122 protein-coding genes, 1 tRNA gene, 1 pseudogene, 1 riboswitch and 1 other annotated feature (1 of these 126 only partly in view) are annotated in these 114,504 nt (G+C 47.1%); of the genes and pseudogenes, 101 read left to right on the top strand and 23 right to left on the bottom strand.

All coding sequences use genetic code 11. From position 1 onward, the window contains the following. The coding region (locus tag LQ247_RS19695) for a lipase family protein (RefSeq protein WP_231006473.1) at positions 1–1,022 on the bottom strand (1,022 nt) is incomplete at its 3' end. A gap of 53 nt (positions 1,023–1,075) precedes the next feature. On the opposite strand from LQ247_RS19695, the gene LQ247_RS19690 reads away from it, so the two are divergent. Beyond that, entirely contained in the window at positions 1,076–1,414 is a 339-nt protein-coding gene (locus tag LQ247_RS19690; protein WP_020450982.1) for a DUF1433 domain-containing protein, read from the top strand. 77 nt (positions 1,415–1,491) lie between these two features. On the opposite strand, the gene LQ247_RS19685 is transcribed toward LQ247_RS19690, so the two are convergent. Next, positions 1,492–1,668 carry a helix-turn-helix domain-containing protein gene (locus tag LQ247_RS19685; RefSeq protein ID WP_044805482.1) on the bottom strand — a complete coding sequence of 59 codons (177 nt, stop codon included), beginning with the start codon at positions 1,666–1,668 and terminating at the stop codon, positions 1,492–1,494. A 344-nt stretch (positions 1,669–2,012) separates the two neighbouring features. On the opposite strand from LQ247_RS19685, the gene LQ247_RS19680 reads away from it, so the two are divergent. The 3 genes and pseudogenes from LQ247_RS19680 (at position 2,013) to LQ247_RS22225 (ending at position 3,561) form a co-directional block, all read left to right on the top strand. Further along, entirely contained in the window at positions 2,013–2,282 is a 270-nt protein-coding gene (locus LQ247_RS19680) for a hemolysin XhlA family protein (RefSeq protein ID WP_020450984.1), read from the top strand. 15 nt (positions 2,283–2,297) lie between these two features. Continuing rightward, positions 2,298–2,561 (top strand): phage holin, encoded by a 264-nt coding sequence (locus LQ247_RS19675; protein ID WP_144498946.1) that lies wholly within the window; start codon positions 2,298–2,300, stop codon positions 2,559–2,561. 47 nt (positions 2,562–2,608) lie between these two features. Next, positions 2,609–3,561: pseudogene (locus tag LQ247_RS22225) on the top strand (GH25 family lysozyme). A 362-nt stretch (positions 3,562–3,923) separates the two neighbouring features. Here the strand turns inward: LQ247_RS22225 and LQ247_RS19665 are convergent. After that, positions 3,924–4,697 carry a hypothetical protein gene (locus LQ247_RS19665; protein ID WP_231006472.1) on the bottom strand — a complete coding sequence of 258 codons (774 nt, stop codon included), beginning with the start codon at positions 4,695–4,697 and terminating at the stop codon, positions 3,924–3,926. Positions 4,698–5,521: 824 nt separating this feature from the next. Between LQ247_RS19665 and LQ247_RS19655 the strand changes: the two genes are divergently transcribed. From LQ247_RS19655 to LQ247_RS19645, 3 genes are read left to right on the top strand one after another with little or no spacing between them, the layout of a single operon-like run. Further along, a complete protein-coding gene (locus tag LQ247_RS19655) occupies positions 5,522–6,640 on the top strand; it encodes a hypothetical protein (protein WP_231006471.1) in 1,119 nt (372 codons plus the stop codon). Then, positions 6,576–6,947 (top strand): hypothetical protein, encoded by a 372-nt coding sequence (locus LQ247_RS19650; protein WP_231006470.1) that lies wholly within the window; start codon positions 6,576–6,578, stop codon positions 6,945–6,947. Before LQ247_RS19655 ends, LQ247_RS19650 begins: the two co-directional genes overlap by 65 nt. Then, entirely contained in the window at positions 6,944–7,642 is a 699-nt protein-coding gene (locus LQ247_RS19645; protein WP_231006469.1) for an acetylglutamate semialdehyde dehydrogenase, read from the top strand. Before LQ247_RS19650 ends, LQ247_RS19645 begins: the two co-directional genes overlap by 4 nt. Positions 7,643–7,718: 76 nt before the next feature. On the opposite strand, the gene LQ247_RS19640 is transcribed toward LQ247_RS19645, so the two are convergent. Both LQ247_RS19640 and LQ247_RS19635 read right to left on the bottom strand, forming a co-directional pair. Further along, a complete protein-coding gene (locus LQ247_RS19640) occupies positions 7,719–7,979 on the bottom strand; it encodes a YolD-like family protein (RefSeq protein WP_231006468.1) in 261 nt (86 codons plus the stop codon). 105 nt (positions 7,980–8,084) lie between these two features. After that, a tRNA-Val gene (locus tag LQ247_RS19635) sits at positions 8,085–8,157 on the bottom strand. Positions 8,158–8,331: 174 nt separating this feature from the next. Here LQ247_RS19635 and LQ247_RS19630 point away from each other — a divergent pair. Both LQ247_RS19630 and LQ247_RS19625 read left to right on the top strand, forming a co-directional pair. Then, positions 8,332–8,511 carry a hypothetical protein gene (locus tag LQ247_RS19630; protein WP_011197793.1) on the top strand — a complete coding sequence of 60 codons (180 nt, stop codon included), beginning with the start codon at positions 8,332–8,334 and terminating at the stop codon, positions 8,509–8,511. A gap of 37 nt (positions 8,512–8,548) precedes the next feature. Further along, the gene (locus LQ247_RS19625) at positions 8,549–9,127 is read left to right on the top strand and encodes a maltose acetyltransferase domain-containing protein (RefSeq protein WP_106070980.1); all 579 of its coding nucleotides are present in this window, start codon (positions 8,549–8,551) and stop codon (positions 9,125–9,127) included. An 88-nt stretch (positions 9,128–9,215) separates the two neighbouring features. On the opposite strand, the gene LQ247_RS19620 is transcribed toward LQ247_RS19625, so the two are convergent. After that, entirely contained in the window at positions 9,216–9,575 is a 360-nt protein-coding gene (locus LQ247_RS19620) for a hypothetical protein (RefSeq protein WP_023856697.1), read from the bottom strand. 136 nt (positions 9,576–9,711) lie between these two features. After that, entirely contained in the window at positions 9,712–10,602 is an 891-nt protein-coding gene (locus LQ247_RS19615) for a LysR family transcriptional regulator (RefSeq protein ID WP_020450991.1), read from the bottom strand. Positions 10,603–10,919: 317 nt separating this feature from the next. Between LQ247_RS19615 and LQ247_RS19610 the strand changes: the two genes are divergently transcribed. Then, positions 10,920–12,749 carry an assimilatory sulfite reductase (NADPH) flavoprotein subunit gene (locus LQ247_RS19610; protein WP_231006467.1) on the top strand — a complete coding sequence of 610 codons (1,830 nt, stop codon included), beginning with the start codon at positions 10,920–10,922 and terminating at the stop codon, positions 12,747–12,749. Positions 12,750–12,776: 27 nt separating this feature from the next. Beyond that, positions 12,777–14,495 (top strand): assimilatory sulfite reductase (NADPH) hemoprotein subunit, encoded by a 1,719-nt coding sequence (cysI, locus tag LQ247_RS19605; protein WP_144498449.1) that lies wholly within the window; start codon positions 12,777–12,779, stop codon positions 14,493–14,495. Positions 14,496–14,551: 56 nt separating this feature from the next. On the opposite strand, the gene LQ247_RS19600 is transcribed toward cysI, so the two are convergent. Continuing rightward, a complete protein-coding gene (locus tag LQ247_RS19600; RefSeq protein ID WP_101560734.1) occupies positions 14,552–15,439 on the bottom strand; it encodes a LysR family transcriptional regulator in 888 nt (295 codons plus the stop codon). 91 nt (positions 15,440–15,530) lie between these two features. Here LQ247_RS19600 and LQ247_RS19595 point away from each other — a divergent pair, with 91 nt between their 5' ends. Together LQ247_RS19595 and LQ247_RS19590 are read left to right on the top strand one after the other, a co-directional pair. Next, positions 15,531–16,403 carry a DMT family transporter gene (locus LQ247_RS19595; RefSeq protein ID WP_023856700.1) on the top strand — a complete coding sequence of 291 codons (873 nt, stop codon included), beginning with the start codon at positions 15,531–15,533 and terminating at the stop codon, positions 16,401–16,403. A 48-nt stretch (positions 16,404–16,451) separates the two neighbouring features. Continuing rightward, a complete protein-coding gene (locus LQ247_RS19590) occupies positions 16,452–16,829 on the top strand; it encodes a VOC family protein (protein ID WP_023856701.1) in 378 nt (125 codons plus the stop codon). Positions 16,830–16,873: 44 nt separating this feature from the next. Here LQ247_RS19590 and LQ247_RS19585 read toward each other — a convergent pair whose 3' ends face one another. After that, positions 16,874–17,422, bottom strand: coding sequence for an IseA DL-endopeptidase inhibitor family protein (locus LQ247_RS19585; protein ID WP_023856702.1), 549 nt, complete (start codon positions 17,420–17,422; stop codon positions 16,874–16,876). 450 nt (positions 17,423–17,872) lie between these two features. Between LQ247_RS19585 and LQ247_RS19580 the strand changes: the two genes are divergently transcribed. Beyond that, positions 17,873–18,613 (top strand): 3D domain-containing protein, encoded by a 741-nt coding sequence (locus tag LQ247_RS19580; protein ID WP_025811608.1) that lies wholly within the window; start codon positions 17,873–17,875, stop codon positions 18,611–18,613. A gap of 57 nt (positions 18,614–18,670) precedes the next feature. Here LQ247_RS19580 and LQ247_RS19575 read toward each other — a convergent pair whose 3' ends face one another. The 4 genes from LQ247_RS19575 to LQ247_RS19560 form a co-directional block, all read right to left on the bottom strand. Further along, the gene (locus LQ247_RS19575; protein WP_231006466.1) at positions 18,671–20,095 is read right to left on the bottom strand and encodes a DHA2 family efflux MFS transporter permease subunit; all 1,425 of its coding nucleotides are present in this window, start codon (positions 20,093–20,095) and stop codon (positions 18,671–18,673) included. Positions 20,096–20,111: 16 nt separating this feature from the next. Beyond that, positions 20,112–20,690, bottom strand: coding sequence for a TetR/AcrR family transcriptional regulator (locus LQ247_RS19570; RefSeq protein WP_026579874.1), 579 nt, complete (start codon positions 20,688–20,690; stop codon positions 20,112–20,114). A gap of 110 nt (positions 20,691–20,800) precedes the next feature. Continuing rightward, positions 20,801–21,037: a hypothetical protein gene (locus LQ247_RS19565; RefSeq protein ID WP_020451001.1), complete on the bottom strand. Its 237-nt coding sequence runs from the start codon at positions 21,035–21,037 to the stop codon at positions 20,801–20,803. Between the two features lie 28 nt (positions 21,038–21,065). Beyond that, positions 21,066–21,479 (bottom strand): regulatory YrvL family protein, encoded by a 414-nt coding sequence (locus tag LQ247_RS19560; RefSeq protein ID WP_020451002.1) that lies wholly within the window; start codon positions 21,477–21,479, stop codon positions 21,066–21,068. 470 nt (positions 21,480–21,949) lie between these two features. Here LQ247_RS19560 and LQ247_RS19555 point away from each other — a divergent pair, with 470 nt between their 5' ends. After that, positions 21,950–22,597 (top strand): poly-gamma-glutamate hydrolase family protein, encoded by a 648-nt coding sequence (locus tag LQ247_RS19555; RefSeq protein WP_144498447.1) that lies wholly within the window; start codon positions 21,950–21,952, stop codon positions 22,595–22,597. Between the two features lie 12 nt (positions 22,598–22,609). On the opposite strand, the gene LQ247_RS19550 is transcribed toward LQ247_RS19555, so the two are convergent. Together LQ247_RS19550 and xre are read right to left on the bottom strand one after the other, a co-directional pair. Next, positions 22,610–23,266, bottom strand: coding sequence for an ImmA/IrrE family metallo-endopeptidase (locus LQ247_RS19550; RefSeq protein WP_020451004.1), 657 nt, complete (start codon positions 23,264–23,266; stop codon positions 22,610–22,612). 188 nt (positions 23,267–23,454) lie between these two features. Continuing rightward, a complete protein-coding gene (gene xre / locus LQ247_RS19545) occupies positions 23,455–23,808 on the bottom strand; it encodes an HTH-type transcriptional regulator Xre (RefSeq protein WP_020451005.1) in 354 nt (117 codons plus the stop codon). 172 nt (positions 23,809–23,980) lie between these two features. On the opposite strand from xre, the gene LQ247_RS19540 reads away from it, so the two are divergent. The 41 genes from LQ247_RS19540 (at position 23,981) to LQ247_RS19340 (ending at position 56,240) form a co-directional block, all read left to right on the top strand. Then, positions 23,981–24,241 (top strand): helix-turn-helix transcriptional regulator, encoded by a 261-nt coding sequence (locus tag LQ247_RS19540; protein ID WP_144498445.1) that lies wholly within the window; start codon positions 23,981–23,983, stop codon positions 24,239–24,241. Continuing rightward, positions 24,231–24,527, top strand: a complete 297-nt coding sequence (locus LQ247_RS19535) for a hypothetical protein (RefSeq protein WP_231006465.1) — start codon at positions 24,231–24,233, stop codon at positions 24,525–24,527. Before LQ247_RS19540 ends, LQ247_RS19535 begins: the two co-directional genes overlap by 11 nt. Then, positions 24,528–25,352, top strand: coding sequence for a phage portal protein (locus LQ247_RS19530; RefSeq protein ID WP_231006464.1), 825 nt, complete (start codon positions 24,528–24,530; stop codon positions 25,350–25,352). Then, positions 25,252–26,052: an ATP-binding protein gene (locus LQ247_RS19525; RefSeq protein ID WP_144498441.1), complete on the top strand. Its 801-nt coding sequence runs from the start codon at positions 25,252–25,254 to the stop codon at positions 26,050–26,052. The genes LQ247_RS19530 and LQ247_RS19525 overlap by 101 nt, the downstream gene beginning before the upstream one ends. Then, complete coding sequence (locus tag LQ247_RS19520) at positions 26,052–26,222, top strand: hypothetical protein (protein WP_231006463.1); 171 nt, start codon at positions 26,052–26,054, stop codon at positions 26,220–26,222. Before LQ247_RS19525 ends, LQ247_RS19520 begins: the two co-directional genes overlap by 1 nt. A gap of 99 nt (positions 26,223–26,321) precedes the next feature. Continuing rightward, complete coding sequence (locus LQ247_RS19515; RefSeq protein WP_023856714.1) at positions 26,322–26,663, top strand: hypothetical protein; 342 nt, start codon at positions 26,322–26,324, stop codon at positions 26,661–26,663. Next, on the top strand, positions 26,660–26,863 hold the full coding sequence (locus tag LQ247_RS19510; RefSeq protein WP_231006462.1) for an XtrA/YqaO family protein: 204 nt from the start codon (positions 26,660–26,662) through the stop codon (positions 26,861–26,863). Before LQ247_RS19515 ends, LQ247_RS19510 begins: the two co-directional genes overlap by 4 nt. A 117-nt stretch (positions 26,864–26,980) precedes the next feature. After that, positions 26,981–27,484 (top strand): sigma-70 family RNA polymerase sigma factor, encoded by a 504-nt coding sequence (locus LQ247_RS19505; protein WP_231006461.1) that lies wholly within the window; start codon positions 26,981–26,983, stop codon positions 27,482–27,484. Positions 27,485–27,628: 144 nt separating this feature from the next. Further along, positions 27,629–28,429, top strand: a complete 801-nt coding sequence (locus LQ247_RS19500) for a terminase small subunit (RefSeq protein ID WP_026579866.1) — start codon at positions 27,629–27,631, stop codon at positions 28,427–28,429. Then, the gene (locus LQ247_RS19495) at positions 28,426–29,724 is read left to right on the top strand and encodes a PBSX family phage terminase large subunit (protein ID WP_231006460.1); all 1,299 of its coding nucleotides are present in this window, start codon (positions 28,426–28,428) and stop codon (positions 29,722–29,724) included. The genes LQ247_RS19500 and LQ247_RS19495 overlap by 4 nt, the downstream gene beginning before the upstream one ends. Positions 29,725–29,727: 3 nt before the next feature. Next, positions 29,728–31,242 (top strand): phage portal protein, encoded by a 1,515-nt coding sequence (locus tag LQ247_RS19490; protein ID WP_231006459.1) that lies wholly within the window; start codon positions 29,728–29,730, stop codon positions 31,240–31,242. Positions 31,243–31,249: 7 nt separating this feature from the next. Next, positions 31,250–32,098, top strand: coding sequence for an XkdF-like putative serine protease domain-containing protein (locus tag LQ247_RS19485; protein WP_020451016.1), 849 nt, complete (start codon positions 31,250–31,252; stop codon positions 32,096–32,098). Positions 32,099–32,115: 17 nt separating this feature from the next. Beyond that, positions 32,116–33,051, top strand: coding sequence for a phage major capsid family protein (locus LQ247_RS19480; RefSeq protein ID WP_020451017.1), 936 nt, complete (start codon positions 32,116–32,118; stop codon positions 33,049–33,051). Positions 33,052–33,167: 116 nt separating this feature from the next. Then, on the top strand, positions 33,168–33,542 hold the full coding sequence (gene yqbG / locus LQ247_RS19475) for a protein YqbG (RefSeq protein ID WP_023856716.1): 375 nt from the start codon (positions 33,168–33,170) through the stop codon (positions 33,540–33,542). Continuing rightward, complete coding sequence (locus LQ247_RS19470; RefSeq protein ID WP_026579862.1) at positions 33,539–33,895, top strand: YqbH/XkdH family protein; 357 nt, start codon at positions 33,539–33,541, stop codon at positions 33,893–33,895. The genes yqbG and LQ247_RS19470 overlap by 4 nt, the downstream gene beginning before the upstream one ends. Further along, entirely contained in the window at positions 33,892–34,380 is a 489-nt protein-coding gene (locus LQ247_RS19465; protein ID WP_224145961.1) for an HK97 gp10 family phage protein, read from the top strand. The genes LQ247_RS19470 and LQ247_RS19465 overlap by 4 nt, the downstream gene beginning before the upstream one ends. A gap of 12 nt (positions 34,381–34,392) precedes the next feature. Beyond that, positions 34,393–34,833: a phage portal protein gene (locus LQ247_RS19460; protein WP_231006458.1), complete on the top strand. Its 441-nt coding sequence runs from the start codon at positions 34,393–34,395 to the stop codon at positions 34,831–34,833. Then, entirely contained in the window at positions 34,834–35,058 is a 225-nt protein-coding gene (locus tag LQ247_RS19455; protein ID WP_020451022.1) for a hypothetical protein, read from the top strand. Further along, on the top strand, positions 35,058–36,404 hold the full coding sequence (locus LQ247_RS19450; protein WP_231006457.1) for a phage tail sheath family protein: 1,347 nt from the start codon (positions 35,058–35,060) through the stop codon (positions 36,402–36,404). The genes LQ247_RS19455 and LQ247_RS19450 overlap by 1 nt, the downstream gene beginning before the upstream one ends. A gap of 1 nt (position 36,405) precedes the next feature. Next, the gene (locus LQ247_RS19445) at positions 36,406–36,849 is read left to right on the top strand and encodes a phage tail tube protein (protein ID WP_003180830.1); all 444 of its coding nucleotides are present in this window, start codon (positions 36,406–36,408) and stop codon (positions 36,847–36,849) included. 164 nt (positions 36,850–37,013) lie between these two features. Further along, positions 37,014–37,463: a phage tail assembly chaperone gene (locus LQ247_RS19440; RefSeq protein WP_023856720.1), complete on the top strand. Its 450-nt coding sequence runs from the start codon at positions 37,014–37,016 to the stop codon at positions 37,461–37,463. A 41-nt stretch (positions 37,464–37,504) separates the two neighbouring features. Then, positions 37,505–37,642: a hypothetical protein gene (locus tag LQ247_RS19435; protein ID WP_095290311.1), complete on the top strand. Its 138-nt coding sequence runs from the start codon at positions 37,505–37,507 to the stop codon at positions 37,640–37,642. A 3-nt stretch (positions 37,643–37,645) separates the two neighbouring features. Further along, positions 37,646–41,410: a transglycosylase SLT domain-containing protein gene (locus LQ247_RS19430; RefSeq protein ID WP_231006456.1), complete on the top strand. Its 3,765-nt coding sequence runs from the start codon at positions 37,646–37,648 to the stop codon at positions 41,408–41,410. Continuing rightward, the gene (locus LQ247_RS19425; protein WP_026579858.1) at positions 41,403–42,059 is read left to right on the top strand and encodes a LysM peptidoglycan-binding domain-containing protein; all 657 of its coding nucleotides are present in this window, start codon (positions 41,403–41,405) and stop codon (positions 42,057–42,059) included. The genes LQ247_RS19430 and LQ247_RS19425 overlap by 8 nt, the downstream gene beginning before the upstream one ends. A 56-nt stretch (positions 42,060–42,115) precedes the next feature. Continuing rightward, the gene (locus LQ247_RS19420; protein ID WP_106070984.1) at positions 42,116–43,096 is read left to right on the top strand and encodes an XkdQ/YqbQ family protein; all 981 of its coding nucleotides are present in this window, start codon (positions 42,116–42,118) and stop codon (positions 43,094–43,096) included. Next, entirely contained in the window at positions 43,093–43,401 is a 309-nt protein-coding gene (locus LQ247_RS19415; protein ID WP_023856723.1) for a DUF2577 domain-containing protein, read from the top strand. Before LQ247_RS19420 ends, LQ247_RS19415 begins: the two co-directional genes overlap by 4 nt. Before the next feature lie 18 nt (positions 43,402–43,419). Next, positions 43,420–43,845 carry a DUF2634 domain-containing protein gene (locus tag LQ247_RS19410; RefSeq protein ID WP_106070985.1) on the top strand — a complete coding sequence of 142 codons (426 nt, stop codon included), beginning with the start codon at positions 43,420–43,422 and terminating at the stop codon, positions 43,843–43,845. Then, complete coding sequence (locus LQ247_RS19405) at positions 43,838–44,881, top strand: baseplate J/gp47 family protein (RefSeq protein ID WP_231006455.1); 1,044 nt, start codon at positions 43,838–43,840, stop codon at positions 44,879–44,881. The genes LQ247_RS19410 and LQ247_RS19405 overlap by 8 nt, the downstream gene beginning before the upstream one ends. Further along, positions 44,868–45,788, top strand: coding sequence for a YmfQ family protein (locus LQ247_RS22370; RefSeq protein ID WP_231006454.1), 921 nt, complete (start codon positions 44,868–44,870; stop codon positions 45,786–45,788). The genes LQ247_RS19405 and LQ247_RS22370 overlap by 14 nt, the downstream gene beginning before the upstream one ends. A gap of 13 nt (positions 45,789–45,801) precedes the next feature. Then, the gene (locus LQ247_RS19395) at positions 45,802–46,188 is read left to right on the top strand and encodes a phage tail-collar fiber domain-containing protein (protein WP_020451034.1); all 387 of its coding nucleotides are present in this window, start codon (positions 45,802–45,804) and stop codon (positions 46,186–46,188) included. Positions 46,189–46,203: 15 nt separating this feature from the next. Beyond that, positions 46,204–47,412 carry a pyocin knob domain-containing protein gene (locus LQ247_RS19390; protein WP_231006453.1) on the top strand — a complete coding sequence of 403 codons (1,209 nt, stop codon included), beginning with the start codon at positions 46,204–46,206 and terminating at the stop codon, positions 47,410–47,412. A gap of 41 nt (positions 47,413–47,453) precedes the next feature. Further along, a complete protein-coding gene (locus LQ247_RS19385) occupies positions 47,454–48,413 on the top strand; it encodes a hypothetical protein (protein WP_231006452.1) in 960 nt (319 codons plus the stop codon). Positions 48,414–48,456: 43 nt separating this feature from the next. Beyond that, a complete protein-coding gene (locus tag LQ247_RS19380) occupies positions 48,457–48,726 on the top strand; it encodes a hemolysin XhlA family protein (protein ID WP_026579850.1) in 270 nt (89 codons plus the stop codon). Between the two features lie 14 nt (positions 48,727–48,740). Further along, complete coding sequence (locus tag LQ247_RS19375; protein WP_026579849.1) at positions 48,741–49,004, top strand: phage holin; 264 nt, start codon at positions 48,741–48,743, stop codon at positions 49,002–49,004. Positions 49,005–49,056: 52 nt separating this feature from the next. Beyond that, positions 49,057–50,121, top strand: a complete 1,065-nt coding sequence (locus tag LQ247_RS19370) for a peptidoglycan recognition protein family protein (RefSeq protein ID WP_231006451.1) — start codon at positions 49,057–49,059, stop codon at positions 50,119–50,121. Positions 50,122–50,220: 99 nt separating this feature from the next. Next, entirely contained in the window at positions 50,221–50,907 is a 687-nt protein-coding gene (locus LQ247_RS19365; RefSeq protein WP_231006450.1) for a GntR family transcriptional regulator, read from the top strand. 12 nt (positions 50,908–50,919) lie between these two features. Continuing rightward, positions 50,920–51,936 (top strand): zinc-binding alcohol dehydrogenase family protein, encoded by a 1,017-nt coding sequence (locus LQ247_RS19360; RefSeq protein WP_231006449.1) that lies wholly within the window; start codon positions 50,920–50,922, stop codon positions 51,934–51,936. A gap of 20 nt (positions 51,937–51,956) precedes the next feature. Further along, complete coding sequence (gene uxuA / locus LQ247_RS19355) at positions 51,957–53,054, top strand: mannonate dehydratase (RefSeq protein ID WP_035338920.1); 1,098 nt, start codon at positions 51,957–51,959, stop codon at positions 53,052–53,054. Continuing rightward, positions 53,030–53,878 carry an SDR family oxidoreductase gene (locus LQ247_RS19350; protein ID WP_195257763.1) on the top strand — a complete coding sequence of 283 codons (849 nt, stop codon included), beginning with the start codon at positions 53,030–53,032 and terminating at the stop codon, positions 53,876–53,878. The genes uxuA and LQ247_RS19350 overlap by 25 nt, the downstream gene beginning before the upstream one ends. Before the next feature lie 25 nt (positions 53,879–53,903). Then, the gene (locus tag LQ247_RS19345) at positions 53,904–54,917 is read left to right on the top strand and encodes a zinc-binding alcohol dehydrogenase family protein (RefSeq protein WP_231006448.1); all 1,014 of its coding nucleotides are present in this window, start codon (positions 53,904–53,906) and stop codon (positions 54,915–54,917) included. A 51-nt stretch (positions 54,918–54,968) separates the two neighbouring features. Continuing rightward, the gene (locus LQ247_RS19340) at positions 54,969–56,240 is read left to right on the top strand and encodes an MFS transporter (RefSeq protein ID WP_026579844.1); all 1,272 of its coding nucleotides are present in this window, start codon (positions 54,969–54,971) and stop codon (positions 56,238–56,240) included. Between the two features lie 66 nt (positions 56,241–56,306). Here LQ247_RS19340 and LQ247_RS19335 read toward each other — a convergent pair whose 3' ends face one another. The 5 genes from LQ247_RS19335 to LQ247_RS19315 form a co-directional block, all read right to left on the bottom strand. Then, positions 56,307–56,438 carry a hypothetical protein gene (locus LQ247_RS19335; protein WP_023856733.1) on the bottom strand — a complete coding sequence of 44 codons (132 nt, stop codon included), beginning with the start codon at positions 56,436–56,438 and terminating at the stop codon, positions 56,307–56,309. A gap of 93 nt (positions 56,439–56,531) precedes the next feature. Then, complete coding sequence (locus LQ247_RS19330) at positions 56,532–56,705, bottom strand: type II toxin-antitoxin system SpoIISB family antitoxin (protein ID WP_023856734.1); 174 nt, start codon at positions 56,703–56,705, stop codon at positions 56,532–56,534. Continuing rightward, positions 56,705–57,451: a type II toxin-antitoxin system SpoIISA family toxin gene (locus tag LQ247_RS19325; protein ID WP_023856735.1), complete on the bottom strand. Its 747-nt coding sequence runs from the start codon at positions 57,449–57,451 to the stop codon at positions 56,705–56,707. The genes LQ247_RS19330 and LQ247_RS19325 overlap by 1 nt, the downstream gene beginning before the upstream one ends. A 109-nt stretch (positions 57,452–57,560) precedes the next feature. Then, positions 57,561–58,559 carry an inorganic phosphate transporter gene (locus LQ247_RS19320; protein WP_075212749.1) on the bottom strand — a complete coding sequence of 333 codons (999 nt, stop codon included), beginning with the start codon at positions 58,557–58,559 and terminating at the stop codon, positions 57,561–57,563. A gap of 12 nt (positions 58,560–58,571) precedes the next feature. Further along, entirely contained in the window at positions 58,572–59,189 is a 618-nt protein-coding gene (locus LQ247_RS19315; protein WP_023856737.1) for a DUF47 domain-containing protein, read from the bottom strand. 332 nt (positions 59,190–59,521) lie between these two features. Between LQ247_RS19315 and ggt the strand changes: the two genes are divergently transcribed. The 22 genes from ggt (at position 59,522) to LQ247_RS19205 (ending at position 89,386) form a co-directional block, all read left to right on the top strand. Then, complete coding sequence (gene ggt, locus LQ247_RS19310; RefSeq protein WP_025811589.1) at positions 59,522–61,279, top strand: gamma-glutamyltransferase; 1,758 nt, start codon at positions 59,522–59,524, stop codon at positions 61,277–61,279. A 134-nt stretch (positions 61,280–61,413) separates the two neighbouring features. Next, entirely contained in the window at positions 61,414–62,058 is a 645-nt protein-coding gene (locus tag LQ247_RS19305; RefSeq protein ID WP_003180888.1) for a YesL family protein, read from the top strand. 13 nt (positions 62,059–62,071) lie between these two features. After that, positions 62,072–63,808 carry a sensor histidine kinase gene (locus LQ247_RS19300; protein ID WP_231006447.1) on the top strand — a complete coding sequence of 579 codons (1,737 nt, stop codon included), beginning with the start codon at positions 62,072–62,074 and terminating at the stop codon, positions 63,806–63,808. Positions 63,809–63,810: 2 nt separating this feature from the next. After that, positions 63,811–64,977, top strand: a complete 1,167-nt coding sequence (locus LQ247_RS19295; protein WP_231006477.1) for a response regulator transcription factor — start codon at positions 63,811–63,813, stop codon at positions 64,975–64,977. Positions 64,978–65,122: 145 nt separating this feature from the next. Beyond that, the gene (locus LQ247_RS19290) at positions 65,123–66,418 is read left to right on the top strand and encodes an ABC transporter substrate-binding protein (protein WP_425332690.1); all 1,296 of its coding nucleotides are present in this window, start codon (positions 65,123–65,125) and stop codon (positions 66,416–66,418) included. A gap of 31 nt (positions 66,419–66,449) precedes the next feature. Beyond that, positions 66,450–67,367: a carbohydrate ABC transporter permease gene (locus LQ247_RS19285; RefSeq protein WP_106070994.1), complete on the top strand. Its 918-nt coding sequence runs from the start codon at positions 66,450–66,452 to the stop codon at positions 67,365–67,367. An 87-nt stretch (positions 67,368–67,454) separates the two neighbouring features. Beyond that, complete coding sequence (locus LQ247_RS19280; protein ID WP_243941130.1) at positions 67,455–68,264, top strand: carbohydrate ABC transporter permease; 810 nt, start codon at positions 67,455–67,457, stop codon at positions 68,262–68,264. Between the two features lie 18 nt (positions 68,265–68,282). Further along, positions 68,283–69,317, top strand: a complete 1,035-nt coding sequence (locus LQ247_RS19275) for a glycoside hydrolase family 88/105 protein (protein WP_023856745.1) — start codon at positions 68,283–68,285, stop codon at positions 69,315–69,317. 45 nt (positions 69,318–69,362) lie between these two features. Further along, positions 69,363–71,648 (top strand): helix-turn-helix domain-containing protein, encoded by a 2,286-nt coding sequence (locus tag LQ247_RS19270; protein ID WP_231006445.1) that lies wholly within the window; start codon positions 69,363–69,365, stop codon positions 71,646–71,648. A 13-nt stretch (positions 71,649–71,661) separates the two neighbouring features. After that, positions 71,662–72,378, top strand: a complete 717-nt coding sequence (locus LQ247_RS19265) for a rhamnogalacturonan acetylesterase (RefSeq protein WP_106070997.1) — start codon at positions 71,662–71,664, stop codon at positions 72,376–72,378. Next, on the top strand, positions 72,365–73,057 hold the full coding sequence (locus LQ247_RS19260) for a YesU family protein (RefSeq protein WP_023856748.1): 693 nt from the start codon (positions 72,365–72,367) through the stop codon (positions 73,055–73,057). Before LQ247_RS19265 ends, LQ247_RS19260 begins: the two co-directional genes overlap by 14 nt. A gap of 14 nt (positions 73,058–73,071) precedes the next feature. Next, positions 73,072–73,683: a YesL family protein gene (locus LQ247_RS19255; RefSeq protein WP_095290130.1), complete on the top strand. Its 612-nt coding sequence runs from the start codon at positions 73,072–73,074 to the stop codon at positions 73,681–73,683. A gap of 181 nt (positions 73,684–73,864) precedes the next feature. After that, positions 73,865–75,733, top strand: a complete 1,869-nt coding sequence (locus LQ247_RS19250; protein WP_144498136.1) for a rhamnogalacturonan lyase — start codon at positions 73,865–73,867, stop codon at positions 75,731–75,733. A 20-nt stretch (positions 75,734–75,753) separates the two neighbouring features. Beyond that, the gene (locus tag LQ247_RS19245) at positions 75,754–77,385 is read left to right on the top strand and encodes a rhamnogalacturonan acetylesterase (protein WP_231006444.1); all 1,632 of its coding nucleotides are present in this window, start codon (positions 75,754–75,756) and stop codon (positions 77,383–77,385) included. A 121-nt stretch (positions 77,386–77,506) separates the two neighbouring features. Next, positions 77,507–79,339, top strand: coding sequence for a rhamnogalacturonan lyase (locus tag LQ247_RS19240; RefSeq protein WP_231006476.1), 1,833 nt, complete (start codon positions 77,507–77,509; stop codon positions 79,337–79,339). 122 nt (positions 79,340–79,461) lie between these two features. Further along, on the top strand, positions 79,462–80,454 hold the full coding sequence (gene mgrA, locus LQ247_RS19235; protein ID WP_101561224.1) for an L-glyceraldehyde 3-phosphate reductase: 993 nt from the start codon (positions 79,462–79,464) through the stop codon (positions 80,452–80,454). 15 nt (positions 80,455–80,469) lie between these two features. After that, positions 80,470–81,114: a rhamnogalacturonan acetylesterase gene (locus LQ247_RS19230; RefSeq protein ID WP_101560762.1), complete on the top strand. Its 645-nt coding sequence runs from the start codon at positions 80,470–80,472 to the stop codon at positions 81,112–81,114. Continuing rightward, positions 81,111–83,108 carry a beta-galactosidase gene (locus tag LQ247_RS19225; protein WP_231006443.1) on the top strand — a complete coding sequence of 666 codons (1,998 nt, stop codon included), beginning with the start codon at positions 81,111–81,113 and terminating at the stop codon, positions 83,106–83,108. Before LQ247_RS19230 ends, LQ247_RS19225 begins: the two co-directional genes overlap by 4 nt. 178 nt (positions 83,109–83,286) lie before the next feature. Continuing rightward, on the top strand, positions 83,287–85,878 hold the full coding sequence (locus tag LQ247_RS19220) for an exo-rhamnogalacturonan lyase family protein (protein WP_231006441.1): 2,592 nt from the start codon (positions 83,287–83,289) through the stop codon (positions 85,876–85,878). An 86-nt stretch (positions 85,879–85,964) separates the two neighbouring features. Further along, positions 85,965–87,488 (top strand): extracellular solute-binding protein, encoded by a 1,524-nt coding sequence (locus tag LQ247_RS19215; RefSeq protein ID WP_020451070.1) that lies wholly within the window; start codon positions 85,965–85,967, stop codon positions 87,486–87,488. 41 nt (positions 87,489–87,529) lie between these two features. Next, the gene (locus LQ247_RS19210; RefSeq protein WP_020451071.1) at positions 87,530–88,483 is read left to right on the top strand and encodes an ABC transporter permease; all 954 of its coding nucleotides are present in this window, start codon (positions 87,530–87,532) and stop codon (positions 88,481–88,483) included. Positions 88,484–88,501: 18 nt separating this feature from the next. Then, a complete protein-coding gene (locus LQ247_RS19205; RefSeq protein ID WP_023856757.1) occupies positions 88,502–89,386 on the top strand; it encodes a carbohydrate ABC transporter permease in 885 nt (294 codons plus the stop codon). 36 nt (positions 89,387–89,422) lie between these two features. Here the strand turns inward: LQ247_RS19205 and LQ247_RS19200 are convergent, their stop codons facing one another. After that, positions 89,423–90,751: an APC family permease gene (locus tag LQ247_RS19200; RefSeq protein ID WP_096748453.1), complete on the bottom strand. Its 1,329-nt coding sequence runs from the start codon at positions 90,749–90,751 to the stop codon at positions 89,423–89,425. Between the two features lie 318 nt (positions 90,752–91,069). Between LQ247_RS19200 and LQ247_RS19195 the strand changes: the two genes are divergently transcribed. Further along, a complete protein-coding gene (locus LQ247_RS19195; protein WP_026579835.1) occupies positions 91,070–92,023 on the top strand; it encodes a ring-cleaving dioxygenase in 954 nt (317 codons plus the stop codon). A gap of 82 nt (positions 92,024–92,105) precedes the next feature. Here the strand turns inward: LQ247_RS19195 and LQ247_RS19190 are convergent, their stop codons facing one another. After that, positions 92,106–93,410 carry a S1C family serine protease gene (locus tag LQ247_RS19190; RefSeq protein WP_145624494.1) on the bottom strand — a complete coding sequence of 435 codons (1,305 nt, stop codon included), beginning with the start codon at positions 93,408–93,410 and terminating at the stop codon, positions 92,106–92,108. Positions 93,411–93,568: 158 nt separating this feature from the next. Here LQ247_RS19190 and proG point away from each other — a divergent pair, with 158 nt between their 5' ends. The 10 genes from proG to LQ247_RS19140 all read left to right on the top strand — a co-directional run bounded on the left by proG (position 93,569) and on the right by LQ247_RS19140 (position 104,032). Then, positions 93,569–94,381: a pyrroline-5-carboxylate reductase ProG gene (gene proG, locus LQ247_RS19185; RefSeq protein WP_231006439.1), complete on the top strand. Its 813-nt coding sequence runs from the start codon at positions 93,569–93,571 to the stop codon at positions 94,379–94,381. A 218-nt stretch (positions 94,382–94,599) separates the two neighbouring features. Continuing rightward, positions 94,600–95,424, top strand: coding sequence for a M55 family metallopeptidase (locus tag LQ247_RS19180; protein ID WP_231006438.1), 825 nt, complete (start codon positions 94,600–94,602; stop codon positions 95,422–95,424). Positions 95,425–95,439: 15 nt separating this feature from the next. After that, positions 95,440–96,366 (top strand): ABC transporter permease, encoded by a 927-nt coding sequence (locus LQ247_RS19175; protein WP_023856763.1) that lies wholly within the window; start codon positions 95,440–95,442, stop codon positions 96,364–96,366. A gap of 4 nt (positions 96,367–96,370) precedes the next feature. After that, a complete protein-coding gene (locus LQ247_RS19170; protein WP_003180946.1) occupies positions 96,371–97,330 on the top strand; it encodes an ABC transporter permease in 960 nt (319 codons plus the stop codon). A gap of 7 nt (positions 97,331–97,337) precedes the next feature. Then, the gene (locus tag LQ247_RS19165) at positions 97,338–98,336 is read left to right on the top strand and encodes an ABC transporter ATP-binding protein (RefSeq protein WP_231006437.1); all 999 of its coding nucleotides are present in this window, start codon (positions 97,338–97,340) and stop codon (positions 98,334–98,336) included. Between the two features lie 31 nt (positions 98,337–98,367). Continuing rightward, positions 98,368–99,993, top strand: a complete 1,626-nt coding sequence (locus tag LQ247_RS19160; RefSeq protein WP_231006436.1) for a peptide ABC transporter substrate-binding protein — start codon at positions 98,368–98,370, stop codon at positions 99,991–99,993. 73 nt (positions 99,994–100,066) lie between these two features. Next, a complete protein-coding gene (locus LQ247_RS19155; protein WP_223254842.1) occupies positions 100,067–100,999 on the top strand; it encodes a S66 peptidase family protein in 933 nt (310 codons plus the stop codon). A gap of 18 nt (positions 101,000–101,017) precedes the next feature. Then, positions 101,018–102,097 carry a mandelate racemase/muconate lactonizing enzyme family protein gene (locus LQ247_RS19150; protein ID WP_195536237.1) on the top strand — a complete coding sequence of 360 codons (1,080 nt, stop codon included), beginning with the start codon at positions 101,018–101,020 and terminating at the stop codon, positions 102,095–102,097. A 14-nt stretch (positions 102,098–102,111) separates the two neighbouring features. Beyond that, positions 102,112–102,999 (top strand): C40 family peptidase, encoded by an 888-nt coding sequence (locus LQ247_RS19145; RefSeq protein WP_059231328.1) that lies wholly within the window; start codon positions 102,112–102,114, stop codon positions 102,997–102,999. A 19-nt stretch (positions 103,000–103,018) separates the two neighbouring features. After that, positions 103,019–104,032 carry an ABC transporter ATP-binding protein gene (locus LQ247_RS19140; protein ID WP_195536239.1) on the top strand — a complete coding sequence of 338 codons (1,014 nt, stop codon included), beginning with the start codon at positions 103,019–103,021 and terminating at the stop codon, positions 104,030–104,032. A gap of 92 nt (positions 104,033–104,124) precedes the next feature. Here LQ247_RS19140 and LQ247_RS19135 read toward each other — a convergent pair whose 3' ends face one another. Continuing rightward, positions 104,125–105,012, bottom strand: coding sequence for a dimethylarginine dimethylaminohydrolase family protein (locus LQ247_RS19135; RefSeq protein WP_231006435.1), 888 nt, complete (start codon positions 105,010–105,012; stop codon positions 104,125–104,127). 191 nt (positions 105,013–105,203) lie between these two features. On the opposite strand from LQ247_RS19135, the gene LQ247_RS19130 reads away from it, so the two are divergent. From LQ247_RS19130 to LQ247_RS19075, 12 genes are all read left to right on the top strand, one after another. Then, on the top strand, positions 105,204–105,722 hold the full coding sequence (locus tag LQ247_RS19130) for an acyl-CoA thioesterase (RefSeq protein WP_023856769.1): 519 nt from the start codon (positions 105,204–105,206) through the stop codon (positions 105,720–105,722). A 117-nt stretch (positions 105,723–105,839) separates the two neighbouring features. Then, positions 105,840–106,574: a DUF421 domain-containing protein gene (locus LQ247_RS19125; protein WP_224067355.1), complete on the top strand. Its 735-nt coding sequence runs from the start codon at positions 105,840–105,842 to the stop codon at positions 106,572–106,574. Between the two features lie 208 nt (positions 106,575–106,782). Then, positions 106,783–108,090 carry a pectate lyase family protein gene (locus LQ247_RS19120; protein ID WP_231006434.1) on the top strand — a complete coding sequence of 436 codons (1,308 nt, stop codon included), beginning with the start codon at positions 106,783–106,785 and terminating at the stop codon, positions 108,088–108,090. A gap of 118 nt (positions 108,091–108,208) precedes the next feature. Beyond that, positions 108,209–108,541, top strand: coding sequence for a PadR family transcriptional regulator (locus LQ247_RS19115; RefSeq protein WP_075753181.1), 333 nt, complete (start codon positions 108,209–108,211; stop codon positions 108,539–108,541). A gap of 4 nt (positions 108,542–108,545) precedes the next feature. Next, entirely contained in the window at positions 108,546–109,295 is a 750-nt protein-coding gene (locus LQ247_RS19110; RefSeq protein ID WP_231006433.1) for a DUF1129 domain-containing protein, read from the top strand. Between the two features lie 91 nt (positions 109,296–109,386). Then, entirely contained in the window at positions 109,387–109,887 is a 501-nt protein-coding gene (locus LQ247_RS19105; RefSeq protein WP_020451093.1) for a small multi-drug export protein, read from the top strand. Between the two features lie 4 nt (positions 109,888–109,891). Further along, positions 109,892–110,413, top strand: a complete 522-nt coding sequence (locus LQ247_RS19100) for a DinB family protein (protein WP_020451094.1) — start codon at positions 109,892–109,894, stop codon at positions 110,411–110,413. A gap of 46 nt (positions 110,414–110,459) precedes the next feature. Next, positions 110,460–110,562: riboswitch (guanidine-I (ykkC/yxkD leader) on the top strand. A gap of 59 nt (positions 110,563–110,621) precedes the next feature. Further along, positions 110,622–110,951 (top strand): DMT family transporter, encoded by a 330-nt coding sequence (locus LQ247_RS19095; RefSeq protein WP_020451095.1) that lies wholly within the window; start codon positions 110,622–110,624, stop codon positions 110,949–110,951. Continuing rightward, positions 110,951–111,265: a DMT family transporter gene (locus tag LQ247_RS19090; RefSeq protein ID WP_020451096.1), complete on the top strand. Its 315-nt coding sequence runs from the start codon at positions 110,951–110,953 to the stop codon at positions 111,263–111,265. Before LQ247_RS19095 ends, LQ247_RS19090 begins: the two co-directional genes overlap by 1 nt. A gap of 113 nt (positions 111,266–111,378) precedes the next feature. Further along, positions 111,379–112,281 carry a formyltetrahydrofolate deformylase gene (purU, locus tag LQ247_RS19085; protein WP_231006430.1) on the top strand — a complete coding sequence of 301 codons (903 nt, stop codon included), beginning with the start codon at positions 111,379–111,381 and terminating at the stop codon, positions 112,279–112,281. A 55-nt stretch (positions 112,282–112,336) separates the two neighbouring features. Continuing rightward, positions 112,337–112,555 (top strand) — a binding site (T-box leader). 58 nt (positions 112,556–112,613) lie between these two features. Continuing rightward, positions 112,614–113,711 carry a glutamate 5-kinase gene (gene proB, locus LQ247_RS19080; RefSeq protein WP_231006428.1) on the top strand — a complete coding sequence of 366 codons (1,098 nt, stop codon included), beginning with the start codon at positions 112,614–112,616 and terminating at the stop codon, positions 113,709–113,711. Positions 113,712–113,723: 12 nt separating this feature from the next. Next, positions 113,724–114,504, top strand: partial view of a glutamate-5-semialdehyde dehydrogenase gene (locus LQ247_RS19075; protein WP_231006426.1) — the 5' portion only. It continues 467 nt past the right edge of the window; only the first 781 of its 1,248 coding nucleotides appear in the window; it begins with the start codon at positions 113,724–113,726; its stop codon lies off the right edge, out of view.

Below are 114,504 nucleotides of genomic sequence, written 5' to 3'. Positions count from 1 at the left end.
GGAAGCATTGCTTTTAAATTTTTATCGTATACGAGCTCATCGCCCTCTATATTTTGAACATTGCCGTTTTCGTCGAAGGTAAAGTTGCCTTTGTTGAGTCCGTGTGTATCCGGCATTCCCATTGCTGTCGTAGCAATGTAGTCTACAGCGACATTAAACACTGTGCCAAATATACCGCCGTTATACTTCGGATCTAGTCGTATTTGTCGTTCCACACGCGAAGTAGAGGGGTCTTTGGTATATATTGTTCTGCCTGCGTGTCGTTCGTACTCATCCCACCAGCCGGAACCAGTCATATCATCCGGATTGACAATCGCTTTTACAGACGAGTCATATTTGCCGCTTCGGATCTCCTTTTGCTTTTCTTCAGCATGCAATTTAACGACGGAAGGATTGTTGAATGCGACTGCGCATATATCATTGTTCACAGCGCTGTATTCAGCCTCTGCGCCGCCAAGAGAGTGTCCGGTTGTTGAAATAACCGTCGAGGTGCCTTTATACTTTTGTTTAACTTCCCGTACCAGATCGTCAGCTTGCCCGATTTGGGACGTTTTCGTAATTAATTTGTATTTACCGGTGCTAAGCATCGCGTCTTGTGAGGGGGTTGCGTTGTATTTTCCTATTGTTTTTGATGTATCCTTCGCATCTTTTTCGATTATGTATTGCGATTTCTTTTTCGGATCAAGACCCATAACAACGTTACCGCCGTCAGCGTCAACAACATCTTGAAAGAATTGGCTTTTAGGATCAGTTCCTGCGAAGGCTACGACGACATTTTTAGGGTTATCTGATTTTACCCACTTACCACCTTCAGTTTTTTTGCCCTGGGAAAAAACTACGGCATCTAGTCCTGTATCATGGTCTCTCTTAATCTTTTCGACAAACCAATAGGTTTTTTGATCTGTTTGTATTGGTTTCCCTGTCTTTAACTTACTATCTAATCTATCGCGATTGTAAGATTCTTGACTTAGCGTATAATAAGTTTTATCTGTTATTTTTGGAACTTTTATCTTGTCGCTCATATACATCGCCTCTTTATTTTTGTAAAATAGGATAAGAAAGGGTTGATTTTCAAATGAAAAAGTACATAATTATCCTTATTTTAATAATTATAGCAGTTGGGGGATTTTTTATGAAGCATCAGCACGATCAAAAAGAAAAAGAGATTGCTTTATTTGAAGAAGCTCAGAATCATATGGAAAAGTTTTTAAAAACCAATTATAAAGATGTTGATAATATCCACTTTTCCGATGATTATTATATTAATCCAATGGGAGGTATAACAGTAGAGGGGCATACGAACGGAGATAAAGAGTTTGAAGGTTTGTATGATCCGGGAAATAAAGAAATATTGTCATATACAGTGGATGCTGAACCTAAAGAAGAATGTAAAGATGAGTTGTGTACTCGATGATAGAATAATAGCCCGCTCACCAGAGACGGGCTTTTTTCTTTATATGCGCTTTTTCATGCCCTACCGCACTATATGGTTTACTGTTCGTCTTTAATCTCCTTAACATACTCTATAGGCACGTTTAATCCTCTACTAATAATAAATAATGTTGTGATGTCATATCTGTTATTCGTTTTAAATCTGCTTATTGTTGCCTCTGTAGTACCAACCAACTCAGCTAATTCCTTTTGACTTTGAATTCCCTTTTCTTTCATAACCTCAATCGATCGGCAGGTCATCAGCTTGGACTCGCGATTTATCTTTATGAAAAGACGAATCTGAGTGTTCGAATGACTTACATTATCCCGGGAACAAGCAACTATACACTGAAGGATTATGAAGATGTTATTGTGTTAGAAAATAGTGACCGGGACGCTCAGAAGGTTGATTTATTAGCTGCCTCTCCGCAGCTTATGTTGACCAATAACGGAGAAACAGACGTGAAAATTAAAAACCTTGTGGTTACTCATTTCTTGTAAGATCACACCGTAAAAAAACGGTGTTTTTATTTTGCCTCGGAGGAGGTGAAAACGATGTGAGAACGGGAGGATTTAGGGAGATGTCGCAAACAAACGAATACGAAGTATTTCAGAAAGAGATCAAAGAGATCAAGGCGGATCAGAAAACGCTTGAGAAGCGTGTCAGCACCCTGGAAAGAACTTCTGAACGCCATGATCAGCAGATTATCTCTATTAATGAAAAGCTGAACAAGATCGAGGAAAACACAACTTGGATCAAGCGCAGCATCACCGGCGCGATCATTACAGCGGTCAGCACCGGCATCATCGGCGGCGCAATCGCTGTTTTTTATAATCTATTGCAAAAATAAGGAGGAAAACACAATATGAAAAACTTAGACAAAGGCACGGTCATCAGGACGGTGCTTCTTTTTATTGCATTGGTAAACCAGACATTGAACATGTTTGGAAAATCAGCTTTGCCGATCAGCGAGGATCAGGTCAATACGGTGGCCGACGCTTTGTATGTGGCCGGCTCCACGATTTTTACAATCATCACAACGGTGGTCGCTTGGTTTAAAAACAACTATGTTACCGGTAAAGGAAAGCAGCAAAAAGAAGTTCTGAAACAAAAAGGATTAACAAAATGAGGTTGCCGGCTGGCAGCCTTTTAATAATTTAAAGGAGGATTTTAATAATGGGAATCAAAGGAATCGACGTATCACACTGGCAAGGTAATATCAATTGGAAGAAAGTTGCGGGGGACGGTATTAAATTCGCCTTATCAAAGCAACAGAAGGGACAACATTAAAGGACAATAAATTTGTAACGAATATTTCAGGTGCTAACGCTGTGGGGATTAAAACGGGAGCCTACCACTTTGCAAGATTCGGTTCCAAGTCAGAAGAATTGGCAGAGGCCAGGTTCTTTTTGTCAGTTGCCAATAAGGTCCGTCTCACATATCCGCTTGTGCTAGATCTTGAAGTCAATCAGCGGAATGTCAGTAAATCAGTTTTGACAGATGCAGCAGTGGCCTTTTTGCGGGAGCTTGAAAAAGCTGGTTACTTCGCTATGATATACAGCGGTAAGTCTTTCCTTGAGAATTGCCTTGACGAATCCAAGCTGAAGCCATTTGCATTATGGGTTGCTCGTTATAACAACACACTTGGCCGTCATGCGGATATCTGGCAGTATTCTTCTAACGGAAAGGTGTCAGGTATTTCTGGTAATGTTGATATGAATATTTGTTATCGTGACGGGTTACGGGCAATGGTGGCCGTGACAACTGAAAAAGCTGCTACTGTAAAACCAGTTTCAAACAAAAAGCCAGTTAAAACGGAGACGGTTTACACTGTCAAAAAAGGGGATGCACTCTCTGTTATCGCAAAGAAATACAACACGACTGTCAAAGCTCTTCAGAGTTTGAACAATATTAAAGATCCTAATAAGATTTATGTTGGCCAAAAATTAAAAATAAGTGGTAGTGCATCAAAGGCATCAAATAATAAGCAATATTACACAATCAAAACTGGCGACACTTTATCTGGAATCTCCAAAAGGTTCAATACATCAATTAAGACGCTGCAGTCTTGGAATAGCATCAAGAATGCAAACAAGATTTATGCTGGACAAAAAATTCGAGTTAAATAAGACTGTTTGTCGACTGTATTTACGGACCCAAAACTAAAGCGAAAATTGAAGCTTTATTGAACTAACGAAAAGGAGCAGGCATTATGCCTGCTCCTCTATCTTGAAACTAACGAGATTCATTTGAGGATTTAAGGAAACTGATGAACAATGGTGAAATGACAATTACTGTTACAATTAATAATAGTCTGCTAGATATTAAATTTACAAATGTAGTGTTAATAATATATAGGGCTAAAACCATTAAATAAAAAGCCACGTAAACATAAGCATACACTTTTTTGCTGAATGGTTCTTTCATGTAAATGAAAAGAAATAACCCTACCATTAAAACTAAGAAAGTCATAGTTTCCCCTCTTTCATTTTTATTGTGGAAAAACCCCAGTTGGAACAGCAGCATATCCGAGTCCAGTAAAACGTATTCTAACACCATGCCCTTCATGTTCGTCTTGAATCATTTGACCAAAACCAACTAGTCCGCCTCCGATTACTCCGGAAATTACGCTTGCTAATTGTGTAGGAGGTACGGGTATAACCCTTGATATTAAAGCAATACCAGAGGTTGCTCCACCGCCTGCTTTAAATGATTGATATAGTGTTCTTGTTTCATTACAGTCAAAATAAAGATTATATCCCCACCAGTAGACATCATGACCAGATCGACCGCAGCCTTTTTTCGCTACTTTCATTTTATTATTGTTTCCATTCTCAAGTGTCAATACACTACCGTCTTTGTCTAAAATTTTTACACTAAAATCAGAGTTAATGACAGCTTCTTTTTGTTTTACTAAACCGTTCAAGTATTTAATCCATTCTTGAACTTCGTTGGTGACAGAACGTGAAATATCTAGTTTAGTATAAGATGGATCTAAGGTAAGAGTTCCATCTGCGTTTAATTTAAGATAAGCTTCTAATTTCTTTACATCATTCATACTCACCTTTACATTCTTAAATTCTTCGCTGTTCAGTTTTTGATCGGGTACAGAATTTCCTTTAGATGCTCCAGTAGTTTCAGTATGTAGTTTTTCGTTGTCAGTTAGTTCTGACGCTGATACTGATATTGAAAATACAGGTGAAACCAATATTAATGTCAGTACCATAACAAATGTCTTAAAACCATTGTGCTTCTTTTCTTTCACGATAATGCCACCCTTCTTATTATAATTCAACCTCATTGTACTTGAAAAACAAGGTGATTTGCGGAATTGTATGCATAAAAGTAAAAAAGAACCACACGAAATTTTGTGTGTAATGAAATTATACTAGGTGTAATGAATTAATATTTTGGAGGGATAAATCAAGAAAGGAAACAAAAAACGATTAAGATGAAGGACGGCATGACGTAATTATGTTGATCTTTGGATAATAGGTCTTACTTTATTTCTCTAACAACAACATCCTCAAAATTAATAAAGTTGTCTTCCTTTGAATAACAACAATGCATCCGAAGAACCTAAAAGGGTTTATTTGAGCATAAGGGTTGTCTTTTATACGGTTTTAATCACTTAATAAGTTGCAAGGTTAGTGCTCAAAAGAAATTGTGAGGGAAAAGGTCTCTTGAAAAAGTTTTTTTGTCATACGTTTGCCACCTATAGATAAAGAGACTATATTTGTTTTGGTCCTTTTATAAAAAATGAAGTCCTCGGCACCCCGGAGGCTCAGAAAATTTTAAAAATGAATAAGCAGCGGATGAGTAAGCTGATTAGTGATGGACGGATTAAACCAGTTTAAAAAATTGGACAAGTGAACCGGCTTTGACGTACTGATGTTTTGCAGTTGAAGCAACTTGAAGCCGGCCGGAAAAAGTACCGGCAGTATGATCAATGAAGCAAGGCTTAATTTTTTGTGAACAATGAATTTCCAGATGGAGAATAAAAAGGAATGAGAGTATAAATATCTCTTTATTTCTCGCATTTGTTTATCTATAATAGGAGTACACATTCTTAGAGGTGATCGGACTATTATGGACAAAAGTGTTTACAAGGCTTGCTTACAGGATACAATTAAAGAAGCGTCTACAAAAACATATTGCAGTAATATGCTGAAATCATTGGAACAATCTCGTTTGATTCATTATAAAGAACATTTGTTGGCGGAGCAGGAACAATCGGTTGATTTAACTGAATTTAAAACAGAATCAGAAGTTGTTCAACTTTGTGAAGCTATAGATAAAAGTGATGAAGTTATAAGAGCAATTGAGAAAAGTGAGTTTACATCGGCTTATAAATACTCAGTTCTTTTTGAAATTGACAATTTTCCCGAAGACTTAATTAAAAGTATGTTTGAAAAGGGACAAATACAAGATTTTTGTTCTGATTCATTTAATTTCGATACATTATTTGAGGAAACTTCAAATATTGTAGTACCAACAAAGTATCTTGTTGATGAAAAAGTTACTATATATAAATTCAGCAGGCATTTAACAGGTTTTTTACCTATTGAAGGTAATAATAAAAGAGAGATAAAATACCCTATTCTTGTTGTATTTTTTAACGATCTAAATGTTGTCGAGATAAGATTAGGGAAAATTAAAAGCTTTTTAAGAAGAGACGAATACTTTTATGTTAAACAAATTGACTTTATAGTTGATTGGTTACAAACTAATTTAGCATGTCAACTTAATCCTATTGATTTAACAAGGGCTATTGATTATATTTCAAAACTAGAAGAAACGGATGTAATTGTAAGTGGTCAGTTAATGAATCTTAAAAGCGGAGCAAAAGCCCAATTGGAAGTAGGTAATAATGATGATTATCTACCATTACTAGGAGAATTAAAAGAATTAATTAAAACAAATGCTGAGTTATTTAACAAAAGTCCAGAAATAAAAGAGATACTAGAAACTTTTATCTTAGAGACTGAAGAAACATCAGATTTGCCATGGATTTCACTCACATGGACAAATGAAACAAAATCAAAAGCAACAAAAGTTAAATTTAGTTTTAATTATATGAATAGGCAATATAGTCTTCTCCAGTATTATTACAGTAGTAGCACAGAAATGGAGAGAATGAATAATGTCACCAGATCTATTATTGAAAGTAAAAGACAAGTTGATCAACAACTTCAAACTAACGGATAAGCAGATTGAGGATTTTTTGGATCTTTTTTCGAGATATAAAAAAGGACAATTAATTTACCCAGGAGCATTTATTAGAAAAACATATTTGCCGATGAGTGTAGTGTATAAAATTCTAGAAGATATATCATCTAGTGGTGTTATAGAACGAAATTATGAGGTATACTGTCCTGCATGTTCTAGATACACTGGCGGTCTTTATAAAACCTTAAAGGATATACCTGAAGAGTTAGCATGTGAAGAATGTGACGCACCTTTAAACTTTTTAGACAATTCATTAGTTATATACAAAGTGGTGTTCGATAAATGAAAGGCTTCACAGCAAAAGAATTTTTACTAAAAGTTTTTGATACTAATGAAGAAATATTTAGAACCATGACTGAATTTACAGATGAAGAAAAAGACATTTATAATAAAAAACTTGAGCGTCTAAAGTATCTTCATAAATCTAATAGGAAAGTTAGTACAAAAGAAAAAGGAAACGCATTAGAGGAATTGGTGGTATACTTATTTAATAAATCTGCTGTTTTTGAAGTTTTAGAAAATATTCATACCTCAACAAACGAAATAGATCAGATAATTACCCTAAATAGTAAAGGCAGATTTTTTAGGGAGCAGGGTATCTTGGATTTGAAGTTTGACACATTTTTAGCTGAATGTAAGAATTACAATAAAAAAATAGGAGTAACATGGGTAGGGAAGTTTTGGTCTCTGTTAAACTCATCTTGTACTACTTTAGGCATTATGTTTTCATACCATGGTTTAACAGGGAGCGGTTGGAGAGATAGTGTAGGTTTAACAAAAAAGATCTATACGGCAAAAGAAAATCCCAGAGAAAAAATACACATAATTGATATTAATATTACAGATTTCGAAAAAATCTCCGAGGGGACCAGTTTGTTAAACTTAATTTTTGCGAAAATAAATGCATTAAAGTTAGAAACGGATTTTAATAAATTTTTATCAAAACATCCTTGTGAGACTAAAAATAAAAAGCTCACATAACTCAATTAAGGTGAGCTTTTTATTTTGCCTCTACTTTAATAACATCCTCGAATTTATTGAGATTGGTGTCTCCTTTTTAATCCACGACCTGTAACAGCTCGCAGCTGATTATGTAATGGATATATCCCTCTATTTGAACGATCTCCCCGGTTTCCGGTCCGTTAAGCATTGGCAGCGGCTTAAATACAGAAAACTGAACTGGATTATTAAACTCCATTGCTTCACTTATTACCTTTTCCATGTCTTCTACTTGGGCCATGTCAAGGACAGGTCTTTTCATTCTATTGTGAGTACTCTCCGATTCGGGGAGCATGCTGACATGTTCCGGCAGCATCATTGTCGTTGATTAAAAAAGTTTTTTGCCAACAATTCAATTCATCAGGTTGTATTTAAAGTAATGCATAAAAAAAACAAACCCTTGATATACAAGGGTTTGTCGGTATGATTCCGACTGGGCTCGAACCAGCGACCTCTACCCTGTCAAGGTAGCGCTCTCCCAGCTGAGCTACGGAATCATGATATGTAACACTGGGTATTTGTTTTGCTGACAAGTTCTATTATATGCAGATTAGATGGGTTCGTCAACAGTTTTTCGATTTTTTTTTTGAGAACTGGGAAAGAGTCTTGCAGTACGCCGCGCGTTATGAAAATATTGTCTTATATAGAAGTCAAAAGGGAGCAGGAATTGGATGGATCTGATACTTAAAAGTGTTGATAGTATTTTAATCGTATTTTTAGCAATCTTTTTTATGTGGAAATTCGTTTATGAAATTAAACATGAGAAGCGGAAGGCTGTTATCTTGCTTTTGCTGCTCATCAATGTCTATTTTATTGTAAAAGTGTTCAATCTCGTGTTGCAATTGATGTAGCCAATATCAAAATGCAGTTAAGGAGACTAAAAAACCAATGAAAACAGAAAAGCAAAAAATGCTGGACGGAGAGCTTTATCTTGCTTCTGATCCGGTGCTGTGCCATGACAGACTCAAGGCGCGCAACATTACGAATGAATTCAACCATTCGAACGAAATCGACGACAATAAAAGGACCAAGCTGATCAAAGAGCTGTTTGGTTCAACAGGGGAAACGCTCCACATCGAACCGGTGTTTCGCTGTGATTACGGTTTTAATATACATGTCGGGGAAAATTTCTTCGCCAATTTTGACTGTGTTTTCCTCGATGTATGCGAAATCCGGATAGGCGATCATTGTATGCTCGGACCGGGCGTTCATATTTATACGGCGACCCATCCGCTTGATCCGTTCGAAAGGATAAGCGGTGCGGAGTACGGGATACCTGTCATCATCGGACGTAACGTCTGGATTGGCGGCAGAGCGGTCATCAATCCCGGCGTCAAGGTCGGCGACAATGCAGTGATAGCTTCCGGAGCCGTCGTGACAAAAGATGTCCCGGACAATGCCATCGTCGGCGGCAATCCGGCGAAAATAATTAAATACGTTGACGGCAAAAACACCAATTCTATCTGATTGGTGTTTTTATTTTAGAATAGACGCGGTGAATGTTGGAGTTGATCAAACATCCGCGGGAAGCAGATTTCTCCCGCGGATTTAAGTGTTATCGGGTGACCGTAATATTGTTGATGACCAGCTGTCCCAATGAATTGAGATACGAAAATGTCGCTTTGCCTGGGCTGACGGCTTTTACGTACACGCGGTCCGAGGTGACGCTGACGGTAATGGCGCTGCCGCTGTAGGACACGTTTGAAATGCCGACGTATTGATCTTCCTGTCCGACTTTCATCGGCCTGTTGATGACGATCGCCTGAGGGGCGAAGATTCCTTGTGCAGATGCGTGAGAAGAGAGACTTTCAGTTTTAGAGAGTTCCTGGGCTTGTACATGCATGGGACTTCCCGAAACAGCAAGCATACCTGCCAGTAATGATGAAGCAACTAAACTTTTACTTAACCACTTCATAACCATCATCTCTTTTCCTATGTGATAGTTCCAGGATATGGCATCTCCAGCCGGCAGTCAATCGTTTCCAGTGATGATTCACACATTGGACAAACGAAAACAAACATTTCGTGAAGCGGGCAGGAAGAACGGATCATCATTCCGAAGCTGTTCTTTGGTTCAAAGCGTTAATAAAGGTTTTTACATTTTTTTTGTCTTGCATGACGGGTGAATATATATATGAAAGCGTCCTGGTAAAGGTTTGATTTTTCAGCCGGATCACGGAAAGGTTTCCATGCTGCACGTCTCTTTCAATGACGCTTTCAGACAGGAGTGACAGGCCGATGCCTGTCATGAGCGTTTCTTTGATCCCCTGGTTGCTGCTGATCGTCAGAAACGACTTGACTTTCAAACCGTTTGAACGGATGACATGGTTTAAGTATTCGCGTGTACCTGAGCCGACTTCGCGTGTTACCCATGTTTGATTTTGCAGATCGGCCATTGTCACGTCCTGTTTGGCGGCAAGCGGGTGATTACTTGAAGCGGTGATAAACAATTCGTCCTGCATAAAGGCGTGGACAGAAAGCTCTTTTTCATTTGTCTGGCCTTCGATCAAGCCGATGTCCACTTTGTACAGGCGGACGGACTGCACGATTTCTTCCGTGTTTCCAATGACCGCCTTGAGTTCGAGCTCAGGATATTCTTTTTGAAGGTCGAACAAGAGCGATGGCAAAATGTATTCGCCGATTGTGAAGCTTGCACCGATTTTCAGCTCGCCTTTGATCGAGTTGTGGTGATCGAGAATGTCCTGCCGCGTTTGTTCATATATGGTGATCATTTGTTTGGCGCGGTCGTATAAAATTTCACCGGTCGGCGTGATTTTCAAATATTTCGGAGAGCGTTCAAATAATTTCGTCTGGAACTCTTTTTCAAGATTTTTAATGTGCATGCTCACGCTCGGCTGTGACATGAGAAGAAGCTCGGCCGTTTTTGTGAAATTTTTGACTTCTGCAAGGGTAACGAATGTCTTCAGCGCATCATAATGCACACGAATCTCTCCTTTATTAAAAATTTTAATAGCTGTGATAATTAATATATATTTTACTAATGTTGAGTATTCCAGTAAACTTTAAATTAGAATCTTTTTTAGGAATGTTTGGTTTGAAGCAGGCTGACGCCGAGCGGCAAAGGGGATGTGGTGAGTGAGCGCTTACAATATTTCTTTGCAGCAAAGCCGTGATCGACAGATGTTTTGCGTCAATAAAACCGATTTGATTTATAGGAATAGTGGATATATGATGAATGTAATCCTTTTCCGTTTCAAACAAGTCATAATTTTTTTATTCCTTAGTGAGGTGGATATCGTTGCAACTTCAGGTAATGAACAGTCCTTTTAACCAGGAGCAGGCAGAGCTCCTCAACCGCCTTCTGCCAACTTTGACGGCATCACAAAAAGCCTGGCTGAGCGGTTATCTGGCGGCTGTGCAAACCGCCGATGCCGCGGCGGCGCTTGAAACATTGCCGGCGGAAGCTCCGGCTGCAAGTCCGGCCCAGCCTGTTTCCAAAGAAGTGACCATTTTATTCGGGTCGCAGACAGGAAATGCACAGGGACTTGCTGAAAACGCGGCTAAGACGCTTACAGAACGGGGCTTTCAAGTCACCGTCTCTGCAATGAGCGATTTTAAGCCGAACCAATTGAAAAAATTAAAAAACCTTCTCATCGTCGTCAGCACGCACGGAGAAGGGGATCCGCCGGACAACGCGCTGTCATTCCATGAATTTCTCCATGGCAGACGGGCTCCGAAGCTCGATGATTTCCGTTATTCTGTGCTGGCTCTTGGCGACACGTCGTATGAATTTTTCTGCCAGACCGGAAAAGAGTTTGATCAGCGGCTTGGTGAGCTGGGGGGCACAAGGCTCCATCCGCGCGTCGATTGCGATCTCGATTATGATGAACCGGCTGCAGCGTGGCTTGAGGGTGTCATCTCAAGCTTAAACGAAGGACAGGAACAGGGCGCAAGCTCAGCACCTGCTCAAACGGCAGCACCGCAAGCAGCAGGAGGAGAAACGGTATATTCGAGAAAAAATCCGTTCAGAGCGGAAGTGCTGGAAAATTTGAATTTAAACGGCCGCGGATCAAATAAAGAAACGCGCCACCTTGAATTATCGCTCGAAGGCTCAGGCCTGACTTATGAACCTGGCGATGCGCTCGGCATTTTTCCGGAAAATGACCCGGAACTCGTCGACATGCTGCTGGCCGAGCTGAAATGGGATCCGAATGCTACCGTCACGGTTGATCAAGGGGAAAACCTTTCCCTGAAAGAAGCGTTGACTTCTTACTATGAAATTACGGTGCTGACAAAAAAATTTATTCAGCAGGCGGCAGAACTCATTGCAAATGAAAAGCTGCGCGAGCTTGCCGCTCAGGAAAACGCGGATCAATTAAAAGCATATATCGCAGGCCGCGACCTGATTGATTTCGTTCAGGATTTCGGTCCGATCGCAGCAGCTCCGCAGGAATTTGTTTCGATTCTTCGAAAAATTCCGCCGCGTCTTTATTCGATCGCATCAAGCTTCGCTGCAAATCCGGATGAGGTGCATTTGACGATCGGCGCTGTCCGCTACAATACGCACGGCAGAGACCGAAAAGGAGTCTGCTCGGTTTTATGTGCTGAACGCCTTCAGCCTGGCGACACGCTGCCTGTTTTTATTCAGCCGAATAAAAACTTTAAGCTGCCTGAAAATCCGGAGGCTCCGATTATCATGGTCGGTCCGGGCACAGGTGTTGCGCCGTTTAGGTCATTTATGCAGGAGCGCGAAGAAACCGGAGCATCGGGGAAATCGTGGATGTTCTTCGGCGATCAGCATTTCGTCACCGATTTCTTATATCAGACAGAATGGCAAAAGTGGCTGAGTGACGGCGTGCTGACAAAAATGGATGTCGCGTTCTCGCGGGATACGGAAGAAAAAGTGTATGTACAGCACCGCATGCTTAAGCACAGCAAAGAACTGTTTGAGTGGCTTGAAGAAGGAGCGGCTTTCTACGTTTGCGGCGACAAGAACAACATGGCCAAAGATGTTCAGAACGCATTGCTTGAAATTATCGAAAAAGAAGGCGGCAAAAGCCGCGAGGAAGCTGAAGCCTATCTGGCAGAAATGAAAAAGCAAAAACGTTATCAGCGCGATGTATACTGATTTTGATTGAAAGGGGACTTTTTCAACATGGGGAACGAAATATTAAAAGCGCCTGAAGGCCCGCCGAGTGATGTAGAACGCATTAAGAAAGAAAGCAACTATTTGCGCGGCACCCTGAAGGAATCGATGCTTGAGCCGCTTTCAGCCGGAATTTCCGATGACGACAACCGTCTGATGAAGCATCATGGCAGCTATTTGCAGGATGACCGCGATCTCCGCAATGAGCGTCAAAAGCAAAAGCTTGAGCCGGCGTATCAGTTCATGCTGCGCGTCCGGATGCCGGGCGGTGTCGCAACGCCTGAGCAGTGGCTTGTCATGGATGAGCTTGCCCGGAAATACGGAAATGGCACATTGAAGCTGACAACCCGGGAAACCTTCCAAATGCACGGCATTTTAAAATGGAACATGAAAAAAACGATTCAATCGATCCATTCAGCCATGCTGGATACGATTGCAGCATGCGGGGATGTTAACCGGAACGTCATGTGCGCTTCCAATCCGTATCAATCAGAAATCCACAGAGAAGTGTATGAATGGTCGAAAAAGCTGAGTGATGACCTCCTGCCGCGCACACGTGCGTATCATGAAATCTGGCTTGATGAAGAAAAAGTGGCCGGCACGCCTGATGCGGAAGAAGTCGAACCGATGTACGGACCGCTGTATCTGCCGCGGAAATTCAAAATCGGCATCGCCGTTCCGCCGTCAAATGATATCGACGTATTTTCCCAGGATCTTGGGTTTATCGCGATTGTGGAGGATGACAAACTCATCGGCTTCAACGTCGCGATCGGCGGCGGTATGGGCATGACCCATGGAGACAAAGCAACGTATCCGCAGCTTGCCAAAGTCATTGGCTTCTGTAAGCCTGATCAGTTATATGATGTCGCCGAAAAAACGATTACGATTCAGCGGGACTACGGAAACCGCTCGGTTCGCAAAAATGCCCGCTTCAAGTACACAATTGACCGCCTCGGCTTGGAAACGGTCAAAAACGAGCTGGAAAACCGCCTCGACTGGAGCCTCGCTGAAGCAAAGCCGTATCATTTCGAGCATAACGGCGACCGCTACGGCTGGGTAAAGGGTGTAAACGGAAGATGGCACTTTACAATGTTTGTTGAGGGCGGCCGCGTCACTGATTATGATGATTACAAGCTGATGACCGGCTTAAGGGAGATCGCCAAAGTTCATACCGGCGATATCCGCCTCACAGCCAATCAAAACTTGATCATTGCCAATGTCACAAGCCAAAAGAAGAAAAAGATCAGCGAACTGATCGAACAGTTTGGTTTGACTGACGGCAGGCATTATACAGCGCTCCGCCGCAGCTCGATCGCATGCGTCGCACTGCCGACGTGCGGATTGGCGATGGCCGAAGCGGAACGATATTTGCCAAAGCTGATTGACAAAATTGATGAAATCATTGAAGAAACCGGCTTGAAGAATGAAGAGATTACCATCCGCATGACGGGATGCCCGAACGGCTGCGCCCGCCATGCGCTCGGCGAAATCGGCTTCATCGGAAAAGCCCCTGGCAAGTACAACATGTACCTCGGCGCCGCTTTTGACGGCAGCCGTCTGAGCAAAATGTACCGGGAAAACATCGGTGAAGAAGAAATATTAAAAGAACTTCGCGACATTCTTCCGCGCTATGCGAAAGAACGCAATGAAGGAGAACATTTCGGAGATTTCGTCATCCGCGCCGGAATTGTTAAAGAAACGACGGACGGAACGAATTTCCATGATTGATGAGCATTTTTTAAAAAACGCCTCAGCCCTTTGATCGGTGCTGAGGCGTTTTCTGTTTACGAAAATGATCGAACCGTTTCCGACTCGATGATCATTTTCATAAACTCGGCAGCCGCCGGTGTTGCTTCTTCAAATGAGGGTGTAATCATGCCGACCTCGCGGATAATTTGAGGAGAGATGTCTTTTTTGATCAACCGATGGGATACGGAGGAAAGCGAAAAGTTAGAAATCAAGCCGATCCCCAAGTTGTTATTGACCATATTGACCAATGTTTCCGCGTTTTGCACAGTCAGATTTTCTTTTAATTCGAGGCGGTGTTTTTGAAAGATTTGAGATACCGCGACTTCGTGCCCGCCCTTGCAAAAGATCAATTCATTTTGATGTTTTTTCAGATCAATGAAAGGTGCGTCTTTTAAGTGATGATATTGCTCAGGGATGACGGCCGCCATCCGGTCTTGAAACAATACTTGACTTTCGAAACCGTCAAAGGGAGAGGCGACGATGCCTAAATCAACCAGGCGTGTTTCGACCCATTGCTTGATTTGGTCGGAGGTTCCTTCGACCAGCTCGATTTGTACGAGCGGATACTTTGACTTGAAGGAGGCGATAGCCTGCGGCAAAATATTCGCTGAGACGGCGGGGAACGAGCCAACTTTGACTTTCCCCCTGAGCAGATGATTTTCTTGATCGGCCACTTGGTATATTTTGTTTTCAATCACAATCATCTGTCTGGCCAGTACGGCGATTTCCTTTCCCGCGTCAGTAAGCTTTAACTTGTTCTGTTTATCCCGAATCAACAATTTGACCCCGAGCGACGTTTCCATGGTTTTTATGGCTTTGCTCACGGCCGGCTGTGAAATATACAGCTCGTTGGCGGCTTCTGTCATATTTAGTGTCTCCGCGACTTTCACAAAGATGTGAAGGCTGTTCATGTTCATAACCAAATGGTTATACCTCCGATAATAAAAATGTATTTCAGTTATCATCCAATATAGCATATGCTGTACATGAAACAAAGAAGAAAGGTGACGGTTTATGTTTAAAGTACTGTTGGGGATCATCTCTGTAACGCTTATTTGGGGGTATACCTGGGTGACGATGAAAATCGCAATCACTGACATTCCCCCTGTTTTATTTTCGGCACTGCGGCTGTTCATTGGAGCCGTTCCTTTGTTTGTAATTCTCTTGATCAAAGGAAGGAAGCGTTCAATAGGAAAGGAGAATATCAAGCATTATCTGGTGATGAGTTTATTGATGGGTTTAGGTTATATGGGGGTGTTAACTTACGGCATGCAGTTTGTCGATTCGGGAAAAACGTCTGTATTGGTGTATACCATGCCGATTTTTGTCACTGTCATCAGTCATTTTAAATTAAACGAGAAAATCAATGTGTATAAAATGCTCGGTTTATTTTCCGGGTTGATCGGTCTTTTGTTTATATTAGGAGGAGGGATTCTGCATGTTGATCAAAATGTCATATTTGGAGAGCTTTGTGTTTTAATCGCAGCGCTCAGCTGGGGCATCGCCAATGTATACAGCAAACTGAAATTTAAAGATACAGATATGATTCATATGAATGCATGGCAGCTTCTAACAGGGGCGGTGATGTTACTGATCTTCTCTTTTATACTGGAACCGTCCCGGCCGATTCACTGGTCAAATGAAGCGATCTTATCTCTTTTATTTAACGGTTTATTCTCTACGGCTTTGACGTTCGTCATTTGGTTTTGGATCCTGAATCAAATCGAAGCGTCAAAAGCATCGATGGCTTTAATGTTTGTTCCCGTATTAGGCCTTTTATTCGGCTGGCTGCAGCTGCATGAACCGGTCACAATCAGCATCCTGATCGGCGCCTTCATGATCTGCATCGGGATTTTTATGAATACTTATCAATTTAAAAAGGTGTAAAAAAAGGCAGAGGGTCTATATGGTATGATGAAATGGGAGGGAGATTTTATGAAAATCGAACACATCGCTATATGGACGAACAATTTAGAGGAAATGAAAGACTTTTATACCCGGTTTTTTCACGGAAAGGCGAATGAAAAATACGTCAATCCGAAAAAGCATTTCGAATCCTATTTCATTCAGTTTGAATCGGGAACACGGCTTGAGCTGATGAGACGTCCCGACCTTGCAAAAGGAGAGGAAAACGCTTCCGGCTATGCACATATGGCGTTTTCCTTAGGGTCGCGGCAAGAGGTTGACGAGATGACGAGCCGCTTTGAAAAGGAAGGATACCAGGTTGCCGGAAAGCCGCGCGTCACGGGTGACGGGTATTATGAAAGCGTCATCCTGGATCCTGACGGCAACATCGTTGAGCTGACCGTTTGACGGAAAAAAGCTAATGTCCGTTTTTAGACATTAGCTTTTTTCGTTTAGATGGCAGCATCGAGCTGATTGATTTTCCATTTGTTGTCTTCTTTCACAAACGTGATCTTTCTTTTCGCAGTCACCGATCCATCCAATGCCGGTACGGAAAATTCATAGGTGCGGGTATTGTTTTTTTGAGAAATCAGTTTGATTGTTGCTTTGTCCCATCCTAAGAGGTTGTCCCCATCGCCGACAGGAACGGCCATTTTTCCTTTATAAGACATAATGTTGTATTTTTCAAATCCTTTTTTAATGGCGTCTTTTGTGAAAACCGGTGCCAAGTAATCTGTTAACTTTGCTTTTGTGCTGAATTCACTGCACATATACGTATATGGAAGACCGCGGTATTCAAATGTTTTGGTTTGGCAAGTTGAGTTTTTCGCTTTTGGATTGTGGCCGCTCATCGTATTCCAAAAGTGCTCCCGTGCCTGCAAAGTCATTTGCATGACTTGTTTATTTGTTAAATTCCCTGATGTTTGGTTTTTCGCTGCGAGAGATGCTCCGGCAGGTAAGATGAGTAAAACAGCTAATAAACAAACGATTAACTTTTTCATGTTCCTCTCTCCTTAAATATATCTCTTATGTTACAAATGTTACAATAATTACAGATGGATTACAAGAGATTTGCGAGAAAAATTTTCCTTCGCTGTTTTCTAATATATGACGACATAAAAGCGACTGGGGTTATATGTTTAGGAAAATAAATTACGTCTATTGATTCGTTTTCCCGAATTTCTCTTCTCATAAACACAAAAGCTTCATGTTGAAAAAACATCTTATACTGAAAAAGAATTCCAGCTTGAACCAGCGTCAAGAGCAGGAAAGAGGACGTCTGAAACATAAAGGAATCATGTTGTTGAAAATCAGAATTTTACATAAAATCAAACTTTATCAGTAAAAAAACTGTAACGAAATTCGCATCAATCTGTCATAGCGGTGACATTTTGCTGTGTTACGATTTTCCCTGTTAGTTTCAAAAGGGCTAACAAGGGAGGATTTAACTTATGAAGAAGACAATCATGTCCTTGGCTGCAGCCGCAGCTATGTCGGCGACTGCATTCGGAGCGACTGCCTCAGCAAAAGAAATCGAAGTTCAAAAAGGAGACACGCTCTGGGGGATTTCTCAAAACTACGGAATGAACCTCAAGGACTTAAAAAAATGGAATCAGCTTTCATCAGATCTGATTTTACCGGGTCAAAAGCTGAACATTTCTTCTCAAGAAGAAAAATCTGAAGAAAAGCAGTACACCGTTCAGCTAGGGGACACGCTCTCAAAAATCGCAAAAGAGTTCGGTGTAACTGTAAGCGATCTTCAAAAACGGAACAATCTGAAGTCGGACCTGATTATTGCAGGGCAAACGATTGCGATAAATGGAGAAGCAGGAGAGGCTGCTGCTGCAGCGCCTGTGAAACAAGAGTCCGCGCAAAAACAAAACGATCAGCCTGTCAACGTGCAAAAGGAAATCACAGTGACAGCAACTGCGTATACGGCAAATGACGGGGGCATTTCAGGCATCACAAAAACGGGAGTCGACCTGAATGCGAACCGTGATGCAAAAGTCATCGCGGTTGATCCAAGCGTGATTCCGCTCGGTACGAAAGTATATGTGGAAGGCTACGGCGAAGCGACGGCTGAAGACACCGGAGGCGCCATTAAAGGCCATAAAATAGACGTATTTATTCCAGATAAAAAAGACGCTTTCAATTGGGGCGTCAAAACCGTAAAGGTCAAAATTTTAAACTAATATCAAAAAATGCAGGAGGCGCTTCATGCCTCCTGCATTTTTTTGATGGATCGATGTTTATGCTGGATGATGTTCCCCGCGACTGCTTTTCACAAAAACCGAAATCACAAGAGCAGCTGCTGCAAAGACGATGGCTACGAAATAAACCATATGAACGCCTTCTGTCATACCTTGCATGTGCAGCTCCTGACGGCTGGCTCCTGAAGAATGCGCGATAAAGCGATTCGAAACGGTCGTCAGAATTGTCGTGTACAATGCCGGACCGATGGCCCCTGACACTTGATTGACCGTATTCATAATCGCCGAGCCATGCGGGTACAGCGGTTTGGGCACCTGGTTTAAACCGAGCGTCATGATCGGAGCCATCGTTAACCCGACGCCGAGTGTGAAGCCGGCGTACAGCATCATTCCCGCCGCCATCGGCGTATCGCTTGAAATATTCGTAAACAGCGAAAGGACGGCAATCACAATGATCAACCCGGTGATCAACAGCGGTTTAAAGCCAAGCTTATCAAACAGGCGTCCTGCAACAAGAGATGTCATCGCCAGGACAAGGCCGCCCGGCAGCATAAGAATGCCTGTATAAAGCGGTGACAGCTCAAGCGCCATCTGGAAGTAAAGCGGCAAAATCAGCATCATCGAAAACTGTAGCATCATCACGATCCACATCAGGATAACCGAGACGGAAAATATTTTTGACTGAAACGGCCTCATATCAAGCATCGGCACTTTCAATTTGAGCTGGCGCATGACGAACAATATTAATCCGATGACACCGGCTGCCAGTCCGATGATCACTTTCGGACTGCTCCAGCCTGCAGCTTCCCCGGCGTTGCTGAAGCCGAAAACGATTCCGCCAAACCCGACAGTCGATAAAAGAATAGATAATATGTCAATTTTCGGATACGTCAGTTCGGTTACATTTTTCAAGCAGAACGCCGCATAAAAAATCATGAAAACCGATACTGGCAGCATCATGAAGAAAACAACGCGCCATGAATAATGCTCGACAATATAGCCTGAGATGACCGGACCGATCGCCGGGGCAAATAAAATAACGAGCGTTAGGATTCCGGTCATCGTTCCGCGTTTTTGCGGCGGAATCAAAGTCAATATCACATTCATCACAAGCGGCAGTATCAAACCTGTACCCGAGCCTTGGATGATCCGTCCGGCGAGAACGAGCGGGAAGACCGGAGCGATTCCGGCCAGAAAGGTTCCCGCCGTAAATAATGTCATCGCAGACAGAAACAACTGCCTTGTCGTAAAGCGCTGCATTAAAAACGCAGTAATCGGCACGGCGATGCCGATCATGAGCATATATCCGGTTGACAGCCACTGGGCCGTATTCGCTGAAATGCCGAAATCGTCGATGATCTTCGGCAAAGCCACATTCATGACCGTCTCATTAATCAGAGCGAGAAAATTTCCGACGATTAAAATGGCGATAATCATGAAGGAGCCTTTTTTAGCATGTTCCATTTGCATTTCCCACCCTTTATGATCGTTTTAGTAAAAAAGGAATTTGTTCGGCGGCTGCACTGAGGGGCCGACCGTTTTTTTTCGTCACTGAGAGCACATACGCACCCTCAATCATCGCCTGTATCGCGACGCTCAGCGTCTCGGCCGTTTCCGGCGCGTAGCCTGACTGGAGCAGTTTATCCTGATAGACAAGCTGCCAGTCTTGATAAACCTGTTCACAAGTTTGGCGGAGCCTTTCGCTGAACGACCACGTTTCTGCGGCGACGGATACGATCGGAATATCATCGTTTTCTTCCATGATGTATTCCTCGATTCCGTCAGCCATCATCTGGATATAAGATTGAAACGCCTTGACAGGATCAGCTTCTCGGCTGATCGCTGACAATATATACGCTTTGATTCTTTCCCCGGTTAATTGAATCGCCTCTTGCGCCAGTTCTTCTTTGCCGCCGGGAAAATAATAATAAAGCGATCCCCGCGGCGCTCCGCTTTCGGCTGTGATTTGGCTCAGACCTGTGGCATGGTAGCCTTGTTTGCGGAACAATCGTGAAGCCGCCCGCAATATTTTGTCGCGGCTGCTCATTTTTTCTGCCATCCTATCATTCCCTTATGATTTTATACTGATCGGTCTATATAATTTTAACGAAAAAAAAGACCTTTTTTGAAGGCCTGTTTTAAAAAAAGGACGATTTGTCCATATTCGGTTCACCGGGAATCCGCTGAAGGCTTAAGAAAGCCGGCAAGCAGCGGCGCCACAGCGATCACTGCCAAGATCGACAAAAGGCTGTCAGATATGAGGTGAACAAAAGTTGAATTGATGGTATAGAGTGCGAGCACCGTTAAATAAACGGCCAAAAAAACGTAGCCGAAGATTTTCTTGCGGAACGGTTTTTTGAGTTGAATAAAAAGAAACAATCCGGCCATTAAAATGATAAACGTCACAGTTCTATTCTCCCTTCGCGAATGTTTCTCAATCCTCGTATGTCCGGTTTCTTTCTTTGTTGTCTTCAAATGCCAGCTGAATGACGAATAAAAACAGACAGGCGATGATTTCCACATCCAGCGGGATGGTGATGCTGTCCATCAATTCATCAGCGAGATGGATGGCAAGCCACGTAAAAAAACATTCGATCATAAAGGTCACAGCTTTATGACCGATCATAAAGCTCAAAATCTTTTCCGGGATTTCAAACAGCGCGCCGAGGCCAAAGGATAAAAGGATATACCAGAAGAGCGACCAGGGCGATTCGTATGTCACGCCGAAAATCGCGAAAAAGCCGGCAACGCCGAAATAATAAGACCCGAATAAGAGCGTAAACACAGTGAGGATCAACAGAAAGATCATAGTCACTGCGAACATGGTACCGAGAGTTTTTTTAATCATTAAACATTCATTCCTAATCATGCAGTGTATATTCATGATATCAGAAAAATATCCGGTTGTGAGTTATTAATGAGATTTTGGGGTTAAAGTTTGTGTGGAAGGGGGGAGTGGAGAGAGCGTTCTGAAAAATTCCTAAGGTGTTTTTCGAGACCTAATTAATCGCCATATATCATATTTGGAGCGTTTTCATAAGGGCTGCAATCAAGAGGATAGGATCACAAATAAAAAAGGCTGCCAGCCGGCAACCTCACTTTGTTAAGCATATTTCGTATTTGCTTGTTCTAAAACCGACGTGTTTACTAGAAGAATTATTTTCGTGCCTTAGGTGATTTTCGATTTTGGTTCAATTGCTTTAATCTTTTAAATCTCATAAAGAGATTTTTATTTTCCTAGAGGGAACATATTTACAACCGCTGCGACTCCCGGTACACTACATAAAAACAGGACAGGCAGGTGCAAAAAATCAAGAGATGAAGCAGGCTTTAACTGACCAATACGGCAGCTTTACAGAGATGGCAAAAAATGAAATAGAAGGAACCGATTATTCGGTAGCTGCGCGGGATGCAGGGAGCGCACTGCTTGTGATGGCTCCCCACGGGGGCGGGATCGAACCGGGCATCAGTGAAATTGTCAGGGCTTTTGCAGCGGGTTCTTCGGTTTATTTATTGGAAGGATTGAAAAGGCGCGGCAATAAGAGTCTTCATGTGACAAGCGCCCATTTTGACTGCCCGCTTGCCGTGCGAATGGCTGCAGGACATCGATACATACTGGCGTTCCACGGATATGACGAGCCTTTCCGCCGGCATACGCTCATCGGGGGGACAGATCGAAGGCGCGCCTTGTTGTTTGCGGAGACATTGGAGAAGCACGGATTTTCTGCGGAGCTGGCGGCTGAAAGGGGATATCTTTCAGGTACAAACCCTGCAAGCATCAACAATCGCTGCCAAACAGGGTTAAGCGTGCAGTTTGAAATCAGCACTGCCCAGCGGAAGGCGATGTTTGAGCAATTCACATTAAAGGGCAGGCGAACGTCTCAAAATGAGGTGTTTTCCCGCTATGTCAAAGCTTTGAAGGCAGGAGCCCGCATCGCATATGGGCCGAGTGCAGCCGGGAGCTGAGCCGGCTGTTTTTTATTTTCTCAGCATATACGCCGGCCGGCTTTCTGCCGCGACCATTTTGCCGACGCCGTTTGCCGTTGTGTACGGGCGGCGGGTTTCCCGGCGGTAGCGTGCAAGTTCGTCTTCTTCTTTAAGGCGAGCAGCATTCGCTGATTCGCTCTCTTGGGAAAGGCTCGCCATCCATGCCTCATGAAACTGGATCCCGGCTTGCCGTTTTTCAAAGAGCTCGATCCGTTTGACAGCGAACGATTCCGTGACTTTAAAGAGGTCGGCGATCATTTTAGCGGCTTGGCATCGCAGCTGGGGAAAATCCATTTTTAAAAGCATAAAAGTAGGGACGCAAAAATGGTACATAAATTGATTGGCCTGGAATTCCTGCAGCTCCCTGAACATCTGATTCATATAAAGCTGGTTTCCCGCGTGCTTTAATACGTGGCATAACTCATGGGCAAAATCCTCCCACTGCTTTTCCTTTGAAAGGCTGCTGTTGAGAATGATGCTGTACATGCCGTCATGCTTAATCATCATGCTGTTGACATTTTCATAGTGAATCCAAATGTTAAAATGAGCGGCTATGCGATTCATATCAATGTGGTGGGGTTCAAAAAAACCAAACTTTTGATACATATTTTTGACGTATTCTTCTAGGTGAGATAAGTAAAACTTCAATACGAGACACCCTTTCGAACGAATGTTCTGTTTTTAGCGGGAAAGAAAAGCCCGTCAAAGGGGCTGTCATGTTTTCATGCAGATCTATCATATACGATGAGCAGCCTCTTTAGCAAATCTTTCCCTTTTTTATCGTCTTAACTATTAAATCGGCGCTCATCAGGTAATGTTTAATAAAAATTCCTTTTTTATCCGTTTTGTTTATCTCCGGGCTTTCGTTTTTTCTCTTTTTCTTTTAAGTATTGAATGAACTCGATGGCCTGCTGTCTGCTTTCGGGGGAAAATTCCTGCATGTCTCGGTATGCAATTTGCAGATCCGGATCTGCGATTTCGTCTTCAATCGTTTTTTTCTTTTCCGTTCCTGTCAACAGATAGTCAATCGTCACTTTATAGTAATCGGCGAGTTTTTTTAATGTTTCATAGTCCGGCTCGCTTCTTCCGTTTTCGTAATGGGAGTAGCGGGCCCGCGATACACCGATCTGCTTTGCCACTTCTTCCTGTGTCCGTTTTCCTCTCAGGCTCTTCAGTCTGCCGCCTAACATAGAATGACCTCTCTTCCTCAATTCGGCATGTTTATCTCTATTATAGATACAAAATGTATCGAAATAAACATATGATAAAAAAAGTATCAAAAAAGTATTGATGATAAGAAGTGTATCATATATAATCAAATCATCAGATACGTATTGTATCAAAAACAGGGAGTGAGAACATGTGCGAAAACGGTTGATCGAAGAGCGTTGTAAGAGGGGATGGACCCAAAAGCAAGTGTCGGCAAGGCTTGGACTCTCCGAGGTTTATGTTCGCAAAATCGAAAGGGGAACACGCAATCCCGGCAGAGAAACGATGCTGAAATTCGAAACGCTTTACTCAGTGCCTGATCGATTGCTGTTTCCCGATCTTTTTCAGGTCTGTTTGGATACTTATTGTATCAATGGGACTCTGTATGAAAGAAGGCGATGTCATGAATCTTGAACATCCGATGGTCACACACATTCGAACGCACGGCTATCCAAAGGAAGCCGACAGAGAGCAAATGCGAAGACATGGCGGACCCGCCGGATATCCACAAGGAGACAGAATGGGTAAAATTGTGATTTCCTACAGCTCAGACCGTTTTGATCAATGGCGGCTCGGCGAAGCCGGGGGATTCATCGCTTTTACGAAAGACGGAAAGCCTGTATTCCAATTCGATCGTAAAGGCCAATACGAACGGTATCTCAGACTGAACCGCAGAAGGCACAAGGAAGGGGGAAGATGAATGTCCCGTCCGCTCGATCAAAGCTATCCCTTTTCCGTTTACTCAGGGATTTTAACACCTGTGCACTACGAGAAAATAGGCAATGCCATTTGGCTGTTTTTATGGTGCATCAGTTCAACAACTAAGGAAATCGAACGCGATGGGATGACATGGGGCATCGTGCTCGGCAACAAACCGCTGAAAGCCGCAGAATTGGCTCTTCAATTCGGCGTCAACGAAAAAACGGTTAGAAGATGGCTCGCTCTTCTCGAACGAAACGGCTACATTGCAGTCACAAGAGCGCCTTACGGAATGATTTTGTCAGTCAGACATTCAAAGAAATTTGCCTATGCCAGCCATGTCCGGTCAGGCAGTTCTGTTCGGACAGAAGAGACTGGCCGTGCGGACATCCTTGTCCAATCCAATAAAGATATCACACAAATCAACACAAAACATAATATGACTTCCATAAAAACAATAGCAGACCGATTTGCCGCCCTTAGGTCTTTGCAGGAAGGAAAGCCTGTCCATCCCTCGTCAAAAGACTACCAGGCCATCGCCCGGATTGTCGCCCGCGGAGTGTCTATTCCGCAAACAATCAAATGGCTTGAACAATGCTTTGAAGAGTATGAGGCGCGGCGCCGAAGCCGCAATGAAACGATCAAGGTCTTCAGCTACTGTGAAAAATATATAATCGGCCGGCTGGCTGAAGCGGAAGAGAAAATAACTGTCAGGAGGGAGAACAATGTCCAAAAGAACAATCGAAGAGATCATGGACGAACTGAGAAACAGGAGCTGTCTATCACAGGGGGACAAACCGGAAGAATCCGCCGCAAAACGGTATGACTGTCCGAAATGCAAAGATGAACTCGGATTTATCGAACGGCGCGGAACGATGGAAGTATGGGTATCATGCGCCTGCCGCGAATGGCGGAAAGCGCAAAAGCTGTTGAAATCGAGCGAAATCACCGAACAATTTAAAAACTTAAATTTTGCTCAGTTCAAGACGAAAGGAAAACACCAATCTGTAAAAGAGGCGTATGAATGCGCCGTTGAATATGTACAAGCTTACCGGGACATCCGGGAAAGCCGCAAAAACAGCATCGCGCTCTTGGGACGACCCGGTTCAGGGAAGACGCATTTGCTGACGGCCGCCGCCAATGAGCTGATGAGGAAGCATTTCGTACCCGTCCTTTATTTTCCTTTTGTCGAAGGATTCAACGATTTAAAACAGGATTTCTCATTGCTTGAGGATAAGCTGAACCGGATGAAGCGAGTCGAGGTGCTGTTTCTCGATGACCTGTTTAAACCGGTGGGAGGCAGGCCGCGGGCGACGGAATGGCAGATCGAACAGACATATGCTGTCGTCAATTACAGGTATTTGAACCATAAGCCGATCATGCTGTCCAGCGAGCTAAGCGTTGAAGAAATTGTCAGCATAGACGAAGCGCTCGGAACGAGGCTGGTTGAAATGTGCCAGGACTTTCTCGTCGCCCTGAACGGGAGCTCTTTCGGCATCAATCATAGACTGGAGGGGATGGTTTGATGTGCCCGCTATGTAACGGGAGAAAACCAGTCCACCAGGACGCAAGGATCGGAACGATGTTCTGCGCTTGTCCAAACTGCCGCTCTGAAAGCGGCGATTTGACGGATGTGATCAAACATCTGGAAGCGCTGATTGCAAAAATGAAAACAAGGGTGAAACAAGGTGCTTAAATGTTTAAAAGCGATGATTCTCATCATCTGGACAGCGGCAAAAAGAGACGCACAAATGAAACGATGGCACGAAGAAGACGGAAAGTGAGGAAGACAAACGTGAAGAACGAAAGTGCGACGTACAGCCCGTCACCATGGCGCGTTGTCAGAACAAATAGCGACCTGTACATTTATTCAGCTTACAGTAAAGCCGAAAAGAAACGGTTTCCTTATTCCAGCGGGCGGGTGATTGCCAAAGTCGCCGACTACAGCGCATATTCCAAGGAAAAAAATGCCCGCTTAATCGCCGCGGCTCCCGAACTTTTGACCGCAGCGAAGCTCACGCTTGCCTATTTGAAGCGAAAACGGCCCGCTCGCTCTAATTCAGTTGAGAATCAATTGATAAATATTTTAGAAAAAGTCGTCACAAACGCGGAATTTGAAGAGGAGGAAAATAGATGAACCATCCGGCAAAGATACAAGATATCCACGATACGACGGTTGCAAGCAGCCTTAAAAAAGGAAAGGTGACAGTGATCGTTCTTGATGGAATGAACGGCACAGCTTGGCAGGCCGAGGCGCCTGAACACGGTAAAACCGTCATTGAAACGAGAAAGGGAGACCTCGCAAGGGTCGAATTTGAAATCGGCTATAAGCTATAATTCTACAACTTGCATATTTGTCCAAGACGGAAAGCCTGCGGACGCTGATCAGATGCACATCTTACTGTGCGGCTGATTGGTGTCCTTTTTTATTTCAAAAAAACGGAGGTACACAAAATGGAAGATTTGCTTTTCGAATATAAAAGAGCGCTGAAAAACACGAAAAAACTGTATCGGACCTATCAGGATGAACAAGGGCTGACTGCTGAACAATTGAAAGATAAAAAACTGATCAGAAACATGATGACCGATTTGGAATATGTGATCGACTGGCTTGAAAACGGAAGGGAGCCGGGAATCAGAAGGGCGATTGACAGGCGAGACGCTTATAAACGGATGCTACTGAAAGATCCGCTGATCATCGACACGTTCTCAGAACAGATTTCATTTGAACCGGCTCAAGAAGTGTCAGCGTACGATAAAGCCCGGATTGAAACCGCGCTGTCTGCCCTTACGGCACGCGAAAAAGAAATCTTCATTTTACATAAGGTCGAACAGTTTTCCTATGAGCGGATTGCCGCCATGCTCGGCATCAAAAAGTCTACTGTTCAAACCAATGTGAAACGGGCACAGCTGAAAATCGCGAAACAAATCGAAAAGCCTCTCGATTGTATGGCATAACGATATATCTGTCTTTTGTCATACGTTTGCCACCTATAAGTGAAAAGAGAAAAAATATAATAAAACATACTGTTCTTAAATGGAAGATTCATATAGCGATGAAATATTACTGTTTCCGGGAATGAGAGGCGGTGAAGATGAACAATGCCAAGGAAAAGGGATCCAAAAAGGGATGAAGCTTTTCGTCTCTATCAACAATACGGGGGAAACATTACGAATCTCGCAATCGCAAGAGAACTCGGTGTTTCAAATCAAAAAGTCAGCGTTTGGAAAACCCGTGACCGCTGGAAAGAGGCTGTAAACGGGGAGGATACGAGCAGAGGAAAAGCAGATATCCGCAATGAAGGGCTGAATGAACGGCAGCGTCTGTTTTGCATCTATTATGTGAAAAGCTTCAATGCTACCCAAGCAGCGATAAAAGCCGGCTACTCCCCTGCCAGCGCTCATGTGACAGGCTGCCGGCTTCTGAAAAATGAAAAGGTGGCCGATGAGATCAGGCGGATCAAAAAAGAGATGGTAGGGGAGATATTCGTTGAGGCGATGGATGTTCTCCAAGTCTATGTGAAAATCGCATTTGCCGATATGACCGACTATGTAACTTTCGGCAAAAAAGAGGTACAGGCTGTCGGAAAGTCAGGACCGCTGTTTGATGAAGAAAACAATCCGGTTATGAAAGAGATCAGCTTTGTCGATGTGAAACATTCCGACCTCGTCGATGGTACAGTCATCACAGAAGCGAAACTCGGGAAAGAAGGAATCGCAATCAAGCTGGCCGATAAAATGAAGGCGCTCGAGAAGCTCTCACAGTATTTCGATCTTTTCCCTGATTCATTTAAGCGGAAAATTGAAAATGAGAAGCTGAAGCTCGCCAAACAAAAAGCCGACAAAGATGCGGAATCAGGACCCGTTGAAGTGGTCATCACCAGAAAAGGTGATTCGGCTTGATCATGAAAGAAGTCAATCCGCATTTTGAAGATTATTTGTTTAACTGGGATCAGACGTTTCAATTTCTTGTCGGCGGATACGGTTCGTCAAAAAGCTATCATACCGCTTTAAAAGTTGTATTAAAGCTGCTGCAGGAAAAGCGCACCGCTCTTGTTGTAAGGGAAGTGTTTGAAACACACAGGGATTCGACTTTTTCTTTATTCGCAACCATTATCGATGAGCTGGGTGTTCAAACGGCGGCAGAGGCCGTTTCTTCTCCGATGCACATCAGGTTTGCAAACGGCAGCCGGATTATTTTTAAAGGGATGGACAACCCGGCGAAATTGAAATCCGTCAACAACATCTCGCTGATTTGGATCGAAGAATGTTCGGAAGTGAAGTATGAAGGCTTCAAGGAACTGATCGGCCGGCTGAGGCATCCTGATCACAGGCTGTATATGATATTGACGACAAACCCCGTCAGCCAGTCAAACTGGACGTACAGACACTTTTTCAAGGATGAGCGGAACAAGCGGTTTATTTTGGATGATGAGGTTTTGTATGAAAAGCGGGTCGCTATCGTCGGTGATACGTATTACCACCATTCTACAGCGGATGACAACCTGTTTTTGCCGAAAAGCTACCTCAAACAGCTTGATGATATGAAAGCATATGATCCCGATCTGTACCGGATTGCCAGAAAAGGACGGTTCGGGGTAAACGGCATTAGGGTTTTGCCGCAATTTGAAGTGATGGAGCATGAGGAGGTCATGAGGCGGATCTCCGCCATTTCCAAGCCGCTGAAGAGAACCGGTATGGATTTCGGATTTGAGGCATCATACAATGCCGTCGTCCGGGCGGCCGTCGATCCCGACAAAAAATATCTCTATATTTATTGGGAGTACTACAAAAATAAAATGACAGACGACAAGACGGCCGAGGAGCTTAACGAATTCGCGGTTACGAAGGAGCTGATCAAAGCTGATCCCGCTGAGCCGAAAAGCATTCAGTTTTTCAGGCAGAACGGCTTCAACATGACAGCAGCCCGCAAGTTCCAAGGCTCGCGCCTGCAATATACGAAAAAAATCAAGCGGTTTAAAAAAATATTGTGTTCTGACCGATGTGCCAATACGATCTACGAATTGCAGCCGCTGACCTATGCGACGGATAAAGACGGCAATCTGAAGGAGGATCAGTTTACAATTGATCCGCACACACTTTCCGCGCTATGGTACGCGCTTGATGATTATGAAGTCACCGATTTGAAGGCTGAGCCGGAAGTGAGAAAACGGCCGAACAGGAAAAGGGGGAGATAGTGTATGTCCACTCAGCAAACGGTAAGAGCAAAAGTCATGAAATCCCGTTTTCACGAGCCTGTAACAAAACAAATATATGAAGATCAATTTTCGGAGATCTACGGAGATGAGATTATCGCACCGCCGTACAATTTGAAAGAACTGAAAGCCATTGCCGAATATTCTTCAATTCTCCAGCAATGCATTGACGCCTATAAAACGAATATTGCAGGGTTCGGGCTTGATGTCGAGTACGCTTTTGATTTTAATGGTGCGGATGTGACGCCCGATAAGAAAAAGGCTGCTGAGACCGATTGGACAAGGCTTGAAGATTTTTGCCGCCATCTTCATTTCGATGAATCGGCTGAAACGATTTTAAGCCATATGATAGAGGACCGCGAAAAAACGGGGAACGGGTTTTTGGAGGTGCTCAGAAACGGCACGGGGCAGCCGGCCGGAATTGAATATCTCGATGTCAAAAATATGCGCGTCTGCGGATTGACAGAACCGATCGAAGTGGAATTTGCCTACATGGAAAACGGATCGCTAAAAAACATCAAAAGGGAAAAAAGGTTCCGCAAATACGTTCAGATGATTGACGGCAGGAAGGTGTACTTTAAAGAGTACGGCGATCCGCGCGTCATGGATATGACCACCGGAGCGTTTGACAGACAGACTCCGCCTGAACGAAGTGCGAATGAAGCGATCCATTTTAAAATCGGCAGCGGCGTCTACGGCGTTCCGCGCTGGATCGGAAATATCGTCAACCTGTACGGAGCGCGGAAAGCGGAAGAGCTGAATTATATGTACTTCAGACAAGGCCGGCACGTCCCCGCCGTTATTACGGTTGAAAACGGCATGCTCTCAGAGGCTTCGTACAGAGAGCTGCAGGAATATATGAACGACTTGGAAGGCGTTGAAAGTGCCCACAAATTTTTGCTGATCGAAGCGGAGGGGATCGCACAGGAAAAAGACATTCACGGCAGCCAGGACATTACGCCGGTGAAAGTGGACATCAAATCACTCGCCGAAATTTTGCAGGAAGATGCGCTGTTTCTTGAATATGACGAGAAAACGCGGAATAAAATCCGCTCTTCCTTCAGGCTTCCGCCGCTCTACACCGGTGATGCCCATGAATATAACAGGGCGACAGCAGATACCGCCCGCAAAATCACCGAAGAACAGGTTTTTGAACCGGAGCGGAAAATATTGATCGGCAAGCTGAATACGCTGTTTCTCCGTGATTTAAACATTTTCCATGCGAGGCTCCAATTGAAAGGACCGGACTTTCGCGATCCGCTGGAGATTGCAAAAGTGCTCGGTCCTTTTATTCAAGCGGGAGCGGTATCTGCAAATGATCTGCGCGACCTGGCCGGCAGAGTGCTCGGCAAGACGCTTGATGAATGGCCGGAGGAAGAATTCAGCAGGCCGCTCGGTTACCAGCAAAGCGCAAAGCGTGCTGAAGCGGAAGCCGGAGCGCTGCTGCCCGAACTGCAGGAAGTCGTCGAGACATTGAAACAGATCACTGAAAGGAGGTGAACACTTCGTGCCGAGAGAGCTTAAAAATGCCAAGATCAATTTCGTCAGTTATGTCGACAAAGCGGCGAACAAAAAGAAATTCTTTATGACGAAATCGAGTGAATCGCCGACATTTGAAAAGGAAGTCAAGCTGATTGCGAAAGCCGAGGATGAAAAGAAGCTCGTCTACGGCGTGGTCTACGAGCCGGACATTCAGGATGCCCACGGCGATTTTATGTCGGCTGACGAAATCCAAAAAGCCGCCCACGGTTTTCTGAAAAATGCCCGGAAGATCGACAAAGATCACAATTTCCAGGGAGGCGTCGGAGAAGTCGTGGAGTCCTATGTTGCGCCGGCTGATTTTGAAGTGAACGGCGAAACGATTGTGAAAGGCTCTTGGGTGCTGGTGACAAAAGCCGGCGATGAGATCTGGGAACAGATTAAAAAAGGAAGCATCACCGGCTACAGCATGGCGGGCACTGCCGAAACGGTCGAACACCCGCCCCGCGCCGGCTCTAAAACCGATGAGACCGGCAGTTTCTTTCAGCTGTTTAAGCAGTTTTTTGCCGGCGACAAACAAAAAACGGGAGAGGAAGAAAAAAAGATGAAACGATCAGAAGTTCAAGGAACGATTGAAGCCGTCTTGGCTCCGCTTCTCAAACGTCTTGACGATTTGGAAGGGGATAAAGCGGCGGACGAAAAAGAGCAGCAGACAGACCAGGATGCACATGTGAAGGAAATCGTCGAGGACATGCTCGCCCCTCTGATTGCGCGCATCGAAGCACTCGAAAAGATGAGAGGTGCCTCAAAGCAGGCAGCGGCTGAAAAAGAAGGAGAAGAAGAAGTTAAAAAATCGATTTGGAGCGGATTGCTTTAATTTGGAGGAGGAAGAACATGAGAAATCAAGAGATTATTCGTAAAGCCGAGATGTCGCTTGCGACGTTGAAAAGCGGAGGATTAATGAATCCGGCGCAGGCTTCTGCATTTATTCGCATGGTGCAAAACACGCCGACAATTTTTAGCGAATCACGTGTGATTCAAATGGAAAACGACTCGCAAAAATTTGAAAAAATCGGTTTTGGCCAGCGGATTTTAAGAGCGGCTGATGAAGGTAAAGCATTGGCGAAGGACCAATTAACCGCACCAGTGACCAGCACGGTTGAACTGAATGCGAAAGAAGTCATTGCCGAAGTCAACATTACTTATGACACGCTCGAAAATAACATTGAAAAAGACGGCCTTCAACAGACGCTGATGCAAATGCTGGCGGAACGGGCCGCTGTGGATATTGAAGAACTGATCGTCAACGGTGATGTTGCGTCTTCAGATCCATACCTTGCTCAACTTGACGGGATCCGGAAGCAGTCCGTCTCTCACATCGTCGATGCAGGCGGGGAGCAAATCAGCCGACAGCTTTTCAAACAGGGGCTGAAAGCTGTTCCGGCAAAATATATGCGCGTTCCGCAGGAATTCAGATTCTACACATCGCTCGGTCAGGAGATCGAATGGAAAGACCGCGTCGCAGACCGCCAAACAACGCTCGGGGATGCGGCCGTACAGGGCGGGCTTTCAACCGCTTTTGGCGTGCCTGTTAAAGGGGTCTCAAATATTCAGCCGTATGCGTACGGAGAAGGAGATGCAGCCGCCGAAGCATCAGACATTATTTTGACGCATCCGAAAAATATCATTCTCGGTTTCTCGCGCAATATCAGAATTGAAGTCGATAAAGACATTCGCGCGCGCAAATTTATCATTGTCCTGACGGCAAAACTGGACAGCAAATTCGAAGAAGAAGACGCGGTTGCAAAAATCGTCAATGTAAAAGAGTAAATGCCTGAGTCCGAACGTTTTCACTGAAAGCATCGCCAATCGGCGGGGAACGAGTCCGGGCAAAAGCGAAAGCGCCCCGGACAAACAGGTAAAAGCTCTGGAAGGATGTGATGAACATGCTGATCACGCCCGACGATATCATTCAATATTCCGTTATTGAAGCCGTGAAAAACCGGCCGCAGGAATTGCTGCGGCAGGATATCCTTGAAGCCGAAGCGGAAGCCGAGCAGATCACGGGGCATCGTTTTACAGATGAAAAATATGATCCGCTGCCGGAAAAGGCAAGGCTCGCTTTGCTGCAGCTGGCACAGTACTTTGCATTGAAAAACGGTGATGAATCGCTTTTGAAAGGCTACAAATCTGAGAAATTGGGTGACTACTCCTATACGCTCTCAAGAAGCGGTGGCCTGGCGAAGCCCGACGTCTATAAACTGCTCGAAGAATTTATTCTTGATTATGAATCTGTCCGATTCAAGGTGCGGCCGCTATGAGCTACAAAAGTCTATTAAGCGACCGCTGCGATATCTATCATTTAAAGGAAGATCATGCAGAGGAAGCAAGGTACGGCATTCCCGCGCCAAACCTGCAGCCGATTCGCACATACGGGGAAACCCCCGATCTTCAAAACGTTCCCTGCTATTTTACGGAAAAAAATCAGTCGATCGTCCAGCAAGATCCCGAACAGGTCATTTATCATTCATATTTGGCCCATTTTCCGGCGGATGCAGATGTGCGCCTTCACGATCTTGCGGTCTGGAACGGTGTCAGCTACACGCTCCAGCAGCCGCGCAACATCAAAGGCCATCACCTGGAAGTCTTAGCGGTCAGGGATGAAAAACTATGAAAATCAAAGGATTGAAACAGCTATCGCGGACGCTGGAAAAAGCGGGGCAGAGCGGCTTTCGAACTGAAGCTGCCAAGTGGCTTGAACAGGCGGGAACCGATTTTTTAGATCTGGTCCGCGACGAAATCGTACGCGCCGGATCGATTGATACCGGCAGCCTTATGCGCTCTTTCAAGCGAGGGGCTGAAGGGAACATATGGGAAATCGAAAAAGGCGGACTCACGCTTGAAGTCGGGACGGAGTTAGAGTACGCCTCATTCGTAAATGACGGCCATTGGACAGGCGGAAAAGAGGAAGTCAGGTGGATTCCGGGACAATGGCACAGCGGCCGATTTCAATACGATCCCGGTTCTTCGTCCGGCATGGCTTTAAAACGGCAATGGGTAAAGGGAACAGGCTATTGGGAGCATGCGCTTTACATATTTGAGCGTTTATTTGAAAAACGCCTGAATGAAAGGCTGCAAACATGGCTGAATTCCCTTTAAGGAGGTGAAGCTTTGAACGACGAAACGGGATCTGTTATGAATTTTTTTTATCAAGTCTTTCCTGTCGTCTGTTATGAAAAGGAAATACCCGACCATTTTCAAATACCGTCGCTATATTTTCCTCCCCCTTCTGTTTTTGATGAAAATGATACGGTTTCAACATTTAAAAAAGTCTTCACCCTGAATGTGAAACTGTTTCACCATGATTCACAGCAGGCCCACGATCATGCCGAGCGCATTGCAGACACCGTAAGGGAAGCGCGGCACATCATCCCGCTCATTGACCGGTTGGGTAAAGACACAGGAGACAACTTGAGGATCAGCCGGATCGAGACGAGGATAGGGGATTCCGGCACCGCGTCCATTATTATTCAATGGAACAGCCGCTACTGGTACAAACGGGAAAACGAACTTTCTCTGGAAACAATCGATTTTACAAACGGGGTGAAATAATTGACAGTCAGCAAAAAAACAAAGACCGAAGCAAAAAAGGCGCCTCTTGAGGAACGAGAAGCGCTGTTCTACATCGAGGATCTGAGGGAGCACGCGAAAGAGCTTTTCGGCATTAAACCGGAAGTTCTCGACGGTGCTCTTTTTCATGTGAAAGAAGAGCAGATTTCAAAGCTTGAGGCAAGTCAGCTTATTCAAACATTTTTAGCCAAGGAGGTCATGAATTAATGAACGGCGGAACATTTACACCAGGCAAAGAAAAAGATCGTGCCGGCATTTATTTTAATTTTAAAACGACAGCAGAGGAGCGGGTTTCCGTCGGGGACCGCGGCACAGTTGCCCTTCCTGTCGTCATGAGCTGGGGGGAGCCGAAATCATTCGTATCGATTTCCAGCATTGAAGATTTAAATAAAAAAGTGGGATTGAACATCGATGATCCGTCTCTTCTGCTTTTCCGCGAAGCGAAGAAAAACGCACAGACCGTTTTGCTGTACCGTCTGAACACAGGAGCGCCGGCGAAAGCCCAAATCGGCGAAACGCTGAGTGTAACGGCAAAATACGGGGGCGAGAAAGGGAACGACATTTCAATCCGCATTTCCGAAAATGTGCTCGATTCTAAAAAGTTTGATGTTACAACCTTTGTCGGAACAGATGAGGCTGACCGGCAAACCGTCAAAACGGCAGAAGAGCTTACCGTAAATGCGTACGTCACGTTTCAAGGGGAAGGCGCGCTTGAGCTGACAGCGGGCACAAAGCTTTCAGGCGGAGAGAACGGATCGGCAAGTGTTGCCGATTACACCGCGTTTTTAGATGCTGCCGAAACGGAATACTTCAATACGATCGCACTTCCGGTTGCAGACAATGAACAGCTGAAAGCCACTTTTGCCGCTTTCATCAAACGCCTTCGCGACAAGCAGGGTCAGAAAGTCCAAGGCGTAGTCGCCGATTATGCCGGAGACTATGAAGGCATCATTAATGTAACGGGAGGCGTTGTGCTGGAAGACGGCACAGAAATCACGCCTGAAAAAGCGACAGCATGGGTCGCCGGAGCAAGCGCAGGCGCGACTTTTAACCAGTCGCTGACATTTGTCGAATACGAAGAAGCAGTTGATGTTCTGAACCGTCTGGATGAAGATCAGGTCATCGAACGTCTGAAAAAAGGCGAGTTTTTATTTACGTTTGATGCACGCGATCAATCGGTCAGTGTCGAAAAAGACATCAACTCTTTAACGAGTTTCACTGCCGACAAAAACAAAAAATTCTCGAAAAATAAAATCATCCGCGTCCTTGACGGAGTTAACAATGATTTGACCCGCGAATTAAAGGCTTTAATCAAAGCGCGAAAAGCAAGCGGCAGCGACATTCCTGCGTCCGACGATGGTTTGCAGTACGTCAAAACGCTGATCATTCAGTATATGACGGCGCTTCAGGAAGCCGGCGGCATTACCGGCTTTGATTCTGAAAGCGATATTGCCATTACACTGAATGAAGACCGCGACGGGTTTTTAATCGATTTGGCCGTTCAGCCGGTTGATGCAGCAGAAAAATTCTACTTTAATGTGGAGGTAAAATAATATGGCATTAAAAGCGCAAAACACGATTTCCGGAAAAGAAGGCCGTCTTTTTCTCGACGGACAAGAGATGGCTCATATCAAAACATTTGAGGCAAACGTCGAAAAGAATAAAGCCGAAGTCAATATTATGGGCCGCCGCATGACGGGCCACAAGACAACAGGTGCAAACGGCACGGGAACGGCGACATTTTATAAAGTCACGTCTCAATTTGTCACATTAATGATGAACTATGTGAAAAAAGGCGATGATCCGTATTTCACGCTCCAGGCCGTCCTTGACGACCAGTCATCAGGCCGCGGAACGGAACGTGTCACACTGTATGACGTGAATTTTGACTCAGCCAAAATCGCAGGCCTTGACGTCGACTCAGAAGCGCTGGAAGAAGAAGTTCCGTTCACATTTGAAGATTTTGACGTTCCTGAAAAACTGAAAGATACGTTTTAAAAAAGAGCCCCGTATCCCGCTTTTTAAACCTAGATCGCAAAGGCTGGTCTTAAAGAAGGAAGCCGATTCAGTAGTCAGGACATATAACACCAAGCACTCTCGCCAAGCCGAGGGTGCTTTTTCATTGCCAATTTAAAAATTGAATGTTAAAGGAGCAAGCAGACATGAGCGAAAAACAAGAAGAAAAAGTATATGATTTATCCTTTTTTATGCCGGGACAAACCGTTGAAGCCGAGGAAATCAAAGTGCCGATCTCAAAGCGGTTCGTCGATAAAAAGGGCAATGTCATTCCGTTTGTGTTTAAGCCGATTACAACCGAGCGCATTGACGAGCTTGAAAAAGAAAATACGACTTATAAAAACATCAAAGGCAGGGGCCGCGTCAAGGATCTCGACACCCAGCGCTTTTACGCCCGAATCGCCATTGAATCGACGATCTATCCTGATTTCCGTTCAAAGGAATTAAGAGAAGCCTATCAAACGGCCGACCCGGTCGAAGTAGCCAAACGCGTTCTGTCAGTCGGAGGGGAATATGCGAACTGGCTCAACAAAGCGATTGAAATCAACGGCTTTGAAGACGACCTTGAAGATCTGGAAGAAGAAGCAAAAAACTAATCCAGGATGGGAATAAAGAAGCAGTGTATCTCTATTTTGCGATGCACGAACTTCACTATTCTCCATCCCAGCTCCGGGAGCTGTACGAAGCCCCAAAACCGTTTAAGGCATTTTTATACGGACTCATCAGCTACAAACTTCAAATCTTGGAAAAAGAAGCGAGGAAAGGAGGTACATAATCCATGGCAAAACTGACGGCACGTTTTGAACTTGAAGACCGGGTATCTAAGAAGCTGCGAAGGATTCAGAAGGGGTTTAAAGACCTGGAAAAAAGACGAAAAAAGCTTAGCCGCCCGTTCACAATGAAAATAAAAACAAAAACAGCAGAGAAAACATTGAAAAAACTAAATGTTTTCTTAAAAGCCAACCTGAAATCATGGCAGCTTGAAATTTCAGCAGTTGATAAAGCCGGCAAAACGATTGACAATATTTCAAATCAGCTTAAGCAAAAGCTGCCTGGCAATTATCAATTTTCAATTGTAATAAATGATCAGGCAACACCGGGCATTCAAAAGATCAGAAGCATCATGTCTGATTTGTCATCAGCTGAATACTTCTTAACTGCAGCCGTTAACGACCGAGTCACCCCGGCTGTTCAAAAAATTTCCGGCTACATGAAGGGTGTATTGCAAAAAGGATACTCTGCAACGCTCTATGTCATTGATAAAATCACCCAGACAGCCAGCAGGATTTCCTCCTATTTGAAAAATCATTTAGCAAGGGAATATCAAGCCACCCTTACGATTAACGACCAGGCCACCGCGAAATTGAATGCCTTGCAAAAAAAGCTTAACAGCATCGAGGCCAAACGTATCCTTAAAATTGACGCAATTGTAAAAACGGAACAGGATGAAGACAACAAAGGTAAGGATGGGAAAGCAGAGGCCATATGGACTGAAATTCTAAAGGCGGGTAAAAGTAAATTTGTTGAATGGGTGAAGGGGCTGCCGGAGAAGATTTGGGACAAATCGTTTGATGCCATCCTCGGTAAGCTGTTTAAAGGTGAAGAAAGTGGAGGCGGTTGTTGCTGCTGTGGGGGAGGCGGAGGTTCTATAATCAATGAACCTGCAACAAGCAGCAGGCCAGGAAGTGAAGAAACCACTACTAATGGAGAAACAGGATCGGGAAGAAACAGATCCGGCGGCAAGTTTATGAAAGGTCTTCGAAAAGTGGGGAAAGTTGGAGGCAAAGCCCTCCCATATGCTGGAGCGCTTTTATCAGCGACTGAGTTAATGGATATGAACAAAGAAAACGCAGGCGAAAAAGTCGGTTCGGCAGGCGGAGGAATTGGCGGCGGTTTAGCTGGTGCAGCAGCAGGTGCGGCAATTGGCACAGCTATTCTCCCTGTGGGGGGGACGGCAATCGGCGGTGCCATTGGAGGTATGGTCGGAAGCTTGGGCGGTTCAAGCATCGGTGAATATTTCGGGAAGATGTTCGATGACAATGGCGGTGTCGTGAAAGCGTGGAATACGATTAAAGATAAATCGGCTGAGGCACTCGGAGCCATTCAAGAAAACTGGTCGATGATAGCGGGATGGTTTACAGATAACGTCTGGAATCCTGTTGTCGGCAAGGTGGTCGAAGTAGCGACAGGGATCTGGAATCAGTTAACAACAGCTTGGACGATGATTCAGGAAACATTCATGACAGTGGCGGGCTGGTTTGCGGAAAATGTCTGGAATCCTGTTGTCGGCAAGGTGATCGAAGTAGCGACAGGGATCTGGAATCAGCTGACAACAGCCTGGACGATGATTCAGGAAACATTCATGGCGGTCGCCGGCTGGTTTGCAGAGAATGTCTGGGACCCGGTTGTGGGCAAAGTCATTGAAGTAGCAACAGGCATCTGGAATCAGCTGACAACAGCCTGGACGATGATACAAGAGACATTCACGGCGGTCGCCGGCTGGTTTGCGGAAAATGTTTGGAATCCCGTAGTTTCAAAAGTCATTGAAGTGGCAACTGGAATTTGGAATCGTTTTCAATTCACCTGGAACATGATTAAAAGAGTTTGGGGCGCGGTTTCCTCATGGTTTATAAATACGGTTTGGAATCCGATAAAAAATACGTTTTCAAGCGTAAAAGAAGCCATTGGAGAAAAATTTCAAGCGGCCAAAAAAACGGTAACAGACATTTGGGAAGGCGTCGCCGGCTGGTTTGAGAAAAATATTCAAAAGCCAATTGTAAAGATTGCCGGATTGATCAGCGACGGTTTTGAGAAAGCATTCGGATGGGTAGGTAAAATATGGGAAAAGGTTGGCGGCGGTATTGATGCCGTCATCAACTTCATGACAGGAGAAGATCCTGATAAAAATGCCACAGGCGGTTACATCACAAAACCGACCATCTCCTGGATCGGTGAAGCCGGAAACGAATTCGTCATCCCGACGGAAAACAACCGGGGACGCGGGAAGATGCTGCTTGCCCAGGCCGCGACCAAGCTCGGCATGCGCGTTGTTGACGACATGGGAGCCGCGGCGGGAGACGGGGGAGCTTCTTCTCAGGTTTCAAGCGCCGCTTCGTATTCGGCTTCTGTGTCGCCTGCTGTCGGCGTCGGGAGTATAGCGGCAGAGGCGCAGGCTTTCGGCCGGGAATTCACCGGCGGCTTTGATAAAGGGATCGGCTCAAACGCTCCTTCCCTTGATCAATGGAAGCAAAAAAACATCAGCAAGCCGTTTAGCAGCCTGCCGACAGAATCGTCTAATTACGGCAAACAGACGGTTGCCGGGTTCGCTTCCGGGCAAAATGCTTCCGCGACCGGAACAGGCGGTTTTCTTCAAGCAAAAGTAAATGTGCCTTATCAAACAACGGTGAAAACGTCATCTTCCTGGGGCGCAAATACAGTCAAAAACTTTGCATCCGGGCAAAATGCAACACCGACCGGGACATCGCAGTATGTTGATAAAAATATCAACAAGCCGTTCCTTGATTCAAAACAGTCGGCTGCAGGCTGGGGATCAGGAATGGTTGGACACTTTATCAGCGGCATGAATGGAAAAGGCAGCGAAGTTTCTCAAGCTGCAAACAACTTGGCGAAAAAAGTGGAAAAAGCGTTCCGCGAAGAACTAGATATTCATTCTCCGTCCCGGGTCATGATGAATCTCGGGCGCTTTGCGTCGGTCGGGATTGTCAAAGGTTTAAGTTCTGTCGATGTCAAAAGTTTTGCGGAAAAACAAGCGGGCTCACTGGCAGCTGCGTTTTCCGGAATCGGAGCCGTCGGCGGAAATGTAAAGTCGTGGCTAATGCAGGCGATCATGGCTACCGGTTCACCGGCGTCGTGGCTGCAGCCGCTTTCTGTCATTGCTCAAAAGGAATCCGGCGGAAATCCGCGCGCCTCTAACGGCTGGGACATTAACGCCAAGCGGGGAGACCCGAGCAGAGGTTTGATGCAGACGATCGGCCAAACGTTTAATGCGTACAAAGGAAAAGGAATGAATGATATTTTCAATCCTGTTCACAACGCGGTAGCGGCCATCAATTACATCAAATCGCGATACGGGTCGCCATTTAACACGCCGGGGATTAAAAGCATGGCAAGAGGCGGAGCTTATAAAGGCTATGCCAACGGCGGCCTGATCACCAGCGAGCAGATCGCCCGCGTGGGTGAAGGCGGCAAGCGCGAATGGATCATTCCCGAAGAACGCGGCATCCGCGGCAGATATTTGCTTCAACGGGCTGCAGGCGCGCTCGGAATGGAAGTGCATAACCCCGCTGAAGGATCCGGTTCCATTTCAAGCGGTCAGGCGGCTGCAGCCACCGCAGGCGGGGCCCGATCCCGGCAGCCGGCTGGAAACGGCGCCAAAGAAGTCAACATCTATATTACCGGCGACAATCATTATCACAGTGAGCGCGACCAGGAAACATTGATTGCGAAAATCAAGCGCGCTCTTGTCGATGAGCTTGAACGGGATATTCATATTGGGACGAAAGGAAGCGTAGCTTATGACTAAATCCGTGTACGAATTTTGGCTGACGCAAGGAAAGGAAAAGCTGCGCCTCCCTGTGCTTCCCGAGCAGCTTGACGTCAGCAATAATCTTGCGAACGAGTCTGTAAAGGTGTCAAAGTTCGGCGAGGTTACATTTATCAATGAACCGGGAGCAAAGACGATTTCATTTTCGTCTCATTTTCCGAAAAAGTATTCTCCGCTTGCGGAATATAAAGGGTTTCTTTCGCCGGAGAACGCGATTCTCAAAATCGAGAAGTGGATGAAAGCAAAAAAAACGGTTCAATTTCTCGTCACGGGCACGAAGATCAATTTCACATGCAGCATCGAAAACTTTTCGCATCGTGAGGGTGAAAAGGATATCGGTGACCGGGATTTTGATCTCACATTAAAAGAGTATCAAACAGCATCACCTCGGAAGATCAAGCAAAAAAAGAAAACGAAGAAAAAACGGCCGTCCAAACCGGCTCCAAAAATGTACACCGTCAAAAAAGGCGATACGCTCTGGCACATCGCAGGCCGTTTTTACGGAAACAGCCAGGAATGGCGGAAAATTTGGAACGCGAACAAACAGGCGATGATCAAACGAAGCAAGCGAAACATCAAACAGCCGGGGCACTGGATTTTTCCGGGGCAAAAGCTGAAAATACCATAAAACGATGCGCCGGGTGAACCGGCGTTTTTCTGTTAAATCAAAAGCAGGGGATAGCGATGATCGAATTATTTGTCATAAAAGAAAGCGAATGGTATGAACTTGTCACCGAAAGCGTCACATTGGAAGGAGAAAGGTACCAGGCGCCTCGTTCGATCGAAGCGTCGATTGTGATCAAGCAGGGAAGCCATAAATATTACAGCGTGCAGGAAGGCGATACCGTTTTATTTAAATGGAAAGGAAAAGAACTGTTTCGCGGAATTGTGTTCAGCAGGGTGCCGAAAGAATATACGCTTACGTTTAAAGCGTACGACATGCTTCAGTACTTGGTGAAAAACCAGGATGTCTATGTATTCTCGAACAAAACAGCCGCTGACATTGTCAAACGAATTGCGAACGATTTTCAAATTCCCAAAGGCGCGATCACAAGCACCGGACATACGATTAAATCACTCGTCTTTAAAGACAATACGAGCCTGTATGACATCATCTTAAAAGCGCTGCGGGAAACAAAAAAGCAAACCGGAAAAAACTATCAGCTGTATGCCGAAAAGGGAAAGCTGTGTTTAAGAGCATGGCCCGAGCCGGAGGATATCTGGGTTTTGGAAACAGGTGTGAACATTACGGACTACGCTTACAGTACGTCAATCGATGAAACGGCAACCCGGGTGAAGCTGAGAAAGCAGAAAGATAACAAAACCTATACCGCATCAGCCAGTGATGAAGCCGGTATGAAAAGATACGGCATTCTCCAGTACACAGAAACGGTTTCGGATGATATTAACGAGGCGCAGCTGCGCGACCGGGCGAAGAAGATACAGGCTGAAAAGAAAGGCGTCAAAAAAGAGCTGAAAAGCGTACAGGCGCTCGGTATACCGGAAGTCCAAAGCGGACTGCCGGTTTATATATCGATTCCGGAAGCGGGCATTAAAGAAACCTATTGGGTTGATAAAGATAAACACGATTTTGCAGGGACAAAGCATGTGATGACGATTGATGTCGTCGCGAAAAATACAATACCTGAAGGAGCGACTTCATGAAATTAAGCGATGCGATAAAAGAGCTGGCTCTTGGAGCCGTAAACGCTGAATCGCCTGTTGATGTCATGCCGGCTGAAGTCGTGTCCGCTTCTCCGCTCAAGCTGAAGCTCCGCAATCATGATAAATTGGTGATCCCCTCCGACTTACTGGTGGTGGCCAGGCATTTGACAGAACATACGGAACAGATCCGGATTGACGGAGAAGACAAAACGATTCGCTTTTACAGCCAATTGCATGCCGGCGACCACGTGATGATTGCCGCCATGCCTGGAGGGCAGTCGTTTTTCGTGATAGACAGAGTGTAGGAGTAGGAGGTGGCTCGGATGGCTCTTTCACCGGAAGTATCTTTTGAAGATATCGATGATGACAGCGAAGTGATTGAGACTTCAAAAACGTACAAAATTGATTTTGAAACAGGCAGGATGACGGGTGATATGATTTCAGGACTCGAAGCGGTCGAACAAATGGTTTACATGGCGCTGAGAACTGAGCGCTACGCATACGCCGTTTACAGCCATAACATCGGAAATGAGCTGCAGGAAGTTCTTTCAGATCATGAAACGACCGACGCTTATAAAGAAATGGAGATACCGAGACTGATTGAGGAAGCCCTCATATATGACGACCGAATTTCTGCGGTAACCGATTTCGAGATTGAGCGTCAAGGTGATGCCTTCCATGTGTCTTTTTCGGTTGAAACCGATGAAGGGACATTGGAAATCGAGGAGGTGATAGGGGAAAATGTTTGAAAACCAGACATTTGAAGAGATTATGGAACGCATGCTTGAGCGGGTTTCGGATGAGATTGACAAGCGTGAAAACAGCGTTATTTGGAATGCGCTTGCCCCGGCAGCTGCCGAGCTGGCGCTTTCTTATATTTGGCTTGATCAAGTGCTGAATTTGGTTTATGCGGATACGGCTGAGGGCGAATATTTGGACAGAAGGGCGGCTGAGGCCGGTCTTGAGCGCTATCAAGCGTCCAAAGCCATTTGGTCAGCAGCCTTTACGGATGGCGTATCGGTTCCCCCCGGAACTCGCTTCTTTCTGGAAGACTTATATTTTACCATGCTCGAAGACGGCAAGCTTGAATGTGAAACGGCCGGGACAAAAGGAAACGCCAATCTCTCGGGGCGGCCTTTGCTTCCGCTCGATACCATTCCAGGGCTTGAAAAGGCGGTTGTGGGAAGTCTTGAAATTCCCGGCCGTGATGAGGAGACGGATGAATCGCTGTATGAAAGGTATTTGATCCGCGTCCGCCGCGAAGCGGTCAGCGCGAATCAGATGCATTACAAACAATGGGCCGAAGAAGTGGACGGCGTGGGTAAAGCGAAGGTCTTTCCGCTGTGGAATGGCGAGGGAACCGTAAAGGTTGTCATTACAAACGCGAAAATGGAACCTGCCTCTGATGCATTAATCGAAAGAGTCAAGCAATATATCGATCCCGATCCGGGAAAAGGGGAAGGTATGGCGCCGATCGGAGCTTATACTGCGGTTGAAAGTGCGGTCTGGAAAGACGTCAGCATATCTGCAAAAATCATTCCTGAATCAGGCCGGACGATCGATGAAGCTAAACAGGAAATTGTAGAAAAAATCACAGCGTTGTTTAAAGAAATGGCCTTTAAAGAAAGCGTCATCCGTCTCTCGCAGATCAACAACATGATCTATGAATCGTCCTCTGTCAGTGACTATTCGGAAATCTTCATCAACGGGGAAGCGAAAAATCTGCAGTTGATAGAAACGGAAATTCCAAAGCTGGGGCAGGTGACCATCATTGAGCAAGATTGATGAAATGGCTTTTCATCTGCCGCCATACTTGACGGAAATCCGGGAGATCCAAGACATTTTAGCGGCCGAGGCGCCAGAATTTGAGAAGCAAAATCAAGAGATTTTCGATATAACAGACCAGCTTTTCGTCACGACGGCCACATGGGGGCTGGACAGGTGGGAAAAGATTTTGAATGTCAGACGCGAGGCTTCAGACGGCGTTGATATTCGAAGGGCACGACTGTTAACCAAGATGTCCAATATTCCGCCGATTACTGCGCGCTCGATCGAGCGCGCAGTCAATGCCTTTTTAAAACAGCCGTCCGCATCCGTCAGACTGACGGCTGGACGGTATCATTTTTTGCTGAGCGTAAACGGTGAAGATCTGCAGTTTATACCTTCGATCATTCAAACCGTCAATCATATGAAGCCCGCCCATTTGGCTTATACATTCCGGGGCGGGTTTCATTATGAATATCGGCCGCCGAAAAGCATTCATAACAGACTTGTTTTAAGAAGCAAAAACGGATTTTTCGGTACGATACCGGTTTATTTGGACGGACAGTATCTGCTTGATGATTCATTCTACTTGAACGGTTTTCGAGAAATCGACGGTCTGCCCCGCAGGTTTAAACAGCAGCTCACACTGCGCCACAAGAAGCGGCAATACATCCGGTCCGCCTCGAGCTTGACGATAAAGGCGGCCGCTGAAAACCGGCGGAAACAGCAAACAAAAGCAGGCATGAAAACCTGCATTAGCAATCAAAACAAACACATCCAGTCCTTCAAAATCAGCTGCAAATGCGAGCATGAATTTAAGCAAGCAGGCTCGCTAGAAATGAGGGAGAAGTGGTGGACGTTAAACGGCGCATTTTTGCTCGACGGAACGAAGCAGCTGGCAGCAGCGGCGCAAAAAATCGCATTGTAAAGGAGAAATCAAAATGGCACAACAATTAACAGTGACAACGCTTTATGCGAGACAGCAAATGGCAAAAGCACGGGCTGAGGGGGGCAAGCTCACCAAAATCACAAAAATGGCTTTCGGAAACGGAGGTACAAACGATAAAGGTGAACCCGTTGCTTTACAGGGCAACGAACAGGCGCTGAAAAACGAACTCTTGCAAAAGGAAATCGACGGCTTTGTCTTCATGGAGCCGGCGAAAGTCCGCTATACATGCACTTTGGGAGAAAGCGAACTGGCAGGAGAGACGATCAACGAGCTTGCTCTTGTCGATGAAGCCGGAAAATTCACAGCGGTCAGAACGATGACAGACAAGCAAAAAGACGGCGACATCGAGTTCGTCTTCGAAATCGACGACATTTATTAAAGGAGCTGAAACAAGGTGGACATCCAAAAACCGAGACGCTTTGAAACGACAGACCGCGCCCATGCCGATTTATTTAACGAAGCGATAGATCAGCTGAATGTGAACGATGAACGGATTGCAAAGCGGGCTGAGGAAGCTGAAGAAAAGGCTAAAACGTATACTGATGCGCATGCCAGCGACCATTCGATTCACATCACTGACAAAGAACGGGAAAAATGGAGCGCAGGGCAGTTATATAAATTAACCGAAAATAACGGAAAAGTCTTTTACAGAGGCAGTTCAGAAACAACAGATTTTAACACTTTGACAGAGACAGGCATGTATCTCATCTATAATGAAGGAATCAACTCACCACCTTCATCAAATCGGATATTTTTGCTTGTCATGAGCTTCGGCAATACTTTAGTTCAGGCTGCCTATGAATCGTACGAAGGGAAACAGTCGTATTTTAGATTTAGAAAATCCGATTCAACAACATGGACGCCATGGCAGACCCAAGAAACGACTAATGGTGCGCAAGCCAAGGTTGATGCTCATGAACGAAATACAAATCTCCATGTGAATGAAGATGAACGGGAAAAATGGAACAATGCACAGTTATATAAAATTACAGATAGTAATGGAACGCGCACAAAACTGCCGGACGGAACGGATTTGTTAACGCTGCCGACAGGTTTTTATTATGCTATGGGCCATGTTGTTCAAAACAACCCTGTAGAAAACGACGACTCCTGGTTCAATTACGATGTAATTGAAACCGGTGCCGGAAGAAAGACCATCCATGCGTGGCGGAGCTATGATAATACTTTATGGCATGGAACCGTTCATACAGATGGACAGTTTCGAGGATGGAAAAGAGTAGTCACAAACGCCGATTCAAACGTTGCTTGGCAGACCCCAACGTTGACAAATGGATGGAAACAGTATGGGTCACACAAAGTCCGGTTTTGTAAAAATGTTCTTGGTGAAGTCGAAATCATCGGATCAATAACGGGCGGGACGATTGGTTTTGATGTTCCTGCGTTTACGCTGCCTGAGGGGTTCCGCCCAATTCAAGCGATGTACTTTATTGGTGTTGCATCAAGCATAGGTACGGGATCAACACCGCAAAATCACCGGACACTGATCGATACTGACGGAAGGGTATGCATTCAATCCAGTTCAAATACCGTAAATCCAAACGAGTTTATTACTTTCGGATTTAAGTTCAGGGCTGCACAGTAAAATCAATAGATTACTTTTTCATAGAGGGAGGTTAATATAAATTGGATATCCAAAAACCGAAGCCTTTTCGGACGACGGACAAAGCCCACGCTGATTTGTTTAATCAGGTAATCGATCAGCTGAATACAAATGATGAGTCGATTGCACAGTTTGCCGCCGAAGCTGAACAACGTTCAACTGCCTATACAGACAGGCACACTTCGAAAAAGGATAACCCGCATGGTGTAACAAAAACCCAGGTCGGTCTGGGGGAAGTGATCAATAAAAGGCAGGCTACAAAAGATGAATTTGACTTGCATCATAACGATCAAACACGGCATGTTACTGAGGATGAAAGAGATAAATGGAACGGAAGCCAGATTTTTAATATTACCGGGGACGATGGACAAGCAAAGGTATATATAAGCGCTGAAGATGACTTTCAAACGGTTCTCCCACATTATACCGGGCTGGTACATTTTACGGCAGCTTCAGGAGCATCAAACGGACCAGGCGCGGCCGTTCGAGGAATTTGGACTTGCAACGCTTTAGGTAACTATGGTCAAGTGATCGCGTTTGACAATGCAAACAGAACCTATCGGAAAACAATATCCGGTGGCAACTGGACTGAGTGGACAGAATTAGTCTCCGTTGAGAGTCTTGAGGCAAAGCTGACGAACTTAACTTGGCACTTTCCAACGCTTTTAAATGAATGGGTTAACTATGCGGATAGCACGAAAGCCCGTTATACAAAAGATGCAACCGGCACGGTATTTGTAGAAGGTGCAATTGCAAAAGGAAAGATTGGTTTTAATATTCCTGCATTCGTGTTGCCGAAAGGTTATCGGCCGTCACGCGCCTTTCAATTTGTAGGTGTAGCATCTCAACTGGGCATGTCCAATACTCCGCAGTATCATCGCTTACAGGTGAGTGTTGATGGTAATGTCGTGATCGAAAACTGCTCGAATACAGTAAATCCAAATGAATATATCAGTTTTGGATTTAGTTTTAAAGCCACATAGATTTTTAAAAAATCATTTAAACAATATGAGAGAGGGAATTAAAATGCTGGAAGCACCAGAACTGGATATCTTCCAAAAAGAAGTTCAGGAAATGAAAGCTGATCAAAAATCACTCGAACAGCGCGTCAGCACACTCGAACGAACATCAGACCGCCACGATCAGCAAATCATCTCGATTAACGAAAAGCTGAACAAAATCGAAGAGAATACAACTTGGATCAAGCGCAGCATCACAGGCGCGATCATTACAGCGGTCAGCACCGGCATCATCGGCGGAGCGATCGCTGTTTTTTATAATTTATTGCAGAAATAAGGGAGGACAAGATGATGAAACATATCGACAAAGGCACGGTCGTCAGGACGGTGCTTCTTTTTATTGCGCTGGTCAATCAGACGTTGATCATGTTTGGAAAGCCGGTTTTACCGGTCGCCGAAGATCAGATTCATACATTGGCGGATGCCCTGTATTCGGCAGGGTCTGCGGCTTTTACGATCGTTGCATCACTGGTTGCCTGGTATAAGAACAACTATGTGACGAGCAAAGGGAAAATGCAACAAGAGGTTTTACAGAAAAAAGGTTTAACGAAATGAAGCCGTCTTTGAGGCGGCTTTCTGAATTGAATGTGAAAAGGAATGATGAAGTTTGGTCAAAGTCATCAAGAACTTTGTAAAAGTCAATCAATACACCCGTCCCGGGCTGAAGCTTGCGGCAGTCAATGGAATTGTCATGCATTGGACGGCGACGCCCGGGGCTTCCGCTTTAAATGAGCGCAATTATTTCAATGGCACTTGCATTATTGACAAGCGTTATGCCTCGGCTCACTATTTTGTCGACCGCCATGAGGCACAGCATGTTATTCCCGATCAGGAAGTCGCTTATCATGCGCATGATCAAAACCGCTGCTATGTCAGCTTCCTGAAGCCGAATGCCAATACCATGGCGCTCGGGGTCGAAATGTGCGTGGAAAAAGACGGTACCATCCATGAAAAGACGATTCGCAATGCGGCAGAGCTTGTAGCTGATTTGTGCAAGACATACGGTTTGTCCACAGATCGGATTGTCCGCCATTACGATGTCACTAACAAAAGCTGTCCAACCCCGTGGGTGAAAGATGCCGGCCAATTGTCAGCTTTCCGTAAAAGAGTAGACGCCCTTTTGGGAACGAAAACCGTATCCGTGTCGGCTGCCTCCACCAGCAAAACAAGCTCATCGTCGGGCATTATACTCAAAAAAGGAATGTCAGGCGCTCATGTGAAAAAGCTGCAAACGCGCTTGATCGCGGCCGGTTTTTCGCTGCCCAAATACGGGGCGGACGGAAGCTACGGAAACGAGACGGTGCAAGCGGTTGCTTCTTTACAAAAGAAAGCGGGAATTAAAGCCGATGGCATTTACGGCCCGGCAACTGAAAAAGCCCTCACAGCCGCTGAAGCGTCAGCGGGCGGTAAGAGCAAGACATGGACTCTTCCCGCCGGCATTTATAAGGTGAAAAGCCCGCTGATGAAAGGAACGGCCGTCACACAAATTCAGACAGCCCTTGCGGCTCTTTATTATTACCCTGATAAAGGGGCCAAAAACCACGGGATCGACGGATACTACGGAGTGAAGACGGCAAACGCGGTGAAACGTTTTCAGTTGATGTACGGTTTGGGGGCGGACGGAATATACGGACCGAAGACAAAAGCGAAAATGCTGGCCCTCTTGAAATAAAGGAACTTTTAAAGTTCCTTTATATTTTTAAAATTTTCAAAAAATATCTATTCCACAACCATACTTGTATGGTAGTATGGCAGAGAGGAGGTGAGAGTCATGACAATGAAACAGTTAAACCCGCGGTCTGTCAGAGACCAAATCTATCAGATGCTGAAGGAAGAAATCATGAAGTTTCGGCTTGTGCCGGGTGAGCTGATATCGGAAAAAGAGATTTCAGAACGGTATGAAGTCAGCCGCACTCCGGTCAGAGAGGCTTTTTTGCAGCTGTCGAGAGAAGGGCTTCTCGAAGTCTATCCGCAGAAAGGAACCCGCGTATCGCTAATTGATCTTGATCTGGTGGAGGAAGCGAGGTTTATGCGGGGAAACCTGGAAAAGGCTGTAGCTGAACTGGCGTGTGAAGACTTTCCGGAGGAAGCTATGTTTAAGTTGGAGCAGAATGTGAAGATGCAGGAATTATCGATCACACAGAAAAACTATGAAAGTTTGTTTGAATTGGATGAAGCTTTTCATCAGGCGATTTTTGAAGGCTGCGGAAAAGCGAATGTTTGGGCTGCGATTCAGCAGATGAACGTTCCCTTCCAAAGAATCCGTTTATTAAGGCTTGCCGCCGATTTTAACTGGAATACCATTCATCAGCAGCACGGGGCATTAACAGAAGCGATTCGAACAAAACAGAAGGCGAAAGCTAAGAAAATTGCCGAGGAGCATTTGCAGCTGGTCATCGTCGATAAACAGATGCTCATTAATGAGTTTCCCGGTTATTTCAAAAGTAAGCGCTTTTAAAGGAGTGGTGATGTGAAAGCTGCGGTGATGACGAAGCCATTTTTAATTGAATTTCGCGACGTTCCGCGTCCCGAACCGGCCAGCGGCGAAGTCCTTGTCAAGGTAAAGGCCGCCGGGATTTGCGGCAGTGATGTGCATTTTTACGACGGTTCAAATCCATATGCACAGTACCCTCAGATTTTTGGTCATGAGCTCGCAGGCATCATTGAAAAAACGGGGGCCGGGGTGAGGGAGCGATCCGCGGGCGAAAGGGTCGTAATTGAACCGGCTATTCCGTGCGGAGGCTGTTACCCTTGTCGGAAAGGGAGGACAAACGCCTGTGTGAACATCGATATGATCGGATCGGTTCGCAGAGGAGGCTTCGCTGATTTTATCATTGTCCCGGAAACGCATGTCCATCCGATTCCTGAGCAAATGGATTTTGCAGCCGCAGCGTTGTGCGAGCCGTTTTCCATCGGAGCGCAGGCGGTTCGGCGGGCAGCTATTCAAACAGGCGAAACGATTGTCATATTGGGAATGGGTCCGATCGGGTTAACGATTTTGGCACAGCTTAAAAAGCGCTTTGACTCCCGTGTAATCGCTGTTGATCCCGTACGGGAAAGGCTTGAGCTTGCCGAAGCATTCGGTGCGGATGCCGTTATACAGCCTGGTGAAGAGGATGCCGAGCAAATGATTCTGAAGCTGACAGACGGAGAAGGAGCGGGGATTGTGTTCGAAGCGGCCGGGATTCCCGCGACGATTGAGCAATCCGTCCATTTGGCAGCTGCCGCCGGGCGCATTGTCATTGTCGGCTTAACGGGGGAAAATGTGACGATTCCGGGTCTTCTTCTCACAAAGAAAGATATTGAAATTTATGGAACAAAACACAGTGTCAATCAATTTCCCGACGTCATTCAATTTTTGAATGAAAACCCCGAAATAGCCCGATCTTTTGTCACTGAGATCATGCCTTTTACAGAAATAGAAGAGGCGTTGAAAAAAGCGAAAAACTGTCCCCATCAGGTCACAAAGATCATTTTATCTTATTGAATCGGTGAGGAGGAAGTGTGATGAAAATGGTTTTCAGATGGTATGGAGAAGGAAACGACTCCGTCACCCTTGAGCAGATCAGGCAAATTCCCGGTGTAGAGGGGATCGTTTGGGCGCTTCATCATCAGCCGCCAGGTGAAGAGTGGCCATTGGAAGAAATGTTAGAAGTGAAGCGGCAGTGTGAACAGCACGGTTTTCACATTGAAGTTGTTGAAAGCGTTAACATTCATGAGGATATTAAGCTCGGGCTGCCGACGAGAGATCTGTATATTGAAAAATACAAGCGAACGATTGAAAATTTGGCCAAAGCCGGCGTAAAAGTGATCTGCTACAATTTTATGCCTGTATTTGACTGGCTGCGGACCGATTTATACAAAAAGGCTCCAGACGGTTCCACCGCTCTGTTTTATGAGCACGCAAAGGTGCACACAATCGATCCTTTTGCGCTTGTCGATCAAATCGCCAAGCATCCCGAATTCACGATGCCGGGCTGGGAACCGGAGCGGCTGGAGCATCTGACAAGGCTGTTTGAAGCCTATCAAAATGTGACGGAGGAGGATCTGTGGAGCCATCTTCACTATTTTCTTGAACACATCATTCCAACCGCCGCACGCTGCGGAATCACAATGGCGATCCATCCCGATGATCCGCCGTGGCCGGTTTTCGGACTCCCGCGCATCATGACCTCAGGAGAAAGCATCGGTCGGCTTCTCCAGCTTGTCGATCATCCGGCTAATGGTGTGACACTGTGCAGCGGTTCATTGGGCGCAAATCCCGAAAATGATCTTACCGCTATGATCCGTGCGTATGCCGACCGGATTCCCTTTGCCCATATCCGCAACGTCAAAGTCTACGAAAACGGCGATTTTATCGAAACATCGCACAGAACAAAAGATGGCACCGTTGACATTTGCGGGATTGTCAAAGCCTACCATGAAACAGGTTTTTCAGGCTATGTACGTCCGGATCACGGCCGCCACATCTGGGATGAAAAGTGCAGGCCTGGCTACGGACTGTATGACAGGGCGCTCGGTATCATGTATTTATGGGGCATATGGGATTCGCTTAATAGAGAAGAACAGGGGGCTTCACAATGCTTGAAATCCATGAAAATTTAGCGGGAAAAACTGCGGTCATCACAGGTGGCAGCGGGGTGCTTTGCGGCGCGATGGCGAGAGAGCTCGGCCGGCAGGGTATGAATGTTGCCATTCTTAATCGAACCGTTGAAAAAGGAGAACTCGTGGCCGAAGCTATTCGAAAAGCCGGCGGCGCAGCGATTGCCGTTGAGTGTGATGTCATCAATCAACGAAGCGTTGAACGGGCGAAGCGCATTGTGGCCGACCGATTCGGCGGCTGTGATCTATTGGTGAACGGGGCCGGCGGCAATCACCCCAATGGCACGACATCAGATGAAACATTCAACTCCGAGCACCTCTTCCAGGACAACATCAAGACATTATTTGATCTGAACTGCGATGATGTCGGTTCTGTTTTCAATTTAAACTTCCTCGGTTCTTTCATTCCAACACAGCAATTTGCAAAAATGATGCTGAACCAAAAAGGGGCATCCGTGATCAATATTTCTTCAATGAGCGCTCAAACTCCGATGACGAAAGTGCCTGCTTACAGCGCTGCGAAAGCGGGCATCGACAATTTCACGAAATGGCTGGCCGTCTATCTGGCCGAAACGGGGATTAGGGTCAACTCCATTGCCCCGGGATTTTTCCTAACCAATCAAAATGAACGGCTTCTTCTTGATCAAAACGGCGAATTTACCGACAGAGCAAAGAAGATCATCTCTCACACCCCGATGAAGCGTTTCGGCAGCCCGGAAGATTTGCTGGGGACGCTGCTTTGGCTGGCGGATGAGAATATGTCCGGATTTGTTACCGGTATAACAGTGCCGGTGGATGGCGGGTTTACGGCTTATGCCGGTGTCTAAACGATGCGATAAAGGAGGCCGATACATGAAGCAGATTGTGTGTGAAAAGCCTTATCATTTTAAAATGACCGATGTGAAAATACCGGAACTTAAGGATGGGGAAGCATTGGTCCGCATCAAACGGATCGGAATTTGCGGGACCGATTTTCACGCTTATTGCGGAAAACAGCCGTTTTTCTCTTATCCAAGGGTGCTCGGACACGAGCTGTCCGGTGAAATTGTCAGCATCGATGATACCGGCGGAACGCTTAAGCCTGGCGATCAAGTGTCAATTATTCCTTATTTGGAATGCGGAACATGCATCGCCTGCCGGCACGGCCGGCCCAACTGCTGCGTGAATCTGAACGTCCTCGGTGTTCATACAGACGGGGGCATGCGGGAATACATAAACATCCCGGCAGACCACCTGTTAAAAACAGAAGGATTGACGCTCAGCGAAGCTGCTGTCATTGAATGTTTGAGCATCGGCGCCCACGCTGCAGAAAGGGCAAATATCAAAAAAGGGGAAGCGGTGCTTGTCGTTGGAGCGGGTCCTATCGGGCTCAGCGTGATGAAATTCGCAAAATTGAAGGGGGCGAAAGTCATCGCGATGGATGTCAGGAATGAGCGCCTCACATTTAGCCGTGAATGGGCTGAAGCCGATGAAGTTGTATTAGCGGGAGAACATGCGGCGGATGAGATCAAACGGTTGACGAACGGCGACTATCCGGCGGCTGTCTTTGACGCGACAGGGCACCTTGGATCGATGAACAGCGCTTATCAGTACGCCGCACACGGGGGCCGGCTGATTTATGTTGGGCTGGTTCACGGCCATCTGGTCATGCCCGATCCTGAAATCCACAAGCGGGAGCTGACCATTTTATCCAGCCGCAATGCATTAAGAAGCGATTTTGAGACGGTGATAAAAGCCATCAGGGATGGCGGAGCGGATGCGAACCGGTTTGTTACCGGACAGATTGCGTTCCGCGATGTTGTTGACGGATTTCAATCAGCACTTGCTCCGGAAACCAATCCTGTGAAAGTGTTGATCCATCTGTAATACCACATAAAATGAAAGCGTTTTCTAAATTCCAGAAAGAGGGGGTTGCCCATGTTTTCAAACGGCCGCGGGTTTGTCATCGTGATGCTTTTTCTGGCGGGAGTGATTAATTATTTGGATCGTTCAGCATTGTCTGTCGCCGCTCCTTTTATTCAGGAAGATTTGAACATACGTCCGGCGCAGATGGGCATGCTGTTCAGCAGTTTTTTCATCGGATATGCCATCTTTAATTTTATCGGCGGCTGGGCATCAGATAAGTATGGAGCGAAACATACGCTGTCGGCTGCAATGGTCGTATGGTCGGTTTTCAGCGGGGCCATTGCACTGACATATAATTTCGTCTCACTGTTTATCATCCGCGTCATTTTCGGCATGGGGGAAGGTCCGCTGTCAGCTGCAACGAGCAAGTCGGTCAACAATTGGTTTCCGCAAAAAGAAAGAGCAAGGGCGCTTGGCATGACGATGTGCGGAACGCCGCTCGGCGGAGCCATTTCAGGACCGATCGTCGGATTGATCGCGATCCATTGGGGGTGGAAGGCTTCCTTTGTGTTGATCATGATCATCGGGCTTATCTGGACTTGGTTCTGGATGAAATTCATGAAAGATAAGCCGGACGACTCCCGCAGTTTGTCCCCTGAAAAAGAAGCGCGTCCGAAAAAGGATACCGGCATCCCGCTGTCTTTTTATTTGAAGCAGCCGACCGTGCTGTTTACGGCGTTCGCATTCTTTTCTTACAACTATATTTTATTCTTTTTCTTAACGTGGTTTCCGAGCTATTTAACGTCAGCCCGGGGGCTGAGCATACACGATATGAGCGTTGCAACGATGATACCGTGGGTTGTCGGATTTCTCGGTCTCGCGCTTGGGGGATTTATATCGGATTATCTGTTCAAGCTGACGGGCAAACAGATGTTTTCGAGAAAAGCCGTGCTTGTGTGCTGCCTTTTGGCTGCGGCGGTATGCATTGGATTTGCCGGGCTTGTCACGACTGCGTTTGGAGCTGTTGCCCTTGTCGCACTATCGGTTTTCTTTTTGTATTTGACCGGCATCACATACTGGGCGATTATACAGGATATCGTTCATCCGGACAGGGTCGGGGGTGTGAGCGGATTCATGCACTTTCTTGCCAATACGTCCGGTATTATCGGTCCGACCGTTACAGGGTACATCGTCGAGTATACCGGGGCTTTCACAAGCGCTTTTTTGCTTGCGGGAGGGCTGGCGGTGGCAGGTTCTATTTGCGTCGCTTTGTTTGTGAAACCGATACGTTCTGAGAAGCTGCCTCAATCTGTTGCAGAAGGCGGACAGGGGCATCCTTTATGATGCACATACTGCTGAAGGCATAAAAAACCCCCTTCTCAGCAGGGAAGGAGGTTGAAAGTTCAGGCTTCACGGTTTGTTTTTTCTTTTGTTCAGCGTTTTAATGATTTTCTCGCTTCTTCTTCTGAGAAGAGAGGTATAGTCTGACAGGCCAAATTTTGCGAAATCGACGTGTTTGACTTGTTTTTTCAGTTTTTTCACAGCATCACCTAATTCAGCGCTTTTAGTTGATTGGTTTATTGTATGTATGAAACGGGAAAACGGAATAAGGACGGGAGAATTTTCCCGTCCTCGTTAAGCTTTTTTTCTTTTATACTCGCCGATCAGCCGTTCGTTTTGCCGGAAAATCCGTTCGGTATGGGGGCTGACTTCGTATTTCGCGATATTGGTTTTGGATTGCTTTTTAAACATTTTAAAGGCGAGGCGCTTTTTTGCGCTTTCATGGTCTTGCTGAAAAGCAGGCTCCATCAGTCGTCACCGTCCTCTTCGTTTGGTAGCAGAAGATCATAGATGCTTGTTAAAGAAGTAAACAGGAGGTAGTCAAATTCTGTGACAAGGTCTTCTGAGGTTAACTTCATGACATAGTCAAAATCGTGGATGGAAAAAGGAATGAGGACCATTTTTCCGTTTTCTTCATAATAAACGTCTTTGCGCTCAAGCTTTTCTTGAACATCGAAGCGGTTTTCCATATGCTCAAGCAAATGATCCTTGCTTTCTTCTGAATTATATTCGCAAAGTGCAGCGGATATATTCATTTTTTCGGCAAATCGTTTGATGAGCTTTTCGATCCCTTCTGCATATGCTTCTATATTTCCATAATAGATGTGGATCGGTTCGTTTTTCAATAGGTATTGAAACGTTTTCAGCCTGTTTTGATATGTGTGGAGGAGGTCGTTGTTTTCTTCGAGAAGCATTCTTGTGTCTGTCGCGAGTTCGGAGCTGCCGAGCTTTTTAAAGTAAGCGTTTAAGAAAATAAAAGCGTCTGTCAGCGTGAAAAAAACGGCAACGATCAAGTAATGAAGCGGGTTTGTGAAAATCGACTGCGGATCGTGCGTCCAATAAATCACGGCGCCGATAACATAAAGCAGGTACCACGTTTTTCGGATCGCGACCGTTTTTTCGGTGAGCTTTTTTTCAAAACGCCACACGGCAGCCACATACAGAGCCAGCGCCAATACAATGAGCCAAACAAGGAATTGATAAAATAGCAGCATAACTGGTTTCCCTCTTCCCGAGAAATAGTGCAGTTCCTATTCTATTGTTATGCCGGCTTTCTTTTAAACATGAAAACTCCCGTCCTGGATTCGGACGGGAGTGTGCTGATTAAAAGAATAAATCTAGTATGAAATAGGCAAATGCACCGATGGTTGCCGAAATGGGAAGGGTAATGACCCATGTGATCAACATCCGTTTTGCGGTGCCCCAGTTTACGCCTTTCACCCGGTGGGAAGCGCCTACGCCTAAAATGGATGAAGAAATGACGTGTGTCGTGCTGACAGGCAAATGGACGATCGTCGCACCAAAGATGATGAGGGCTCCCGTCAAATCTGCAGAGACACCGTTGACGGGACGGATCTTCATGATTTTTCCGCCGACGGTTTTGATGATTTTCCAGCCGCCGACAGATGTTCCGAGTCCCATGGCTGTGGCGCATGCAAGCTGCACCCAGAACGGGATGTCAGTTGTACTGTGCAAGTTACCCGCAATTAAAGCCATCGTAATGATACCCATCGCTTTCTGTGCATCGTTCGTGCCGTGTGTATAGGATTGTATGGCAGCTGTCGCGATTTGAACGCGACGGAACCGCTTATTCGTTTTGGCCAGATTGCTGTTCTTAAAAATGACTTTGACGATGCTGTAGATCAAATATCCTAAAACAAACGCCAAAATGGGCGATAATATAAGTGCTTCGATAATTTTAATAAATCCGTGGTATTTAATCGCGGCGAATCCTTCCGATGCGATGACAGCTCCGGCAATCGCTCCGATGATCGCGTGGGATGAGCTGCTGGGAATGCCGAAATACCAAGTCACCAGGTTCCATGTAATGCCTGCGATAAGAGCTGCAAGGATCACGACCGATCCGTTTTCCAGTTTGAAAGGGTCGGCGATGTCGCTCGTAATGGTTTTCGCTACGCCTGTGAACGTCATGGCGCCGGCGAAGTTCATAACTGCCGCCATTATAATGGCGTGCCTTGGTTTTAACGCTTTTGTCGATACCGAGGTGGCGATCGCATTTGCCGTATCATGAAAACCGTTGATAAAGTCAAATGCCAAAGCAAAGATGACAATCAGTATGGTTAATACAAATAAAAGATCCATTATAATCCCTCGTTACGCATTTTTCATTATGATGGTTTCTAAATTGTTTGCTACACTTTGGCATGAATCTGCGATTTCTTCTAGCGTCTCATAGATTTCCCTGTACTGGATCACTTTAATCGGATCGGTCTCTTTCCCGAAAAGATTCTTCAGCGATTTGCGGTGCAGGTTATCGCAGTTATGTTCGTATTCTTTAATTTTAATGGCGTGCGGCTGAATTTCTGTCAGGCGATTTTCCGCCAGCAATTCAATTGTCAACAGAATTTCTTTTGCGCATTCTCTGATATAGCCGCTGAATTTATCAATATGCTCATCTGAAGATGTGATCGAGAAGATTTCCATCATGGCTGAAAAGTGTTCGATACCGTCGAGTACATCATCGAGGCTGTTTGTAAGCTGAAGGATGTCTTCGCGTTCGATCGGCGTGATAAATGCTTTGTTCAGCTCCTTAATCATCGTATGTACATAATTATCTCCTTTTGTCTCATACTCTTTTAAGGTATCCGCGAATTCTTTAAGGGTTGTCTGATTCGTCACTTTATAGTTAACAAAATACTCAGCTGTTTCGTCTAAATTTTTTGCAATTTCCGTCAAAAGCACGGAAAACTTGTCTTTTTTTCTTTTCAACATTTGTAACCCTCCATTGTTTAAATGAGACAATGCACACATCAAAATATTATATAACTTTTTGTCGAAAAAAAACAGGTGCAGTCGAAAAAAACCATTTAATTTTTAGATATTCACATCTTTTAGGTGGGCGCAAGCACCAGCTGCCATCCGGGATTTTATGATGATAATAGGCGTTTTCTCCTTTCAGCTAATTGTGTCAAAAGAACGAATGACAGGATTTTTTTGAGGAATTTGGGAGTTTGGGTTCAAAAAAATAGAAAATTGGGAGTTTTCCTTATTTTCAGTTCACTTTCCTGTTATAGTAGTAATAAACTGGAAAGGAAGGTGATCTGATGAGACGGTTAGCTTTCTTAGTTGTTGCGATGTGCTTGGCGGTTGGTTGCTTTTTCAGTCCGGTGTCAAAAGCAGAAGGGGTTATGAGCGGCGGAGATGGTGATAAAGTCGCCGTCGGGAAAGACGGTATGGTGGCTACGGCCCATCCGCTTGCATCAAAAATCGGAGCTGAGGTGTTGAAAAAGGGCGGGAATGCCATTGATGCAGCAATTGCGATTCAGTATGCTCTGAATGTAACGGAGCCGATGATGTCGGGAATCGGCGGCGGTGGATTCATGATGGTCTACGATGGCGAGACGAAGGAAACGTCGATCGTCAACAGCAGGGAGCGTGCTCCACAGGGTGCCGAACCTGACATGTTTTTGGATGAAGACGGAAAGGTGATTCCTTTTTCAGAAAGGTCGAGACACGGAAATGCGGTCGGTGTGCCGGGAACGCTGAAAGGGCTCGAAGCAGCGCATAAAAAGTGGGGAACGAAGAAAATGGAAGACTTGATATCGCCTTCCGTTAAGCTTGCAGAAGAAGGGTTCCCGATCGATTCGGTTTTGGCCGATGCGATAAAGGACCATCAGGACAAGCTCAGCAAAACGGCCGCAAAGGATATTTTCCTTCCCGACGGTGAACCTTTGAAAGAAGGTGATATCCTCGTACAAAAGGATTTGGCCAAGACGTTTAAATTAATACGGAAAGAAGGGTCAAAAGCCTTTTATGATGGAGAAATCGGCCGGGCGATAGCAGATGTCGTGCAGGATTTCGGGGGTTCGATGACACCTGATGACCTGTCCCGCTATGAGGTCACAACAGATAAGCCGATCTGGGGCGAGTACCACGGCTATGATATCGCAAGCATGCCTCCTCCAAGTTCAGGCGGAGTGTTCATGCTGCAGATGCTGAAATTGATTGATGATTTTCATTTATCCCAATACGATCCAAAATCATTTGAAAAATATCATCTGCTCGCGGAAACGATGCACCTCGCCTATGCGGACAGGGCGGCATATGCGGGCGATCCGGAATTTGTCGATGTTCCGCTCTCAGGGCTGCTCGATCCCGATTATATTAAGGAGCGGCAGCAGCTGATCAGCCTTGATTCGATGAACCGCGATGTGAAAGCAGGCGATCCATGGAAATACGAGGCGGGAGAGCCGAATTATGAGATCGTGCCTCAGCCTGAAGATAAGACGATCGGGGAGACGACGCATTTTACCGTCACGGACCAGTGGGGCAATGTTGTCTCTTATACGACTACGATTGAACAGCTTTTTGGAACGGGGATTTTAGTGCCCGGGTACGGACTGTTTTTAAACAATGAACTGACCGATTTTGATGCGGTTCCAGGCGGAGCGAACGAAGTTCAGCCGAATAAAAGGCCGCTTTCAAGCATGACGCCGACGATCGTTTTTAAAGACGAAAAACCGGTGCTGACTGTCGGTTCCCCGGGAGGAACGACGATCATTGCTTCCGTTTTCCAGACGATCTTGAATTATTTTGAGTACGGCATGAGCCTTCAGGATGCGATTGAAGAGCCGAGAATCTATACGAACAGCCTGACTTCTTACCGCTATGAATCGGGAATGCCGGAGGATGTCAGACTGAAGCTCAATGACTTCGGCCACAGATTCGGTGCGAATCCGGTTGATATCGGCAATGTCCAAAGTATTTTCATTGACCGGGAGAACAGAACGTTTATGGGGGTTGCCGATTCAAGCAGAAACGGGACGGCGGTCGGCGTCAACATTAAGACATCGGCTAAATAGCGGAAGCAAGGGCTTGGTCTAAGGCTTTTAGATCAAGCCTTCTTCCGTCTGTCAGCGGGGAAAAGAGGATTTTTTTCGAAAGAAGAGAAATATATTTTTTGAAAGCGTTTACCAAGTTGCGAAGGAGGGAGACCATGATTCACACGTTGGCAAATGGATTTTACCGCTTTTGCGAGTGGGTGATGCGGCTCGCCTATTTGAATCTGCTGTGGATCGGCTTCACGCTGGCGGGAGCGGTCATCTTCGGTTTAGCGCCGGCGACTGCCGCGATGTTCGCTGTGACAAGACAGTGGGCGCTGGGAAAGATGGATATCCCGGTGTTTCAGACGTTTTATCAGGCGTTTAAAAAGAAATGGGCCAAAGCAAGCGTTCTCGGTTTGATATTGGGTCTGGTCGGTTTATTGCTGATTGTTGATTTTCAAATTGCGGCCGTCTATTTTCACGATCAGCCGGTTGTCTTAAGTCTGTTCATCAGTTTGTTTATCATTTACGCCATCATCCTCTTTTACGCTTTTCCAATTGATGTCCACTACGATTTAAAACGGATTGCAGTGCTGAAATACAGCTTTATCATCGGCTTTTCCCGTCCGCTCACCTCGTTTTTCATGCTGATCAGCGCGTTTGGCATGATTCTGCTCGCTTTATTTCATGTCACATTTCTTCTATTCTTCAGCGGCAGCGCTTTAAGCTTCATTTTGACGAAGCTCTCGTTTCAGGCGTTCCGCGCAATAGACGGGCGCCGGACAGATAAACAGGCTGCCGTCACACGCTTGAAATGAAGGTGTTCGTTCGGTGAACCGGTATCAGCATTTAAAAATTAAAGATCAATTGTTTATCTTGATTTCATTGATCATGGCCGTTTCGCTCATCTTGATCTTGAGTGGCGTTCAATACGCGTTCCGTGTCTATGACCAGCAGATTTACAGGAAGTCGTCACAGGTGCTGATGTTATCATCAAAAAGCATTGAAGATGAATTGAAAAAGATTGAGGATGTGTCATATCAACTGACCACTGACGCCGCCATCCAAGCAAACCTTCTGAAAGCCGGCCGCGGCCAAAACAAATACGTGACCTACCGAATGAAAAGCAAAATCTGGGATAAGCTTGCCGAATATACCGGCTCTAAGCGGTACATTAAATCGATTCATTTGTTTGATGCTTCCGGAACCGAGTATTCCGCAGGTGCGAATTTAACCGAAGCATTGCGGGAGCAAAAAAATGCGCTGATCGAAAAAGCGTCGCGCCAAAAAGGCGGCAACACGTGGGAGCCTATGCCGGGTGAAACCGGCGAGCTGTTATCCGTCCGGGAAATTCGCTCCTATGAGCGTTTAAACCTTGACCATCTGGGAACAGTGGTGATTGTCGCCGATTTAAAACGGGTGATCGGCGATCTTCCGAAAGACTGGGGGGAAGGCGCAGGCAAGATTGCGATGTCGGACGGGCAGGAGCTGTTTTTTTCTGAAATGCCTTTCAGCCAAACCGATGGACTACGTTTATCTTCTCACGCAGAAAACGGATATGACATTGTGGAGGAAAACGGCCAGCGCTTTTTCGTTTCATATGTCAAATCAGCGTATAAGAATTGGACGTATTGGAGCCTGATCCCTTTTGACGCGATGTTTTCGAAAATCTCTGCGATGAAGACGATCCTGATTTCCCTTTTTATTCTCTTCTTTCTGATTGCGGTTCTCTTTGGAAGGAAAATGGCCAGGGGCATTACGAGTCCGATTGAGAAGCTGGTGGCAGCCATGAAAAATGTCCAAACCGGCGATTTTAAACTGGCGCCGCTCACTCGTGCTCCTTCAGACCGGCAGGATGAAGTCAGCGTCTTAAACCGCAACTTTTTTACAATGGTTGAACGGATCAATGAACTGATTGCCGAGAACTACGAGAAGCAGCTGATGCTGAAAGAGACGGAATTCAGAGCGCTCCAAGCGCAAATCAACCCCCACTTTTTATACAACACGCTCGAGTCGATCAACTGGCTGGCAAAAACGAACCGTCAGCCGCAAATTTCAAAGATGACGGAATCCCTCGGGTTTTTGCTCAGGAATGCCATCAATATGAAAAACGACGTGGTGACGATCGATGAAGAAGCTGAAATTGTGCTCCACTATTTTACCATTCAGCGTTTTCGCTTTGAGGAGCGGCTCGTTTTTGAACTCGACATTGAGCCGGCGGTGAAAAAATGCCGCGTGCCAAAGCTTGTCCTCCAGCCTTTGGCTGAAAATGCGATTACATACTGTCTCGAGCCCTTCATTGAACCTTGCCATATTCACATTAAAGCATATAAAAAAGGCGGGTTTGTATATTTAACGGTTACCGACAACGGACCGGGCATGGATGAAGACTTTTTGGAAAAAGCGAGAAAAGAGCTTGTACGGACAAGAGGCAGAGGAATCGGACTGCAAAATATCGATGAGCGCATTCAGCTGATGTTTGGCAAAGGGTACGGCTTGACGATTTCAAGCGAAAAGAACAAGGGAACCGAAATGTTAATTAAAATACCATTTCAAAGCGGGGTGTGATGATGTATAAAGTGCTGTTGGCGGACGATGAACGGATTATTCTCGACGGCATCTCCAGCATGATCGAGTGGAGTTCGTTCGAAACGTCTTTGATCGGAGCCGCACAAAACGGGATTGACGCTTACCGTCTGATTATGGAAGAGCGGCCGGACATTGTGATCAGCGATATTAAAATGCCCGGGATGGGAGGACTCGAACTGATCGAGAAAGTGTCCCGCGACTACCCGTCAATCCGGTTTATTTTGCTGACGGGCTTCGGCCAGTTTGAATATGCAAAAAAAGCGATGTCATACGGAGTCAGACATTATTTGCTCAAACCCTGCAATGAAAGCCACATTATAGATTCGCTTCAAAGCGTGATCGGCGAGCTGAAAAAAGAGGAATCGGCGCAAAAAGTAAAAAATGATCTGGAGATGATGAAGCCGCATCTTATGAAGCAAATGTTAAAAGAGCTGGTCACGGGCAGCCGCATCGAGGATGAAACGTGCCTGCGCTTTTTTTCAGAGCAAAAGGTCATCAGACTGATCCTGTTTTCCGTCCGGGACGGGGATGACAAAGACTATGCCCAAGGTGTTGAGTCCATTGCGGATGAGGTGCTGAACGGTTCTGTCATCGCTTCGGCCTGCGTTCAACAAGTGCTTGTTTGTGCAGTTGACGGAAAAGTCGCTCCTGCCGTACTTGAGGAAAAAATGAAAAGCGTCCAAGAGCTTTCACGCCATCTGCTTCAATTTGAACCTGAAGCATCACTCAGCGAAAGCGGCAGTATCAGCGAAGCCTCTGCTATGTACGAAAAGGCATACGCACAGATCGTCCAACATGAAGGAGAGAGATCGGTTTTAATCGGGAGGATGCTCGATCTCATCGAAAAGGAGGCCTCAAATCCGAAGCTTTCTCTGAAATGGGCAGCCCGCAACATGCTGTACATGAATCCGGATTATCTCGGCAAGCTGTTTAAACAGGAAACCGGTGAAAGGTTTTCAAGCTATGTTGCAAAGGTGCGCATCGAAAAAGCGATCGCGAAGATGAAGAAGTCTAAAAACACGGCCATCGGCGCACTGGCAGAGGAGCTGGGGTTTGGCCACAATCCGAAATACTTCAGCCTTGTTTTTAAAAAATACACAGGATTCACCCCGTCAGAATTTCGAAAAAAAGAAGAAAACACGTTTTAATGCCGCCGGTATATTCGGCGGTTTTTTGCGTATTGACGGAATCTCTGTTTTTTTAACATTCTTCTCTGTTTTTTGAGTTTCTGGGACAAAAAGTTGAATTTAAAATGAAATGTAAGCACTTACAAAATAAGGAGGGGAAATGTTGATGAGAAGATTTGTGTTTTTCTCATTTTGCGTTTTGCTGACGCTCGGCCTGTTCGGATGCAGTTCAAACACTGAAGAGGCGGCCGGTGCGGACGGCAAAAAGAAGGTTACCTTGAGGGTCGCGTGGTGGGGCGGACAGCCTCGGCATGATTATACATCAAAGATTATCGAGCTGTATGAAAAGGAACACCCGCATGTCAAAATCGAAGCGGAGTTTGCGAATTGGGACGATTATTGGAAAAAGCTTGCCCCGATGTCTGCGGCGGGTCAGCTGCCAGATGTGATTCAGATGGATATGGCGTATTTATCCCAATACGGCAAGAAAGGCCAGCTTGAAGACCTGGCTCCGTACGTCAAGGACGGGACCATCAATACCGAATCGATTGATGAAAAGACGATCAAAGGCGGCAAAATCGGTGATCAGTTATACGGCTTCCCGCTCGGTGTGAATGTGCTGTCGGTGATTACAAATGATGACATGCTAAAAGAAGCGGGCGTTGAAATTGACGACGGCAGCTGGACGTGGACCGATTTTGAAAACCTGGCGCTAGAGGTCGAGGAGAAGACGGGGCAATACGGTTCAAACGGCATGCATCCGCCTGATGTCTTTTTCCCTTATTACTTGAGGACGAAGGGCGAGCGCTTTTATAAAGAGGACGGCACAGGCCTTGCTTATTCAGACGACAAGCTGTTTGTCGATTACTTCAAGCGTCAGGTGAAGCTCGTTGATGAAAAAGCATCGCCGACACCTGATGAAAGCGCGCAAGTGAAGGGAATGGAGGACGATTTTATCGTTAAAGGCCGAACGGCTGCAACATGGAATTATTCAAATCAGTTTTCGGCGTTCGCACAGCTGACCGATGCACCTCTGTCATTAAAACTGCCTCCTGAACAAGCGAAAGAAAAGGCGCTGTTTTTAAGGCCGAGCATGCTGTTTTCAATCCCGAAAAGCTCCGAGCAAAAAAAAGAAGCGGCTGCATTCATCGACTTCTTTATTAACAATGAAAAAGCCAATGCCCTGATCAAAGGAGAAAGAGGCGTGCCGGTTTCCTCCAAAATTGCGGAAACGGTGAAGAAAGAACTGAGTGAAGAGGAGAAAAAGATTTTCGAATATGTCGAACGGGCTTCGGAGTCCGCGGGGGAAGCGGAACCGCCTGAACCGATCGGCAGCGCCGAAGTTATCAAACTGCTAAAAGACACATCAGACCAGATTTTGTTTAAAAAGATCACGCCTGAAGAAGGAGCCGCGAAGTTCAGAAAAGAAGCGGACGCGATACTGAAAAGAAATCAACAATGATAAGCGGGACAAGTGGAGGGCCGCTCATCAAATGCAGGAGGAAGTGAACGTGAAGCGAAAAAATAAAATTGACAATTTGGCGGGTTACGCCTTTATTTCCCCGTTTATTATCGGATTTTTATGTTTTACCGTCATTCCGATGGGAGCCTCGCTGTTTCTGTCTTTTACAAGCTACGATCTGTTCACCCCGCCCAAATGGGTCGGCCTTGACAACTATAAGGCGATGCTGACAGATGATGAAAAGTACTGGGGCTCGCTGAAAGTGACGTTTTATTACGTGCTCGCGGGTGTTCCGCTGCGCCTCGCGTTTGCGCTTTTCATTGCGGTGATTTTGAACAGAGCCGAAAAAGGTGTCGGCATTTACCGGACGCTCTTTTATCTCCCGTCCATTATCGGCGGCAGCGTGGCGGTCGCGATTATGTGGCGAAATGTATTTGGCAATGACGGTGTTATCAATGCGCTTTTGTTCTTCCTCGGATTTGACCAGAAGATTCTTTGGTATCAGGATCCGACCAGCGCATTGTGGACCTTGATTCTTTTGTCGGTGTGGCAGTTCGGCTCTTCCATGCTGATCTTTCTTGCCGGATTGAAAAATATCCCGCCGATGTATCAGGAAGCGGCAAGCGTCGACGGTGCAAACAGATTTCAGCGTTTTTTTCTCATTACGCTCCCGCTTCTCAGTCCGATCATCTTTTTTAACCTGGTGATGCAGACCATTTCAGCCTTCATGACCTTTACGCCGGCCTACATTATTTCAAAAGGGGAAGGCGGTCCGCTTGACGGGACGCTTCTATATTCTCTCTATTTGTTCCAGCGGGCCTTCAACTTTTTCCAAATGGGCTACGCATCGGCGATGGCATGGGTGATGCTCATCCTGATCGGCCTTGTCACATTCATATTGTTCAAAACTTCATCCTTATGGGTGCATTACGAATCGAAGGAGGGGTAGCTGGTGGAGCCGGTAAAAGACATTTCGGGGCGGGCGGCGCCTGCCCCGCTTCCCGCAGGAACGGGAAAGAAAAGAGCCGGGCAGCTCGTGTTCCATATCGCGACTGCCGGTCTTGCGATCATCCTTTTGTATCCCGTTATCTGGCTGATCGCAAGCTCGTTTAAAGAAAGTGCGAGCATATTCGCCACATCCCATTCGCTCATCCCGGATCCTTTGATCCTGTCCAATTACACGGAGGGCTGGAAAGGGATCGCCGGACAGCCGTTCATTACATTTATTAAAAATTCGCTTATCATCGTCGGCCTCTCGACGGTCGGTGCGGTTTTGTCCTCAGCGTTCATCGCTTACGGATTCGCACGGATTCCATTTAAAGGGAAGGCATTTTGGTTTAGCTGCATGATGGTGACGATGATGCTGCCGCACGAGGTGCTGATGATTCCGCAATACATCATTTTTGCAAAACTGGATTGGCTGAATTCCTTCAAGCCGATCGTTGTTCCACAATTTTTCGGGCACGCGTTTTTTATCTTTTTGATGATTCAGTTCATCAGGACGATCCCGGTAGAACTCGATGAAGCGGCAAAAATTGACGGCTGCAGCCGTCTCGGCATCTTTTTCAGAATCATTTTGCCATTGATCGCACCGGCGCTCGCGACGTCCGCCATCTTCTCGTTTTACTGGAAGTGGGAGGAGCTGATCAATCCGCTTCTTTACTTGAACAAGCCGGAGCTTTACCCGGTTTCTCTGGCACTAAAGCTGTTTTTAGATACGGAAACGGCGTCTAACTGGGGGGCGATGTTTGCGATGTCAGTCGTCTCACTCGTCCCGGTGATTCTCGTATTTTTCGTTTTTCAAAAATCGATCGTCCAAGGAATCAGCATGAGCGGATTAAAATAACAAAGGGGAGAAAAATGCATGACAAAGCTTGTTTTTGATGAAGAAAAACTGAATGAAGTGATCGACAGAATCGTCAAGCGGACATTTCAGATGGATTTCGAATGGGATTGGCCGGGCGGCGTCGCGTTTTACGGCGTCGCTGAGGCGTATGAAGCAACCGAAAATGACGAATACCTCGAACTTTTGAAAAACTGGACGGATGAAAAGCTTGAAGACGGCTTGCCTAAGCTGTCGATCAACGGGGTATCCATCGGCCATACCCTTCTGTCGCTCTACCAGGCGACAGGAGATGACCGTTATCTTGACACCGCCCGGCAAATGGCGGACTATGTGCTCCGCGAAGCGCCCCGGTTCGCAGATGGGATTTTGCAGCACACCGTCAACTCAGAGAAACATGTATTCCCTGAACAGGCATGGGTCGATACGATGATGATGGCGGGCTTGTTCCTTCTCCGAATCGGCAAAACTGTCGGCAGCGAGGCATATTTTGAAGACGGGCTGCGCCAGTATCACGGCCATGAGGAATTTTTGCAGGACATGGAGACCAATCTCTATTATCATGGATGGGACCATGTGGCCAAAAACAATCTGTCAGGCATATTTTGGGGAAGGGGAAACGGATGGGCCGCTTTGACAATGGCTAAAGCGCTCCCTTTGATCGATGTTACGCATCCTTCATACATGATCATTGACGGTTCACTTCGAGACTTGTTGAGCGCGCTTGTCAGGCTTCAGCATCCTTCTGGTTTATGGCACACCGTACTGACGGATCCTGATTCATATCTTGAAGTGTCGGGATCTGCGGGGATTGCTTCCGGCCTGCTGTCCAGAGGCTCGCTATACCACAAATCCGTTCAGAAGGCGCTCACAGCCATAACAGATGCGGTCGCGCCTGACGGAAGGGTGGAACGCGTTTCAGCGGGCACAGCAGTGATGCGGGATGCACAGGGATACAAAGACGTTCCGTATAAACGGATTCAAGGCTGGGGACAGGGGCTTGCCCTGACGTTTTTGGCAGACGTCGTCCGCTCCAAGTCGCGCGCGTTCCAATAGAAATTGAAAAAGAAACATTCTTTTCATTGCAGTGGGGGGAGAGGGATGAAAAAGCTGCATCAAAGATATGTTTCACGGCGAAAAGGAAGTTTTTTTAAAAAAAGCTTTGTGCTGATTCTGCTGATTGCGTGTATTCCTGGCTTATTGACGGGTGCAGGAATCTATTTGTTTTCCGCTGCAAAAATTGAAAAAGAGCTCCAACAAATGCACGAGAACCAGGTGAAACGCCAAATCAGCCAAATCGATGACAAGCTGGAAGGGCTTGAGATCATGCTCTCCCAGCTTGCATATGATCCGCGCCTGATGAACGGTCTGGCCGATGCCGATCTGCAAACGGATTTTCAAACGACGTACAGGCTCTCAAAATCGCTGTTTGTGCTTCAGGATCAAAATCCGCTCATTCACAAGGTTGAACTGTTTATTCAAGGGAAAGAGCCGATTCTTTTAAATCCGGAATACAGCGGAATGACCGACCGGAACATCTTAAAGGCCTATCATTCGTTGCTTGAAGGCGGTCAAAATGTTTATTGGAAAGACATGAGCGCCGCTCCTTACGGAATGGCGCTTGTCCACAAAATTCCGGGAGGCATCTCAGAGCCGTTCGGCGCGCTGATTTTAACGATTGACGAAAAAGAAATGGGGCATTTGCTGGAAAGCCTTTCACCGTATTCAAAGGGAACAGCGCTTCTTTTTCATCATAATCAAAAGCCTGTTTTTTCCGGGAGCAAACGCGGCAAAGCCAATTTTGAAAGCGTTTTAAAAGGGATGCTTGAGAAACAAAAAAATCAACAGGGCTCCTTTGTGATGGATTGGGGCGGAGGGGCGTATTCCGTTTCATACGGACGAATGGACAGATTAAACCAGGAATGGACCTATGTCTCGGCTTCACCGATGTCGGCGATTACGGCTCCGGTGTTGTTTTTATCGAAGCTCGTCGCGTCGGTCAGCATCGCCGGGATCGTTCTTGCTTTCATTCTGTCATGGTATGCGTCACACAAAATTTATTCACCGATCGCAAGGCTGATCAAGCTCTGCTCAGGAGAGGGTAAGGCCGCTCATTTTCCGGATGAATTTCATTGGCTCGAGAAGCGCTGGGAAGACCTGACTGAGGAAAGCAGCAGACTGAAAAAGGAAATGCCCCAGGCTGCAAACGTTTTTTTTCAGCGCCTTCTCGGCGGATACTTTGCAGATGAATCAGAGAGGAATTTGAGAGATCGTCTGAAAAGGTGGGGCTGGGAAGCGAAAGACAATGTGTTTACCATCATCGATATCCAGCTGACGGGACTTTACGAAGGGAACGGAGCTTTTACAAAAAAGGATGAAAGTCTGACGGGTTTTTTGCTGGGCAACATTACGCGCGAACTGGCTGGTAGGACTTTCAAACATATTTATATGACCGATGTCCGTTCGTTATCGCTTGCTGTGCTGCTGATGAGCGGCAGGAAAACAGCCTTCAAGGAAGAAACCGCCCAATTTGTCCGTGAGCTGACGGATGTGATCTGCGGCATATCAAGACTCCACGTCACAGTGACGGTATCAAAAACCGCTCACATGTTAAAAGACATTCCCGGCATGTATGAAGAGGTGAAAGAAGGCAGGCATTACAGACAGTTCGAAAACGCCAGCCAGGTGATCGATTTAAGCCGGAAGGAAGACATGCCTCCCGTTGAATCATACTATCCGTTCACCCTTGAAAAAGAGGTCGTCAGGGCGTTGCGGCTTGAAGAAAGGGATGAAGTCGAAAGGCGGATCAGGCTGTTCATCCGGGAGCTGTCCGAAAAAGGAAAGACGGAAATCCGCATCCAGCCGGGCATGATGCAGCTGTTGGCAAAGATCCAGGAAGAGATCTTTCATTCCGGCCTTCACCCTTATGAATTGTTCAGCCGAAAAAATCTGCTGCAGGAGCTTTCAGAGCTGAGGGAGCCGGAAAGGGCCGTCGGCTGGATGATGGAGCGTGTCGTAAGCCCGTATCTTAAAGAAATGGAAGGCAGGAAAAACAGACAGCAAAAACGGCTTGTCGAACAGGTGCTTGAGATGATTCATCAGCATTATATGAACGATATCTCGCTTGAAAGCTGCGCTGATCAAGCCGGGACGAATTCGTATACGCTGAGCAAAGCTTTCAAACAAGTAACCGGCATCAATTTTATCGACTATGTTACTCGTCTCAGAATCGAAAAAGCGAAAGAGCTTCTTCTTGAAACGAATAAAAAAATCCATGACGTTTCTGAAGAAGTCGGCTACAGACACAGCTATTTCAACCGGATTTTCAAGAAGCAGGTCGGCATTCCGCCGAGCCGCTACAGGCAGATTCATCAGGAATCTTCGTGAAAGGGAGAGTGTTATGAAACGAACAGACGAAAAGCCAAAAGTGTCAGTATATTTGGCCGGGGATTCGACCGTCGCAGACTGTCCTCCGCATGAAGCGCCGATGGCCGGCTGGGGACAGATGCTTCCGCTGTTTTTCTCAGATGAGGCTGCGGTCGTGAATATGGCAAAAGGCGGGGCCAGTTCGAACAGTTTCATTGATGAAGGCCGGCTCGATGACATTACGGAGCGGCTTGGGCCTGGTGATTATGTGTTGATCCAGTTCGGCCACAACGATCAAAAACCGTACGGAACAGACCCGTATACAACCTATCAGGAGCATCTTGTCCGCTATGTTGAAGCGGTTCGCGAAAAACAGGCGACTCCGGTTTTGATCACTTCCGCAGAGCGCAGACGCTTTGATCAAAACGGAAAGCCTGCCGACACACTCGGAGATTTTCCGAAAGCGATGAAGGCGCTCGCTGACCGCTTCGAAGTTCCGCTCATCGATTTATGGTCCAAAACAAAAGCGCTCTATGAATCTCTCGGAACGGAAGACTCAAAACAGCTGTTCGTCCACTTTCAGCCGCATGAACATCCTCATTATCCAAATGGAATTGAAGACAATACTCATTTTTCCGAGGCGGGGGCCCGTCAAGTCGCCTGGCTGGTAACAGAAGGAATCAGAGAGCTCGGCCTGCCTCTAGCGGCTTATCTTCATTGTGAAAGGAGCGACTTCCGTGCCGAAGTGTAATGCAAGAGAAGGAAGCCTGATTTATCAAAACCCTTTATCGTCTCCTGAAGATCTCCGCGGCTGGGTGATGGAAGGAAAAGGAATCGTTCGTTTTCCGAACGGCCGCCTGCATATGGAGAATGAACTCGATGCTGAGCAATATGGAGACGATGCCCATTTTGTTTACTGGTGTCCAGAGACATTCCCTGATGGAATAGTTGTGAAGTGGGATTTCTATCCTGTGCGGGAGCCCGGCTTATGCATGATATTTTTTGCAGCCACCGGGATCAATGGGGAAGATTTATTTGACGGGCGGCTGGCGGAGAGAACAGGGAAATATCCGCAATATCATTCAGGGGACATCAACACATTGCACCTGTCGTATTTCAGACATAAGCATGCTGATGAAAGAGCATTCCGAACATGCAACCTCAGGAAAAGCCGCGGTTTTCACCTCGTCTGTGAGGGAGCCGACCCGCTTCCGCCCGCTAATGACGCTTTGCCTCCCTACCGAATGAAGCTCATAAAAGACGGGGTATCCGTTCATTTTTCAATCAACGGGCTGCCCATTTTGGAATGGGAGGATGACGGCAGGCGTTTCGGCCCGGTTTACGGAGGAGGAAAAATCGGTTTCAGGCAAATGGCTCCGCTGAAAGCAGCCTACGCCAACTTTGAAGTGCGCAGGCTGCTTTGCGACTGAAAGGAGGATCGGACATGCGGGAAAAAGGCATGATGGCGATGATGTACGGCGCTTGTGAAGCGATCATGAAAATCGCCTGGCTGAACGCGCTCTGGGTTCTATTCACGCTAGGAGGAGGCGTTGTTTTCGGCTGGGCTCCGAGCACGGCCGCGATGTTCACGGTCGTGCGCAAGTGGCTGCTCGGCCGGACGGACGCACCGGTATTCAAAACGTTTTATCAAACGTATAAAAAAGAGTTTTTCAAAACAAACGGACTTGGCCTCATCCTCCTCGCCGCCGGCACAATTTTATTAGTAAACTATCAATTTTTCCGCGTCCGTGAGGATTTATTTTCAATCATCATCAGCTATGCCACACTGATGGCCGGACTCATGTATGTCGTAGTTTTCGTGTATATTTTTCCGCTTTACGTTCACGTTCAGTTGCCGTTTGCCCGCTATTTTTCACAGGCTGCACTGATCGGTCTCGTTCGTCCTTTGACGACGGCCGGAATGGCTGCTGCTGGAGGCTTTGTCGTTTATGTGCTGTTGACGGTTCCGGGACTGATTCCATTTTATGGTGTCAGTTTGTTTGCTCTTGTATTAATGTTCATCGCACATCGCTGTTTTTTGCGCCTGGAAGGCTAGCTGAACCGTGCAAAAATGAGAAAAGTGAGCAAAAAAGTATCAATTGAAAAAGGAGAACCGCTTTAAATCGGACTTGAACACATCTTTTCCCTTCGGCAAAAAAGTGCAATTGAATAAAAATGGAAGCCGTAATAGAATCCCTTTTAAGTAAGCGCTTACAAAAAGGCGAAGGGAGAAGATGATGAAAAAAGGAAAGAAAAGGTGGAAGAAACTGTTGGCCATGTCATCTCTATTATTCATCACGCTTGTGACCGGCTTCTCGGAACAAGCGGAAGCAGACGGGCGGACGGCTGCGCAGGCAAGGCAAATGGAGTCGCTGAACCGGGGGCTTGTCGCTGTTAAAACGGGGAACGGTGTCTTTGTGAGCTGGCGGCTGCTCGGAACCGAGTCCGCTTCTGTTTCATTTAATGTGTATCGAAACGGAAAGAAGCTGAACGGTTCCCCGATTACATCGAGTACAAATTATCAGGATGCAGGCGGGGATTCGAATGCCGTTTACCAGGTGCGCGCCGTTTTGAACGGCGTGGAGCAGTCTCCTTCTGAAACCGCCGGAGTTTGGAATAAACCATACAAATCTGTTCCGCTGCAAAAACCGGCCGGGGGAAAAACGCCTGATGGGGTGTCATTCACATACAGCGCCAATGATGCGAGCGTCGGCGATCTTGATGGAGACGGCGAATATGAAATCATTCTCAAGTGGGATCCTTCCAATTCAAAGGATAATTCACAGGACGGATACACGGGAGACGTGCTGATTGACGCATACAAGCTTGACGGGACCATGATGTGGAGAATCAACCTTGGCAAAAACATTCGCGCCGGCGCCCATTATACACAGTTTCTCGTCTATGACTTTGACGGCGACGGAAAAGCGGAAATCGCCATGAAGACAGCCGACGGGACGAAAGACGGCAAGGGAAAGGTGATCGGAAATGCAAACGCCGATTATCGCAATGCCCAAGGCCGAATTTTGTCAGGGCCTGAGTATTTGACGGTTTTTAAAGGCGATACAGGCGCTGAGCTTACAACGGTCAACTACGAACCTGCCCGGGGAAATGTAGCCGATTGGGGAGACAGCTACGGCAACAGGGTTGACCGCTTTCTGGCCGGTGTCGCATACCTTGACGGGGAGCGGCCGAGTTTTGTCATGGCACGCGGTTATTACACGAGAACAGTGCTTGTCGCTTACAACTTTAGAGGCGGAAAGCTGACCAAACTGTGGACGTTCGATTCGGACGCTCCCGGAAATGGCGCCTATGCCGGTCAAGGTAACCACAGTTTGAGCGTCGCTGATGTTGACGGAGATGGAAAGGACGAAATCATATACGGAGCGATGGCTGTCGATCATGACGGTAAAGGCCTTTATTCAACCGGATGGGGACATGGGGATGCCATGCATACAGGAAACCTGGACCCCTCAAGACCGGGACTCGAAGTCTTTCAAGTGCATGAAAACAGCAATTCTCCCTATGGATTGTCTTTCCGGGACGCGAAAACGGGAAAGATCATCTGGGGAGTGCACGCAGGCAAGGATGTCGGACGCGGGATGGCTGCTGATATCGATCCGCGCTACGAAGGAGCGGAAGTATGGGCGAACGGCGGTCTTTATACGGCAAAAGGCGTAAAAATCGGGAGCACATTGCCTTCATCAACGAACTTCGGCATCTGGTGGGACGGCGATCTCCAAAGAGAGCTTCTGGACAGCAACAGAATTGATAAATGGGATTATCGAAATTCGCGAACCGTTAACTTGCTGACAGCATCTGGAGCTTCGGCAAATAACGGAACAAAAGCGACGCCGTCCCTGCAGGCTGACATTCTCGGAGACTGGCGCGAAGAAGTGATCTGGCGAGCAGATGACAGCAGCGAACTGCGCATCTACACGACGACAGATATGACGGAACACCGCTTGTATACGCTGATGCATGATGCCGTCTATCGCCTCGGAATCGCCTGGCAGAATGTCGGCTACAACCAGCCGCCGCACACCGGCTTTTATTTAGGCGAAGGCATGCAGACACCTGAGAAGCCGAACATTTATACACGCTGATGGAAAAGGGGAGCTGCATAATGAAGCGATATGTTCGTTGCGTATGGGCCATCCTTCTCCTTTTCTTCTTCAGCACGGGGATTGAGGGACCTGCGCAGCCGAAAGCCGCTGCCGCACATCACAGTCAGGATCTTTTTCTGTTCGATTTTGGAAAAGGTCCCGCTGAGAAGGATTATGTGAAAGTGAACGAGGCCTCCGCGTATCAAAATGGTAAAGGCTACGGGTTTTCACGGGCAGGGAACGCTGTGTGCAAAAAGACGCAAAAAAAAGAAGCGCTCAAGAAAGACTATTGTGTCGTGAACCGGACGGCTTTTCTGGCGGTTCTTTCTCCTGGCGAATACCGCGTAACCGTATTTGCCTCATCCCGCGGTGAATTGAAGCTTTATGCCGAAGGAGAGGAAATGGGGACGATCCCGGCCGGAGCAAAGGGAAGTTCAGCCGAAAAAGCGTTCACCGTTACGGTGGAAGACGGGCGTCTCGATTTGGAGTGGAAAGGACCTCAGCCAAAAGTGTATGCCGTCGAAATTTCGAAGGTGTATCAGTTTGATTTCGGTGACGGGCCTCTTGCTTCGGGCTTTATTCCGATAGACGCGCAATCGGCTTATACCCCTTTAAAAGGCTACGGATTTGACGACACAACAAAGGTGACTTGTACGGACCGCGGTATCGCCGATCCGCTTCGTTCAGACTTTTGCATACCGGATGGAACGGCGTTTACGGTCGATTTGCCTGACGGTCAATATCATGTCCGGCTGATAACCGGAGATGCCCGGGCAAAAACGAACATGGACGTACGGGCAAATGGCATGATTCAGCTCTATTCATTTGGAGCGGAAGCGGGCGGATACAACGAAAAAACGTTTCCGATTCATATTTCCGGTGGCCGCCTTTCCATTCAAGCCATAGCAGCGAGAACAGCGCCGCGCCTCAATGCGCTGGTCTTGACGAAGACGGCTTATCATGTAACGGATGACAAGACGACGGTTTTTCTGGCGGGAGATTCCACGGTTTCCGATTATGAACCAGGTTATGCGCCGATGGCAGGCTGGGGGCAATTTTTAGGCGGCTATTTCTCGGATGAAATTGTCATCGACAACCAGGCGAAACGCGCGAGAAGCGCGAAAAGTTTTGTGGATGAACGGTCGCTGGATACGATTTTAAACCGGATGAAACGGGGCGATTATTTGTTGATTCAGTTCGGCATCAATGACGCCGGGCAAGATCCGGCCCGTCATACAGATCCGTATACGACATTTCAGGAATACTTGAGAACCTACATTAACAAAGCCCGCGAAAAAGGAGGACGGCCTGTGCTCGTCACTTCTCAAAGTAAACGAACCTATGATGAAAAGGGCGTTTTTTACAACAGCATCGGAGAATATCCGAACGCAATGAGACAGCTCGGACGGGAAATGAACGTTCCGGTGCTCGATTTAAATAAAAAGAGCATTGATTATTACAACGAGATCGGCGTTGAAGCGACTAAAAACGTATTTATGTTTTTAGAGCCGGGAGAAAGCCCGAATTATCCAGACGGAATCCAGGACAGGGTGCATGTTCACGAGTTCGGCGCCAACCAATTGGCAAGGCTCGTGACAGAAGAAATCGCCGATATGAACATGTATCCGCTGAAACATTCGCTCAAGAAATAAGGTGTCGGGAGAGCCGGTCTCCGGTTCTCCCGTTTGCCATTCCAAACCGTAAAGGGGAGAGAGGACGATGGGAGAAAAAGACGTACATGCAGCAGCTGAACGCGTTCGGCCGGTGAAATCGATGGCAAAACCGAGGCAAATGGAACGCTTGAACCGCGGACTTGTGGCCGTAAAAACAAAAAAAGGGGTTTTTCTCAGCTGGCGGCTCTTAGGAACAGATCCGGAAGAAACGGCTTTCAACCTATATCGCAACGGTCACAGAATCAACTCAACACCCGTTTCATCATCGACCAACTTTCTTGATAAACACGGAAACGGAGAATCTGTCTATTATGTGACAAAGGTTCTCGGAGATCAGGAAGTCGAGCAGTCGCACAAAACAGCTGTCTGGCAGAAGCCGTACTTGGATGTTCCGTTAAACAAGCCTGACGGCGGGACAACTCCTGACGGCGTACAGTATACGTACAGCGCCAATGACGCGAGCATCGGAGATCTCGACGGCGACGGAGAATACGAAATTGTGCTCAAATGGGACCCGTCCAATTCGAAAGATAATGCACACAACGGCTATACCGGAGAAGTCATCATCGATGCATATAAGCTTGATGGGACATTCATGTGGAGGATTCATCTCGGGAAAAACATCCGCGCGGGCGCCCATTATACGCAATTGATGGTCTATGATCTTGACGGCGACGGGAAAGCGGAAATCGCCATGAAGACAGCTGACGGAACGGTTGACGGAACTGGTCGGGTGATTGGCGATCCTGCTGCCGATTACAGAAATGAAAATGGACGAATTTTGGACGGGCCTGAATATTTGTCGATTTTTCACGGGGAAACGGGAAGGGAATTGGCAACCATGGATTACGATCCGCCGCGGGGCAGGCTTGAGGATTGGGGAGACGGATACGGCAACCGCATGGATCGATTTTTGGCAGGCATCGCCTATTTGGACGGTGAAAGGCCGAGTCTTGTTATGGCGCGCGGCTATTACACAAGAACGGTGCTTGCCGCTTACAACTTCCGGGACGGCAAGCTGACCAAGCTATGGACATTTGACAGCGACAAGCCCGGAAACGAAGGTTATGCAGGGCAGGGAAACCATAGTCTGAGCGTCGCGGATGTCGACGATGACGGGAAAGATGAGATCGTCTACGGTGCGATGGCCGTGGATCATGATGGAACAGGGCTTTATACGACAGGGCTTGGGCACGGTGACGCCATGCATGTGAGCGATCTTGACCCGGATCGACCCGGGCTGGAAGTCTTCCAAGTGCATGAAGACCCGCGCCTTCCGTACGGTCTCTCATTTCGCGATGCGGGTACAGGGGAGATCCTCTGGGGAGTGCCGGCCGATACAGATGTTGGGCGGGGAATGGCCGCGCATATCGATCCCCGCTATAAAGGCTCGCTTGTCTGGGCGATCGATCCCCCGGGTAATGAAGGGAAATCATACGGCCTCTATACGAGTAAGGGAGAAAAGCTCAGCGACGCCGCTCCGGCTTCGGCCAATTTTGCGATTTGGTGGGACGGCGATCTTCTCCGCGAGCTGCTTGACCACGATTGGAAAGAACCCGCCGGCATCCCGAAAATTGATAAATGGGACTATCACAGCGGCAGGCTGGTCAATCTGCTCACTGCTGACGGAACGCTGTCTAACAATTGGACGAAAGGGACGCCCGTGCTTCAGGCCAATCTATTCGGCGATTGGCGCGAAGATGTCGTATTCCGCACCGCGCGAAGCGATGCTCTGCGAATATACACAACGACCGAGCTGACTGAACATCGTTTCTATACGTTCATGCACGATCCCGTCTACCGCTTGGGGGTAGCCTGGCAAAATGTCGCTTACAATCAGCCGCCTCACCCCGGATTTTATTTGGGAACCGGAATGGACAAGCCGCCCCGGCCGAATATTTATACCGCTCCCTGTAAGAGACATGAAGAGTGACAGAGATCGCCGGTTCATTCAGGTTTATTAAATATACAAAAAAGTATGATTGTAATCTCACAGCCTGTTCCCATAAAATGAATGGTAAGCGATTTCATTCCAAAATGAAAAGAGGGATTCATATGGAGTATCAGGCGAGTGATACACGCTATGAAAATATGAAATACAACCGCTGCGGGCATTCAGGTTTAAAACTGCCTGCTTTGTCTTTAGGGCTTTGGCATCATTTCGGAGAAGCCAATTCGTTTCAAAATGCCAAAGCACTGTTAAGAAAAGCATTCGATCTGGGAATCACCCACTTTGACTTGGCGAATAATTATGGTCCGCCCCCCGGTTCTGCCGAAGAAACTTTCGGAAAAGCGCTGAAAACCGATTTTGCCCGCTACCGTGATGAAATGGTCATCAGCACGAAAGCCGGCTATACTATGTGGCCCGGACCATACGGCGATTGGGGGTCAAAAAAGTACCTCGTCGCAAGCCTTGATCAAAGTTTAAAACGAATGGGCATAGATTATGTCGATATATTTTATTCGCACCGCCCTGATCCCCATACACCGCTGGAAGAGACGATGGGAGCGCTCGCCCATATCATCAGGCAAGGAAAAGCTTTATATGTCGGTCTGTCGAACTACAGCGCCGAACAGACCGAAAAGGCGGCCGATATTTTGCAAGAATACGGGGTTCCGCTCCTCATCCATCAGCCCAAATATTCAATGTTCCACAGAGAACCGGAAAACGGCCTGCTGCAAGTGCTGCAGAAAAAAGGAGCCGGGGCGATCGCGTTTACACCTCTTGCTCAAGGGCTTTTATCAACGAAATATTTGACTGGGATTCCCGCCGGGTCTAGAGCCGCAGATGTGAACAGTCCGTTTTTGCAGGCCGAGAGCATCACAGAAGACGTGCTCGGCAAAGTCCGCAAGCTGAATCAAGTGGCGGCCGAACGCGGCCAATCCCTGCCGCAAATGGCGATAGCCTGGCTTTTAAAAGATCCGCGCGTCACCTCGGTGCTGATCGGTGCAAGCAAAACCGAACAGATCGAAGAAAATGCCGCTGCTCTTAAGTCCGCTCGATTCTCAGCTGAAGAGCTCGACACAATTGATAAAATTCTTTCATAAAAAGGAGTGGTCGTGATGACAATCAGCATCTATTTGGCCGGCGATTCGACCGTGCAGAATTATAAGGTGGATTCGCCTCAAGGAGGCTGGGGCGAATTTCTTCAGTCTTATGTATCCGGAAATGTACAGGTGATCAATCGGGCCATCGGGGGCCGAAGTTCAAAAACGTTCGTTGAAGAAGGAAGGCTTGCATCGATTTTAGATGTGATCAAACAGAACGATTGGCTGTTCGTTCAGATGGGGCACAATGACGCGTCGAAAGACAAACCAGAACGCTATACTGAGCCGTATACAACGTATAAACAATACTTGAAAATGTACGTTGACGGCGTGCGTCAAAAAGGGGCATCGCCGCTTCTCATCACGCCTGTCGCAAGGCTCCATTACAAAGACGGCGTCTTTTTAAACGATTTCCCGGACTACTGCATCGCGATGAAGCAGGTGGCAAGTGAAGAAAACGTCCGCTTGATCGATTTAATGGACAAAAGCCTGCAGCATTTTGCGGAAAAAGGGTACAGCGAGGTATTTAAATATTTTATGATCTCGGAAAATGTCAACGACTACACACATTTTACGAAAAAAGGGGCCCGGGAAATGGCGAAGCTTGTCTCTATCGGCATTCGAGAGCTCGGTCTGCCGTTTGTTAAAGAGACGGTATGAAGATGAACGGAAAACTGTATCACGGCGCTTGCTTTTATCCCGAATTATGGGATGAGGACGTGCTGGATGAAGATATCAGGATGATGAAGCGAGCCGGGATCAATGTCGTCAGAATCGGGGAGTTTGCTTGGTCAAGGATGGAGCCGGAAGAAGGCAGGATCGATGTCGGATTTTTTGCTGGCGTCATCCGAAAGCTCCACGACAACAAAATTGAAACGGTCATGTGCACACCGACTGCGACACCGCCGATCTGGCTGACCCACGGGCACCCGGAAAGAATGCATGTGAATGAAAAAGGAGAGACGATGGGACACGGTTCGAGGCAGCATGCCTGCACAAACCATCCGTATTTCAGAGAGCGGGCCCGCCTGATCATCAAACATATCGCCAAAGAGCTCGGAGAACTGCCGGGATTGATCGGATGGCAGCTTGACAATGAGTTCAAATGCCATGTCGCAGAATGCATGTGTGAAACGTGCCGCACATTATGGCACAAATGGCTGGAAGACCGCTATCAGACGATTGACCGTCTGAATGAGGCTTGGGGTACAGGCGTATGGAGCGAAACGTATCAGCGCTTCGAGCAAGTTCCGCAGCCCGGACCGACCCCGTTTTTGCACAATTCTTCTTTAAGGACGATGTATCAGCTGTTTTCGATGGACAAGATTTCTGAATTTGCGCGTGAGCAGGCTGAGGTGATCAGAACATATTCCAACGCCCCGATCACCCATAACAGCAGCGTCATGTTCGGCGTTGATCATGAAGATCTTTTCAAGAGCCTTGATTTCGCCTCGTTTGATACGTACGCCAGCCAGGAAAACAGTGCCGCCTTTTTGTTTAATTGTGATTTATGGAGAAACATTAAAAAAGGACGGCCGTTCTGGATAATGGAAACGAGCCCTTCCTACAGCGCTTCGCTTGAAAGCTATGCCGTGCCTCATCAAAACGGCTATTTGAAGGCTGAAGCGGTCTCTTCTTATGCTCTTGGCGGAGCCGCGTTCTGCTATTGGCTGTGGCGTCAGCAGAGAGCCGGATCTGAACAGCCGCATGGATCAGTGATCAGCGCATGGGGGGAGCCTGATGTGGGATATGATCATGTGCTCGAAGTCGAGCAGGCGAGACGGGAGGTTGAGCACATCATGCTGGCGACGGACCCTTTGCAGGCTGAAACAGCCGTCGTCTATTCGGATCGTGCAAAGGTGTTTTTGAAAACGGAGTCACATCGGGGTCTTCACTACAGAACACTGATCACCGAGTTTTATAACCGATTGTTAAAGATGGGCATTCACAGAGATGTCATTCTTGAAGGGAGCCCGCTTGACGGCTATAAACTGCTGTTTACGCCGTTTATTCACTATCTTCCGCCTGCGTTTATCAAAAAAGCCGAAGCCTTTGCACAAAGTGGCGGCATTTGGATTGCGGGGCCGCTGACGGGCGGAAGAACAGAAAATCATACGGTTCACACTGATTGCGGATTAGGGGAATTGGAAAAAAGTTCTGGAGTCAAAACGCTTTATACATTTCCGATGGATGAGCGGAACTCGAGTGGAGCGGCGTTTGGCGTAAAGGCGCCGCTGAGTCTGTGGAGCGCTGTTTTTAAAGCCGGCGGCACCGAGGCTGTCGGGATAATTGAAAAAGGCCCGGCGTCAGGAAAAGCGTTCATCACAGAGCATAAATGCGGAAAAGGAAAAATCGTCATGCTCGGGTCGATGCCGGCAGGCGAAGCGGGTGACATCATGATGAAAAAGCTGATCAGTCATTACGCAGAAGAAGCGGGTGTTACACAGAAAACCGATGCCACTCCCGGAACAGTCGTCGCGCCCCGGAAAGGAGCAGACGGTCTTGTCTGGGTCGTGATCAATATGGACGGCAAAGGAGGCGCAGTGACACTTGACGGAAACGGAACCGATTTATTGTCCGACAGGCCCGTATCCGGACGCGTGACACTCGGCCCGCACGAATACCGCGTGGTTTTGTTTTCAGAGAATAAATGAATCGCCGCAGGCGCTTGCCGGCGGCTTTTTTGTTTCGTTTTGCTAAAAAAGGGATGATGCCTGCAAAAAAAGGAGCAGACACCTCTCCAATATAAGCAAAAAAGGAATATTGACGGTCAAAAGGCTAAACAGGAAAATATTCACTGACCAATCGGTTAAACAGAAAGGAGGAACACTTATGAAAGCACAGACTGAACTAAAATGGCTGAATAGGGCGCCTGCCGCGTTCGGCGGGGTGACCTGGGGAGTTCCTTGGGCAAAAGGAGTGCTGCAAAAAGGAGAGACGGTCGCCATTGCTTCGAAAAACGCCCCGTGTTTGCAAACATGGCCGCTCGCGTATTGGCCTGACGGCTCGCTTAAATGGACGGGGCATGCCGCAGTCTTCCCTAAAGAAAGCGGCAGCCGATTTACATTGAAAAAAGGGGGGGCCGGCGTCCCTAAAACCGTCATGAATGTCAGTGAGCAGAAAGATGAAATCACGGTGAATACGGGCGCGATAGTCTGCAGGCTTGGAAAATCGGGGACGGAACTCATCCGTTCGATTTCCATTTCCGGGGAAATGATGGCGAAAGAAGGGCGGCTCATCGCTTTAAAAGAAAAAAGAAGCGGCTCAGATTCACAATGCATGTATCATATTGAACGGTTTGAGAGCATGATCAAACGTACGGCAATCGAACAAAACGGTCCGGTTAAGACAGTCGTCAAGATTGAAGGCGTCCACCGCGGCGGAGGCATCGATGTTTGGCTCCCTTTTACCGTCAGGCTGTCTTTCTATGCCGGTGATCCGTCCATCCGGATCGTGCACACGATCTTCATCGACTGTGAAGCAGAAACAGAATGGATCAAAGGACTCGGTTTCGAGATGAGCGCGGTTTTGAGCGGAGCGCCGAGAAACAGGCATATCCGCTATGCGGCCGACGGAGGGATTTACGGAGAGGCTTCTCAGCTGCTTGTGACGAGAAGATTCAATGAAACAAACGGACTCTATGAACGACAGATTGCGGGACAGCCTGTACCGGAAAAGTCGGCAGTCGTGCGCGATGCCGAGAGAAACGCCGTCTGGAACGATTTCAAGCTCATCCAGGACTCCCCTGTTCACTGGCGCTTAAAAAAGCGAACCGGCAAAGGCTGCGCCTGGGTGGACGCGATTCATGGGGAGAGAGCGAAAGGGCTGATGTATGCAGGCGGGGAAAACGGCGGCATCGCACTCGGGCTCAGGAACTTCTTTGAAAAATATCCGTCATCGCTTGAAGCGAAAGGTCTTGCCGGCGGGGAAACGAAATTGGCGGTATGGTTTTGGCCTCCTGAAGCTGAAGCGATGGATTTCCGTCATTATTCAAAAGACACTCATGTTGAAAGCGCATATGAAGGGTTTGCCGAAATGAGGTCAACGGCCGTCGGCATTGCCAATACGAACGAAGTCAGCCTCGCCTGTTTTGCAAATCCGCCGAGCGATGAAGAGCTGAATAGAGCGGCGGACGAATGGCAAAATCCCCCGCTGCTTATTTGTAAGCCTGACTATTATTATCACACCCGCGCGCTGGGCGTTTGGAGCCTGAAAGATAAACGGCACCCGCTCTCGGCTGTGCTTGAAGATCAGCTTGACGAGGCTCTCAAGTTTTACATGAACGAAGTCGATCAGCGGAGCTGGTACGGCTATTGGCATTACGGTGATGTGATGCATACGTACGATGCCGTCCGGCATGTATGGCGGTACGACCTTGGCGGCTATGCATGGCAAAATACGGAACTCGTTCCGAACCTCTGGCTTTGGCAGTCTTTTTTCAGATCCGGTACGGAAGACATCTTCAGAATGGCGGAAGCGATGACCCGTCACACTAGCGAAGTCGACTGCTATCATTTCGGGGAGTATAAAGGCCTCGGTTCAAGGCACAATGTCCTCCATTGGGGCTGCGGGTGCAAGGAAGCGAGAATTAGCATGGCCGGCCTTCATAAGCCTTATTACTTTTTGACGGCGGACGAGAGAACGGGAGACGTGTTATCTGAAGTAAAAGATGCCGATCGAGCGCTTGAGACGCTTGATCCGATGAGAGCTTATTATCCGGAAAAAGAGTTTCCCGCCCACGCAAGAGTAGGCCCCGACTGGGCGGCGTTCTGTTCCAACTGGCTGACGGAATGGGAGCGGACAGGCGATGAAGCGTACCTTGATAAAATCAAACGGGGGATCGGCCGGCTTAAAGCGCTGCCGCTTCGTCTGTTGTCCGGACCGACTTTCGGATACGATCCTGAAGCTTCAGATCTGCTTCATATGGGAGACGGGAATCATGGCGGCTATCATATGGTCATCGCCTTCGGTGCCCCGCAAACATGGATGGAGCTTGCAGAACTGCTTGAGGATGTCGAATGGAAGGAGATGCTAGGGGAATTCGGCGAATTTTATTTGCTGACTGATGAAGAAAAGCGCAAAAGGAGCGGCGGGAAGCTTCACGATGATTTATTTCACTGGCCGATGTTCTCCGCTGCCATGGCCGCTTACGCTGCCCGGCTCCGCCAAGACCGGAAGCTCGCCGAACAAGTGTGGCGCCTGTTGCTCGATGAAAAACAAAGCCATACACCGCTGCCGATCACTCCAAAACAAATCCATGCCTGGAAAACGATCACGGAAATTCCCTGGGTTACAACAAACTGCGTCTCACAATGGTGCCTAAACTTGATAGCCGTGCTGGAGCTGCTCAAAGATATGCCGCCTGATCAGGACATGCAAGAAAAGATCATTCAGGCAATGAAAGATCATCCCGCTCGCACGTGAAGGCAAAAAATGAAGGTTGCCGGAAAAATGTAAGCGCTTTAAATTTGAGTGGAACAATTGAGACGATCAAAAGGGGGAATTGTAAAATGGCAAGACTGAAGCTGAAGGGAAACAAATGGCTCGCTGCACCCGCTGTTTTTTTGCTCTTGATGGGGTGCAGCGCAAATGAGACGGCCAATCAAGACGGGAAAGGAAAAGAAAAGGATGCCATTCATATTATGGCTCCGCTCCTGTCGCCGGAAAGTCCGGGAGAAAACAGCCCGTCTTTAAAAGCGCTCGAAACATACACGAAAAAACAAATCAAAGTGACATGGGTTCCGAACTCTTCCTATAATGATAAATTCAACATCGTCATGGCCTCGGGAGATTTGCCGCAAGCCATCGTCGTCACGGACAAGTCCCCGGGGTTTATCAAGTCTGTCAAATCAGGTGCGTTTTGGGAGCTTTCACCTTATTTAAAAGACTACCCGAACCTCGGAAAGGCCGATAAAAAAGTGATGAAGAACAGTTCCATCAACGGCGAGATTTACGGTATTTACAGGGCGAGGGACCTGATCCGCGCTTCGATCATCATCAGAACGGACTGGCTCGAAAATGTCGGTCTGGAGATGCCGAAAACAATCGACGAATTTTACGACGTGCTGAAAGCGTTTAAAGAAAAAGACCCCGACGGAAACGGGAAGGATGATACGTACGGCATGGTGGTGCCGAAATGGATGGGGCTTGGAAACGGGAGCCCGTGGGATATTATGCAGACGTGGTTCGGTGCACCAAACCGCTACGGAATAGACGAAAAAGGTGAACTCATTCCGGACTTCACGACAGAAGAGTATATGGAAGCGCTGCGGTTTTTCAAAAAGCTGTATGATGAGGGACTGATCAATAAAGACTTCGCCGTCATGGATTCAGCGAAGTGGAACGATCCAATCGTCAAAGGAAAAGCGGGTGTCATCGTCGATACCGGTTCGCGGGCCTCACAAATTCAAAGCGCAATGGAAGAAGCAGATCCCGCTAACAAGGATGTGATCGACGTCACCGGAACGGTCAAAGGCCCGAAAGGAACGTATACATTCCCGACATCGGGATACGCCGGAATGATTGCCATTCCGAAAGCGAGCGTCAAAACGGAAAAAGAATTGAAAGAAGTGCTCAGCTTCCTGGATAAAATGAACGATGAAGAGGCACAAATTATTGCCAACAACGGTATAAAAGGGCGCAACTATAAGCTTGAGAACGGAACGTACACGTCCCTTGAAAAAAATAATAAAAAACTGCTTTATGAGCACGAAGGTCTTGCGCAGTTCAGCATGGGCATTCCCGAACAAAGATACCATGTGGAAAAACAAGAATCAAAGCTGTTCAAACACCGTGAACAGATTCTCAAAGAAGGGGAAAAAATCGCCGTATTCAATCCGGCTGAATCGCTCGTTTCAGATGTTTACACCCAAAAAGGGGCACAGCTTGACAACATCATTCTCGATGCCAAAACACAGTTTATCATCGGCGACATCGATGAAAAAGGCTTTCAAGATGCCGTGCAGCTTTGGTATAAAAGCGGTGGTGAAGATTTGATGAAAGAACTGAACAAACGCTACAAGGAGACGAAATAGCTCAGATCTTCAACCAGCATACGAAAGGGGGGATGCAGCACGTGGAAATCACCGCTAAAACAGGGAAAACCGCTGTTGAGACAGAAAAGAAACCGACTGGGCTGCAAGCTGTAAAACGGGATAAATGGCTTTATCTTCTGCTTGTTCCCGGTGTTTTATATTTTCTCATATTTAAATATTGGCCGATGTGGGGCGTGTTCATTGCTTTTAAAGATTATTCGCCTTATCTCGGATTTTGGCAGAGCGAATGGGTCGGGTTCGAGTATTTTAAAGATTTCTTTATGAACCCTGACTTTTTCCGCCTGCTCCGCAACACGCTCATGCTCGCCGCTCTCGATTTGATTTTTGCATTTCCGGCTCCGCTGATTGTCGCACTCATGCTGAATGAACTGCGGCATGCCATCTATAAACGGTGCATTCAGACGTTTATATATGTTCCGCATTTCGTCTCATGGACGATCGTCGTCAGCATGACATTTGTCTTTTTTACAGTTGATACGGGCGTGATGAATAAAATGCTGCAAAGCATAACGGGAAAAGAGATTGCTTTTCTCTCGGATCCCGAATGGTTCAGGCCGATGATTGTGCTGCAAAGCATATGGAAGGAGACGGGCTGGGGAACGATCCTGTTTCTGGCGGCGCTCGCTTCGGTTGACCAGGAGCAGTATGAAGCGGCAGTGATGGACGGGGCAGGCAGATTAAGGAGAATGTGGCACATTACCCTTCCGGCCATCAGAAGCACGATCGTCGTGCTTCTCATCTTAAGAATCGGCAGTTTTTTAAACATCGGCTTTGAACAGATTTTTTTAATGACCAACTCTTTAAACCGGAGCGTGGCTGAAATTTTTGACACGTATGTCTATGTTGTCGGAATTACGCAAGGCGCATACAGCTATAGTACGGCAGTCGGGCTTTTTAAATCGGTTGTCGGAATCATTCTGATATTCGGCGCCAATTATATCGCGAAAAAGTTTGACCAGGACGGTCTGTTTTAATGAATGGAGGTGAAAAGGATGTCCGGTGCGGAAACGATCCATAACACAAAAGCGGGGCGGGTATTCGATTGGTTTAATGTGCTCTTTCTCGGCTGCTGCGGGCTGATAACCGTCTTGCCTTTTCTGTATATTATCGCGGGATCTTTTGCAACGGAGGCCGAGCTGGCGGAAAAGAGCTTCTTTATCTTTCCTGAGACATTCTCGCTTGACGCGTACCGCTATATTTTTTCAACGCCGACATTTATCAGGAGCATGGGGGTGTCTGTGTTCATTACGGTTGTGGGAACGATTGTCCAGCTCTTTTTTACATTTACGATGGCCTATCCTCTTGCGAAACGGCACATTAAGGGAAGAAACCTGCTATTGAATCTCGTTATTTTTGCGATGCTTTTCAGCGGAGGAATGATTCCGACGTATATTGTCGTCAAATCACTGGGACTGCTCGATTCGTACTGGGCGCTAATATTGCCGATGGCGATTAATCCGTTCAATCTTATTATTATTAAAAACTTTTTTCAGCAACTTCCGAAAGAACTTGAGGAGTCGGCAAAGATTGACGGCTGTTCAGAAATCGGCGTGTTCTTAAGGATCGCGCTGCCGCTGTCAAAGCCGATTATTGCAACTTTTGCGCTGTTTTATGCGGTCGGGATTTGGAACGACTTTTTCCATGCTTTGCTGTACATCAATGACAGCGCGAAATGGCCGCTGCAAATGGTGCTGCGCCAAGTGACGATTCTTTCGGATCTGACAGGGACGACGAATGATATGATGGAAGCGGTGCCGCCTGAACAATCGATTAAACTGGCCGTTATCGTCATTGCGACGCTGCCGATTTTAGCCGTGTACCCGTTTTTGCAGAAGCATTTTGCCAAAGGCATTCTGATCGGGTCTGTAAAGGGATAAAAAAACCGCCTGGCTCATGAGCCGGCGGCTTACGGCTCAGGCGGCTGAGCCGTTTTTATTTCTTTTTTTCATCCAAAAATAAACCGGGAGACCGACGAGGCCGATCAAAATTGACCACAGGCAGCTGTAAAAGTCAGTGATAAGCGTGCTGATAAGAACAAACAATGACCCGAGAATAGCCGCAACAGGCAGGTAAGGGTAGAGCGGCACGCTGTAAGCTCTCCCTTGGCCGTTCTTCCGTCTCCGCAAAATAAATACCGCGAAAAACGCCATGACATAGAAGATGTAAATCATAAAAATCGAAACCTCTGACAGCTTTTCCGGATTGCTGATGATCATTAAGATGACAGCGAACATCATCTGGACGATGACCGCGATCCAAGGCGTATGGAATGCCGGATGAACATGCGAGATCCAGCGGGAGAACGGAAGCTGTTTTTTCTCAGCCATCGCAAAGATCACGCGCGGAAAAGACAGAACTTTTCCGTTTAAGCAGCCGAAGATGCTGACGATAATTCCGATGGAGATCAGCTTGCCGCCGATCGGTCCGAACAGCATTGTCGCGGCTGTGCTTGTCGCATTTTCGCCAAGCTTGACAATCTGATCGGCAGGAAGAATGTGAAGCAGCGCCAAGTTAATGAACAGGTAGCAGGCTGTGACGATCAGTATCCCGCCTGTCATCGCTTTCGGGAGCACTTTTTCCGGGTTCTTCATTTCTCCGCCGAGTGCCGCAAGAAGGATCCAGCCGTCATACGCGAAGAGCGTCGCCAATACCGCCGCTCCGAAGTTTTGGCTGGCGATGCTCTCCGTAACTGTACTGAAAATATGTTCATTGCCCTGCCATAGACCGAACACAATGATACATACAATGGGAATCAGCTTTCCGATCGTTGTGACCGTCTGTACCGCTCCGCCGTATTTTGTTCCGACGATGTTGACGATGCATAAAAAGGCGACGGTGATAATGCCGATGAGTGCAGTCCATGATTTATCCCAGGAAAACAAGTTGGCTACTAGCGAGCCGAAATATAATCCGAGTGCGCCGATGATGGCCGGTCCGTAGATGATAATCTGCACCCAGCCGCATAAGAACCCCCAGAACTCGCCGTAAATTTCTTCAAGATATGTGTAAAGCCCGCCCGTTTTCGGAATTTGAGCGCCCAGTTCGGCGATTGTCAGCCCGCCAGCTAGCGTCAAGATTCCGCCAAGGATCCAGGCAAAAAGAGCAATTTGTGCGTTTCCGGAATAGGAAAGCACGCTGCCGGGCTTCATAAACACGCCGGAACCGATGATCGTTCCAATCACAAGAGATAGCGCAAATAACAAGCCTATCTCTTTTTTTAGTCCGTTTGCTTCTGCATTCATTGCGATGCCTCCCATTGATGTAATCTCTTTTATAGAAAACTATTTTTATATTGTAATACCTTTTTTAAAAAAGAAAAATTAAATAAATTTTCAGATTTTCGCATTTTTTGTGTATGTTAAACATTTTAAGGTCGTAAAACCCGAAGGGGACAGGAATAACCGAACCTTTTTAAGTCATTTCGGAGTTATTGTTAGTTTTTTAGGGGAAACAGGAAAGAAGGTCCTGTAAGACGGTTTGGTTGACTTTTCAAATCAAATCGCCTATTTTTGAGAAAGAAGAAATCTCGAATTCGAGATATTTAATGAGGAGATGATAGAATGAACGTAAATGGCATCCACCACGTATCCGCTTTAACTGCCAACGCTCAACATAATCTGGATTTCTATGTCAAAGGGCTTGGCATGAAACTGATAAAAAAATCGGTCAATCAGGATGAGCCGACGATGTATCATTTGTTTTACGGTGATGAAGTCGCGTCTCCGGGTTCAGATTTGACATTTTTCGAAATTCCGATGCTTGCCAGGAGACGGGAAGGGACGAACTGCATTTCGTCCGTATCACTTCGGGTTCCCGGCGAACAAGCACTCGAATTTTGGAAGAAGCGGCTTCATGAGCTCGGCGCAGAGACTTACGACATCGAGACGCGTGCGGGGCGGAGCGTTCTCCGCTTTTTAGACCATGAAGGACAGAACATGATGCTTGTGGCTGATGAAAAGGGAAAAGATCATGGAGTGCCTGTGAAAAACGGCGTCATTCCTGAGGAGGTCGCGATCAGGGGGCTCGGCCCGGTCGAATTGACTGTCAAGGACGCCGGTCCGACAGCTGCGGTACTGACCGATATTCTCGGCTTTCATAAAATCGGTGAGGAACAGGCTGATGAAACCGGCCGTACGCTTCACATTTTTGAATCGGGTGAAGGAGGAGCAGGCGCGGAGGTGCATGTGAAAGAGTCAGATGACGGCAGAAGAGAGCGTCCCGGGAGAGGAAGCGTCCATCATGTCGCATTCCGTGTCAAAGATGAAGAAGAACTTAAACAGTGGCATGAGAAAATCAACGAGAACGGCTTTACGAATTCGGGGATTGTGGAGCGCTATTATTTTAAGGCGCTGTATTTCAGAGAACCGAACGGCATACTTTTTGAGCTGTCGACTGACGGGCCGGGCTTTGCCGTTGATGAATCTATCGATGAGCTCGGCCGAAGCCTTGCGCTGCCGCCGTACCTGGAACATCGGCGGAAAGAGATTGAAGCGCGGCTGAAACCGATTCAATAGAAAACGAGGTCCTGAAAAGGACCTCGTTTTTTTATATAAAAGGCATCCGGCGCAGCCGACAGCCTAAAAGGGGGGCATGCTGTTAAGATGATGCGGATTCTTTTTGGTCAAGCGTCATTTGTTTTGTCATTGTTTTGCCGTTTCGAATGAGGGTAACCTTTACCGTATCCCCGATTTTTGCATCGTTGTAAAGAAGGTTGCGCAGCGCACTTCCCGTATCGGTTTCTTTTCCGTTAAAGCTGATGATGACATCGTTCTCTTTAAGGCCCGCTTTATCAGCAGGGGAGCCTGAAGCGACCTGGCGGATGTAGACGCCTTTGTTTAACTGGCTGCCGCTTAATCCGAGGGTGCCTGTTTGATAGTTTTCCGGCACCTGCTCAAGATCCATCATGCCGATTCCGATAAACGGACGCTCAATTTTTCCTTTAGACATCAGCTCTTCTGCAATCGGTTTGACATCATTGCTTGGAATCGCAAATCCGATGCCTTCCACTCCGCTTTCACTGATTTTCATACTGTTGATGCCGATCACTTCTCCCTTTGTATTCAAAAGGGCGCCTCCGCTGTTGCCGGGATTGATGGCCGCGTCTGTTTGAATGACGTTCATCTCGGTTTGGCCTGCGGACGTATCAACGGAAACGGTCCGATCAACACCGCTGATGATGCCTTGCGTCACCGTTCGGGACAGATCTTTGCCGAGCGGATTTCCGATTGCAATGACCGATTCACCCGCTTTCAAGCTTGAAGAATCGCCGAAAGATGCGACTTTTTCGACGTGTTCAGCGGAAATTTCAACAACGGCAAGGTCTGTCAAGGAATCGCTGCCCAGCAATTTTCCTTCCACTTCTTTGCCGTTTGACAGGGAAACCGTCAGTTTAGATGCGCCTTCGACAACGTGGTTATTTGTAATAATGTATGCTTTGCCGTTTGCTTTTTTATAAATGACACCTGAGCCTGTGCCTGTTTCTTGTTCGCTTGAACTGCTGCTGTTGCTGTTGCTTTCAAACCCAAACATACCGCTCTCCGTTTGTTTTTGATAGTTTGAAATACCGACGATGGCGGGAGATACATTTTCCACCATTGTTGAAATGTCAGACGAATTGGTGCTGGACAATTTTTCGGTATTCGCTTTATTGGAAGAAGCCGATGAGTTCGCAGTCTCATTAGTTTGTGTCTGGACAGATGTATTGGCCGTTTCGTCTTTGCTATGCTGGTATGTCGTGACACCGAGAACGAGGCTTCCCCCGATGATGCCGCTGAGGATCGGCGTCATCCATGAGAGTCTCCGCTTTTGCTGTTCTGCTTTTTTTATCGCCTGGTCGGGCTTTTGATCGGAGACGATGAGTTCGTTTTTCGTTTCAAGCTGATCTTCTCTATTATATTCCATCATTTTCACGCTCCTATTGTTATCATATCCTTTGATGCCTCAATCATAATCAAAGACTGTGGGATAAACATGAAAACATTGTGGGAAATTGTCAAAGAAAAAGGATAGAATAAATAGGGTGCTATTTATAATATGACATGTCAGAGGTGTTCTAAACGTTGAAAAAGATTGGATTTATCGGATACGGAAGCATGGCGCAGATGATTGCGGTGAAACTGCTTGATCAGGAGAAAATCAGCGATGACATGGTGGTCGTCAGCTCAAGGAATGATGGGAAAACAGGGGAGCTGAGAAAACTTTACCCGAATGTCGCCTGTCAATCAGCCGAAGAGCTCGCCAAACAGTGCGGCCTGATCTTCATCTGTGTACCGCCGATGGCGGTAAAGGAAACGCTTGAGAACATACAGCCGTTTCTTCAGGAGGATGTCCACATTGTTTCGATTGCCGCGGGGGTCGAGCTTGACCGGCTTCACGACTGGACAAGCGGACAGGTGACGAGATACATTCCGACCCTCACATCTGAAGCCGGGATCGGTGTTTCGCTTGTTGTCCACGGCGAGCGGGTTGCTGAGGCGGACAAAAGCCGGCTGGAAGAATATCTTTCCGTTTTCAGCACAGTCAAACAGATACATGAGAGAGATATTGACGCTGCGAGCAATTTAACAAGCTCTTCACCAGGGTTCATCGCTTCGATCTTTGAAGAATTTGCTCAAGCTGCCGTCAGAAACAGCAGCCTCACGAAAGAAGACGCGTTTCAATTTCTGATTCATTCATTGCTGGGAACGGGCAAGCTGTTAATGGAAAAAGACATGACGTTTGCACAAACGCTTGATCGGGTGGCGACAAAAGGCGGCATAACCGGAGAAGGGGCGGAGGTCATTCAAAATGCCATGCCGGAAGTCTTTGACGAGCTGTTTGCCAGAACGATGAAGAAGTATGAAGACATTAAAGACGCTGTCCGCCGGCAGTGAGCTGCGGCATTTATCGACATATCCGGACATCCCAAAGCTGCCTGATCAGGCAGCTTTTTTATTTGCATTCGACAACATTCATCAAAATTCCAATTTTATATTAAATTTCTAAAATTACCAATGGTTATTGCATTTCTATTAAAATTCTAATATAATTTGTTAGAATATTCCCAAAATAATAAAAAATTTGAGACGTTTTTCATAAGGGGTGGTTTTTTGTGAAGCTGTATATGTCTGTTGATATGGAGGGGATTTCCGGACTTCCGGATGATACGTTCGTCGATTCAAGCAAGCTGAACTATGAGAGAGGCCGGAAGATCATGACGGACGAGGCCAATCATGTGATTGACGAAGCGTTCAAAAGCGGATGCAGAGAGGTGCTTGTCAATGACAGCCACTCTAAAATGAACAATCTGTTAATTGAGCGGCTCCATCCTGAAGCGCTGCTCATTTCGGGAGATGTCAAACCGTTTTCGATGGTCCAGGGACTTGACGATACATGCGATGGTGCCGTGTTCGTCGGCTACCATGCGAGAGCATCGATGAGAGGCGTGATGTCTCACAGCATGATTTTCGGCGTCAGACATTTTTACATAAACGATCAGGCGGTGGGCGAGCTGGGGTTCAACGCTTATGTTGCCGGTTATTACGGCGTCCCGGTTATCATGGTTGCCGGTGACAGCGAGGCGGCAGCTGAGGCGGAGAAACTGATTCCGAACGTAACGACAGCGGCCGTCAAGGAAACGATATCCCGTTCGGCGGTCAAATGCCTGACGCCGGAGAAAGCGGGGCAGCTATTAAGAGAGCGGACGGCATATGCGATTCAAAACCGCGATCAAGTCAAGCCGCTCACGCCTCCGGACAGGCCGGTGCTGCGGATTGAGTTTGCCAATTACGGGCAAGCCGAGTGGGCGAGTCTGATGCCGGGTGCTGAAATCGAACCGCAAACGACGACTGTCCGCTATCAAGCGAAAGACATTCTTGAAGCCTATCAAGCGATGCTTGTCATGACCGAGCTTGCGATGAGAACAACATTCTCCTAGGAAGGTGGGATGAAAATGGCGGGTTACATCATGAAGCGGCTTCTGTCGATGCTGGCGACCATTTTGGTGATCACGACATTGACCTTTGTGATGATGAAAGTGATTCCGGGCTCTCCCTTCAATGAAGAAAGAAACACGAATGAAGCGGTTCAGCGCAACCTTGAGGCTTACTATCAGCTTGATGAGCCTCTCTTTGTTCAATATTTGTATTATGTCAAGTCGATCGTTACCTTTGATTTCGGGCCATCGATCAAGCAGCCTTCACAAAGCGTGAACGATTTGCTGTCAAGAGGGTTCCCTGTTTCATTTGAGCTGGGGATGACGGCGCTGATTATGGCGGTCATTTCCGGGATCGTACTCGGAATCTTTGCCGCGCTGCGGCAAAACGGCGTCATCGACTATATAGCAATGACCATTGCCGTTCTCGGCATTTCGGTTCCCAACTTTATTATGGCGACCTTGCTGATACAGCAATTCGCCGTCAATTGGAACATATTCCCTCCATCGACATGGACGAGCCCGCTTCATATGGTGCTTCCGACTGCGGCTTTGGCAATGGGGCCGCTGGCGATTATCGCCAGGCTGACCCGTTCCAGCATGATTGAAGTGCTGACACAGGATTATATCCGAACGGCCCGGGCTAAAGGGCTTTCCCCTTTTAAAATTGTCATGAAGCACGCCCTGAAAAACGCCCTTATGCCAGTCGTAACGATTCTCGGGACGCTTACCGCTTCGATTTTAACGGGAAGCTTCGTCATCGAAAAAATCTTTGCGATTCCGGGCATGGGAAAATATTTTGTTGAAAGCATCAACTCCCGCGATTACCCCGTGATTATGGGTACCACCGTTTTTTACAGCATTATCCTCATCATCATGTTGTTTCTTGTCGACATGGCCTACGGAATCCTGGATCCGCGTATTAAACTGCATAAGAAAGGGTGAGCATATGAGCCTTCCAGTCCGCACAGAAAACGAAGCGTCTTCAGGCAGTGATATCCCTGTTGAATGGTTTGCCCCGCTGAAACAAAAGCAGGATGAGCGTGAATCCGTTGCAAGGCCGAGCCTGTCATACTGGCAGAACGCCTGGCGGATTTTAAGGAAAAACAAGCTGGCGATGGCGGGATTGGGCGTGTTAATCTTCCTGTTCATCATGGCTGTTCTCGGACCGGTTCTTTCTCCGCACAGCGTCACCCAGCAGACGCTTTCCGAGCAAAACCTGCCTCCGTCGATGGAGCATTGGTTCGGAACCGATGAGCTCGGCCGCGATGTGTTTACAAGAACGTGGTATGGAGCGAGGATTTCACTGTTTGTCGGCGTGATGGCGGCTTTGATCGATTTTGCAATCGGCGTCATCTATGGCGGTATCTCCGGCTATAAGGGCGGCAAAACAGACCATGTCATGATGCGGGTCATCGAAGTGCTGCATGGACTGCCTTATTTATTGGTCGTCATTCTTCTCATGGTCATGATGGGGCCTGGACTCGGGACGATCATCGTTGCGCTGACTGTCACCGGCTGGGTCGGCATGGCGCGGATCGTCAGGGGTCAGGTTTTGAAGGTGAAGCATGATGAGCATGTTCTCGCATCCAAAACCTTCGGAGCGAAAACGGTAAGGATCATCAGGCGGAATCTCCTTCCGAACATGATGGGAGCGATCATCGTCCAGATGACCTTGACGGTGCCGTCGGCCATTTTTGCCGAAGCGTTTCTCAGTTTCCTCGGTTTGGGCATTCAAGCCCCGTTTGCGAGCTGGGGTGTCATGGCGAACGACGGCCTTCCGGTGATCTTATCGGGACACTGGTGGCGGCTGTTTTTTCCTGCTTTCTTTATTTCATTAACAATGTTCGCTTTTAATGTCGTTGGAGACGGACTGCAGGATGCGTTAGATCCGAAGCTGAGGAGGTAATGTGTTTTTGCGGAAAAAAGTATTGGAAGTCGAGAATCTGCATGTTTCATTTACGACATACGGCGGCACGGTCAAAGCCGTCCGCGGCGTGAGCTTTGAGTTATATGAGGGGGAGACGTTTGCGATTGTCGGTGAGTCGGGATGCGGAAAAAGCGTGACATCGCAAAGCATCATGCAGCTTTTGCCGAAGTTTTCGGCAACGATCACAGACGGTGCGGTCCGCTTTAAGGGAAAAGACTTGCGCCATCTGTCCGAAAAAGAGATGAGAAAGATCAGAGGGGCCGAAATCTCAATGATCTTCCAGGATCCGATGACAGCCCTGAATCCGACCTTGACCGTCGGAGACCAGTTGATAGAAGCGCTTTTGGAACATCGGCCCGTGTCTAAAACAGACGCTCGAAAAGCGGTCATTTCGATGCTTGAGCTCGTCGGGATTCCGAATCCGAAAGAGCGTTTGAGGCAGTATCCGCATCAATTCAGCGGCGGGATGAGGCAACGGATCGTGATCGCCATGGCGCTCATCTGTGAACCGGAGATTCTGATTGCGGATGAACCGACGACCGCGCTCGATGTTACCATTCAGGCGCAAATTCTTGAGCTGTTTAAAGACATTCAGCGGAAAACCGGTGTATCCATCATTTTAATCACCCATGATTTAGGTGTAGTCGCACAGACGGCGGACAGAATCGCCGTGATGTACGCTGGGAAAATAGCGGAAACGGGAGCGAGGAGGGATATTTTTTACCGTCCGCAGCATCCGTATACAAAAGGCTTGCTGCATTCCGTTCCGAGGCTTGACCTTGAAGGTGGAGACCTCGTTCCGATTGACGGGACGCCGCCAGATTTGTTTTCTCCGCCTGAAGGGTGTCCGTTTACGGCGCGCTGTTCCTATGCAATGGAAGTATGCGGCAAGGTTTATCCTGCCGTTGCAGAAGTCTCGGCGGGGCATCGTGTGTGCTGCTGGCTTCAGGATGAAAGGGCGAAACGGGCTCTGCTGACAACATAATCATGAAATCGATTTTCAATGGGGGGATTTGATGAAAAGGCTAGCGAGCGTATTGGCTGCCGCAGTTGCGGTCATTCTGCTGTTCGGATGTACGGCAAATGAACAGGCTGGGCAGGAAACGAAGAAGAAAGCGAAAGAAACGGCTGGAGAACAAGTCCTGAGGCTGAACAATGAAAATGAACCGACATCTTTCGATCCGCCGATCGGCTTTAATAATGTCTCATGGCAGGCGCTGAACAATCTGATGGAAGGTTTGACTAGGCTTGGCGCAGACCATGAACCGGAAGCGGCGTCCGCCGAAAAGTGGAACATTTCCGACGATGGGAAGACATATACTTTTACAATCCGTGATGATGCCAAATGGTCGAACGGAGACCCTTTAACCGCTGGGGATTTTGAATATGCGTGGAAGCGTCTGCTCGATCCGAAAACGGGCTCTTCCGCCGCGTTTTTAGGCTACTTTATCGAAGGCGGCGAGGCCTTTAACAGCGGAAAAGGTGCGAAGGATGATGTCAAAGTCAAAGCGGAGGATGAAAAAACGCTTAAGGTGACACTCGAAAGTCCGCAGCAGTCGTTTTTAAGCATTGTAGCCAATCCGGCTTTTTTCCCGGTTCCTCAGAAAATCGCCGAAAAAAATCCGAAATGGCATGAAGAAGCTGCTACATTTGTCGGCAACGGTCCGTTTAAACTGACAGAATGGAAGCATGATGAAAGCTTTACGATGGTAAAGAGCGATACGTATTGGGACCGGGATACTGTGAAGCTTGATAAAGTGACATGGGCGATGGTCGATGACAGAAATACCGACTACCAAATGTTCGAGTCGAATGAGCTCGATACGGCTTATGTGCCGGCTGAAATGAGCGAGAAGCTGATAGGTTCTGACGAGGTGAAGGTGTTCGATCAGGCAGGTCTTTACTATTACAGATTCAATGTCAATAAAGAACCGTTCCAGAATGAAAAGATCAGAAAAGCGTTTGCGATGGCCGTCGATCAGCAGGAAATCGTCGATTATGTCACGAAAAACGGTGAAAAACCGGCCCGCGGATTTGTGTCTCCGGGAATCAAAGGGCCGAACGGCAAGGATTTTCGCGAGGAAGGCGGCGATTTGCTCAAATATGACGCCGATGAAGCGAAACAGCTGCTCGAAAAAGGCATGAAGGAAGAAAACTACGAAAAGCTGCCCGCCGTTACGCTGACATACAGCACAAAACCGGAGCATAAAAAAATGGCGGAAGCGATTCAGCAGAAGCTGAAAAGTACGCTCGGCGTCGATGTGAAGCTCGCCAATATGGAATGGAATACATTCCTTGAAGAACAGAAGGCGCTCAAATTTCAATTTTCCCAAAGCTCTTTTCTGGCTGATTATGCGGATCCGATCAACTTCCTGGAAAGCTTTCAAACGGGTAACGCAATGAACAGAACCGGCTGGAGCAATTCAGAGTATGACGAACTGATCAAGGCGGCGAAAAATGAAGCTGATGAAGAAAAACGCACAGAGCTGCTGCATCAGGCTGAAGAACTGCTGTTTGAAGGGATGCCGATCATACCGATCCACTTCTATAATCAAGTCCATTTGGAAAAGGAGAATGTGAAAGGCATCGTCCGTCATCCGGTTGGCTACATTGAACTGAAATGGGCCGAAAAAACGTCATGATCAAACTTGTCCGTCTGCCACTTTCTTTGTGCACGCCACCGCACAGAGGCGGGCGGACTTTTCATAAAGGGGGATGTCTCAGTTGAATATTGCGCCTCAAAGATTAATGCAGGGAGATACAGTCGGTGTGATTGCGCCGGCCAGTCCGCCCGTCCCCGAAAAGCTTGACCGCGCCGTCCGGTTTTTAAAAGAACTCGGGCTTGAAGTCAAAGTGGGACGTTCAGCCATTGAAAGACACGGCTATTTGGCGGGGAACGATGAAGAGCGCTTGGAGGATCTGCACGACATGTTTGAAGACCGTTCGGTCAAAGCTGTCATCTGTGCCTGCGGAGGTTACGGCACGGCGAGGATTGCCGAGAACATTGACTACCGACTCATCAAAAGTCGCCCGAAAATTTTTTGGGGCTATTCAGACATCACTTTTTTACATACAGCGATCAGGCAAAACACCGGACTTATTACATTTCACGGTCCGATGCTCAGTTCGGATATCGGCAATAAAGACGTGCATCCGCTCACCCGGCGCTCTTTCCGGCAGCTGTTTCAAAAAATGACGCTCACCTATACAGAGGAGCTGTCGCCTTTGGAAACGCTCGGAAACGGTGCGGCGAAAGGGGAGCTTGTCGGCGGAAACCTCGCTCTTCTGGTGACGACGCTCGGTACGCCTTATGAAATTGATACGAAAGGAAAGCTTTTGTTTATCGAGGATGTCGATGAAGAGCCTTACCGAATTGACCGGATGCTGAATCAATTGAAAATGGCCGGGAAATTATCGGACGCCGTCGGCATCCTGCTGTGCGATTTTCATAACTGCTCCCCGAAAAAACGCGGTGAGTCACTTACATTAAAAGAAGTTTTCCAAGATTATATCGCCGCTGCAGGAAAACCGGCGCTGTCAGGCTTTAACATCGGCCATTGTTCACCAAATATCGCCGTTCCGGTGGGGGCGCAAGCCGTCCTTGACGCCGACAAAAAACAGCTTACGATCGATCCGGGAATTTCTTGATGAAAAAAGGAGGCTGCTATGAAGATTGCCGAAATGACGACAAACCGTATCGCCGTGCCGCTGAAAAAACCGTTTAAAACAGCGCTTCGAACTGTCCGCACAGCGGAAGCCATCATTGTCAAATTAACGGCTGAAAACGGGATGACAGGCTGGGGCGAAGCGCCTCCGACTGCCGTTATTACCGGTGAGACGCTTGACAGTATTGAGGGGGCAGTCAACACGATATTCGCACCGGCGCTCTCCGGGCGCAATTTGCGAATGGCGGAGGCGATATTTCATGACATCGACAAGCTGATTGTTGGAAATACAAGCGCAAAGGCCGCTGTAGAAACAGCCGTCTACGATTGCTTGGCGCAGCTTTGCGGTCTTCCCCTGTATCAATTGCTGGGCGGATACAGGCGGGAGATCGAGACGGATTTTACTGTCAGCGTCAATGACCCGGAAGAAATGGGGAAAGACGCGGCCCGTTATGTAAAAGATGGGTTTCGTACGCTCAAAATTAAAGTAGGAAAAAACGACATGGCAACAGACCTCGAACGGATCAGGGAAATCCGCAAACAAGCGGGGGCCGCTGTCCGGATCCGTGTGGACGCCAATCAAGGCTGGACGGCGAAACAGGCTGTCAAAGCCATTCGGAAAATGGAGGATGAGGGGCTTTCGATCGAGCTTGTCGAACAGCCGGTCCACCGGTGCGATCTCGAAGGCTTGAAACAGGTGACAGATGCTGTCGATACGCCGATTATGGCGGACGAAAGCGTGTTTACCCCAAGGGATGCTTTTCACGTGCTGAAAACGAGAAGCGCCGATCTTATCAATATTAAACTGATGAAAGCGGGCGGCATCAGCCAGGCGTTGAAAATCAACGCCATGGCAGAAGCGTGCGGAGTGGAATGCATGGCCGGAAGCATGATCGAAACAAGGGTCGGCATCACAGCAGCCGTCCACTTCGCAGCAAGCCAGAAAAATGTGACAAAATTCGATTTTGATGCGCCGCTCATGCTGAAGAAGGATATTGTTGAAGGCGGCATCCGCTATCATGGAGGAACGATCACGATACCGGATGCTCCCGGACTCGGTATCACGAAAGTCAACCATTGAGAGGGGGAAGACGAATGAGCCTTTATACGACAACCGTCTCGGTCGCCAACGTCTGGACCAGTCCGGAAGCACCGCGCCGCATTGACCGGTTGATGCTGGCAAATCCCGTACATGTAAGAAGCTGGCTTGACGCAATGTCCTTCGATGAGCGTCTTGAGCTGTGTACGGCAAACCTTGTTCAAACACAGGTGCTTTTCGGAGAAGATGTGCAGCTTATAAAAGAGCGGGAAGGCTGGGCGTTCGTCATCATTCCCGGGCAGCCGTCTGCAAAAGACGAACGCGGCTACCCGGGCTGGATACCAAAGGAATGCCTGGCCGAAAAAAGCCCGGCGAAGTCTGAGACAAGCGCCGTCATTCAAAAACCGACGGCTTTTCTATATGATGACAAGAAAATGAAAGTTCTTGAGCTGAGCTTTCTCACTAAGCTGCCCGTTTTGTCTTCGGACGGCATTTGGTTTGAGGTTGATACACCGCTCGGACGCAGATGGCTGAAAAAAGAAGATGCGGATATCGAAACACCTGTAAAAGGCAGTGGAGACGACATCGTTCAAACCGGTGAGGCGTTTTTGAACCTGCCCTATCTTTGGGGAGGAATGAGCGGTTTTGGCTACGATTGCTCAGGATTTGTCTTCAATATGCTGAAGGCGAACGGCTGCTCAGCGCCGCGCGATGCCGGCGATCAGGCGAACAGCGGAAAAGAGGTGTCCTTCAGCAGCCCGAAGCGGGGCGATCTACTGTTTTTCGCATATGAAGAAGGCAAAGGGCGGGTTCACCATGTCGGCATTTACTGCGGAAACGGAGAGATGCTGCACTCTCCAAAAACGGGAAAATCGATTGAGGTCATACCTCTTAAAGGCACAATTTATGAAAAAGAGCTGTGTGCCATCAGGCGCTATTTTTAATTAAAACGGGGGGATTGGCATGCAAACCGGCGCTTTATTGAAAGTCAGCCGTCTCAAAATGCACTTTGACGCCGGAAGGGGCAAAACGGTCAAAGCGGTCGACGGCATTTCATTTGATATTAAAGAAGGAGAGACGTTCGGACTCGTCGGAGAATCGGGCTGCGGCAAGTCGACTTCCGGAAGGGTGCTGATGCGCCTTTATCAGCCGACAGAGGGCGAGGTTACATATCGGGGAAAAAACATCCACAATTTGAGCGATGATGAATCATTCCAGTACAACCGCAAAATTCAAATGATTTTTCAAGACCCCTATGCTTCACTAAATCCGAGGCTAACGGTCAGGGAGATTATGACAGAGCCCATGGAAATCCACGGCCTGTACGGAGGGAAAAAGGCGCGTCTTGAAAAAGCGGACGAGCTTCTGGAAGCAGTCGGCCTGCACAAAAGCTTTGCCAATCGCTATCCCCATGAGTTCAGCGGCGGACAGAGGCAAAGAATCGGCATCGCCAGGGCGCTTGCGCTTGAGCCTGAATTTATCGTTGCTGATGAGCCGATATCCGCACTTGATGTCTCCGTCCAGGCGCAAGTCGTCAACCTTTTGAAAAAGCTGCAAAAGGAAAAAGGGCTCACGTTTTTATTTATCGCCCACGATCTTTCCATGGTGAAGCACATCAGCGACCGGATCGGCGTCATGTATCTCGGGCACATGGTCGAGATCACCGACAGCGGCCGGCTTTATCAAGAACCGCTGCATCCTTACACCCAGGCGCTTTTATCGGCTATCCCGATTCCCGATCCGGATGTGGAAGATAAGCGGAAACGAATCATACTGAAAGGCGAGCTGCCAAGTCCGATCGATCCGCCGAGCGGCTGCGTTTTCAGAACGAGATGTCCCGCCGCGACGGACATTTGCACCGCCAAAAAACCGCTCTTAAAAGAAGCCGATGACGGTCATTTTGTCGCCTGCCATCTGTATGACGGCGACGCGAGAAATGAGGAGGACGGCATGAAGGTGACGCTGCAGGCGAGGTGAATATAGAAAGAAGGAGCCCTTGTTACAGGGCTCCTCAGTTTGCCGGCGACTTTTCAGAATCGCTCAGCCGCTCATGCCAAATGAAACAAGGATCAGGCGCCGCCTTGGTGACATCCGGTAGAAGTACGCTCAATCGGCAATGTACAGCATCTGAAAGACCCGCCGGATTTTATGATCTCGGATAAGTCGATTTCGATGACCGTATAGCCCCTTTTTCTGAGCTCCTGATTCACGTGGCGGTTAACAGGCAGGCTGATCACGGTTTTATTGCCGATAGACAGAACGTTTGTACCGAGTTGGAACTGTTCATCATCCGTAATTTCGATCATCTCATAGCGTTTTTTCAAGACGTCGTATTCTCTTTCTCCTAAGGCTTTTGGATAGACAAGCGCTTCTGTCGGCGAAAGAATGTTGAAGACGCAATCCAGATGAAGGAACGTTTCTTCAAACGGAACCGGTATGACTTCATAAGAGGGAAGCCTGCGCTTCAGCTCTTGGACGGCCGAGAACGTCGTTCTGTGGCTGATGCCGGCATATATGGTATTTTGGTCGACGAGGATGTCGCCGCCTTCGATTTGATAGCCTTCATTAAATGCGGCCCAGGAGATCTGTTCTTTTGCCAGCCATTCCTGCAGGACGTTTTCTTCGCCCTGGCGGATGTCGGCTGATAGCTGTGCGGAAAACACAGTGTCTCCGATCGTAAACCCGATATCGCGCGTGAAAACCTGTTCCGGAAATTGGCTTAAAGCAGGCAGAAGCTCGACTTCAATACCCCGGCTCTCCAATTCTTTTATCAATGTTTCATGCTGGCGGACGGCCAGCGTTTTATCGATATTATCCTTTTGGAAATACTTTTGTGTTTCGTTGATCACTTCTGCGATCTCCATATACTCCGGTCTGCATAACACCACTTTTTTTAAGACATCGTATTCGCTTGTGCAGCCCGCCCCACGGTTTTTTTTCGATATTGCTGAGTCCATTTTGATTCCCCCGTCCTCTCTTTAGTCATTTCATTATTCCCTTCCCGCAGCGGGAAATAAACATTTTAGCCAGAAAATCTGACAAGTCAGCCGGATAAAAAAGTTTAGACAAATGAATTCTAATAGTGTTTAATAAAGAAAAAATCCACTTTACAAACGCATCTTAGTAGACATCAAAGGAGTAATGGATGATGAATGGACCTGAGAAAAGATACTGCAAAGAATCAAAAGTTGTCAAAACAAGCAGGGTGTTTCCGCTTGACACGAACAATCACAACACATTGTTCGGCGGCAAGCTGATGAGCTATATCGACGATATCGCCTCAATATCGGCAGCGAGACACTCGAGGTGTGAAACCGTGACGGCTTCCATGGATTCCGTCGATTTTCTCGAACCGATCCGCCAGGAAGATTCCGTCTGCCTTGAATCTTATGTGACATGGGTTGGCAGAACGTCCATGGAGGTATTCGTCAAAGTCATTAAAGAGCATTTGCTGACAGGCGAACGAAAGCTTGCGGCGACATCCTTTTTAACCTTCGTGGCGCTTGATCAGGACGGCAATCCTCAGGCCGTTCCCCAAGTTGTACCGCAGTCTGAAGAAGAAATCATGCTGCACCAGACCGCCCGGCAGCGCGCCGAAGAACGGAAAAACCATCGCAAACACAGCAAAGCGCTGGCCCAGGCGCTGGCTGTGGACAAACCTTGGTAAACATACGAACAAAACCCCGGCTCAGCATCAGTTTGCCGGGGTTTTGCTGTGCAATGAATACACAACCCAATATTTGTTCAAAATAAATGACAAAAAACGGAAAGAAGTTTTGGTGAAATGCTTGAATTTGTATGGACTTTTTTAGCCAAGCCTGCTTTAGTGTTCTCTATAGCTTATATTCTTTTCCGAATCGCAGGGAAGAAAGCCGTTTCGCAAATGACGAACTTCGACCTTTTGCTGACATTTGCGATTGGAACGATCATCAGCGAACCGATTCTTACTTCTAAAATTTCAATGTCCATTTATTACGCACTTACCTTTCTGATCTTCTATTTGTTGATTGAAAAGCTGTCATTACACAATAAATGGCGCTGGTTTCTTGTCGTCAGTCCGACCGTGCTGATCCGAAACGGCAATATTGATGAAGGGGGATTAAAAAGAGAGCGGCTGACCGTCAATGAACTGCTCGGCAAATTGCGCGAAAAAGGCTATGCCGATCCGAAAGATATCGATATCGCCCTGATTGAAGAATCGGGCCAGATCAGCGTGATTCCCAAATCGGAAGCGAGGCCTGTACAGCCGCGAGACCTCAGCTTGGAGACGAAGCGGAATTTCGTGCCGATTCCGCTTATTTTAGACGGCGAAATCATCGAACACAATTTAAAATACTTGAAAAGAACGAAAGAATGGCTGTTTCAAAAATTAGAGGATAAAGGGATTGAGCAAGCGATGCTGCCAACCATTACGCTCGGCACCTTGAACGAAAAAAATGAAATTATGATTGATAGGGAAGATCCCGGCAGCCCGTTAACTGATGATCCATATCTTTATAAACCGGGGCAAGACCATTAATTTTCGCCGAATAGGCGATTTTTTATTTTCTACTATTTCAGAAAAATGTTAAGAGTCTGTTCTTTTATTCGTTGATAAAAATGAACAGGGCATTTGTCATAAAAGTTGAAAATGGTGTCATAAAAAATAGGAGGAAAATATGTTGTTTTCTGTATTTTTATAGCATATATTAGTTTTTGTGAAAAAATTTTGATGGTAGGTGCAATTGATGAAAAGGTTTTTTAGTGTAATAATTTTGGGCGCCCTGCTGCTGCTCGGCACTTCTGTGCCAATCGAAGCGGCAGACTACGGACGCGACGTCCTCGGCTCAAAAGACGGCTGGGGCGCTTATGGAAAAGGAACGACCGGAGGCGCTGACGCTTCTTCTGATCAGGTATATACGGTCAAAAACCGCAAGCAGCTTGTTGAGGCATTAGGGGGAGACAATAAAAAGAACAGCGAAAATGATACGCCGAAGATCATCTATGTGAAGGGAACAATCAATCTTAGTGTTGATGATGACAACAATCCTTTAGGCTATGAAGATTATAAAGACCCTGAATATTCGATCGAAGCGTATCTCAAAGCTTATGATCCGAAGAAATGGGGGAAAAAGGAGCCGTCAGGAAAGCTTGAAGAGGCAAGGCTCCGCTCCAAAGACAATCAGAGGGAGCGTGTCTTGATCAGAGTCGGTTCAAACACGACGATAATCGGGCTCGGAGATGATGCGAAAATCGTCGGCGGAGGCCTTTATGTCAAAACCGCGGAAAACATCATTATCCGCAATATCGAATTCGAAAACGCGTACGATTTCTTCCCTGGCTGGGATCCGACGGATGGGAGCAGCGGAAACTGGAATTCAGAATATGACAACCTGCTGATTGAAATGTCCAAAAATATTTGGATCGACCACTGCTCATTCAATGACGGAGATCAGCCTGATGAGCTGAACGAAACGTATTTCGGGCGTGAATTCCAGCATCACGACGGACTGCTGGATATCAAAAAGCAGTCGGATTTTATTACGGTATCATACAGCATATTTTCAGGACATTCTAAAAACACGATTATCGGATCAAGCGACAGCTACAAAGCAGACAACGGTCATTTAAGGGTGACATTCCACCACAATCTCTACGAAAATATAAAAGAGCGGGCACCGCGCGTCCGCTACGGAAAAGTGCACATTTACAACAACTATTTTAAAAGCACGAAAGACAGCTACAATTATTCATGGGGTGTAGGCTATTCTTCAAAAATTTATGCTGAGGACAACTACTTCGACCTGCCGGAAGGAACGAAGCCTCAAAAATTGATGAAGGTCTTTAAAGGTGACGCTTTATATGAAAAAGATACGGTCGTAAACAACCAAAAAAGCGTCGCAAAAATCGATGTTGTCAGCACATACAACAAAGCAAACCATGCGTCTGTCAAAAAATCGGCCGGCTGGAAGCCGACGCTGTTTGAAAAAATCGACGACGCAGAAGATGTGCCGACAATCGTTGAAGCGCAGGCAGGCGCAGGAAAACTGAAGTAATATACGCAAAGCGGACATCCCATGTCCGCCTTTTTTTTTTCGGGTATCTTGCAATACAAAATACCATATGTTATGATTCATCTATCTTGTATTGCAAGATACATAAAAGAGGTGGCTTATGAGTTCAACGCAAATGCTGAAAGGGATTTTAGAAGGATGTCTGCTTGCTGTCATATCCGAAGGGGAGATATACGGCTATGAAATGACAAAGGTGCTTGCGGGATACGGTTTTTCGGATATCAGTGAAGGAAGCATCTATCCGATTCTCCTGCGCATGCAAAAGGAAAAATGGGTGGAGACCGAACTAAAACGGTCGGCGAGCGGCCCGAAGAGAAAATATTACAGACTGACGCCCCTTGGCGAAGCGGAGCTTCAATCGTTCATCGGGCGTTGGAAGGCATTATCCGGGAACGTCAATGCGCTGCTCGAAAAAAAACTGAAGGAGAAGTGAAATCGTGCTATCAAAAGACATGCAAAACGTATTGGACGACATGAGATTGTATTTAATGTCTGTAGGAAAAAGCGACAAAGAAATCGAAGGGATCATGAATGAGCTGACTGTTCATGCCTTGGAAGGGGAAAAGGAAGGAAAAACCGTCCGGCAAATTTTTGGGGATTCTCCCAAGTCATATGTTCAAGCGCTGTCAAAAGAGCTTTCATCAAGGCCGGGGGAGATCGCCAAGTTGTTCTTTGCCATTTTGATCGGCGCGATATCCTATTTTATATTCAGTGACGCCGTGAACGACAGCCTCAATTATTCGGTCTATGTACTGGCAGGCTATCCGCTTTATATTTTGCTGGCAGCGGCTATGTTACCGCTGTTGGGCCGCGTTTCAGCGTTTAAAGGGAAGAAAACGGCCTTCATGTATACGATGATGTACACCGCTTTGACGTTTTTTCCGATTTTGGCGATTATTTTTATTGATCGGCAATTCGGGACACCTATTCTTTCGTTTGACGGGGGAAGCCGCTGGCTGATTATGGCTCTGTCGTTTCTCGTGATCGTACTTTTGTCTTTCAGGTTGAAAGCTGCAGCCTTGTCCATATTGCCCCTGCTTTTAGCCGGAACGCATTTTTTGTTTCAGTATATGAAGTGGGATTCAGCTGGAGCTATGATGGCAGAGACTTATATTCCCTACATCGGGCTGCTGCTCGTCATGTTCATTGAGACAAAGCGTGCCAAAAATACGGCTCAATATGAATGAAATACGGAAGAGCATGATATTTTTTAAGGTAAAGACTCTTGCCTTTTGGCGATCACAATGTTTATGATCAGACATGAAAGGTGGCCGATATATGGATATGATGTGGGGCTATGTACTCGTCTTTATTTTGGCTGCGATTCCGTGGTTTGAAGTGATCGGTGTCGTGCCGCTAGCGATCGTTGCCGGGCTTAAACCGGTTCCGTCCGCTATTATCGCACTATTCGGAAATCTGTTAACTGTACTGCTGCTTATTTTTTTAATTGACAAAGTGAAGGCGTGGCTTGAAAGAAAACGCGGGGAGCGGGGAACGGAGACCGATAAGCTCTCAAAAAGGAAAAGCAGAGCGAAAAAAATATGGCTGACCTACGGCATCCCTGGCCTTTCTTTCGTAGGACCTTTCTTTATCGGCTCCCACTTAACCGCGTTTATGTGCATGGGCTTCGGGGCCAAGCACAGGCAAACGGCGCTGTGGATGACGGGGAGTCTCACGGTATGGACAGCGGTGTCGGCTGTCGCTGCCTACTACGGTTTCAGTTTCCTCGCTCCTGAAAATGAAGGGCTGCTGAAAAATATCTTTAAACAAGAGGAGTGAAGTTATGCCGTTTTTAAAGGATTTATCTCCAGTTGAAGAGATGGCGCCGACAGTCGGGGTGCTTTTTTCGGCGGTCAATGAAAACATCGAACGGCTGAAATCAATCGTCTCCGGCATCAGCCGGGAGGAGCTGGAATATAAAGGGGAGCATGGCGACAAAAACAGCATCGCCCAGCTGATCTATCATTTAATCAATGTCGATATTCGCTGGGTATACAGGCTGAAGGGAAGCGAATTTCCCAGAGAGCTGGAAGAGAAATACGGGCCGATGACAGATGAAAACGGACGTTTGCCTGAGGTAAAAGGCTTACCCTTATCCGTGTTAATCGAGTGGTATGACGAGGTGCTGGAGATGTTGAAACGCACCGTTAAAGGCTTCTCGGAAACAGACTTGTTGAAGAAGGTTCCGTATGAGGGAGGGTTTTCGACCATCCGCTGGGGAATCTGGCATATGTCTGATCATAACCGCTATCACCAAGCGCATATCCAGGCCTGCTTAGGGGAGTACCGCAAGCAAAACAGTTGATTTTTTCGAATGATTTGGTATGATGCTAATTAGCAAACTTCATAGCGTTAAAGTTTTCTAGGGTTCCGCACATTCGGATGTGGTCTGGTCCGAGAGAAAACACATATGATTTGTTCATATGCACACGGAGGGATAAAAGCCCGGGAGTATCGTTTTCATCGATAACCCGGGTTTTTTCTTTTGCTGAAAATGAATTGGAGGGATTTTGATGAGATGGGGCAGTGTCATACTTGCAGCCTTGTTTGAAATTGGCTGGGTCATGGGGCTGAAACACGCTGATTCGGCTCTTGAATGGATCGGCACGGCGGCGGCCGTCGCGATGAGCTTTTATATACTGGTGAAGGCGGGAGAGAAGCTGCCGGTCGGAACCGTGTATGCCGTATTTACCGGTCTCGGCACAGCGGGAACGGTCGTCTGCGAAATCGTCTTGTTTCATGAGCCGGCAAATATCGCCAAGCTTGCTCTGATCGGTGTTTTGCTATGCGGCGTGATCGGCTTGAAGCTTGTAACAAATGAAGAGAAAGGGGAGGCGTCATAATGGAATGGATCTGCCTCATCGCCGCCGGTATACTGGAAATGCTCGGCGTGACGATGATGAACCAGTTTCATAAAGACAAGCGGCTGAGATGGATCTTATTGTTGATCATCGGTTTTGCCGCTTCGTTTTTCTTGCTATCCCTTGCGATGGAGACGCTGCCGATGGGAACGGCGTATGCAGTTTGGACAGGGATCGGCACGGTTGGAGGTGCGCTTGTCGGCATCCTGTTTTACGGAGAGCCGAAAGACGGAAAACGCATCTTTTTCATCGCGCTCATTTTGGGATCAGCCGTCGGACTGAAACTGATAAGCTAGAGTCCGGCCCGTGCACTTTATGGCAAATGGGCGTCCGTAAATTGATTTTTCAATAAACTCCAGTATAATGAAAAGATAGTTTACGAATTACAAGCAAAGAGGGTTTTACGAAAATGAATGCATATATGAAACAGCAGTTATCGCAATATCAGGAAATCAATAACGATAAGGCCCGCCTTCTGGTCAGCTGTCCGGATCAGCCTGGAATCGTCGCCGCCGTTTCTTCCTTTTTATTTGAAAATGGCGCGAATATTATTGAATCGAGCCAGTATACGACAGACCCTGAAGGAGGCCGGTTCTTTCTGCGGATTGAGTTTGAAGCCGAAGGCATCCGCAAAAAGATCGAACAGATGAAAGCGACATTCGCCACTGTGGCGGAGTCCTTCCAAATGACGTGGAGCATGAATTTGGCGAGCGAGCTGAAACGCGTCGCTATCTTCGTTTCAAAAGAGCTTCACTGCCTGCATGAACTGCTGTGGGAGTGGCAGAGCGGCAATTTGATGGCGGAAATTGCAGCGGTTATCAGCAATCATGAAGATGCAAGAGAAACCGTTGAATCGCTGAATATTCCGTTCCTTTACATGAAAGCGAACAAAGACATCCGTGAAGAAGTGGAAAAACAGCAGCTGAAATGGCTTGAAGAGTATCGTGCGGATGTCATCGTTCTCGCCCGCTACATGCAGATTTTAACGCCTGATTTTGTCTCGGCTCATCCGAACAAAATCATTAATATTCACCACTCATTCCTGCCGGCTTTTATCGGAGCGAATCCGTATAAACGGGCATATGAAAGAGGCGTTAAACTGATCGGAGCAACATCGCATTATGTGACAAACGAATTGGATGAAGGACCGATCATCGAACAGGATATCGAACGGGTCGACCACAGAGACAATGTGGAAGCATTGAAAAACATCGGCCGCACGATTGAGAGAAGCGTTTTGGCAAGAGCGGTCAAATGGCACTTGGAAGACCGGATTATCGTGTATGGAAACAAGACGATCGTCTTTAATTAAATTGTTTGATCTCCCTCTTGACAGAGGCGTTTTTCCTAGGCATAATAATAAAAAATCACGAGCGTTGAAGAGGGCCAGTAAGCAGTTCTTTCTGTGAAAGAGAGTGAAATGGCATGCTGAAACATTTCACCACATGAAACCTGCTGAACCTGCCTCGGAGTCTCAGGGGGAAAACCTGGGCGCATACCCTGGCGTTAAAGGGGAAAGAGGAGTGCGCTTTTTTCTCGCGCATTCAATGAAGGTGGTACCGCGGAAAGCTCTTTTCGTCCTTTTTATTTGGACGAAAAGGGCTTTTTTTTGGCTTCTGCCAGATCATCTCGGAGGGAAAAAACGTGAAAAAACAACGGATTGTCATTAAAATCGGAAGCAGTTCATTAACCAATTCGAAAGGCAGCATCGATGAGGCGAAGATCAATGACCATGTTCGGGCGATAGCTGCTCTGAAAAAAGAAGGCCATGAAGTCATCTTCATTTCGTCGGGGGCTGTCGCTGCGGGATTTTTACAGCTCGGCTATCCCGCGAGGCCTGTCACGCTAAAGGGGAAACAGGCTGCAGCGGCCGTCGGCCAGAGCTTGTTAATGCAGACATACATCAAGCATTTTGCAGACCGCGATATCAAGCCTGCGCAAATTTTATTGACAAGAAACGATTTTGCCAAACGGGAACGGTATCGAAATGCATATGCGACCATTATGGAACTGATTGAACGGGGGCTTGTCCCGATTATTAATGAAAATGATTCGGTATCTGTTGAAGAATTGACGTTTGGGGACAATGACATGCTATCCGCCCTGGTGAGCGGACTGATTCATGCCGACAAACTCATCATTTTAACGGATATTAACGGCCTCTATGATTCGAATCCGAATGAACATCCTGATGCCCGCCGTTTTGATTACATTCCCGAAATTACGGACGAACTTTTGGGCTGCGCCGCATCCGCCGGTTCAAAAGTCGGGACGGGCGGAATGAAGTCGAAGCTTTTGGCGGCAAAAACCGCTCTTTCACTCGGCGTCAATGTTTTCATAGGCGCCGGAGAGGGAGATGATAAGCTGATTCAGATTTTAAAAGGAAACGGGGACGGCACCTATATCGGCCAATCCGACCTGTCTTCCGTCAACAATCATAGACAGTGGATCGCTTTTCACTCTCCTGTCTCAGGGAAGATTACCGTTGATGAGGGGGCTGAGCTGGCGATTATCGAAAATGGCGGCAGCTTGCTGCCGGCCGGCGTAACAGCAATATCCGGGAATTTTCCGAAAGGGGCGGTTGTCGAAGTTTACGGACCGAACGGCTTGGCCGGAAAAGGCCAAACGCTGTACTCCGCAGCAGAGCTTGAAGAGGTGAAAGGGAAACGAAGCGATGAGTTCCATCATGAAGAAGGGATAGAAGTCATCCATCGAAATGATTGGGTAAGTATTAAAGAATAAGGGGATGAAAGAATGAGCGAAGTGATTGAAAAAGCAAAAAAGGCTAAAGTCGCAAAAGAAGAACTGGTTCATCAGCCGACTGCAAAGAAAAATGAGGCGCTTTCCTTCATCGCCGAGGCGCTCCGCTTTAAACAAGATGAGATATTGGCAGAAAACGAGAAAGATATCGTTCGCGGCAAAGAAAAAGGCTTTTCACCTGCGCTGCTTGACCGCCTTGCCTTAACGCCGGAGAGACTGAATGATATGGCAGACGCCGTCATGCTGCTCATCAAGCTTGAAGATCCTGTGGGGGAAACGATTGAAACGATCCGCAAAGACAACGGGCTTTTCATTGAAAATGTCAGGGTTCCGCTCGGAGTCGTCGGCATGATCTACGAGGCCCGGCCGAATGTAACGGTCGACGCCGCGACCCTTTGTTTGAAAACGGGAAATGCCGTCATCCTGCGGGGCAGTTCATCAGCCATCAACAGCAATCAAGCGCTCGTCCGCGTGATCAGAGAAGCGCTCGAACAATCTGCGCTTCCGCAGGATGCCGTTCAGCTCATTGAAGATACAAGCAGGGAAGCGGCAAAACAGCTGTTCACTTTAAACGACGGCTTGGATGTCCTGATTCCGCGAGGAGGGAAAGACCTCATTGATATGGTGGTGCGGGAATCCACAGTGCCTGTCCTTGAAACAGGCGCGGGAAACTGTCACATATTCATTGATGAATCGGCTCGGTCCGACATGGCCGAGCAGGTTGTAATCAATGCCAAAACGCAGCGTCCTTCTGTCTGCAATGCGATTGAAACGG

The sequence above is a fragment of the Bacillus sp. BS3(2021) genome (assembly GCF_021043345.1).
In the GTDB taxonomy this organism is placed as follows: Bacteria; Bacillota; Bacilli; order Bacillales; family Bacillaceae; genus Bacillus; species Bacillus paralicheniformis.
This window is presented reverse-complemented; position numbering and strand designations above follow the sequence as displayed.

Bases quoted from the DNA above. Each gene is read 5' to 3' on its own strand.
- LQ247_RS19690 (WP_020450982.1), top strand. From the start codon at position 1,076: ATGAAAAAGTACATAATTATCCTTATTTTAATAATTATAGCAGTTGGG.
- LQ247_RS19685 (WP_044805482.1), bottom strand. From the start codon at position 1,668: ATGAAAGAAAAGGGAATTCAAAGTCAAAAGGAATTAGCTGAGTTGGTT.
- LQ247_RS19680 (WP_020450984.1), top strand. From the start codon at position 2,013: ATGTCGCAAACAAACGAATACGAAGTATTTCAGAAAGAGATCAAAGAG.
- LQ247_RS19675 (WP_144498946.1), top strand. From the start codon at position 2,298: ATGAAAAACTTAGACAAAGGCACGGTCATCAGGACGGTGCTTCTTTTT.
- LQ247_RS19655 (WP_231006471.1), top strand. From the start codon at position 5,522: ATGGACAAAAGTGTTTACAAGGCTTGCTTACAGGATACAATTAAAGAA.
- LQ247_RS19650 (WP_231006470.1), top strand. From the start codon at position 6,576: ATGTCACCAGATCTATTATTGAAAGTAAAAGACAAGTTGATCAACAAC.
- LQ247_RS19645 (WP_231006469.1), top strand. From the start codon at position 6,944: ATGAAAGGCTTCACAGCAAAAGAATTTTTACTAAAAGTTTTTGATACT.
- LQ247_RS19640 (WP_231006468.1), bottom strand. From the start codon at position 7,979: ATGATGCTGCCGGAACATGTCAGCATGCTCCCCGAATCGGAGAGTACT.
- LQ247_RS19630 (WP_011197793.1), top strand. From the start codon at position 8,332: ATGGATCTGATACTTAAAAGTGTTGATAGTATTTTAATCGTATTTTTA.
- LQ247_RS19625 (WP_106070980.1), top strand. From the start codon at position 8,549: ATGAAAACAGAAAAGCAAAAAATGCTGGACGGAGAGCTTTATCTTGCT.
- LQ247_RS19620 (WP_023856697.1), bottom strand. From the start codon at position 9,575: ATGAAGTGGTTAAGTAAAAGTTTAGTTGCTTCATCATTACTGGCAGGT.
- cysI (WP_144498449.1), top strand. From the start codon at position 12,777: ATGGGGAACGAAATATTAAAAGCGCCTGAAGGCCCGCCGAGTGATGTA.
- LQ247_RS19595 (WP_023856700.1), top strand. From the start codon at position 15,531: ATGTTTAAAGTACTGTTGGGGATCATCTCTGTAACGCTTATTTGGGGG.
- LQ247_RS19590 (WP_023856701.1), top strand. From the start codon at position 16,452: ATGAAAATCGAACACATCGCTATATGGACGAACAATTTAGAGGAAATG.
- LQ247_RS19585 (WP_023856702.1), bottom strand. From the start codon at position 17,422: ATGAAAAAGTTAATCGTTTGTTTATTAGCTGTTTTACTCATCTTACCT.
- LQ247_RS19580 (WP_025811608.1), top strand. From the start codon at position 17,873: ATGAAGAAGACAATCATGTCCTTGGCTGCAGCCGCAGCTATGTCGGCG.
- LQ247_RS19575 (WP_231006466.1), bottom strand. From the start codon at position 20,095: ATGGAACATGCTAAAAAAGGCTCCTTCATGATTATCGCCATTTTAATC.
- LQ247_RS19570 (WP_026579874.1), bottom strand. From the start codon at position 20,690: ATGGCAGAAAAAATGAGCAGCCGCGACAAAATATTGCGGGCGGCTTCA.
- LQ247_RS19560 (WP_020451002.1), bottom strand. From the start codon at position 21,479: ATGATTAAAAAAACTCTCGGTACCATGTTCGCAGTGACTATGATCTTT.
- LQ247_RS19555 (WP_144498447.1), top strand. From the start codon at position 21,950: ATGAAGCAGGCTTTAACTGACCAATACGGCAGCTTTACAGAGATGGCA.
- xre (WP_020451005.1), bottom strand. From the start codon at position 23,808: ATGTTAGGCGGCAGACTGAAGAGCCTGAGAGGAAAACGGACACAGGAA.
- LQ247_RS19535 (WP_231006465.1), top strand. From the start codon at position 24,231: ATGAATCTTGAACATCCGATGGTCACACACATTCGAACGCACGGCTAT.
- LQ247_RS19530 (WP_231006464.1), top strand. From the start codon at position 24,528: ATGTCCCGTCCGCTCGATCAAAGCTATCCCTTTTCCGTTTACTCAGGG.
- LQ247_RS19525 (WP_144498441.1), top strand. From the start codon at position 25,252: ATGTCCAAAAGAACAATCGAAGAGATCATGGACGAACTGAGAAACAGG.
- LQ247_RS19520 (WP_231006463.1), top strand. From the start codon at position 26,052: ATGTGCCCGCTATGTAACGGGAGAAAACCAGTCCACCAGGACGCAAGG.
- LQ247_RS19510 (WP_231006462.1), top strand. From the start codon at position 26,660: ATGAACCATCCGGCAAAGATACAAGATATCCACGATACGACGGTTGCA.
- LQ247_RS19505 (WP_231006461.1), top strand. From the start codon at position 26,981: ATGGAAGATTTGCTTTTCGAATATAAAAGAGCGCTGAAAAACACGAAA.
- LQ247_RS19500 (WP_026579866.1), top strand. From the start codon at position 27,629: ATGCCAAGGAAAAGGGATCCAAAAAGGGATGAAGCTTTTCGTCTCTAT.
- LQ247_RS19490 (WP_231006459.1), top strand. From the start codon at position 29,728: ATGTCCACTCAGCAAACGGTAAGAGCAAAAGTCATGAAATCCCGTTTT.
- LQ247_RS19480 (WP_020451017.1), top strand. From the start codon at position 32,116: ATGAGAAATCAAGAGATTATTCGTAAAGCCGAGATGTCGCTTGCGACG.
- yqbG (WP_023856716.1), top strand. From the start codon at position 33,168: ATGCTGATCACGCCCGACGATATCATTCAATATTCCGTTATTGAAGCC.
- LQ247_RS19470 (WP_026579862.1), top strand. From the start codon at position 33,539: ATGAGCTACAAAAGTCTATTAAGCGACCGCTGCGATATCTATCATTTA.
- LQ247_RS19465 (WP_224145961.1), top strand. From the start codon at position 33,892: ATGAAAATCAAAGGATTGAAACAGCTATCGCGGACGCTGGAAAAAGCG.
- LQ247_RS19450 (WP_231006457.1), top strand. From the start codon at position 35,058: ATGAACGGCGGAACATTTACACCAGGCAAAGAAAAAGATCGTGCCGGC.
- LQ247_RS19445 (WP_003180830.1), top strand. From the start codon at position 36,406: ATGGCATTAAAAGCGCAAAACACGATTTCCGGAAAAGAAGGCCGTCTT.
- LQ247_RS19440 (WP_023856720.1), top strand. From the start codon at position 37,014: ATGAGCGAAAAACAAGAAGAAAAAGTATATGATTTATCCTTTTTTATG.
- LQ247_RS19435 (WP_095290311.1), top strand. From the start codon at position 37,505: ATGCACGAACTTCACTATTCTCCATCCCAGCTCCGGGAGCTGTACGAA.
- LQ247_RS19430 (WP_231006456.1), top strand. From the start codon at position 37,646: ATGGCAAAACTGACGGCACGTTTTGAACTTGAAGACCGGGTATCTAAG.
- LQ247_RS19425 (WP_026579858.1), top strand. From the start codon at position 41,403: ATGACTAAATCCGTGTACGAATTTTGGCTGACGCAAGGAAAGGAAAAG.
- LQ247_RS19420 (WP_106070984.1), top strand. From the start codon at position 42,116: ATGATCGAATTATTTGTCATAAAAGAAAGCGAATGGTATGAACTTGTC.
- LQ247_RS19415 (WP_023856723.1), top strand. From the start codon at position 43,093: ATGAAATTAAGCGATGCGATAAAAGAGCTGGCTCTTGGAGCCGTAAAC.
- LQ247_RS19410 (WP_106070985.1), top strand. From the start codon at position 43,420: ATGGCTCTTTCACCGGAAGTATCTTTTGAAGATATCGATGATGACAGC.
- LQ247_RS19405 (WP_231006455.1), top strand. From the start codon at position 43,838: ATGTTTGAAAACCAGACATTTGAAGAGATTATGGAACGCATGCTTGAG.
- LQ247_RS19395 (WP_020451034.1), top strand. From the start codon at position 45,802: ATGGCACAACAATTAACAGTGACAACGCTTTATGCGAGACAGCAAATG.
- LQ247_RS19380 (WP_026579850.1), top strand. From the start codon at position 48,457: ATGCTGGAAGCACCAGAACTGGATATCTTCCAAAAAGAAGTTCAGGAA.
- LQ247_RS19375 (WP_026579849.1), top strand. From the start codon at position 48,741: ATGAAACATATCGACAAAGGCACGGTCGTCAGGACGGTGCTTCTTTTT.
- LQ247_RS19365 (WP_231006450.1), top strand. From the start codon at position 50,221: ATGACAATGAAACAGTTAAACCCGCGGTCTGTCAGAGACCAAATCTAT.
- uxuA (WP_035338920.1), top strand. From the start codon at position 51,957: ATGAAAATGGTTTTCAGATGGTATGGAGAAGGAAACGACTCCGTCACC.
- LQ247_RS19350 (WP_195257763.1), top strand. From the start codon at position 53,030: ATGCTTGAAATCCATGAAAATTTAGCGGGAAAAACTGCGGTCATCACA.
- LQ247_RS19345 (WP_231006448.1), top strand. From the start codon at position 53,904: ATGAAGCAGATTGTGTGTGAAAAGCCTTATCATTTTAAAATGACCGAT.
- LQ247_RS19340 (WP_026579844.1), top strand. From the start codon at position 54,969: ATGTTTTCAAACGGCCGCGGGTTTGTCATCGTGATGCTTTTTCTGGCG.
- LQ247_RS19330 (WP_023856734.1), bottom strand. From the start codon at position 56,705: ATGGAGCCTGCTTTTCAGCAAGACCATGAAAGCGCAAAAAAGCGCCTC.
- LQ247_RS19325 (WP_023856735.1), bottom strand. From the start codon at position 57,451: ATGCTGCTATTTTATCAATTCCTTGTTTGGCTCATTGTATTGGCGCTG.
- LQ247_RS19320 (WP_075212749.1), bottom strand. From the start codon at position 58,559: ATGGATCTTTTATTTGTATTAACCATACTGATTGTCATCTTTGCTTTG.
- LQ247_RS19315 (WP_023856737.1), bottom strand. From the start codon at position 59,189: ATGTTGAAAAGAAAAAAAGACAAGTTTTCCGTGCTTTTGACGGAAATT.
- ggt (WP_025811589.1), top strand. From the start codon at position 59,522: ATGAGACGGTTAGCTTTCTTAGTTGTTGCGATGTGCTTGGCGGTTGGT.
- LQ247_RS19305 (WP_003180888.1), top strand. From the start codon at position 61,414: ATGATTCACACGTTGGCAAATGGATTTTACCGCTTTTGCGAGTGGGTG.
- LQ247_RS19295 (WP_231006477.1), top strand. From the start codon at position 63,811: ATGTATAAAGTGCTGTTGGCGGACGATGAACGGATTATTCTCGACGGC.
- LQ247_RS19290 (WP_425332690.1), top strand. From the start codon at position 65,123: ATGAGAAGATTTGTGTTTTTCTCATTTTGCGTTTTGCTGACGCTCGGC.
- LQ247_RS19285 (WP_106070994.1), top strand. From the start codon at position 66,450: ATGCAGGAGGAAGTGAACGTGAAGCGAAAAAATAAAATTGACAATTTG.
- LQ247_RS19275 (WP_023856745.1), top strand. From the start codon at position 68,283: ATGACAAAGCTTGTTTTTGATGAAGAAAAACTGAATGAAGTGATCGAC.
- LQ247_RS19270 (WP_231006445.1), top strand. From the start codon at position 69,363: ATGAAAAAGCTGCATCAAAGATATGTTTCACGGCGAAAAGGAAGTTTT.
- LQ247_RS19265 (WP_106070997.1), top strand. From the start codon at position 71,662: ATGAAACGAACAGACGAAAAGCCAAAAGTGTCAGTATATTTGGCCGGG.
- LQ247_RS19255 (WP_095290130.1), top strand. From the start codon at position 73,072: ATGCGGGAAAAAGGCATGATGGCGATGATGTACGGCGCTTGTGAAGCG.
- LQ247_RS19250 (WP_144498136.1), top strand. From the start codon at position 73,865: ATGAAAAAAGGAAAGAAAAGGTGGAAGAAACTGTTGGCCATGTCATCT.
- LQ247_RS19245 (WP_231006444.1), top strand. From the start codon at position 75,754: ATGAAGCGATATGTTCGTTGCGTATGGGCCATCCTTCTCCTTTTCTTC.
- LQ247_RS19240 (WP_231006476.1), top strand. From the start codon at position 77,507: ATGGCAAAACCGAGGCAAATGGAACGCTTGAACCGCGGACTTGTGGCC.
- mgrA (WP_101561224.1), top strand. From the start codon at position 79,462: ATGGAGTATCAGGCGAGTGATACACGCTATGAAAATATGAAATACAAC.
- LQ247_RS19230 (WP_101560762.1), top strand. From the start codon at position 80,470: ATGACAATCAGCATCTATTTGGCCGGCGATTCGACCGTGCAGAATTAT.
- LQ247_RS19225 (WP_231006443.1), top strand. From the start codon at position 81,111: ATGAAGATGAACGGAAAACTGTATCACGGCGCTTGCTTTTATCCCGAA.
- LQ247_RS19220 (WP_231006441.1), top strand. From the start codon at position 83,287: ATGAAAGCACAGACTGAACTAAAATGGCTGAATAGGGCGCCTGCCGCG.
- LQ247_RS19215 (WP_020451070.1), top strand. From the start codon at position 85,965: ATGGCAAGACTGAAGCTGAAGGGAAACAAATGGCTCGCTGCACCCGCT.
- LQ247_RS19205 (WP_023856757.1), top strand. From the start codon at position 88,502: ATGTCCGGTGCGGAAACGATCCATAACACAAAAGCGGGGCGGGTATTC.
- LQ247_RS19200 (WP_096748453.1), bottom strand. From the start codon at position 90,751: ATGAATGCAGAAGCAAACGGACTAAAAAAAGAGATAGGCTTGTTATTT.
- LQ247_RS19195 (WP_026579835.1), top strand. From the start codon at position 91,070: ATGAACGTAAATGGCATCCACCACGTATCCGCTTTAACTGCCAACGCT.
- LQ247_RS19190 (WP_145624494.1), bottom strand. From the start codon at position 93,410: ATGGAATATAATAGAGAAGATCAGCTTGAAACGAAAAACGAACTCATC.
- LQ247_RS19175 (WP_023856763.1), top strand. From the start codon at position 95,440: ATGGCGGGTTACATCATGAAGCGGCTTCTGTCGATGCTGGCGACCATT.
- LQ247_RS19170 (WP_003180946.1), top strand. From the start codon at position 96,371: ATGAGCCTTCCAGTCCGCACAGAAAACGAAGCGTCTTCAGGCAGTGAT.
- LQ247_RS19160 (WP_231006436.1), top strand. From the start codon at position 98,368: ATGAAAAGGCTAGCGAGCGTATTGGCTGCCGCAGTTGCGGTCATTCTG.
- LQ247_RS19155 (WP_223254842.1), top strand. From the start codon at position 100,067: ATGTCTCAGTTGAATATTGCGCCTCAAAGATTAATGCAGGGAGATACA.
- LQ247_RS19150 (WP_195536237.1), top strand. From the start codon at position 101,018: ATGAAGATTGCCGAAATGACGACAAACCGTATCGCCGTGCCGCTGAAA.
- LQ247_RS19145 (WP_059231328.1), top strand. From the start codon at position 102,112: ATGAGCCTTTATACGACAACCGTCTCGGTCGCCAACGTCTGGACCAGT.
- LQ247_RS19140 (WP_195536239.1), top strand. From the start codon at position 103,019: ATGCAAACCGGCGCTTTATTGAAAGTCAGCCGTCTCAAAATGCACTTT.
- LQ247_RS19135 (WP_231006435.1), bottom strand. From the start codon at position 105,012: ATGGACTCAGCAATATCGAAAAAAAACCGTGGGGCGGGCTGCACAAGC.
- LQ247_RS19130 (WP_023856769.1), top strand. From the start codon at position 105,204: ATGAATGGACCTGAGAAAAGATACTGCAAAGAATCAAAAGTTGTCAAA.
- LQ247_RS19125 (WP_224067355.1), top strand. From the start codon at position 105,840: ATGCTTGAATTTGTATGGACTTTTTTAGCCAAGCCTGCTTTAGTGTTC.
- LQ247_RS19120 (WP_231006434.1), top strand. From the start codon at position 106,783: ATGAAAAGGTTTTTTAGTGTAATAATTTTGGGCGCCCTGCTGCTGCTC.
- LQ247_RS19115 (WP_075753181.1), top strand. From the start codon at position 108,209: ATGAGTTCAACGCAAATGCTGAAAGGGATTTTAGAAGGATGTCTGCTT.
- LQ247_RS19105 (WP_020451093.1), top strand. From the start codon at position 109,387: ATGGATATGATGTGGGGCTATGTACTCGTCTTTATTTTGGCTGCGATT.
- LQ247_RS19100 (WP_020451094.1), top strand. From the start codon at position 109,892: ATGCCGTTTTTAAAGGATTTATCTCCAGTTGAAGAGATGGCGCCGACA.
- LQ247_RS19095 (WP_020451095.1), top strand. From the start codon at position 110,622: ATGAGATGGGGCAGTGTCATACTTGCAGCCTTGTTTGAAATTGGCTGG.
- LQ247_RS19090 (WP_020451096.1), top strand. From the start codon at position 110,951: ATGGAATGGATCTGCCTCATCGCCGCCGGTATACTGGAAATGCTCGGC.
- purU (WP_231006430.1), top strand. From the start codon at position 111,379: ATGAATGCATATATGAAACAGCAGTTATCGCAATATCAGGAAATCAAT.